The 115,343-nt window shown below is 61.6% G+C and carries 96 protein-coding genes, 10 pseudogenes and 1 other annotated feature (1 of these 107 running past the window's edge); of the genes and pseudogenes, 66 read left to right on the forward strand and 40 right to left on the reverse strand.

Annotated elements, in window-relative coordinates:
* Nucleotides 1-248: pseudogene (locus tag BB934_RS36700) on the forward strand (IS110 family RNA-guided transposase); it begins 783 nt to the left of the window's first position.
* A 246-nt stretch (nt 249-494) separates the two neighbouring features.
* Here the strand turns inward: BB934_RS36700 and BB934_RS36705 are convergent.
* Together BB934_RS36705 and BB934_RS36715 are read right to left on the reverse strand one after the other, a co-directional pair.
* The gene (locus BB934_RS36705; protein ID WP_099514670.1) at nt 495-1,205 is read right to left on the reverse strand and encodes an IS6 family transposase; all 711 of its coding nucleotides are present in this window, start codon (nt 1,203-1,205) and stop codon (nt 495-497) included.
* A gap of 319 nt (nt 1,206-1,524) precedes the next feature.
* On the reverse strand, nt 1,525-2,766 hold the full coding sequence (locus BB934_RS36715) for a DUF2254 domain-containing protein (RefSeq protein WP_099514671.1): 1,242 nt from the start codon (nt 2,764-2,766) through the stop codon (nt 1,525-1,527).
* 755 nt (nt 2,767-3,521) lie between these two features.
* Here BB934_RS36715 and BB934_RS50315 point away from each other — a divergent pair.
* On the forward strand, nt 3,522-3,653 hold the full coding sequence (locus BB934_RS50315) for a helix-turn-helix domain-containing protein (RefSeq protein WP_257792381.1): 132 nt from the start codon (nt 3,522-3,524) through the stop codon (nt 3,651-3,653).
* Between the two features lie 436 nt (nt 3,654-4,089).
* On the forward strand, nt 4,090-4,446 hold the full coding sequence (locus BB934_RS36725) for a lysozyme inhibitor LprI family protein (RefSeq protein WP_099514672.1): 357 nt from the start codon (nt 4,090-4,092) through the stop codon (nt 4,444-4,446).
* Between the two features lie 128 nt (nt 4,447-4,574).
* Here the strand turns inward: BB934_RS36725 and BB934_RS36730 are convergent, their stop codons facing one another.
* The 10 genes and pseudogenes from BB934_RS36730 to BB934_RS36770 form a co-directional block, all read right to left on the reverse strand.
* On the reverse strand, nt 4,575-5,273 hold the full coding sequence (locus BB934_RS36730) for an IS6 family transposase (RefSeq protein ID WP_418294804.1): 699 nt from the start codon (nt 5,271-5,273) through the stop codon (nt 4,575-4,577).
* A 100-nt stretch (nt 5,274-5,373) separates the two neighbouring features.
* Nucleotides 5,374-6,387, reverse strand: coding sequence for a magnesium/cobalt transporter CorA (gene corA, locus BB934_RS36735; RefSeq protein ID WP_099514674.1), 1,014 nt, complete (start codon nt 6,385-6,387; stop codon nt 5,374-5,376).
* Nucleotides 6,384-6,734, reverse strand: coding sequence for a hypothetical protein (locus BB934_RS36740; protein WP_099514675.1), 351 nt, complete (start codon nt 6,732-6,734; stop codon nt 6,384-6,386). Before BB934_RS36740 ends, corA begins: the two co-directional genes overlap by 4 nt.
* Nucleotides 6,735-6,990: 256 nt before the next feature.
* Nucleotides 6,991-7,155 (reverse strand): hypothetical protein, encoded by a 165-nt coding sequence (locus tag BB934_RS47875; RefSeq protein ID WP_157934552.1) that lies wholly within the window; start codon nt 7,153-7,155, stop codon nt 6,991-6,993.
* 110 nt (nt 7,156-7,265) lie between these two features.
* A pseudogene (gene gltA / locus BB934_RS36745) lies at nt 7,266-7,472 on the reverse strand (citrate (Si)-synthase); the annotation flags it as partial.
* A gap of 506 nt (nt 7,473-7,978) precedes the next feature.
* The gene (locus BB934_RS36750) at nt 7,979-8,683 is read right to left on the reverse strand and encodes an aquaporin (RefSeq protein ID WP_099514677.1); all 705 of its coding nucleotides are present in this window, start codon (nt 8,681-8,683) and stop codon (nt 7,979-7,981) included.
* Nucleotides 8,680-9,093, reverse strand: a complete 414-nt coding sequence (gene arsC / locus BB934_RS36755; RefSeq protein WP_099514678.1) for an arsenate reductase (glutaredoxin) — start codon at nt 9,091-9,093, stop codon at nt 8,680-8,682. The genes BB934_RS36750 and arsC overlap by 4 nt, the downstream gene beginning before the upstream one ends.
* Nucleotides 9,094-9,103: 10 nt before the next feature.
* Entirely contained in the window at nt 9,104-9,646 is a 543-nt protein-coding gene (locus BB934_RS36760) for an arsenate reductase ArsC (RefSeq protein ID WP_099514679.1), read from the reverse strand.
* Nucleotides 9,639-9,995, reverse strand: coding sequence for an ArsR/SmtB family transcription factor (locus BB934_RS36765; RefSeq protein WP_099514680.1), 357 nt, complete (start codon nt 9,993-9,995; stop codon nt 9,639-9,641). The genes BB934_RS36760 and BB934_RS36765 overlap by 8 nt, the downstream gene beginning before the upstream one ends.
* Before the next feature lie 641 nt (nt 9,996-10,636).
* Nucleotides 10,637-11,728 carry a DUF3616 domain-containing protein gene (locus tag BB934_RS36770; protein ID WP_099514681.1) on the reverse strand — a complete coding sequence of 364 codons (1,092 nt, stop codon included), beginning with the start codon at nt 11,726-11,728 and terminating at the stop codon, nt 10,637-10,639.
* Between the two features lie 218 nt (nt 11,729-11,946).
* On the opposite strand from BB934_RS36770, the gene BB934_RS36775 reads away from it, so the two are divergent.
* Nucleotides 11,947-12,927 carry a DMT family transporter gene (locus BB934_RS36775; protein ID WP_099514869.1) on the forward strand — a complete coding sequence of 327 codons (981 nt, stop codon included), beginning with the start codon at nt 11,947-11,949 and terminating at the stop codon, nt 12,925-12,927.
* A 448-nt stretch (nt 12,928-13,375) separates the two neighbouring features.
* Here BB934_RS36775 and BB934_RS36785 read toward each other — a convergent pair whose 3' ends face one another.
* Nucleotides 13,376-14,782, reverse strand: a complete 1,407-nt coding sequence (locus tag BB934_RS36785; protein ID WP_099514683.1) for an adenylate/guanylate cyclase domain-containing protein — start codon at nt 14,780-14,782, stop codon at nt 13,376-13,378.
* A 478-nt stretch (nt 14,783-15,260) separates the two neighbouring features.
* Here BB934_RS36785 and BB934_RS49680 point away from each other — a divergent pair.
* A pseudogene (locus BB934_RS49680) lies at nt 15,261-15,452 on the forward strand (IS110 family transposase); the annotation flags it as partial.
* Between the two features lie 296 nt (nt 15,453-15,748).
* Nucleotides 15,749-17,152, forward strand: coding sequence for a glucuronate isomerase (gene uxaC / locus BB934_RS36795; protein ID WP_099514684.1), 1,404 nt, complete (start codon nt 15,749-15,751; stop codon nt 17,150-17,152).
* Nucleotides 17,153-17,174: 22 nt separating this feature from the next.
* Here uxaC and BB934_RS36800 read toward each other — a convergent pair whose 3' ends face one another.
* The gene (locus BB934_RS36800; RefSeq protein ID WP_173909556.1) at nt 17,175-18,185 is read right to left on the reverse strand and encodes a LacI family DNA-binding transcriptional regulator; all 1,011 of its coding nucleotides are present in this window, start codon (nt 18,183-18,185) and stop codon (nt 17,175-17,177) included.
* Nucleotides 18,186-18,566: 381 nt separating this feature from the next.
* Between BB934_RS36800 and BB934_RS36805 the strand changes: the two genes are divergently transcribed.
* The 29 genes and pseudogenes from BB934_RS36805 (at nt 18,567) to BB934_RS36950 (ending at nt 51,660) form a co-directional block, all read left to right on the forward strand.
* Nucleotides 18,567-19,847, forward strand: coding sequence for an ABC transporter substrate-binding protein (locus tag BB934_RS36805; protein WP_099514686.1), 1,281 nt, complete (start codon nt 18,567-18,569; stop codon nt 19,845-19,847).
* A 60-nt stretch (nt 19,848-19,907) separates the two neighbouring features.
* On the forward strand, nt 19,908-20,945 hold the full coding sequence (locus BB934_RS36810; RefSeq protein ID WP_099514687.1) for a carbohydrate ABC transporter permease: 1,038 nt from the start codon (nt 19,908-19,910) through the stop codon (nt 20,943-20,945).
* 7 nt (nt 20,946-20,952) lie between these two features.
* On the forward strand, nt 20,953-22,002 hold the full coding sequence (locus BB934_RS36815; protein WP_099514688.1) for a carbohydrate ABC transporter permease: 1,050 nt from the start codon (nt 20,953-20,955) through the stop codon (nt 22,000-22,002).
* A gap of 16 nt (nt 22,003-22,018) precedes the next feature.
* Nucleotides 22,019-23,095, forward strand: coding sequence for an ABC transporter ATP-binding protein (locus tag BB934_RS36820; RefSeq protein WP_099514689.1), 1,077 nt, complete (start codon nt 22,019-22,021; stop codon nt 23,093-23,095).
* Nucleotides 23,096-23,117: 22 nt separating this feature from the next.
* Nucleotides 23,118-25,496: a glycoside hydrolase family 31 protein gene (locus tag BB934_RS36825; RefSeq protein ID WP_099514690.1), complete on the forward strand. Its 2,379-nt coding sequence runs from the start codon at nt 23,118-23,120 to the stop codon at nt 25,494-25,496.
* 44 nt (nt 25,497-25,540) lie between these two features.
* Nucleotides 25,541-26,740, forward strand: coding sequence for a mannonate dehydratase (gene uxuA, locus BB934_RS36830; protein ID WP_099514691.1), 1,200 nt, complete (start codon nt 25,541-25,543; stop codon nt 26,738-26,740).
* A gap of 269 nt (nt 26,741-27,009) precedes the next feature.
* Nucleotides 27,010-27,117, forward strand: a pseudogene (locus BB934_RS49685) (carbohydrate ABC transporter permease); the annotation flags it as partial.
* Between the two features lie 10 nt (nt 27,118-27,127).
* A complete protein-coding gene (araD, locus tag BB934_RS36840; protein WP_099514692.1) occupies nt 27,128-28,861 on the forward strand; it encodes an L-arabinonate dehydratase in 1,734 nt (577 codons plus the stop codon).
* Nucleotides 28,862-28,870: 9 nt separating this feature from the next.
* The gene (locus BB934_RS36845; RefSeq protein WP_099514870.1) at nt 28,871-29,677 is read left to right on the forward strand and encodes an HpcH/HpaI aldolase family protein; all 807 of its coding nucleotides are present in this window, start codon (nt 28,871-28,873) and stop codon (nt 29,675-29,677) included.
* Nucleotides 29,678-29,688: 11 nt separating this feature from the next.
* The gene (locus BB934_RS36850; RefSeq protein ID WP_099514693.1) at nt 29,689-30,570 is read left to right on the forward strand and encodes an SMP-30/gluconolactonase/LRE family protein; all 882 of its coding nucleotides are present in this window, start codon (nt 29,689-29,691) and stop codon (nt 30,568-30,570) included.
* A 12-nt stretch (nt 30,571-30,582) separates the two neighbouring features.
* Entirely contained in the window at nt 30,583-31,347 is a 765-nt protein-coding gene (locus BB934_RS36855; protein WP_099514694.1) for an SDR family NAD(P)-dependent oxidoreductase, read from the forward strand.
* Between the two features lie 9 nt (nt 31,348-31,356).
* Nucleotides 31,357-33,360, forward strand: coding sequence for an alpha-glucosidase (locus BB934_RS36860; protein WP_099514695.1), 2,004 nt, complete (start codon nt 31,357-31,359; stop codon nt 33,358-33,360).
* Between the two features lie 3 nt (nt 33,361-33,363).
* Nucleotides 33,364-34,134: a sulfite exporter TauE/SafE family protein gene (locus BB934_RS36865; protein ID WP_099514696.1), complete on the forward strand. Its 771-nt coding sequence runs from the start codon at nt 33,364-33,366 to the stop codon at nt 34,132-34,134.
* Nucleotides 34,135-34,326: 192 nt separating this feature from the next.
* Nucleotides 34,327-35,817: a glycerol kinase GlpK gene (gene glpK / locus BB934_RS36875; RefSeq protein ID WP_099514698.1), complete on the forward strand. Its 1,491-nt coding sequence runs from the start codon at nt 34,327-34,329 to the stop codon at nt 35,815-35,817.
* A gap of 39 nt (nt 35,818-35,856) precedes the next feature.
* Nucleotides 35,857-37,392 (forward strand): glycerol-3-phosphate dehydrogenase, encoded by a 1,536-nt coding sequence (gene glpD / locus BB934_RS36880; RefSeq protein WP_099514699.1) that lies wholly within the window; start codon nt 35,857-35,859, stop codon nt 37,390-37,392.
* 80 nt (nt 37,393-37,472) lie between these two features.
* Nucleotides 37,473-38,948 carry a mannitol dehydrogenase family protein gene (locus BB934_RS36885; RefSeq protein ID WP_237050554.1) on the forward strand — a complete coding sequence of 492 codons (1,476 nt, stop codon included), beginning with the start codon at nt 37,473-37,475 and terminating at the stop codon, nt 38,946-38,948.
* Nucleotides 38,949-39,104: 156 nt separating this feature from the next.
* Complete coding sequence (locus tag BB934_RS36890) at nt 39,105-40,733, forward strand: NADP-dependent glyceraldehyde-3-phosphate dehydrogenase (protein WP_099514701.1); 1,629 nt, start codon at nt 39,105-39,107, stop codon at nt 40,731-40,733.
* Between the two features lie 43 nt (nt 40,734-40,776).
* The gene (locus BB934_RS36895; RefSeq protein WP_099514702.1) at nt 40,777-41,673 is read left to right on the forward strand and encodes a DMT family transporter; all 897 of its coding nucleotides are present in this window, start codon (nt 40,777-40,779) and stop codon (nt 41,671-41,673) included.
* Between the two features lie 513 nt (nt 41,674-42,186).
* Nucleotides 42,187-42,429 (forward strand): hypothetical protein, encoded by a 243-nt coding sequence (locus BB934_RS47880; RefSeq protein ID WP_157934554.1) that lies wholly within the window; start codon nt 42,187-42,189, stop codon nt 42,427-42,429.
* A 311-nt stretch (nt 42,430-42,740) separates the two neighbouring features.
* On the forward strand, nt 42,741-43,043 hold the full coding sequence (locus BB934_RS51245) for an antA/AntB antirepressor family protein (protein WP_418294805.1): 303 nt from the start codon (nt 42,741-42,743) through the stop codon (nt 43,041-43,043).
* An 820-nt stretch (nt 43,044-43,863) separates the two neighbouring features.
* Nucleotides 43,864-44,604, forward strand: a complete 741-nt coding sequence (locus BB934_RS36910; RefSeq protein WP_099514704.1) for a LuxR C-terminal-related transcriptional regulator — start codon at nt 43,864-43,866, stop codon at nt 44,602-44,604.
* Nucleotides 44,601-44,849 (forward strand): hypothetical protein, encoded by a 249-nt coding sequence (locus BB934_RS49695; RefSeq protein ID WP_099514705.1) that lies wholly within the window; start codon nt 44,601-44,603, stop codon nt 44,847-44,849. The genes BB934_RS36910 and BB934_RS49695 overlap by 4 nt, the downstream gene beginning before the upstream one ends.
* Before the next feature lie 668 nt (nt 44,850-45,517).
* Nucleotides 45,518-45,898 carry a transcriptional regulator, SarA/Rot family gene (locus BB934_RS36920; protein ID WP_237050555.1) on the forward strand — a complete coding sequence of 127 codons (381 nt, stop codon included), beginning with the start codon at nt 45,518-45,520 and terminating at the stop codon, nt 45,896-45,898.
* An 80-nt stretch (nt 45,899-45,978) separates the two neighbouring features.
* On the forward strand, nt 45,979-46,362 hold the full coding sequence (locus tag BB934_RS36925) for a VOC family protein (RefSeq protein ID WP_099514706.1): 384 nt from the start codon (nt 45,979-45,981) through the stop codon (nt 46,360-46,362).
* 777 nt (nt 46,363-47,139) lie between these two features.
* Nucleotides 47,140-48,273 carry a catalase family protein gene (locus BB934_RS36930; protein WP_099514707.1) on the forward strand — a complete coding sequence of 378 codons (1,134 nt, stop codon included), beginning with the start codon at nt 47,140-47,142 and terminating at the stop codon, nt 48,271-48,273.
* 56 nt (nt 48,274-48,329) lie between these two features.
* Entirely contained in the window at nt 48,330-48,965 is a 636-nt protein-coding gene (locus tag BB934_RS36935) for a hypothetical protein (protein ID WP_237050556.1), read from the forward strand.
* A gap of 55 nt (nt 48,966-49,020) precedes the next feature.
* A complete protein-coding gene (locus tag BB934_RS36940; protein ID WP_099514708.1) occupies nt 49,021-50,391 on the forward strand; it encodes a Dyp-type peroxidase in 1,371 nt (456 codons plus the stop codon).
* A gap of 47 nt (nt 50,392-50,438) precedes the next feature.
* On the forward strand, nt 50,439-51,194 hold the full coding sequence (locus BB934_RS36945) for an SDR family oxidoreductase (RefSeq protein ID WP_099514709.1): 756 nt from the start codon (nt 50,439-50,441) through the stop codon (nt 51,192-51,194).
* A gap of 76 nt (nt 51,195-51,270) precedes the next feature.
* Nucleotides 51,271-51,660: a cupin domain-containing protein gene (locus tag BB934_RS36950; protein ID WP_099514710.1), complete on the forward strand. Its 390-nt coding sequence runs from the start codon at nt 51,271-51,273 to the stop codon at nt 51,658-51,660.
* A gap of 203 nt (nt 51,661-51,863) precedes the next feature.
* On the opposite strand, the pseudogene BB934_RS36960 reads toward BB934_RS36950, so the two are convergent.
* The 4 genes and pseudogenes from BB934_RS36960 to BB934_RS36975 form a co-directional block, all read right to left on the reverse strand.
* Nucleotides 51,864-52,250, reverse strand: a pseudogene (locus BB934_RS36960) (transposase); the annotation flags it as partial.
* Between the two features lie 572 nt (nt 52,251-52,822).
* Entirely contained in the window at nt 52,823-52,966 is a 144-nt protein-coding gene (locus tag BB934_RS47890) for a hypothetical protein (RefSeq protein WP_210422182.1), read from the reverse strand.
* Between the two features lie 435 nt (nt 52,967-53,401).
* The gene (locus BB934_RS36970; RefSeq protein ID WP_099514712.1) at nt 53,402-53,707 is read right to left on the reverse strand and encodes a hypothetical protein; all 306 of its coding nucleotides are present in this window, start codon (nt 53,705-53,707) and stop codon (nt 53,402-53,404) included.
* 515 nt (nt 53,708-54,222) lie between these two features.
* Nucleotides 54,223-54,789 (reverse strand): TetR/AcrR family transcriptional regulator, encoded by a 567-nt coding sequence (locus BB934_RS36975; RefSeq protein WP_099514713.1) that lies wholly within the window; start codon nt 54,787-54,789, stop codon nt 54,223-54,225.
* A 283-nt stretch (nt 54,790-55,072) separates the two neighbouring features.
* Here BB934_RS36975 and BB934_RS36980 point away from each other — a divergent pair, with 283 nt between their 5' ends.
* The gene (locus BB934_RS36980) at nt 55,073-55,231 is read left to right on the forward strand and encodes a helix-turn-helix domain-containing protein (RefSeq protein ID WP_237050557.1); all 159 of its coding nucleotides are present in this window, start codon (nt 55,073-55,075) and stop codon (nt 55,229-55,231) included.
* A 1,064-nt stretch (nt 55,232-56,295) separates the two neighbouring features.
* On the opposite strand, the gene BB934_RS36985 is transcribed toward BB934_RS36980, so the two are convergent.
* The 3 genes and pseudogenes from BB934_RS36985 to BB934_RS37000 form a co-directional block, all read right to left on the reverse strand.
* On the reverse strand, nt 56,296-56,481 hold the full coding sequence (locus BB934_RS36985) for a hypothetical protein (RefSeq protein WP_099514146.1): 186 nt from the start codon (nt 56,479-56,481) through the stop codon (nt 56,296-56,298).
* Between the two features lie 671 nt (nt 56,482-57,152).
* On the reverse strand, nt 57,153-57,707 hold the full coding sequence (locus BB934_RS36990) for a hypothetical protein (RefSeq protein WP_099514714.1): 555 nt from the start codon (nt 57,705-57,707) through the stop codon (nt 57,153-57,155).
* 185 nt (nt 57,708-57,892) lie between these two features.
* Nucleotides 57,893-58,242, reverse strand: a pseudogene (locus BB934_RS37000) (extensin family protein).
* A 309-nt stretch (nt 58,243-58,551) separates the two neighbouring features.
* Between BB934_RS37000 and BB934_RS37005 the strand changes: the two are divergent.
* Complete coding sequence (locus tag BB934_RS37005) at nt 58,552-64,452, forward strand: ATP-binding sensor histidine kinase (RefSeq protein ID WP_099514872.1); 5,901 nt, start codon at nt 58,552-58,554, stop codon at nt 64,450-64,452.
* A gap of 59 nt (nt 64,453-64,511) precedes the next feature.
* A pseudogene (locus BB934_RS37010) lies at nt 64,512-64,712 on the forward strand (helix-turn-helix domain-containing protein); the annotation flags it as partial.
* A gap of 1,390 nt (nt 64,713-66,102) precedes the next feature.
* Here the strand turns inward: BB934_RS37010 and BB934_RS37020 are convergent.
* Complete coding sequence (locus BB934_RS37020) at nt 66,103-66,450, reverse strand: hypothetical protein (RefSeq protein WP_099514716.1); 348 nt, start codon at nt 66,448-66,450, stop codon at nt 66,103-66,105.
* A 198-nt stretch (nt 66,451-66,648) separates the two neighbouring features.
* Nucleotides 66,649-67,065 (reverse strand): hypothetical protein, encoded by a 417-nt coding sequence (locus BB934_RS37025; RefSeq protein WP_099514717.1) that lies wholly within the window; start codon nt 67,063-67,065, stop codon nt 66,649-66,651.
* A 434-nt stretch (nt 67,066-67,499) separates the two neighbouring features.
* On the opposite strand from BB934_RS37025, the pseudogene BB934_RS37030 reads away from it, so the two are divergent.
* The 4 genes and pseudogenes from BB934_RS37030 to BB934_RS37040 all read left to right on the forward strand — a co-directional run.
* Nucleotides 67,500-67,802, forward strand: a pseudogene (locus tag BB934_RS37030) (transposase); the annotation flags it as partial.
* Nucleotides 67,803-67,952: 150 nt separating this feature from the next.
* Nucleotides 67,953-68,084 carry a hypothetical protein gene (locus BB934_RS50320; RefSeq protein WP_257792382.1) on the forward strand — a complete coding sequence of 44 codons (132 nt, stop codon included), beginning with the start codon at nt 67,953-67,955 and terminating at the stop codon, nt 68,082-68,084.
* A gap of 59 nt (nt 68,085-68,143) precedes the next feature.
* On the forward strand, nt 68,144-68,419 hold the full coding sequence (locus tag BB934_RS37035; RefSeq protein WP_099514718.1) for a hypothetical protein: 276 nt from the start codon (nt 68,144-68,146) through the stop codon (nt 68,417-68,419).
* A gap of 374 nt (nt 68,420-68,793) precedes the next feature.
* Entirely contained in the window at nt 68,794-69,747 is a 954-nt protein-coding gene (locus tag BB934_RS37040; RefSeq protein ID WP_099514719.1) for an IS5 family transposase, read from the forward strand.
* 80 nt (nt 69,748-69,827) lie between these two features.
* Here BB934_RS37040 and BB934_RS37045 read toward each other — a convergent pair whose 3' ends face one another.
* Nucleotides 69,828-70,724, reverse strand: a complete 897-nt coding sequence (locus BB934_RS37045; protein WP_099514873.1) for a LysR family transcriptional regulator — start codon at nt 70,722-70,724, stop codon at nt 69,828-69,830.
* A gap of 128 nt (nt 70,725-70,852) precedes the next feature.
* Here BB934_RS37045 and BB934_RS37050 point away from each other — a divergent pair, with 128 nt between their 5' ends.
* The 7 genes from BB934_RS37050 (at nt 70,853) to BB934_RS37080 (ending at nt 77,184) form a co-directional block, all read left to right on the forward strand.
* Nucleotides 70,853-71,488, forward strand: coding sequence for an FMN-dependent NADH-azoreductase (locus tag BB934_RS37050; protein ID WP_099514720.1), 636 nt, complete (start codon nt 70,853-70,855; stop codon nt 71,486-71,488).
* A 17-nt stretch (nt 71,489-71,505) separates the two neighbouring features.
* Nucleotides 71,506-72,294, forward strand: coding sequence for a pirin family protein (locus BB934_RS37055; RefSeq protein ID WP_099514721.1), 789 nt, complete (start codon nt 71,506-71,508; stop codon nt 72,292-72,294).
* Nucleotides 72,295-73,131: 837 nt separating this feature from the next.
* Entirely contained in the window at nt 73,132-73,350 is a 219-nt protein-coding gene (locus tag BB934_RS37060) for a hypothetical protein (RefSeq protein WP_099514722.1), read from the forward strand.
* An 18-nt stretch (nt 73,351-73,368) separates the two neighbouring features.
* Entirely contained in the window at nt 73,369-74,541 is a 1,173-nt protein-coding gene (locus BB934_RS37065; protein ID WP_099514723.1) for a patatin-like phospholipase family protein, read from the forward strand.
* A 141-nt stretch (nt 74,542-74,682) separates the two neighbouring features.
* A complete protein-coding gene (locus BB934_RS37070; protein WP_099514724.1) occupies nt 74,683-75,468 on the forward strand; it encodes an acetoacetate decarboxylase in 786 nt (261 codons plus the stop codon).
* 140 nt (nt 75,469-75,608) lie between these two features.
* Nucleotides 75,609-76,019, forward strand: a complete 411-nt coding sequence (locus BB934_RS37075) for a response regulator (RefSeq protein WP_099514725.1) — start codon at nt 75,609-75,611, stop codon at nt 76,017-76,019.
* Between the two features lie 379 nt (nt 76,020-76,398).
* Nucleotides 76,399-77,184, forward strand: coding sequence for a 3-hydroxybutyrate dehydrogenase (locus BB934_RS37080; RefSeq protein WP_099514726.1), 786 nt, complete (start codon nt 76,399-76,401; stop codon nt 77,182-77,184).
* A 119-nt stretch (nt 77,185-77,303) separates the two neighbouring features.
* Here BB934_RS37080 and BB934_RS37085 read toward each other — a convergent pair.
* Nucleotides 77,304-78,271 (reverse strand): annotated as a pseudogene (locus BB934_RS37085) (IS5 family transposase).
* A gap of 296 nt (nt 78,272-78,567) precedes the next feature.
* On the opposite strand from BB934_RS37085, the gene BB934_RS37090 reads away from it, so the two are divergent.
* From BB934_RS37090 to BB934_RS37120, 7 genes are all read left to right on the forward strand, one after another.
* Nucleotides 78,568-79,251: an IS110 family transposase gene (locus tag BB934_RS37090; RefSeq protein WP_099514727.1), complete on the forward strand. Its 684-nt coding sequence runs from the start codon at nt 78,568-78,570 to the stop codon at nt 79,249-79,251.
* Between the two features lie 12 nt (nt 79,252-79,263).
* A protein-coding gene (locus BB934_RS37095) for an IS3 family transposase (protein ID WP_099513427.1) occupies nt 79,264-80,489 on the forward strand; the annotation gives its coding sequence in 2 pieces (ribosomal slippage) (nt 79,264-79,552 and nt 79,552-80,489; 1,227 coding nt in all).
* Nucleotides 79,545-79,661, forward strand: a sequence feature (AL1L pseudoknot). It overlaps the preceding gene by 117 nt.
* Before the next feature lie 94 nt (nt 80,490-80,583).
* Nucleotides 80,584-81,168 carry an IS110 family transposase gene (locus BB934_RS37100; RefSeq protein WP_237050626.1) on the forward strand — a complete coding sequence of 195 codons (585 nt, stop codon included), beginning with the start codon at nt 80,584-80,586 and terminating at the stop codon, nt 81,166-81,168.
* 359 nt (nt 81,169-81,527) lie between these two features.
* Entirely contained in the window at nt 81,528-87,071 is a 5,544-nt protein-coding gene (locus BB934_RS37105; protein ID WP_237050558.1) for a trifunctional serine/threonine-protein kinase/ATP-binding protein/sensor histidine kinase, read from the forward strand.
* 374 nt (nt 87,072-87,445) lie between these two features.
* Complete coding sequence (locus BB934_RS37110; protein ID WP_099514729.1) at nt 87,446-88,462, forward strand: substrate-binding domain-containing protein; 1,017 nt, start codon at nt 87,446-87,448, stop codon at nt 88,460-88,462.
* Between the two features lie 51 nt (nt 88,463-88,513).
* Nucleotides 88,514-89,293: an ATP-binding cassette domain-containing protein gene (locus tag BB934_RS37115; protein WP_099514730.1), complete on the forward strand. Its 780-nt coding sequence runs from the start codon at nt 88,514-88,516 to the stop codon at nt 89,291-89,293.
* A gap of 90 nt (nt 89,294-89,383) precedes the next feature.
* Nucleotides 89,384-90,349: an ABC transporter permease gene (locus BB934_RS37120; protein ID WP_237050559.1), complete on the forward strand. Its 966-nt coding sequence runs from the start codon at nt 89,384-89,386 to the stop codon at nt 90,347-90,349.
* Between the two features lie 179 nt (nt 90,350-90,528).
* On the opposite strand, the gene BB934_RS37125 is transcribed toward BB934_RS37120, so the two are convergent.
* Nucleotides 90,529-90,813, reverse strand: a complete 285-nt coding sequence (locus BB934_RS37125; protein WP_099514732.1) for a LexA family protein — start codon at nt 90,811-90,813, stop codon at nt 90,529-90,531.
* A 47-nt stretch (nt 90,814-90,860) separates the two neighbouring features.
* Between BB934_RS37125 and BB934_RS37130 the strand changes: the two genes are divergently transcribed.
* A protein-coding gene (locus tag BB934_RS37130) for an IS630 family transposase (RefSeq protein ID WP_237050560.1) occupies nt 90,861-91,999 on the forward strand; the annotation gives its coding sequence in 2 pieces (ribosomal slippage) (nt 90,861-91,542 and nt 91,542-91,999; 1,140 coding nt in all).
* Nucleotides 92,000-92,165: 166 nt separating this feature from the next.
* A complete protein-coding gene (locus BB934_RS37135) occupies nt 92,166-93,026 on the forward strand; it encodes an NAD-dependent epimerase/dehydratase family protein (RefSeq protein WP_099514733.1) in 861 nt (286 codons plus the stop codon).
* A gap of 17 nt (nt 93,027-93,043) precedes the next feature.
* Here BB934_RS37135 and BB934_RS37140 read toward each other — a convergent pair whose 3' ends face one another.
* The 10 genes from BB934_RS37140 to BB934_RS50325 form a co-directional block, all read right to left on the reverse strand.
* Nucleotides 93,044-93,544, reverse strand: coding sequence for a hypothetical protein (locus tag BB934_RS37140; RefSeq protein WP_099514734.1), 501 nt, complete (start codon nt 93,542-93,544; stop codon nt 93,044-93,046).
* Between the two features lie 265 nt (nt 93,545-93,809).
* Nucleotides 93,810-95,789 (reverse strand): adenylate/guanylate cyclase domain-containing protein, encoded by a 1,980-nt coding sequence (locus BB934_RS37145; RefSeq protein WP_099514735.1) that lies wholly within the window; start codon nt 95,787-95,789, stop codon nt 93,810-93,812.
* Between the two features lie 160 nt (nt 95,790-95,949).
* The gene (locus BB934_RS37150) at nt 95,950-96,582 is read right to left on the reverse strand and encodes a TetR/AcrR family transcriptional regulator (RefSeq protein WP_162299256.1); all 633 of its coding nucleotides are present in this window, start codon (nt 96,580-96,582) and stop codon (nt 95,950-95,952) included.
* Between the two features lie 195 nt (nt 96,583-96,777).
* A complete protein-coding gene (locus tag BB934_RS37155) occupies nt 96,778-99,867 on the reverse strand; it encodes an efflux RND transporter permease subunit (protein ID WP_099514737.1) in 3,090 nt (1,029 codons plus the stop codon).
* The gene (locus BB934_RS37160) at nt 99,864-100,943 is read right to left on the reverse strand and encodes an efflux RND transporter periplasmic adaptor subunit (protein ID WP_099514738.1); all 1,080 of its coding nucleotides are present in this window, start codon (nt 100,941-100,943) and stop codon (nt 99,864-99,866) included. Before BB934_RS37160 ends, BB934_RS37155 begins: the two co-directional genes overlap by 4 nt.
* Nucleotides 100,940-102,079 (reverse strand): efflux RND transporter periplasmic adaptor subunit, encoded by a 1,140-nt coding sequence (locus BB934_RS37165; RefSeq protein ID WP_418294806.1) that lies wholly within the window; start codon nt 102,077-102,079, stop codon nt 100,940-100,942. The genes BB934_RS37160 and BB934_RS37165 overlap by 4 nt, the downstream gene beginning before the upstream one ends.
* 747 nt (nt 102,080-102,826) lie before the next feature.
* Nucleotides 102,827-103,573, reverse strand: a complete 747-nt coding sequence (locus BB934_RS37175) for a transglutaminase-like cysteine peptidase (protein WP_237050562.1) — start codon at nt 103,571-103,573, stop codon at nt 102,827-102,829.
* Nucleotides 103,570-103,818 (reverse strand): hypothetical protein, encoded by a 249-nt coding sequence (locus BB934_RS37180; protein WP_099514741.1) that lies wholly within the window; start codon nt 103,816-103,818, stop codon nt 103,570-103,572. Before BB934_RS37180 ends, BB934_RS37175 begins: the two co-directional genes overlap by 4 nt.
* 345 nt (nt 103,819-104,163) lie before the next feature.
* The gene (locus tag BB934_RS37185; RefSeq protein WP_157934559.1) at nt 104,164-104,730 is read right to left on the reverse strand and encodes an SDR family oxidoreductase; all 567 of its coding nucleotides are present in this window, start codon (nt 104,728-104,730) and stop codon (nt 104,164-104,166) included.
* A 28-nt stretch (nt 104,731-104,758) separates the two neighbouring features.
* The gene (locus tag BB934_RS50325) at nt 104,759-104,884 is read right to left on the reverse strand and encodes a hypothetical protein (protein WP_257792383.1); all 126 of its coding nucleotides are present in this window, start codon (nt 104,882-104,884) and stop codon (nt 104,759-104,761) included.
* A 624-nt stretch (nt 104,885-105,508) separates the two neighbouring features.
* Between BB934_RS50325 and BB934_RS37195 the strand changes: the two genes are divergently transcribed.
* The 7 genes and pseudogenes from BB934_RS37195 to BB934_RS37225 form a co-directional block, all read left to right on the forward strand.
* On the forward strand, nt 105,509-105,958 hold the full coding sequence (locus BB934_RS37195; protein WP_099514744.1) for a DNA-binding transcriptional response regulator: 450 nt from the start codon (nt 105,509-105,511) through the stop codon (nt 105,956-105,958).
* 73 nt (nt 105,959-106,031) lie between these two features.
* Nucleotides 106,032-106,385 (forward strand): hypothetical protein, encoded by a 354-nt coding sequence (locus BB934_RS37200; protein ID WP_099514745.1) that lies wholly within the window; start codon nt 106,032-106,034, stop codon nt 106,383-106,385.
* 401 nt (nt 106,386-106,786) lie between these two features.
* Nucleotides 106,787-107,188, forward strand: a complete 402-nt coding sequence (locus BB934_RS37205; RefSeq protein WP_099514876.1) for a response regulator transcription factor — start codon at nt 106,787-106,789, stop codon at nt 107,186-107,188.
* A gap of 255 nt (nt 107,189-107,443) precedes the next feature.
* Nucleotides 107,444-108,118, forward strand: a complete 675-nt coding sequence (locus BB934_RS37210; protein WP_099514746.1) for a response regulator transcription factor — start codon at nt 107,444-107,446, stop codon at nt 108,116-108,118.
* Between the two features lie 516 nt (nt 108,119-108,634).
* A complete protein-coding gene (locus tag BB934_RS37215) occupies nt 108,635-109,279 on the forward strand; it encodes an outer membrane protein (protein ID WP_418294817.1) in 645 nt (214 codons plus the stop codon).
* Between the two features lie 164 nt (nt 109,280-109,443).
* Nucleotides 109,444-109,707: a DUF6894 family protein gene (locus tag BB934_RS51250; RefSeq protein WP_099514748.1), complete on the forward strand. Its 264-nt coding sequence runs from the start codon at nt 109,444-109,446 to the stop codon at nt 109,705-109,707.
* Between the two features lie 47 nt (nt 109,708-109,754).
* A pseudogene (locus BB934_RS37225) lies at nt 109,755-110,939 on the forward strand (alpha/beta hydrolase); the annotation flags it as partial.
* Between the two features lie 511 nt (nt 110,940-111,450).
* Here BB934_RS37225 and BB934_RS37230 read toward each other — a convergent pair.
* Nucleotides 111,451-111,702, reverse strand: a complete 252-nt coding sequence (locus BB934_RS37230; protein ID WP_099514750.1) for a hypothetical protein — start codon at nt 111,700-111,702, stop codon at nt 111,451-111,453.
* 18 nt (nt 111,703-111,720) lie between these two features.
* Complete coding sequence (locus tag BB934_RS37235) at nt 111,721-112,152, reverse strand: hypothetical protein (RefSeq protein ID WP_099514751.1); 432 nt, start codon at nt 112,150-112,152, stop codon at nt 111,721-111,723.
* A gap of 1,193 nt (nt 112,153-113,345) precedes the next feature.
* On the opposite strand from BB934_RS37235, the gene BB934_RS37245 reads away from it, so the two are divergent.
* A complete protein-coding gene (locus tag BB934_RS37245) occupies nt 113,346-113,567 on the forward strand; it encodes a hypothetical protein (protein WP_099514753.1) in 222 nt (73 codons plus the stop codon).
* A gap of 486 nt (nt 113,568-114,053) precedes the next feature.
* Here the strand turns inward: BB934_RS37245 and BB934_RS37250 are convergent, their stop codons facing one another.
* Nucleotides 114,054-114,272 (reverse strand): hypothetical protein, encoded by a 219-nt coding sequence (locus BB934_RS37250; RefSeq protein WP_099514754.1) that lies wholly within the window; start codon nt 114,270-114,272, stop codon nt 114,054-114,056.
* Nucleotides 114,269-114,919, reverse strand: coding sequence for a TetR/AcrR family transcriptional regulator (locus BB934_RS37255; protein ID WP_418294818.1), 651 nt, complete (start codon nt 114,917-114,919; stop codon nt 114,269-114,271). The genes BB934_RS37250 and BB934_RS37255 overlap by 4 nt, the downstream gene beginning before the upstream one ends.
* Between the last annotated feature and the right edge of the window lie 424 nt (nt 114,920-115,343).

Consider the following 115,343-nt stretch of genomic DNA (forward strand, 5'->3'; position numbering starts at 1 on the left):
AGCGGTTGGGGCGGATCTCCAAGATGGGCGATGGCTACCTGCGAACGCTGCTGGTGGTCGGGGCTACCGCTGTCATTCGCTACGCCCGAACGAAGACAGCGGCGGACACCGCTTGGATCAACAGTCTGCTGACGAGGAAACCAGTTCGGCTGGTCTCTGTGGCTCTGGCTAACAAGACGGCTCGGATCGCCTGGGCACTCCTGGCCAGAGGCGAGGTCTGCCGATCTGCTGCACCGGCTGCCGTATGAGCGCTGCCATGGGTTGAAGTTCGTGGTTTGGGAAGGGTGATGAATGACGTGATGCAAACCGGTAGAGCCGGGATCAGGCAAACCCGAGGTACTGTCAGAGCTTCGAGCTCGTCAACTTGTGAGGGACCTGATCTGCGGACTTACATCAGGGCCCGCGGCCACACGAGCCGCACTCACAGGCCGTAGATATGACGGCATCGTCAACTTAACGGCTTGAAATAGGTCTGCCCCTCCTGGAGCGTCAGATCAGAGGCCAGGGGCGAAACCCGAGACTTCGGCCCAGACTCGAAAGGCGTGAGCTCGGGCCATACGATGATCGGCAGCGTTGGTGTTGGCAGGACGGCGGAAGAGGTTTGCAATCTGATCATGAACGGAGAGAAAGCGTTGCGCCTGCCCGGCTGATTTGAAGCGCTTCATGATGCGCTCGCGTCGTCGGGTCGGCTGATGGCTGTTTTCCGCTCGATTGTTCAAGCCCTTATGCTGCCGATGCTCCACGCTGGGCATCACGGCTTTCTTAGCCGCGGCATAGCTGGCGAGTTTGTCCGTGACCATTACGCGCGGTGCCATGCCCTGCTTCTTGAGCAGCTTCCTCAGCAAGCGCTTGGCAGCCTTGGCATTGCGCCGGCTCTGGACCAGGATGTCGAGCACGACCCCATGCTGGTCCACAGCCCGCCACAACCAATGCTTCTGGCCAGCAATGCTGATCGCGACTTCATCAAGATGCCATTTGTCTCCGGGTGTGGGCAGGCGCCGGCGGATCTGGTTGGCAAAGCTCTGGCCGAATTTCATTGCCCACTTCCGCACGGTTTCGTGGCTGACCTGGATGCCGCGGGCGGCGAGCATCTCCTCGACCATGCGCAGGCTCAAGGGAAACCGAAAGTACAACCACACGGCATGTCTGATCACTTCGGCGGGAAAGCGGTGGCGGGCGTAACGAGGAGGACGGGTCGATTTCATCCCCCACGTATGACTCCATGTGGTCACTGCCGCGTTAACCTGACGGTGCCGTCGGGCTTTGGTGGAGACCTCCATCAGCCGCCTCAAACGAGTAATCGGGGATGCGCTGCGCTCACGGACGGAACCCCGCCGCGCGACGGAAGTGGCCATTGCCGTGAGTGCGTTAAACCGCATGCTTGAGCTTGGACGCCCGAAGTCCGTCCGCATCGCCTGAAGTCGGGCTACGGGAGCATTCAATGCGTGCACAGCTTGATCCGTGCAACAGAGCGGTACATGGCAAACGATTTGCGACAGACCTAAAAAGAATGACACTTGAACATCAACCGAGTCCGCTAGGATCGCTTCGTGAAGAATTGATGCGGTCACTAACCTCGCTCATCCGGCTTCCAATACCCGACTGCAGTAGATCAAGCTGCTCTTGCAGCGAGCACTTGCGTTCGAGCGGAGCTATAGTCAGCAAGTCCTCGAGCGCCGCGCGCAGACGACGTGCAACTTGCGGCGACCCCGCACCGGCCATTCGGATCTCATCGAACGCAAGGTGGACATAGTCCTCCCAAGCCATCGACGGCGTTATCAAGCGCACCTCGCCTCTCTTGTCCCGGTAGCGACCGTCGGGGAAGGGGCGCGGTGCGAGTTGACGGAGGCAATCATGCAGCCGGTCAATTGCCTGTACCGCCGTCGTCGGATCGAGGAACGGTCCGTCTGACAGCGACCGCTCGGCAATGTCGACGAGCAGTCGCAGACCGTAGGCCATATCTTGATCAAGGGTCCGCTCAAGGCCGAGTTCGATGGAGCGTATTGCGGCGCTCACGTTGAGTCGCTCGGTTGGACCCGCAATCTCGAGGAGTGTTGCACCTGCCGGCACAAACTCGCCCAATGCTGGCCGGAGCGTCAGGACGCAGTCGCCCGCCTCGGCAGTCAGTATTAACGCTTCGTGGTCTATCTGAGTGATCACACCGGAGTGGCGCGCGCAGATCGCCGGTCCCTGCAACTTTGATGTCGCCCCAACATCTGCATAGAGCTTATCGAGCAGCTTGCGTGTATCGTTGCCAACAAGCTCAATCAGTGCCGACACCCTTAGTGCGCGTCCGATATGATTTACATACCAGACCAGCACTATGATGCTGATGACGATCAGCACGAACGCGACGACAACCGCGACTCCCGGAACTACGCCTTGGCCTTCAGTTTGCACCTCACGGAGCGCCAGCATAGCGTGCGCGAAAGTACCGACGAAGATTCCAATTGCGAACTGGCTAGGCTTGTCCTGCAGGATGCGTTGGACAATCCGTGGGGAGAATTGACCCATAGCGAGCTGCACGACGACCATGGTGATCGTCAGTACAAGTGCTGCGAGACTGACCATTGACGCCGCTATAGTGCCCAAGATCTCGATGGCAGCGTCCGGCCCGCCACTGATCGATTGCGGCACGAGCCCAAACTCGTATGCCTTGTCAATCGCAATCGTGCCAAAAGAGAGGGCAACCCCAGCCAGCACACACATAAGCGGAATAAACCAGAGGCCCTTATGTAAGCGAAGAAACGGTCTGACGAGGCTCAAGGTGCGCTCCTTCGTGACATCGTGCCGGCTCTTCTTCGCGATGTGGAGTGGCCACGATGATCGCCGACTTGCGATCTCGTCCCGCACGATGAAAATCCGGTCTGCCTGTGTTCGAGACCAGTGTCCAGAACGGCCTGGTCCTCGTTCTCAAAGGGTGCCCGCTCCTGCGTTTGCACCGTCATTCTTGATGACCCGGCTCACCGGATTTCCACGAGTGGGCTGCCGGCAGTTCCGGTGCCCTCGTTCCGCAGCAGCCCGTCAGGCGAACTAGAACAAACCAAGAACATAATGGCGAATGAACCTGTGTCAAGCATGGGAATAGTAGATCCGAACCCTCACAGGATGGGCCGGGCACAACCACTGGAGAAAATAAATGGAAACTTCAGGCCCTGGGTCCGGTCGTGGGGGCATTGCCAAGGGAGTGACCGTTGAGCCCATCAAGGTGAGCGATGAAAGACACCACCCTCGCCGGTTGATCGCCATTGAATAAGACGCCGCCACGCACCTGATCCGGGCTTTTGGACTGGATCTTCAACCTGGATCGGCATGGCGCGCGATTGGGCTTCCGGCCGCGCGCATTGCTGATCGCGGTCAACCCGGCCCGATGCACGTGCCCCAGGCTTGAGAGCCCGGGGCATGGTCTCATGGGGATAAAACGTCAGAGTGAGTCCGATCAAGCGGCCCGACTGACACGCTGAAGCGAGTCCTCCGCTTGAGCCGTGACGATCCGACTTGCCTCATCGGCGAGCTGCCGCGTGAGGTCCGCTATCCGCCTGCGGAACTGGGAGCAGAGCCACCGCAAGCCGCAGGGACCCACCCGCGTGCTCCTGGCGCTGCTCGACCGCAACCCGAGGATCGTCGAGGAGACGCTCGGGAGGATCGGTTAGCTGGGGACATCGGCCTGGGAGGCGCACCTCGTCCGCGCTTTCGCGGCGGACGCCGACCGGCAGGGCCTCGACGCTGTGGTCCCGGCACCAGGGGAAGCGGTGGCGTCCGCCCGAGAAGGCTATCTCCCCGCCCGCGCCGAGGCGCCGCGCTAGGCCTCGTCGACGAGGGCGACATCGACTCAGACCACGGGATCGGGCTCGACGGATCGACGAGACGGGAGCTTGTGCATCCGTTTCAGGTCGACGAGCAAGGACTTGGGCAAGAGGGTAACGCACGAGGGTGCTCCGGCTGAGGGCCGTCCCAGGCATGGTCTTCAAAGACGACACCGGTTTCATTCTTCCTTAAGCCTGATCCGAACAAGAGCCATCCGCCACGGAGCTTTCGCCAGCTTGAATGGTTCTCCCTGTAGATGAAATCCCTTTTGAGGATGGCCCGATGCCCGGAAAAACTCTCTGCCTCACCGCTCTTTCAATCCTGCTGCTGACGGCAGCATGGCAGCCCGTACGCGCCGCCAGCTTCGACTGCACCAAGGCCGAGGCGGCCGACGAGGAGGCTGTCTGTGCCGATCGCCATCTGAACGGTGAGGATGCTGAGATGTCCGTCCTCTACACTCAACTCAAGCCTCTTCTCGGCATGGGCTCTCGTGGCGACCTCGATGAAGCACAGGTAACCTGGCTCAAACGGCGCGCCGGCTGCGGGGACAATCGTGTTTGCCTGAGCAAAGCCTATTCCGACCGGATCTTGCAGCTGAGAGGAGGCTTCGAGGCACTCGCCAAACGCAGTCCTTCCTGATCACGCTGGCAACGGAGGCGGCTTGGGTTCGGTTCAACCCGACACATCCTTTGATGTTGGCCTCGGCAACAGATGGCTCCGTTGCAGTAACATGGAAAGGGCATGACGAACCCGCCCGCACGCTTTCTTCAAGCGGCAAGACCAAAGAGCTGGTTGATGAGACGGACTTCGCCTGCCACTCCTGGCTGTTGCAGAATGCAGTGCCCACGGCGGATCATTCGCATCACCTCAAAGCCTTTGATGGTGGCATAGCCTGTTCTCGTGCTCTGGAAGCCGCGGGTCGGCCGGATCACACGCTTGAGCGCTCCATGATCCGCCTCGATGATGTTGTTCAAGTACTTCGATGTCCGATGCACGACCACTTCGTGCAGCAGCCCTTCATTCTGCAAGCGCCGGATTGCCTTCGGATAAGAAGCCAATTTGTCGGTCGTGATGGATGAGGGAGGATAGTCGCTCATCGCCCTCAAGGCTTTGCGCAGGAAGCGGTAAGCCGCGCCAGTATCACGCCGATTGGACAGCATGGAGGCGATCAGCTGACCGTGTTTATCGACGGCGCGGAACAGGTACTTCCACTTGCCTCCCACACGAACGTATGTCTCATCCACTCGCCATGAGCCTGAACGATGTCCCTGGTATGGTCGCACCCGCTTCTCAAGCTCCGGGGCATAGCGTTGGACCCAACGAAAGATCGTGCTTGGATTGACGCTGACACCGCGCTCGGACATCATTTCAGCGAGATCGCGATAGCTGATCCCGTACTTGCAGTACCAGCGCACGCACAGCAGGATGATCGCGACCGGAAAACGGCGGCGCTCGAACATCGACAACAGGATGGCTCCCCGATTAGGCATCCCTCGCTACACTGCCAAGGTTAATGCAACGGTGCCGGATTCAGGGAGGAGTCTGTTATCACCCCAACATAACCACCTAAAGCCACCCGTTCTGGCGGAAGCGCCAATACAGCCCCCCGCAGACGGCCACGATGGCCATCAACACAAGGACATAGCCGTAGTGCCAGTGCAACTCGGGCATGAACTCGAAGTTCATGCCGTAGATGCCGGCCACCGCCGTCGGCACCGCCAGGATGGCCGCCCACGCCGCCAGCTTGCGGGTGATCTCGTTCTGCTGGGCTTGGCCCGTCATCAAGCTGGCTTCGAACGCGAAGGCCAGCACCTCACGCAGAGACTCAATCTCCTCCTGCACCCGGCGGATATGGTCGGAGACGTCTCGAAAGAGCGGCTGCATCGCGGCATCGATCCCCGGCAGCCCAGGCTGCTCGAGACGCCGGCAGACCTCCACCAGCGGCACCGCGGCATTGCGCAGGCGCAGCAGGTCCCGGCGGAGCTGGTAGAGACGCGCGACCTGGTTCTGGGACGGGACAGAGGTCAGAATGCTGTCCTCGATCTCCTCCACCTCGGCCTGGATCATCTCGATCACGGGCATGTAATGGTCGACGATGAAATCGAGAATGGCATAGAGGATGAAGTCCTCGCCCTCCGAAAGCGTCTTCGGAGCCGCCTCGCAGCGTGCACGGACCGGCGTGTAGGTCGTCGAGGCGCCATGGCGGACGGAGACCACGTAGCCGCGCCCCACGAACAGGTGGGTCTCGCCGAAGGTGATGCGTCCCTCGAGCATCTGGGCCGTCCGGGCGATGACGAGCAGGGCCTCGCCATATTGCTCGAGCTTCGGGCGCTGATGCGCCTTGAGCGCGTCCTCGATCGCCAACTCATGCAGGCCGAACTGCGCTTGCACCTTCCTCAGAACATCGAGGCCGGGCTCGTGCAGACCGATCCAGACCACATGCCCCGGCTTATGCGCCCACTCTCCAGCTTCCTCAATGGCGATATCGGCCACGCGCCGGCCGCCCGCGTAGGCGGCCGAGGCGACCACGCCGGGGATGCCCCTGGGCTGGATCGAAGCGAGCTTGAGAGCCTCCGTCATAGCCTAGTGTCCGCGAAGTCAACGTTCCTGAACGCCGCGCTGGCCGTGTCCTCGATCCCGAGCGCGGGAAAGGCGGCGTCGGCACCGAGCACCGCGAAAGACGCGAGGAGAGACATGATGAGCATGCCGATCGTGTGCGGCAGCTTGATCACCCGGTGGTTGACCCATCCGAAGGCGGCCGAGGCGAACAGCAGCAGAGGCGCAATCTCCGAGGGAGTCATTCCGTGCCCTGGCAGGTTCGTCATTCTCTCGTCCTTTCCGTTCTCGTCTTCCGTCCGGCCGGGGACTTCCGCCGGTCGATCGGTCTGCCCGACCGTTCCTGAGGAGCCGGCCCTCGAGTGCCGCATGGCCGCGTCGCCTCTCACTCGCGGCATTCGGCAGCAGAGACTGCCGGGCAGCGAGTAAACGAGTGACGGCAACGCTTTTTGCGGGCCAAGAGCTGGAGAAATCAGGCTGCCCGAGCCTTTTCCATGGGCCACGTATTTGCATGATCCTGTGCGCGCCAAGAGTCACTCGGATTGCAACCTCGCCCATCCAGCGTTGGTCACGCTGCGCGGCTCGTGAGGAGATCATCCAGGGCGGAGACGGTCTTCGACGGCATGCTCAGTCTTCGACGGAGTTCTCGGGAGCGACCTTCGCCATCCACGGCTCAAAGGTCTGGTCGATCTGCTCCGCGAGATCGAGGACCAGATGATGGAGCGGGTGCTCGAGGTGGAGGATGGAGGTGCAGGCCGGAGCTGCTGCGCCAAGTTCGGTGACTATGGTCATGTTCTGTCCGTGCAATTCTCGTGCTTTCACCAGGGCTACACGCCTTCCCTTGGATGGCGTTGGGGCGCCACTTGCTTGCCTCGGGATGGGGACGCCTGTTCGGTGCGGGTATAGCCGCGGTCGAATAGGATGCCGGCGTCGATGTAGGTGATCTTCGACTCGCAGGCCGCCGGGGAGGTGAAGCCCGGGTCATAGGTGGACACCCTGGGCTGGCCATACAGCTTCGAGATGTCGATGACGCTCGGTCCGATGATGTCCAGCGGGATCGCCAGTTCGACCGACTTGTCGTCGATGTTGAGCGTACGGGCCATAGGCATTAATCCGTCCTGTGCAAAGCATGGAGAGGGATAGTCGTCGAATTGATCTGGGTCCAATATATTGTTTTGTGGTTTATAATATTGAAAACATATCGGTGGATCTGCGTCAGCTCAGGTACTTCCTCACGACCGCCGAGGAATCCAAGGCCGGTCACCGGCTGGGGTATCCATGGTCGTTATCTACATCCTGTCCAAGATCTGCGCCTACAAGCTCTATTGTTAGATCGCGTGCGAGTTGTCGGAACTCTCCGGCCAACAATCGCGATTGTGTGTCATTGGGCTCCGAACCCAGACCCCGCCTCTTGCTCCGCCCAAACTTCTGAGCGGCTTGCGGTTTTTGCTCAGAGTGAGAGGGTCACGACAGGCGCCGACGTGACCCCTCTGTTGTAGCTATTTGTCTCGATTATTCAGCCGGTTGCTCGCGGGGAGGGTGTGTGGACACCCGCCTTGGCTCCAGCTTGCCGAAGTCCGGCACGTTGAGGACCGAGAAGTCAATGTTGGGTAGATCACTCACCAGCCATGGCTCCGGATTTCGATGGGGTCCGTACGGAACTCAGCAGCCACTGCATCAGTGCCATTGCTCCAAGGGCGCCGACGACCTGCGCGACGATGAACATCGGCACGTTGCCCGGCGCGATCCCCGCGAATGTGTTCGTCAACGCACGGGCAATCGTCACCGCCGGATTGGCGAACGAGGTCGAGGCGGTGAACCAATAGGCTGCCGTGATGTACAGGCCGACCGCATAGGGAATTGCCTCGATCCGGAAGCGCACGACCGTCAGGATGGTGACGAGCAGCCCGAAGGTGGCGACGAACTCGGCAAACCACTGCGCCGGCCCGGTCCGGGCGGTGCCGGCGAGCTGAAGCAATGGCAGGTCGAACATGCCATGGGCGACCAGCGAGCCGAGGCAGCCGCCGATGACCTGGGCTACCGTGTAGGAACCGACCTCCGGCCAGGGCAGGGCGCGGGTGAGTCCCATGACGAGCGAGACCGCCGGGTTGAAGTGGGCGCCGGAGATCGGCCCGAGGCCCAGGATCAGTACGGCCAGGATCGCCCCGGTCGGGATCGTGTTGCCGAGCAGGGCCAGCGCCACGTTCCCGCCGGCGAGCTTGTCAGCCATGATCCCCGAACCGACAACGGTCGCAACGAGCAGGCCGGTCCCGAGCGCCTCGGCGGCCAGACGTTGTGCGGGCGCAAAGGTGTCGGTCACGCGCTGGCCACCCGCCGCCCGTGTTCGTCGACCACGCGCTCGCCGTCCTCCTTAACGAACTCGCCCTGCTGCGGCGGCAGGAGGTCGAGAACCTCTTCGGACGGCCGGCACAGGCGCACGCCGTTGGGCGTGACGACGATGGGCCTGTTGATCAGGATCGGGTGCGCCATCATGGCGTCGAGAAGCTGGTCGTCGGTCAGGTCAGAATTGTCGAGGCCGAGTTCCCTGTAGGGCGTGCCCTTCTCGCGGACCGGGACGCCCATGCGGTCGATGAGCTGCCGCAGCATGAGGCGGGTCGGCGGTGCCTTCGGGTACTCGATGACATGCGGCTCGATCCCGGCATTGCGGATCAAGGCCAGCGTATTGCGGGACGTGCCGCAGTCCGGGTTGTGGTGGATGACGACATCCATCGGAGAGACCTCAGGCTTGGCGGCGGTCGAAGGGATGGACGGTGGTTGGGGTCGCGCCCTCCAGGCGTCCGATCTCCTTCAGGTGATGGGTGAGGGCGATCTGGTCGAGGCTCGCCATCGGCAGCGCCAGATAGGCGGAGATCCGGTTCTTGATGTACTTGAAGGCCTGGACGAACGCCTTTTCCTTCTCGATGTCAGGCCCCTGGACCGCCGCGGGATCCTCGATGCCCCAGTGGGCGGAGGCCGGATGGCCCGGCCAGACCGGACAGCTCTCGCCCGCGGCGCTGTCGCAGACGGTGAAGATGAAGTCCATCGTGGGCGCATTCGGTCCGGCGAACTCGTCCCAGCTCTTCGAGCGGAAGCCGTCGGTCGGGTACTCGAAGCTCTCCAGCACCTTCAGGGCAAACGGGTTGATCGTGCCCTTGGGCTGACTCCCGGCCGAGTAGGCGTTGAAGCGGCCGGCGCCGTCCTTGCGCAGGATGCCCTCGGCTAGGACGGAACGGGCGGTGTTGCCCGTGCACAGGAACAGAACGTTGTAGGGACGGTCAGCCATCGGCGGTCTCCTTCGGAGGGCAGCAGGGGGTCAGCGCGTCGACCAGCGGGGCGCAAACATCCAGGTGTCCGCCGCAACAGTCCCTGAGCAGGAAGGTCACGACCTCGCGGAGCCGATCGAGTTCGGCCCGATAGATGATCGAACGGCTGCGGCGCTCGGAGCGGACGAGGCGCGCTCGGGACAGGATGCCAAGATGCGAGGACATGGTGTTATGCGGAACGGCCAGTTCCCGGGCGATGTCGCCGGCTGGAAGACCCTCTGGCTCGTGCTTCACCAAGAGCCGGAACACGTCGAGGCGGGTCGACTGGGCCAGGGCCGCGAGAGTAAGGATGACGTTCTCTGATTCCATATGTCGGGATATATGGACATATAGTGACCAGCTCAAGTCATTTCTCGCGTTCGCGCGGCTGGTCCGCTGGATCATGTCAGCGAAAGCGCCGTGGACCGGGCCATCCTGAAATTCCCTCGCGAGAATGTCGAGGTTGGGGTTGCCGACCCAACGTGGAAAAGGGCCTCAGCTACCTGGGCCAAGCCTTGCGGAAACGACCCGCGCGGTCCGCTATGCTGTCGGCGGCGGCTGACAATCCACGTGCAGCACATCGAGGCTGCCGAACTGTAGTCTAAAACCCAGCTCCCGCACGATGCAGTCAACAGCGTAAACCCGATCGAGCCTCTGGTGTCCGTTGACATTTTGGTGTGAGACGCCGTTGTGAGCTTATTCAGGCACCTAGCTGTGCGCTTCTAATCTGAGAATGTGCATGTGAATTGAGAATTTCCGGTGAGGTGGACACTTCTTTTGAGACAATCGCCTTTCAACGTTGGCCTAGAATTCAGAGCCGAAGGCTGTGATCACCGAGAGCGCAGGATTTTCGAATTGACGTTTGAAGTGAGACAACGGGCCGCCTGTTTGTCTCATTTTTGATGTCCAAGTTCGTTTTCTCAGTTCAAGATGTCAGCTGACATCAGACGCGCGGTTCAACTCTGGCCTTATCATGCGCGACGCGGACAAATCACGTCAGCCCGCACGGTGAACGTGTCAGGGTCAGTCCGCTCCGGAGCCGGGGCATCATAAATGATCAGCAAGGCGCCGGCGCCTGCTTCAGGCCAGAGGTCCAGACCCTCGGGATGATCCACATGCAGCCGATAGGGCAACTCGGCGACAGTCTCAACGCGCTCCGGAGCAATGACCCCGGAGCCGTTGTCGTGAGCCGCATGCCGCCACCGCAGGACAAACGCCGGGCCTTCGAGCGACATGGTTGGCCGCACAAGCAGAAGAAGATCATCGCCCTCAAACCGCATGTCGCGGATGCCCAGACCGCGAGTGTCGAGCAGATGCTTGCGGTAGCGTCGTTCGCCATCGACCCGGCGTGCCTTCAGCCGAAGTGACGCTTTTGACCTCAGTTCAAGATCGAGAACCACGGCGTGGCCCCGCAACACTGGGCCGCGCAGTCCCAGCCAGACACGGTTCCCGCGCACTGCTAGGCCCTCGACGTCGAGGCCGTTCTCTTTAGCTGGGATCTTCAGAAACGGTCCGAGGTGTGGGTCCGCTGCCAGCCAGTGCTCAAGCGCGCTCTGCTTCTTGCCGAGCTTGAGCCAGGCAGCCTGCCGCTCACCGTCTGACCGGGCAGGGGTGAAGAGCCCTGCCGCCTCTACAAGGGGGATTCGGCCCAGGAAGTAGCGGTTGGGTTCGCGCTCAATCTCCACCATGTTCTGGAGGGCTTGGCTGTGATCAGCCTCATCCGGCTTGGGCTTGGAGCGCTTGCGCGCATGCGAACCGACCACCCAGAGGAAGTCCTCCGCCTCACACAGCCCCTCAATGTCCATCTCGCCGGCCGGGCTGGCTGGCAGGTCGACCAGAGCATCCAGGACGAAATGCTGATGATCGCCAAAGCTGCCGTCCTCCAGGCGTCGGAGCCGTTCGAGGCTTGCGGTCTCGTCGCAGGCGACAAAGAGACTGTCTCCGATGCGTGCGACGGCGGATAGGTCCTTGTGCAGCGGGTCTTCGACATGCCGTAGTGGTCGCCAGTCAGTAAAGGTGAGCGGGATCTGGCCGATGGCTTCTGTGGCGCTGGTGTCCGGCATGATGAGTCCTGTAGAGGCGATGCTGGAACGTCAACGCGCGAGCCAGGGGCAGGATTTCTCGTCTGTGACAAGCACCGGTTCGGCCCCGGCGTCAGCCAGAATTAAGGTTCTCCAGGCACAAGCAGACCTTCACTTGCCGCGCCCGAACTTCCCAAGGTGACCGAGGATATTTCAAAACTCGAACAAGCCCCGCCTTTACGAACTTTTTGTACAACTTCATGTCTTTTGCCGAGAATTTCGGGGTCTACCATGGCCGATTGTGCTCGCCGACCATCATTGATCAAGAGGACCAATGTTATTCGTTGAATGGAGCCGCCATCAGTCGTGATCGTCCACTTCGTGGCATCGCCTTCATGCTTGCGGCGCTGGCCTTTTTCTCATGCTCAGACGCAGCGTCTAAGCTCATGACCACTGCCTTACCAGCGGTCGAGGTGGCTTGGCTGCGCTTCTGCGTGTTTACGCTCTTGATACTCGGAACCGCAGGGTTCACGGGGCAGATGCAGGCCCTCCGCTCGAGGCGCCCCGTCCTGCAGACACTCCGAGCTCTCGGCGTGCTGGGCTCGTCGATCTTCTTCATCATGGGATTGGCGTTCCTGCCAATGGCTGAAGCCACGGCCGTCTCTTTCATCTCACCCATGATCGTGACCGCGCTGTCGATCCCGGTCTTAGGCGAGGTGGTCGGGTGGAGGCGGTGGAGCGCGGTCGTGGTCGGTCTGATCGGCGTCCTCATCATTGTGCGGCCCGGCGCCGGAGCGTTCGACACAGCTGCGATCTTTCCCCTTTTGTCCGCTGCCAGCTGGGCCGTTGCCTTGGTTGTCACGCGCAAGATGAGCGGCTCCGATAGCCCCCTAGTCTCGCTGACCTTTGCAGCGGTTGTGGGCTTGCTGGTGACCTCCATCATTGTACCGTTCGTTTGGGTGACTCCCGGCTGGCGTGAGCTAGGCTTGGCACTTATCACAGGGGTGGCATCCACGATTGCCCAATGGCTGGTCGTCTTGGCCTTCCAGCAGGCGCGCGCTTCAGTGCTCGCACCATTTTCCTACAGCCAGCTCGTCTGGTCTGGGTTGCTGGGCTATGTCATCTTTGGCAACGTGCCGGATCGCTGGACGCAGGTCGGGGCGGGTGTGATCATCGCCAGTGGTCTCTATACCGCCCATCGCGAGCGCACCGTCAGAATGTCATCAGCACTTGCGAAATAGGCCAGCGTACGAAACCGGACCCCACGGCCGAAATCACGAGATGTGCGCTGCGATCTGTTAAAGAAAGTACAACTGTTAGATTCACAATTGAAAGAGCAGGCTAACCAGCCCAGCCGCACTCTATGTTTACCTTGGAACGATACAAATCCATCGACCAAATCATCAAGAAGAACCGGTTCGTCGCGACGGTTGGCCCGATCGCGAGCGAGCATGATGCAAAGAACTTCATCGCCGCGCATTCCGATCTACGTGCCAAGCTCAACTGCGGGGTTTGGCGGGTGGGTCAGAGCTACCGGTGTAGGAGAGCATAACGATTTATGGGCAACCAGTAATGAAACCGTTTTAGGAGCCCACCATTTCGACACCTTTACTTGCCCATCAATAAAGGCTGCCCCACCAAACCTCATACTCCCCAATTCACACTACCGTCGGCTTGCGCGTTGCCATTCTATGGAATTTCGTAGATCGTCATCTCATCAGAGATCCCCCGCAGAACTGTGGAGTGCGGCTCAGGCCTAACACCAACAGTCTTGAGCAGCCGGGACGACTGAGGATCATCGATCACTGACCCCGTCGCACAGATTGCGCGAGCATCGGCCACCCCCTGGACACGAGCCGCCACATTGACGGTCTGACCGAAATAATCCTGGCGGTCGTTTAAGGTCACCGCGAGACAAGGCCCTTCATGAATTCCAATCTTGAGGTAGAGATCCTCCCGCTGCTGCTCCTCATTGAGGCGACGCATTCCTTCGCGCATGCGGAAGGCTGCGGCGATCGCCTGCTGTGGAGTGGGAAAGGTCGCCATTACCGCATCCCCGATCGTCTTCACAACGGCTCCAGCTTCGGCGACTACACTCTCGGACAGGACCCGAAAATGCGCCCGCACGAGGTCGTACGCCGCGAGATCGCCAATGCGATCGTACAGCTCTGTTGAGCCTCTCAGGTCCGTGAACAAGAAGGTCATGCTGGTGATCTTCAAGCGCTGGTCCACGTCGAGCATATCGGTCCGGTGAAGATCCCGGAAGGTCTGGTTGGTCAAGAGACGCTTGGCGGTCAGATATGGCCGTCGCCGCGCGACAAGATCATTGAGCCGTTCATCCGCAACCCACACTGTCGGCAGAAGCCGCACGTCGCGGTGGTTCTCAAGTGAGAGACGGACCGGTCCAGGGTGCAGCTCGACGGGCTCGCTTGCCGCCATGGCGTGATCAAACACGAGCGAGAGGCTTTGGCGCTCGCGGGCCGCCGCGCCCTTGACGTCGATGAACTGCGTCGCATGAGTCACCGGGTCGAAGATGATGACGAACTTCTCCGGCAGCTGCAAAGACAGGATCGCCTTCTCACCGGGAGGCAGCTCAAGAGCCTCAAGGGTGATCTCCTCAACCACCGATTCCAGGTTCTCGGGCAGAGCGACACCAGAACTCCAGAACATCTGCCGGCAATACTCCCAGATAGGAAGACCGTTCGGATCATGCCCAGCGATCTGGCGGAGCCGCGGGCTTACGGTAAAGGTTACCTCGACGATCTCGTCCAGGTTCGGCTCATAGCCGATCGCGCAAAAGGCGCACCGATATTCGGCACGATTGATCGACTTCAAGCTGGTGCCTGCGTCAAGAACACCGCCACAGGCTGGACACAACACATTCCATGACATTTCAAATAGCCCAAGGCGCGTGGCGTGCAGGAAGGCGGCGATCGCCTGTTCTTCATCAACGCCGTTGTCTTTTGCGAAGGCAAGCGCATTCACGCGATGCAGTGCACGATCAGGGGCTTCTCGGACGAGGTGCTCTATGGCGGCGACGGCTTGAGAGTCGGCCACTTGTCTGAGGGGTGGGAAGAGAGCGTCAACTTGGGACATGGCCAACATCCGCCATTTGAAGTCCGGGCTATTACGCACGTGAAATTGTAGGCGGTTCTACCCAGAGGACTTCGTCCGCCAACCAGGTCACCCTTATACCGTATGCCAACATAATGGGCTCGGGTGACGCCTTAGCCCGCCAACACTGCCAGTGGTGAAGTTGAGATATGTTCGCGATATGTTCTGGATACGCCCTCGGGCGTATCCCGTCAATCCGAATCTGTCCTCCCACGACTGTGATCGGTCCGCTTTCCTTTACTCGGGCAAGTTGGGGCTGGACACTCTTGGGCTTCATCCATGGCAATCACCCTAACTGATAGGGCGCTGCCGGGAGCAGGCGCCGTCCACATGGGGTAATCGCGGGAGCAAGGCGCCCCGAACCAGTTACGCTCATGGCAGCCGGTGGCTGTTCCCCGATAAGATGGAAAGACGGGCTCACGACGGGAAGCCGGGCCCAAGCATCGAATGGAGAACAGCCATGGATGACTATATCGGGCTCGACAGGTCGATGAAAGAGAGGCCGTATCGATCCGCCGGGGCGGCAAGCGCGTCTGGCGCGGCAAATGCCCCTCTGATCCCGAGCTGATTGCTGACCTGATCCGTAAGCGCGCACCGTCTGTGAAGCGGGTGGTGTTCGAGACTGGTCCTTTGTCGGTGTGGTTCTACCTAACCAGAAGCACGGGGATCGCGCCGTGCCAAATGGTTGACCTGATCCACCGATTGTGCTGGTTGAGCATCCTGGCGCTCCTTGATTCAAGCCCGCACTTCGCCGCGAATTTCTTCTGCGCCAAGGACAGCCACGACGACGTGATCAATTCGCGATCAAGCGGCGCATTCTGCAACCGCTCAGCGCGTCCTGCCCACCTTCATTGCAAAGGAGTGGGGGGCGTTTTAAGGTTTGCTCGATGAGGTGCTCGCAACCGGCCTGAGAAATGGGCTCGGGCGAAGTGCCGAAGGGAGTGCGCCATGCTGATTCATCCGGACCGGCTGTTTCCTGTCGAGCCCGCCACTCGCGATGTGGCGTACAGGCTCTATGCGGAAGTGCGGGATCTGCCCATCATCTCGCCGCATGGCCACACGGATCCCCGCTGGTATGCGGAAAACGAGCCGTTCCCGGATCCGGCGGCACTCTTCGTCATTCCCGATCATTATGTTTTCCGCATGCTTTACAGCCAGGGCGTGCGGCTGGAAGACCTTGGTCTCGCGACAAGGGACGGCGGCGCCGTCGAGCGCGACCCGCGGGCGATCTGGCGTCGCTTCGCCTCGCATTATCATCTCTTCCGCGGCACACCCACGCGTGCCTGGCTCGATCATACCTTCGCGACCCTGTTCGGTTTCACCGAGCGGCTCTCGGCCGCAAATGCGGATGCCTACTACGACCGCATCGACGAGGCGCTGCGCACGCCGGAATTCCGCCCGCGCGCGCTCTTCGATCGCTTCCGCATCGAGGCCATCGCCACGACGGAAAGCCCCCTCGATCCGCTGAAGCATCACGAGACCATCCGCCGATCGGGCTGGAAGGGACGGGTGGTGACGGCCTATCGTCCGGATCCGGTCGTCGATCCCGAATTCGAAGGCTTTCGCGAGAACCTCGTCCGCTTCGGTGAGATCACCGGCTGCGATACCGCGACCTGGGGAGGTTATCTGGAAGCGCATCGCAAGCGGCGCGCCTTCTTCCGCGAATATGACGCTACTTCCACCGACCACGGCCACCCCACCGGGCGGACCGCCAACCTTTCGCAGGCCGATGCCGAGGCCCTCTTCCGCCGCGTCTCGACGGGAGATGCGAATTCTGAGGATGCGGAGCTGTTCCGTGCCCAGATGCTGACCGAGATGGCGGCCATGAGCGTGGAGGACGGCATGGTCATGCAGATCCATCCTGGCTCGTTCCGTAACCACAACGATGCGCTATACCGCCGCTTCGGTCGCGACATGGGCGCCGACATTCCGCTGCAGACGGACTACGTTCGTGCGCTCAAGCCGCTGCTCGACCGCTTCGGCAACGAGCCGAACTTCACGCTCATCCTCTTCACTCTCGACGAGACGAGCTACTCGCGGGAGCTGGCGCCGCTTGCCGGGCATTATCCGGCTTTGAAGCTCGGTCCCGCCTGGTGGTTCTTCGATGCGCCGGAGGGCATGCGCCGTTTCCGTGAGATCACGACGGAAACCGCCGGCTTCTACAACACAGTCGGCTTTAACGACGACACCCGAGCGTACTTGTCCATTCCGGCGCGGCATGACGTCGCCCGCCGGGTGGACTGTGCCTATCTCGCCAACCTCGTGACCACACATCGCCTCGATGAGGATGAGGCGCATGAGGTAGCCCACGATCTCGCCTATCGCCTCGCCAAGGAGGCCTACAAGCTGTGAGACGGGATCTAGGCGCGTTGGATTAGCGAACGATCAGCGTATGCGGCAGAAGCTGCTCTGAGGGCTTCTCACCTGCCCATAAGGCTTGCAACTGATCCAAGACCTTAGGGCCGAACTCCGCATACGGGATATGGACCGAGGTCAGCCAGGGAGCAATCCAGGCATTGAGCTTGTTGTCGTCGACCCCCACAATCCTGCATTCCTCAGGAATCCGGATGCCTTGTTCTGTCGCCAAGCGATAGGTCCCATAAGCCATGAGATCGCTCGGACAGAGCAGCCCCTGAGGCCATGGTAGTCCGTCAACTAGCCTCTGAGCCGCGGCGTAGCCCACCTCCATATGTGTCAGGCCCGGTGCTTCGGCCTGTCGTATCGCTTTGCGCGGCAAGCCAAGTTCCTCGAGGCGTGTGACGAAGCCGTCCACACGGTCGAATGACGCCGAGGATCCTTGCGTGGGGTAGATGACAGCAAGGTTTCTGATGCCTCGTGCCCACAGGTGATCAGCTGCATCTGCCCCGGCACTCCAATTGTCGATGCCTACAAAGGAGCCTCCTCCATTAGGGTTTTGACGACCGACAAACACAATAGGATCTCCCCGGGCAACAGAGGCGGACAGTGCTTCGCTGCGCACCGCATTGACGACAACATATCCCTGCACGACCTGCGACCGCATGGCCTGCAGGTATTCATCCTGAAGTTCCGCGCGGTCATGGGTATCGCACAGGATCATCACGTAGCCGGCAGAGCGGAGTGCTGTCTCGACAGAGGCTGCGATAGCCGCCATGGCCGGGTTGTCGAGATTAGGCGACAGCATGGCGACAATCCGGCTTTCCCGCCTGCGCAGGGTCCGGCCGACGGAATTGGGCCGGTAGCCGAGGGCCACCACAAGCTTCTGGACCCGCTCGACGGTTTCGGCTGACGCGCGGCGAGTCTCGCCATTCACAATCCGGGATACGGTCGCAATCGAAACCCCAGCTTGGGCCGCCACCGTCGCGAGTGAAACCGGTTCCTGTCTGAACTGCCTCTTCTTGCTCATCCGGCCTGATCCACCACTTTGGCCTATCATCCATCGATGGTCTCGGATGATGCCGCCAAGATAGCTACCCTAAAGAACGATAGACAACTAGGCAAACGTTTGCCAAAGTACGATTCAGCAGCGGCGCTTGGAACTTTTCAGCTTCCGGGCACATGTCTGCGGCAGGGCCATCGCATCGCCGAGAACCGGTCGCCATCCGGTGCACTTCGGGATGCCGGCTTGACCGAATACTGGCCGACCGCGGTTCGATCGAATTCCTCCGTTGCAGAGGATCCAGCTGGTCCCAAGGCCGGGTTTTAATGAGATCTGACGCCTCTGCGGCGCTACAGATCCAAGCAAATCTCGACGTTCGTTCGGCGAGATAACGAAATGGAGGAAGCAATGAAGGGCACAAAAATGCTCCTGGGCTGTGCCGTACTCGCGGCAAGCCTGGCAGTTGGTTACGCACAGGCGCAGACGACCCTGCGGATGACCTGGTACTCGGACGGCAACGAAGGCGAGGTCATGTCCGACCTGCTGCGCCGCTTCGAGGAGCAGAACAAGGACATCAAGGTCGTTCTCGATCAGGTTCCGTTCAAGGCCATTAACGAGAACCTTCCGGTTCAGCTCGCAGCAGGTCAGGGGCCTGACCTTGCGCGCGTCGCAGACCTCGGCGGGGTCGCGCGCTACATGCTCGACCTGCGCCCCCATCTGAAGGACGCGGCCTATTTCGAAACCAGTTTCGGACCCTTCCTCGAGTGGATGCGGCTGCCGGGCGACACGAGCTCGATCCCGGGCTACATGACCCAACTCACCCTGACTGGGCCTTTCGTGAACAAAACCCTGTTCGAGCAGGCGAATGTCGCGATGCCGGGTCCCAAGGCAACCTGGGAAGAGTGGGCGAAGGCCGCCAAGGATGTAGCCGCGAAGGTGCAGGCCCCATTCCCGGTCGCCATCGATCGGTCAGGCCATCGGTTCTTCAGCCTTGCGATCACGCAGGGCGCCAAGGTGTTCAACGAGAAAGGTGAGCCCGCCGTCGTGGACGAGGGCTTCAAGAAAGCCGCGCAGCTTGTCTTCGATTGGCATAAGAACGGTGTGATGTCGAAGGAGCTCTGGGGCTCGGTGGCGGGCACCGCCTATCGCGGCGCCAACGACGAGTTCAAGAATGCACAGGTTGTGGTGTACGAGTCGGGCTCCTGGCAGATCGGGCAGTTCGACAAGACCATCGGCGCCGACTTCGACTGGGTCGCTGTTCCGACCCCCTGCGGTCCAGCCAACTGCTCCGGCATGCCAGGAGGCGCAGCGCTGGTCGCCATCAAGACGACGCAGCATCCAAAGGAGGTCGCGCGTCTCGTCGAGTATCTTGCCAGCGAAAAAGTGGCCGAGGAATTCTACGAGCGGTCGCTGTTCGTCCCGGGCCATCTTGGTCTCGCCAAGAAAGGGCTCGAGTACAAGGCCGCTTCGCCGCAAGCTAAGGCCGCTCTCAAGGTCTTCAGCGATGGCGTGGCGCAGCTTTCCCCGGTTGCCAACAAGCTGCAGGGCTATGTCAACAACCGCGTGATCTTCAACGCTGTGATCAGCCGGCTCGGCCAGACCATTGCCGGCGAGGCCACGCTTGACGAAGCCTACAAGCGCATCACGGCTGATGTCGAGCAGCAGATCGCCGAGCGCAACAAGAAGTAAGATCTGGAATGTGTCCCGGGCGACGCTGCCCGGGACATTCTCACCTCCACCGGAGGCCGCATGACCCTCACGTCAAAGCCCTCTCTGACACCGTCGTCCGATCCAGCAGGCCGCCGCACTCAGCCGCATGGGGCACACCCTATCCTGAGGCAGGCCGCGCGGATCATCGACTGGCCGATGTCGTGGCTGCAGCGCCTCATCGGCGAGAGGCGGATGCCTTACGTTTTCCTGCTGCCGAACCTCATGTTCTTCGGCCTGTTCGTGTTTGTGCCGATTGGCATCAACTTCATCTATTCAGTCACCGGCGGACCTGCGCTGTTCCCATCCGAACGACCCTATGTAGGGGCTGGCCAGTATGCCTATCTGTTCGACTGCGCCTCTTACGTGGATCCGAGCAGCTGCCGCGAGGACCACTTCTGGCGCGGCGTCTTCAACACACTCAGGTTCACCTTCTTCCAGGTGATCGCAATGGTGGGGCTGTCGCTCCTGACGGCCATCGTGCTCAACATGAAGATCCGCGGACGCGGCTTCTTCCGCGCCGTCTATTTCTTTCCGGTTCTGCTATCCCCCGTGGTCGTCGCACTGATCTGGAAGTGGATCCTGCAGCGCGACGGGCTGTTGAATGCCGGCATCATGGCGTTGGATGGCGACAAGATCCTGTTCCTCAGCGAACCCGGCTGGGCGATGTTCTGGGCCATCTTTGTGTCGGTCTGGGCTCATATGGGCTTCTACACCCTCATCCTGCTGGCCGGCCTGCAGGCCATCCCGTCTGACATCTACGAGGCTGCCGAGATGGATGCGACGCCCCGCTGGCGCGTGTTCTGGCGTCTCACCCTACCCCTGCTTTGGCCGAACTTGATCGTCGTGATCGTGCTGGCCTTGATTCGCGCCGTTCAGACCTTCGACGAGGTCTTCGTGCTGACCGGAGGAGGGCCCGGCACCTCCACCTTGATGGTGGTGCAGTACATCTACGAAACTGCATTCTCGAACCAGGTTCAGAATTTCGGCCTCGCGGCGGCGGCTTCTGTCGTGCTCGGCATTGTGCTGTTCGCGCTGACGCTAACGCAGCTCGCCTTCACACAACGCAAGTCCTCGTGAGGTCATCATGAACATCGCCAATCTCCTCACTGCTCGCCGGAATGCTAAACTTTGGCACTGGACCGACATTGCAGCCTATGCGTACTTGCTGCTCGGCGTCGTATTGATGTTCGGCCCTGTCCTGTGGCTGGTCTTGTCGTCGTTCAAGACACAGGCGAGCCTGCTTGAATTCCCGCCCTCTCTTTTGCCGATGTCGCAGAAGGAAATCCGTGTGGAAGGATTCCCGCAGCCGTTGCCCCTCTTCACGGTGACCATGGAGGACGGGTCTACGCGCGAACTCGCCCAGATCCGCCGTGTCGGCATCCAAGCGCAGATGATCGATCCGGCCAATCCGAGCCAGCAGCTCAGGGTGCCCATCGACAAGCGTGTCCCGGTGCGCCAGTTCGCGCTCGCCACGGAAAACTACACCGAGCCCCTGGAGCGCTTCGCGTTCCCACAGTTTCTCGCCAACTCAGTCTTCGTGACGGTGGTCGCGACCCTGATCACCCTTCTGATCAACTCCATGGCGGCCTACGCCCTTTCGATCTACGAATTCAAGGGCAAGAATGCCGCCATGCTGATGGTGATCGGCACGCTCATGATCCCGATCACGATCATCCTGGTGCCGGTCTATCTGGTGGTGACCAAGCTCGGACTCGTCAACTCGCTCTGGGCCGTGATCCTGCCGGGGGCCGCGACACCGACGGGGGTGTTTCTCCTGCGCCAGTACATGCTGACCCTGCCGCGCGACCTTATTGAAGCCGCCCGCATGGACAAGGCCTCGGAATGGCAGATCTACTGGCGCATCGTGATCCCCCTGTCTCTGCCTGCGCTGGCGGTCTTGGCGATCTTCTCGATCATGTGGCGCTGGAACGAGTTCCTGTGGCCGCTTGCCGTCCTGACGAAGACGGAATCCTACACACTGCAGATCGGCCTCAACGCCTTCCAGGGCGAGTTGCAGACCCAATGGCAGTACCTTCTTGCGATGACCGTCATGACCCTGGCCCCGGTCGCCATCGTCTTCGTATTCCTGCAACGCTTCATCACCACCGGTATTGCCAATACCGGGATGAAATAACCCGCTTGGTTGAATCATGGCAGACCTCAGGCTCACCGATATCAAGAAGTCCTACGGCAGCGCGACAATCATTCATGGCGTAGACCTCGCGATCGCAGATGGCGAGTTCGTGGTGTTCGTCGGTCCCTCCGGCTGCGGCAAGTCCACGCTTCTGCGCATCATCGCCGGCCTGGAGCAGGTCAGCGGCGGCGACATCCGGATTGACGGTCAGAGTGTCACGAACGTTCCGGCCTCCGATCGGGGGCTTGCCATGGTGTTCCAGTCCTATGCGCTCTACCCGCACATGAGCGTGTACAAGAACATGGCCTTCGCTCTCGAGAACATGGGCCTCAACCGGAGCGAGGTCGACCAGCGCGTGCGCCGCGCGGCCCAGATGCTGCGGCTCACCGACTATCTCGACCGCAAGCCCAAGGCTCTCTCGGGCGGCCAACGCCAGCGTGTCGCGATCGGACGCGCGATCGTCCGCGATCCCAAGATCTTCCTGTTTGACGAGCCGCTGTCGAACCTGGATGCGGAGCTGCGGGTCGCCACACGCAAGGAACTTGCTGCCCTGCACGGGGAGATCGGTGGCACCATGATCTATGTCACTCACGATCAGGTCGAGGCCATGACCCTGGCTGACCGTATCGTGGTGCTGCGTGCCGGACGCATCGAGCAGGTGGGAACGCCGTTGGAGGTCTACAATCATCCAGCCAATCTCTTCGTAGCAGGCTTCATCGGTTCGCCGCGCATGAACCTGCTCCCGGCGCGCGTGGCAGGTACCGGCCAGGTCGCCGTTGGAAACGACGCCCGATCAATCGCTGTGCCCTCAACCGGCCAGACCGCCTCTGGAGCCGACATCACGCTGGGGGCGCGGCCGGAGCACATCGATGTTGTGGATGAGGCCCAGGCCGATCTTGTCATCACCCTGGACCTGGTGGAGCAGCTCGGTGGCGAGACCTACCTGTACGGATCGGCTCCGGGCCTGCCGCAGGTGACCGTGCGCCAGGATGGACAGGCCAGGTACGAACGGAACCAGAGGCTCGGCCTGCGCCTCAGGCGTGAATGGCTTCACCTTTTCGACGCGGACGAGAACGCGATCCGCATTCGCTGATACTGCTGAGGAGACCATTTCGATGAAAGCGTTGACCGAGGGTCGCTACCGCGGCCGCGATGGCATCTGGGCAGTGTTCGATCTCGGCTTGGAGACGGAACTGCGGGTCGGGATCCTGGAGCAGGATATCGGCCGGGTCGTCATGAAACGCGACGGCGGCTATCGCCTTGACCGCGGCTGGAGCATCGCGCCCAATGGCCTTGAGCCGTCTTACGAAGGGAGATCAAGGGACTCCACCGAAGGGTTCACGTGCCCTGAAGCGTCCGTGACGGAACAGAGCGGCACGGTCGTGCTCGAAACCCCAGGTCTGACGGCCGTGGTAACCCTGTCCCCTTTCGGCATCGCCTGGCACCGGACCGGCGAAAGCCATCCCTTCCTGCGAGACCGTCCGACGCAGGCCTATTTCGTGTCACGCAAGACTGGCGCCCTTCAGCATGTCATGGCGCGCGATGAGCACGAGCGCCATTATGGCATGGGCGACAAGGCAGGCCCTCTCGATCACACGGGCCGCCGCTTCAAGATCGACGCGGTGGATCCGTGCGGCTTCGACGCGGAATTGAGCGATCCGCTCTATAAGATGATCCCGTTCGTCGTCGTCGACGGCCCGGCGGGTGCGCACGGCGTTTTCTATGACAATCTCGCTATCGGCGAGATGGATCTCGGCTGCACGATCGATAACTACCATGGGCTGTTCCGGTCCTACAGCGCGCAGGATGGTGACCTCGATTTCTATGTCCTCGCGGGCCCCAGTACTCCGGATGTGGTGCGGCGCTTTTCCTGGCTGACGGGCGGCCAGGCCTTCGCGCCGAAATGGACACTGGGCTTCGCCACCACGACGATGACCATCACGGACGCGCCGGATGCCGATGCGAGGATTACGGACTTTATTGAGAAGTGCCGTTACCACCGGATCCCCTGCGACAGCTTTCATTTCGGCTCCGGCTACACGTCCATTGGGCACCGCCGCTATGCGTTCAACTGGAACCGCGATAAGTTTCCCGACCCCGCGGGCACCATGCGCCGGCTGAAGGAAGCCGGTAAGCAGCCGGTCACCAATCTCAAGCCCTGCCTTCTGGATGACCATCCCCGCCTCCATGAGGCGAAGGAGCAGGGAATCCTCGTTATGGATGGCGCGACGGGCCAGCCGGCCGTGGCACAGTTCTGGGACGGCTTGGGCTTCCACGTCGACTTCACGAACCCTGATGGGCGCGCCTGGTGGCGGGATGGAATTCAAACTGCACTGCTCGATTACGGTGTCGTCTCAGTCTGGAACGACAACAACGAATACGAGATCTGGGACGAGGACGCCATATGCAACGGTGATGGGCGTCCATTCCCGCAAGTCTTGGCACGACCGGCGCAACCGCTTCTCATGACGAAGGTCTCCTATGAGACGCAGGCCGCCCACACGCCAGGGAAACGACCCTATGCCATCACACGCGGTGGGGCAGCCGGCCTGTGGCGCTATGCCCAGACGTGGTCCGGCGATAACGAGACGGCTTGGAAGACCCTTCGGTTCAATCTGACCCAAGGGCTCAACATGAGCCTGTCCGGCATGTTCAACATCGGGCATGACGTCGGCGGATTCCACGGACCCAGTCCGAATGCGGAGCTGTTCTGCCGGTTCGTGGAATTCTGCGCTCTCTGGCCACGTATGGTCATGAACTCCTGGAAGGACAGCGGCATCGTTAACCTGCCGTGGATGCACGAGAGTGTCATTCCTCAGGTTCGTGACGCCATGACACTGCGCTACCGGTTGATGCCTTACCTCTACACACAGATGTGGCGGGCCTCACATGAGAACGAGCCAGTCGTGCGTCCGCTGTTTTATGATTTCCCCAATGACCGTGCCGCTCTTGAAGTCCAAGACAGCTTTATGCTCGGGCCAGACATTCTGGTCGCGCCCGTTCTCGAGGAGGGAGCAACGGACCGAGAGATTTATCTGCCTGAGCATGCCGGCGGCTGGTTCGACTTCCACGACGGACGCCACTTCGAAGGTGCGCAGATGATCACGCTCCCAGCGCCCCTCGGACGCCTGCCTGTCTTCGTCCGGTGCGGCGCCATGATCCCAGTCACCCGGCAGACCGACGGGATCGATCCGAGCGCCGACACGCAGCGCGAGTTAATTGTCTTCGGTGCTTCGCAGGACGTCGCCGATGCATGCCTCTACGAGGATGACGGAGATACGTCGGACTGGCAGGGCGACGGCCGGCTGGAGCTTCGCTTCCAGCTGCGGCGAAGCGGGAAGGATCTCGTATTGTCTGTCGATTCTATCGGCTCCTACCGGCCAGCTTTCGACACGGTTTCGGTTCATCCGGTCGCCATCGAAGGGCAGATCCGGGTCGAAACGCCGAAGGGATCCATCAACGTCGTGCCAAGCACACCGGGGTTCAAAGATTGAGAGCGTACCGCATCGATGCTCAAACAGCATGAAGGACGTGATCCATGAGAGAAGCTTGGCGATGGTTCGGCCCCAATGATCCGGTAACGCTGGATGCAGTTCGTCAGGCAGGAGCCACGGATATTGTATCCGCGCTCCATCATGTCCCGCCGGGTGAGGCGTGGTCGCTCAACGATGTTGAGCGCCACCGCGACCTTATCGAGATCACGCCACCTGGGCGCTCGCCGTTGAGGTGGTCGGTGATCGAGAGTATACCGGTCGCAGACGACATCAAGCGGCACGGTGCTGGTGCCAAGCAATCCATCGCAGCTTGGATCGCGAGCCTTGAGGCCGCGGCCCAGGGCGGCCTCAAGATCATCTGCTACAACTTCATGCCCGTGGTGGACTGGACCCGGACGGATCTCGATTGGCCGCTTCCGACCGGCGCCACCGCCCTGCGCTTCGATCAAGATGCTTTTGCCGCCTTCGACCTCTATATTTTGAAACGTCCCGGTGCGCACAGCTCGTACGATCAGGAGGCTCAGGCTCGGGCGAAGATGGCGGCCGATGCGCTGGACGATGCTGCTGTCGAGCGGCTGACGAAAACCATCGCAGCGGGCCTGCCGGGATCTACGACCGACGCCCTGGGCCTAGGGGCGTTTCGCGACCGGCTCTCCGCTTATGAAGGCATCGACGCTGCGAAGCTGCGCCAGCACCTGATCGAGTTCTTGGAGCAGGTCACTCCCGTCGCAGAGAGGCTGTCGGTCAAGCTTACACTCCATCCAGACGATCCGCCACGGCCGCTCTTTGGGCTGCCTCGCGTCGCATCGACAGAGGAGGACTATGCGGCTTTATTCGCGGCCGTACCGTCCGAGGCCAATGGTATGTGCTTCTGCACCGGTAGCCTCGGCGTGCGCGCAGATAACGACCTTCCTGCCATGGCCCGCCGCTTCGCATCACGCATTTACTTCGCTCATCTGAGGGCAACGCGACGGGAGCCGGACGGACTGAGCTTTTACGAAGCCGATCACCTTGAAGGCGACGTCGATATGGTTGCAGTCATGGATGCTCTCCTCAAGGAGGACCATCAGCGGACGGACGGCGAGAAGATCCCGTTCCGCCCCGATCATGGGCACCGTATGCTTGATGACCTCTCTTCAAGCCGGCGAGTCAACCCAGGTTATACCGCAATCGGGCGCCTCAAAGGCTTGGCTGAGCTGAGAGGGGTCATAAAGGCTTTGGACTATCAGTATGGTCTAGGATGACGGTGCCGCGGCGGCTGTGATGCGGCCACACAACCGGCGCGAACCTATCCTGTGTAGTGCTTATACGCGCGGCCTCGTTCGTGCCAGGTGCGTTGTGAATGGACGTTCCATGCGCTCCACCGTTCGCCAAGGCAAATACGCGATTGGACCCTTCCGGATGGATACTTTAGGTGCTGCTGAGTATCAGCCAGGTCCCATTCCCACTGGTCCGGGTTCCGGATGGATCGACTGGCCGTATGCGCGTCGGCGCCCTGTTCCAGATCGCGGTTCCGGTGGTCTCGGCAGTATTTGTGATTGGTATCGTGCCTGTCACGGCCCTGATCGTGATCTTACAGGAGCGTGTCGTATCCGGCCAAACCTCCGGCGGCATCAAGGGAAGGATTTTTTATGACACGCCGACCCATCGGGAAGTTGCGGAGCCAGCGCTGGTTCGCCTCCGACGACATGCGTGGCTTCGCGCATCGCCAACGCACCCAGCAGATGGGCCTGCGCCGGGAGGAGTTTCTCGGAAAGCCGGTCGTTGCGATCGTCAACACCTGGAGCGACCTGAGTCCTTGCCACTCGCATCTCCGCGATCGGGCAGAGGCCGTGAAGCGCGGTGTCTGGCAGGCGGGCGGCTATCCGGTGGAGCTGCCGGCCCTGTCGGTCGGAGAGGTGATGGTGAAGCCCACCACCATGCTCTATCGCAACTTTCTCGCGATGGAGGTGGAAGAGCTCCTGCGCTCGCACCCCATCGACGGGGCCGTGCTGCTGGGTGGCTGCGACAAGTCCACGCCAGGCCTCCTCATGGGGGCGATCAGCATGGACATTCCGGTGATCTACTGTCCGGCGGGGCCGATGTCGAACGGGCAATGGCGCGGCCAGAAGACGGGAGCCGGAACCCATACCAAGAAGTATTGGGACGAGCTTCGGGCCGGCAACATCACCCAGGGCGATTGGGTCGATCTGGAGAGCCGGATGACCCGTTCTATCGGCACCTGCAACACCATGGGAACAGCGTCCACCATGACGTCCATCGTGGACGCCATGGGCCTGACGCTTCCGGGCGCGTCATCGATACCAGCGGCCGATAGCGGCCATCCGCGCATGGCCTCGGCCTGCGGCGAGCGCATTGTCGAGATGATCTGGGACGACTGGAAGCCGTCGCGCCTCCTCGACGCGAGAAGCTTCCGCAATGGCTTGGTTACCTACATGGCGCTCGGGGGCTCCACGAACGCCGCCGTGCACCTCATCGCCATGGCGCGCCGGGCTGGTGTCGACCTCACCCTCGACGATATGTCCGACATGGCCGGCAGGGTGCCGGTCTGTGCCAACCTCTTCCCGTCCGGCGAGCACCTGATGGAGGACTTCTACTTCGCGGGCGGGCTTCTGGCACTGCTCAGGAAGCTGGAGCGGCATCTCGACCAGGATGCCATGACCGTGAACGGCAAGACCCTGGGTGAGAACGTCGCCGGAGCCGAGTGCTGGAACGACGATGTCATCCGGGGCGAAGACAATCCGGTCGTGCCGCTTTCGCGCGGCAAGACGCTCGCCGTTCTGCGCGGCAACCTCGCCCCGAACGGCGCGGTCATGAAATCCTCGACAGCGAGCCCGAAATTCCTCAAGCATGTCGGGCCGGCGCTCGTCTTCGACAGCCCCGCCGAAATGAACCGGACCATCGACGATCCCGACCTCGACATCACGGAGGACACGGTCATCGTGCTGCGCAATGCCGGTCCTGTCGGGGCGCCGGGCATGCCGGAATGGGGCAACCTCCCGATCCCGAAGAAGCTCCTGAAGCAGGGCGTGCGCGATATGGTCCGCATCTGCGACGGGCGTATGAGCGGCACCCATTACGGCACCTGCATTCTGCACGTGGCACCCGAAGCGGCTGTGGGCGGTCCCCTCGGGCTTCTCCGGACGGGCGACCTCGTGGAGCTCGATGTGGAGGCCGGACGCCTCGACATGAAGGTCGACAAGGCCGAGCTGGAGCGCCGTCGCGCCGAATGGAAGCCAACCGCGCACGTCTATGGGCGATCCTTCGCGGCGCTCTATCAGCGCCATGTCTCGCAGGCTGATGAAGGCTGCGACTTCGATTTCCTCAGCACGCCCGGCCCTGTGGTCGAGCCGTCAATCTTCTAGGTGCTCGTCATGATCGACATTGAGAACCGCTTCAAAGGTTGGCTGCAGGGCGACGGGCCGCGCCCGCCGCTCGGCACCTGGCTCATGGCAGCAGCGCCCGCGACCGCCGAGGCGATGGGCTACAGCGGCTTCGACTTCCTCGTCGTCGACATGGAGCACGTGCCGATCGAAGTGTCGGATCTGGCCCATATCCTACGTGCCATCGGCTGCACGCCGGCCGATGCGGTCGTGCGGCTCGCCTGGAACGATCAGGTGCTCGTGAAGCGGGTGCTCGATGCCGGCGCCCAGACGATCATGGTTCCCTTCGTCCAGACGGCGGAGGAGGCCCGGCAAGCCGTCTCATTTGCGAAATATCCGCCCGAAGGTGTCCGCGGTGTCGCCGCGGTGCATCGCGGCTCACGGTTCGGCCGCGTTGCGGACTATCTCAAGCGCGCCAATGATCAGGTGGCAGTGATCGTACAACTGGAGACGCCGGAAGCTGTCGAGCGGCTGCCGGAAATCGCGGCCGTTCCTGGCATCGACGCATTGTTCGTCGGGCCCGGCGACCTCGCCGCCGCCATGGGGCATATCGGCAATATCGCGCATCCTGACGTTCAGGCGCTGATCGAGAAGGCGGCCGGGATGGCGGGTGACGCCGGCAAGCCGGTCGGCATCGTCGGCCCCAACCCGGACATGGTGCGCCGCTTCATCGGTTATGGATACAGCTATGTGGCGGTGGCATCCGACATCGCCATGATGACGAGCCGCGCCTCCGAGTGGCTCGGCGCCTTGCGCGATCAACCGGCCCCGCCGGATGCTCCAGCCGCAGCCTATTGAGGTTCATTGGGATGTCCCTCTCCGTCGCCCTCGATGTCCGCGCAGAGTTGGGCGAGTGCCCGATCTGGGACGCAGACGAACAGGCGCTGTTCTTCGTCGACATCAAGGGCAGGGCGCTCCATCGCTACAGGCCCGACTCGGGTGAGCATGCCGTCATGACGATGCCGGATGAGATCGGCTGCATCGGTCTGAGGAAGGATGGCAGCTTCATCGCGGGATTCCGTTCGGGCGTGTGGCTACCGGATTCCCAAGGAAATCGTGAGACGAAGCTGGCCGACAACCCGGAGGACCAGCGCACCAGCCGCTTCAATGACGGCCGCGTCGATCTGGCAGGCCGTTTCCTGGTGGGCACCATCGACGAGCCGAAGGATGGCGGTAAGGCGCATCTCTATCGCTACGACCGGCGAGGTCTCGTCACGCTCGCAAGTGGCCTGCTCACGTCGAATGGCGTCGCCTTCTCGCCGGACGGGCGCATGCTCTATCACTCCGATACGCCGACCTTCACGGTCTGGCGCTATGCCTACGATCCGGCACGCGGAGAGGCCACGGACAAGACCTTGTTCGCCCGTCTTGAACCCGCCAAAACCCACCAAGGGCGCCCGGACGGTGCGGCGGTGGATGCGGAAGGCTGCTACTGGACGGCCCTATTCGAGGGCGGACGGATCCAACGCTACGCGTCCGATGGACGTTTGCTGGCGGAATATCCTGTTCCGGCTCGGTGCCCCACCATGGTCTGCTTCGGGGGCGCCGACCTGAAGACCCTTTATGTAACGTCTGCCCGCACAGGCCGCTCCGGCGATGAGCTGACAGCCTTTCCGCACTCGGGAAGCCTTTTTTCCATGCGGGTTGACGTTCCGGGACTCCCCGAAAGCCGTTTCGATCCTTCCGTTTGAGGCCGTATCGCGATGTCGTTCGACTACTCAACCGTCCAATACCGTTCCCTTCAAGGCCGCTCCGTGGTCATCACGGGTGGTGCGTCCGGAATCGGCGAGGAGATGGTGAAGGCTTTCGTGGCGCAAGGCGCACGGGTGTCCTTCATCGACATCGCGAAGGAGCCTGGGGACGCGCTGGCGAGCGCAACGGGAGCCCCCTTCCACGCCTGCGACGTCACCGACATTCCGGCGCTGCGCGAGGTGTTGGCCAGGATCGAAAGCGACCATGGTGGCGTGGATGTTCTCGTCAACAATGCCGGTAAGGACGACCGGCACGATATGACTGAGGTCGAGCCCGAGTCTTGGCGGCGCGCCCTCGCTTTGAACCTCGATCATCAGTTCTTCGCAACGCAGGCCGTCTCCAAGGGCATGGCCGACAGGGGCAGGGGCTCCGTCATCATGCTCGGCTCCATTTCGTGGATGCGCGGCCGTCCTAGCATGGTCGGTTACACGACCGCGAAGGCGGCAATCAACGGCATGACCCGCACGCTCGCCCGCGAGCTGGGGCCGTCCAATATCCGGGTGAACTGCATCGTGCCAGGTGCAATCCTCACGGAACGCCAGGAGAAACTCTGGCTAACGCCGGAGCTGAACCAGCAATTCATCGACCTTCAGGCGCTCAAGTTCCGCCTGGACGCCAGCCATGTGGCGAAGATGGCTCTCTTCCTCGGCTCGGACGAGAGCGGCGGCTGCACGGGTGCGAATTTCATCGTCGATGCCGGCCTGACCCAGAATTGAGAGTGTTCCATGCAACTCCAGACGGCTGACAACGGCTTTGATCTTGTTCTCGACGGAAGGCTCATCCTGCGCCATCGCAGCGATGCACCGTGCCTTTTCGTGGGGCAGGGTGACGCCCGGATGGACATGTACCACGGCAATTTCGACATCGAGGACTATGTTATCGAACGGACGCCGCTCGCCCATGCGGTCGTGTCGGGCACGGAGATCGCCTTCTCGGCCGCTCCGGACCAGCCGGTTCGGGTCATGCTCAACGTGTCGGGCGATGGGCGAAACGCCGTCGTAGCTTTCCATTCGGCGGATCAGTCGATCAACCGCGTCTGGCTGCGCGTTAAGGCCGACAAGGACGAGCATGTCTGGGGCGGCGGCGAGCAGATGTCGTATTTCGACATGCGCGGCCGTCGGTTCCCGCTCTGGACCTCAGAGCCTGGTGTCGGGCGCGACAAGACGACGGAGATCACCTTCAAGTCGGATGTGACCGGCAAGTCGGGCGGCGACTACTGGAACACCAACTATCCGCAGCCGACCTATCTCTCCTCTCGGCGCTATGCGCTGCATGTGGAGACCACGGCCTATTCGGCTTTCGATTTCCGGAAAGACGATTTCCACGAAGTGGAGATCTGGGCCGTCCCGGAACGGATCGAGTTCACGTCACGCCCGACCTTCGTCGCTCTCGTCGAGGCCATGTCTGAGCGCTTCGGACGCCAGCCGCCGCTGCCGGACTGGGTCTATGGCGGCGCGATCATCGGCCTGAAGGACGGGGCGAACTCGCTCGACCGTCTTGAGGCCATCATTGCGGCCGGCACGAAGGTGTCGGGCCTCTGGTGCGAGGATTGGGTCGGCCTGCGCCACACCTCCTTCGGGGCACGCCTGTTCTGGGACTGGAAGGCGAACGACGATCGCTATCCGGGGCTGCGCCAGCGCATCGCCGAGCTGGAGGATCGCGGCATCCGCTTCCTCGGCTACGTCAATCCCTACCTCGCCGTTGACGGCTCTCTGTTCCCGGAGGCGGAAGCCGCCGGCTATTTCGCGACGGACGAGAACGGCAACACCGCCCTGGTGGATTTCGGCGAGTTCGATTGCGGCGTCGTCGACTTCACCAATCCGGATGCTGCCGCATGGTTCGCCGAGCGGGTGATCGGCCAGAACATGCTCGATTTTGGCCTCTCCGGCTGGATGGCCGATTTCGGAGAATACCTGCCGATCGACGTCAAGCTAGCCAATGGAGTCGATGCGAAGCTGATGCACAATGCATGGCCGACGCTCTGGGCCGAGGTGAATGCCCGCGCGGTGGAAAGCCGGGGCAAGACGGGCGAGGCCATGTTCTTCATGCGCGCCGGCTTCACGGGCGTTCAGAAACACTGTCCCCTCCTGTGGGGCGGCGACCAGTCGGTCGATTTTACCCGCCACGACGGGCTCGTGACGGTGATCTCGGGCGCGCTCTCGTCGGGGCTCCTCGGAAACGCCTATCACCATTCGGACATCGGCGGTTATACGAGTCTCTTCGGCAATGTCCGCACGGCGGAGCTGATCATGCGCTGGGCCGAGATGGGTGCCTTCACGCCCGTCATGCGCACTCATGAGGGCAACCGTCCGCGCGATAACCTGCAGATCGATCATGACCCGCAGGTGCTTGCGCATTTCGCGCGGATGACGAGAGTTTATGTGCACCTTGTTCCCTATCTGAAATCTCTCGTGGCGGAGGCTTCCGCTCAAGGGCTCCCGGTCCAGCGGCCCCTGTTCCTCCATTTCGAGCACGATGCCCGGACCTATGCCATCCAGGACGCCTATCTCTACGGCCCCGACCTGCTCGTCGCCCCTGTTTGGCAAGCCGGGAAGATGGAGTGGAGCACCTATCTTCCGGAAGGCGCCGAGTGGGTCCATGTGTGGTCCGGCCGGACATTCGTCGGAGGACACGAGGCCACGGTGCTGGCGCCCTTCGGCGAGCCCCCAGTGTTTTACCGGGCGGCCTCGAAGTTCGCAGAGCTGTTTGCGGGCCTGAGGAATTTCTGAGCGATGTCTGTCGCGGACCTCATCGGCTTTCTCGTGCTGACAGGCGCTGCCGCCTATGCACAGACCCTGACGGGCTTCGCCTTCGGGCTCATCACCATGGGTGGGGTGGGGTTGACCGGGCTGCTGTCGCTGCCGGATGCCGCCATGATCGTGAGCGTGCTGACGCTCGTGAACGCCACGCAGATGCTCCTGAAAGGATGGCGCGATGTGGCTTGGCGCGAGTTCGGCTTCGTCATGGCTGCCAGCATTCCATTGCTCTTCGTCGGATACTGGCTGCTGGAATGGCTCGCCGGAACGCAAGCCGATGTCCTGCGCCTGATCCTCGGTTTCGTGATCATCGTCTCCAGCCTGCAGCTGGCGCGCAAGCCTGAACCTTTGGCGAAGCGGTCGAAGGACGGGTCGTTTCTTTTCTTCGGTGCCATTGCGGGCCTGATGGGGGGAATGTTCTCAACGGCGGGTCCGCCGCTCGTCTATCATTTCTACCGTCAACCGATGCCGCTCGTGACGGTGCGGGAATCGCTCGTCACTGTCTTCGCGCTCAATGCTGTGTTCCGGATCGGCCTCGTGGTGCTCTCCGGCAATCTGCCGTCCGGTTCCACGCTCACGGGCCTCCTCGCCATCCCCAGCGTCATGGGCGCGACCTATGCGGCGCGCCGCTGGCCACCTCCTGTATCGCCGATCACGATGCGCCGCATCGTATTCATTCTCCTTTTCCTCTCGGGCGTGTCGCTCGGAGCGCCTGCCGTCATTCACCTTCTCGGAGCCTCAAGATGACCGTTCATGCAAAGCCCGTGGAGCGCTGTGTTCTGGCATTGAAGACCCCGCCCTTGCTGGTGGGACAGGCCTATGTAGCCGGCGCGTGGATCGATGCCCCAAATGGCAAGACATCAAGGGCCTCCTCGAATTCAAATACCTTTGCCTCGCCGGGCTGTAAGGCCCTGAACCGGATCATGGAAGGAGGAATGCATGGCTGATTTCGTGCTGGCTCTCGACCAGGGCACCACATCGTCTCGCGCCATCGTGTTCGATGGCACCTACAGGATCCGCGGCCTTGCACAACGCGAGTTCCCCCAGATCTATCCGAAACCCGGCTGGGTCGAGCACGATCCTCAGGATCTCTGGCACACGATTGTGGAAACCATGCGATCCGCCCTGGCGGATGCGGGATTGGCCGCCTCAGACATCGCGGCCATCGGCATCACCAACCAGCGCGAGACCGTCGTTCTCTGGGACCGCACGACGGGACGCGCCATTCATCATGCCATTGTCTGGCAGGATAGACGCACGGCGGATCTCTGTGCCGCGCTGAAGGCCGATGGGTCTGAAACGCTGATTACCGATCGGACGGGACTGCTCGCTGACCCGTACTTCTCTGCCACGAAGATCGCCTGGGTTCTGGACAATGTCGAAGGCGCGCGGGCCCGCGCCGAACGCGGCGAACTTGCCTTCGGCACGGTCGATACATGGCTACTCTGGCATCTCACCGGCGGTCGTAGGCACGTCACCGATGCGACCAACGCGTCACGAACGATGCTGTGCAACATTGACACGGGCGAGTGGGACGAGGATCTGTTGCGCCTGTTCCGGGTGCCGCGCGCCATCCTGCCCGAAATCAAGGACTGCATCGACGATTTCGGCACAACGGATCAGGGTCTCTTCGGCGTGGCGATCCCTATTCGGGGCGTAGCCGGCGACCAGCAGGCGGCCACCGTGGGACAGGCCTGCTTCACGCCTGGGATGATGAAGTCCACCTATGGCACGGGCTGCTTTGCCCTTCTCAACACAGGGCATGAGCGCGTGCCCTCGAAGAACCGTCTGCTGAGCACCATCGCCTACCGCATCAAGGGGCAGACGACCTATGCGCTCGAAGGCTCGATCTTCATCGCCGGAGCAGCCGTTCAATGGCTGCGGGACGGGCTCGGCATTCTCCAGCATGCGGACCAATCGGGATCGTTCGCGGCGCAGGCCGACCCGCAGCAGGAGGTCTTTCTCGTTCCCGCTTTCACCGGCCTCGGCGCACCATGGTGGCAACCCGATGCACGTGGAGCGCTCTATGGCCTCACGCGCAACACGGGTCCTAATGAGATCGCCAGGGCGGCGCTGGAATCCGTGTGTTTCCAGACGCGGGATCTACTCGATGCCATGCGTCAGGACTGGTCGGCCGCAGCCGACACGGTTCTTCGCGTCGACGGCGGCATGGTGGCGAGTGATTGGACGATGCAGCGCCTCGCCGACATTCTGAACAGTCCTGTCGACCGGCCGGTCATTCTCGAAACGACCGCCCTAGGTGCGGCCTGGCTGGCCGGATGCGGCGCCGGAGTCTGGCCCGAAAGCGAGGGGTTTGCCAGCAGTTGGCGAGCCGATCACCGGTTCGAGCCGTCGATGGCCGACGGCGAGCGGGAGCGGGCTCTCGCCGGCTGGCGGCGCGCCGTACAACGGACGATCTGGCAGGGTTAGCCGCCCGTGCTGACAGCATTGCATCCGAAAGGGATCGCTATGTCTCATTTAGAGTTCGACATCGTGGTGATCGGCGGCGGCATCAATGGCTGCGGCATCGCCCGTGACGCGGTCGGGCGCAGCTACAGCGTCCTTCTCGCCGAAATGCAGGATCTGGCCAGCGGGACATCATCGGCCTCCACCAAGCTGATCCACGGTGGGTTGCGTTACCTTGAGCATTATGAATTCCGCCTGGTCAGGGAATCTCTGATGGAGCGCGAGGTGCTTTGGGCGATGGCACCCCACATCATCTGGCCACTCCGCTTCGTCCTGCCTCATCACCGGGGCCTGCGGCCGGCCTGGCTCCTGCGGCTCGGTCTGTTCCTGTACGACCATATCGGCGGCCGGGAGCTGCTTCCGAAGACGCGCACCTTAGATCTTACGCGCGATCCGGCCGGGAAGCCCCTGCGCAGGGGATATGCCAAGGCGCTCGAATACTCGGACGCCTGGGTGCAGGATGCTCGGCTTGTCGCCCTCAATGCGCGAGATGCCGCGGACCGGGGCGCCGAGATCCTGACGCGAACGAAAGTGACCCGGCTCCAGCACCGCGACCGCGGATTTCTGGTCGAACTCACGGATCAGGAAACGGGGCAGATCCGCGAGGTGACGGCAAAGCTCGTCGTGAACGCTTCCGGACCATGGGTCGATCAGGTTCTCCGTCAATCGACTGGTACGAACGAGCGCCATGTCCGGCTCGTCCAGGGCAGCCATATCGTGGTCCGGAAGCTGTTCGATCACGACAAATGCTACATCTTCCAGAACAAGGACAACCGCATCATCTTCGCCATTCCCTACGAGGACGATTTCACCTTGATCGGAACGACCGACCGGGATTTTGGCGGGAGCCCCGACAGGGTACAGATTTCAGGCGAGGAAATTGCCTACCTGTGTGCGGCGGCATCCGAGTATTTCGAGCGTGGCATCACGCCCGGCGATGTGGTCTGGACCTATTCCGGTGTTCGTCCCCTTTACGACGATGGTGCGTCGATGGCTCAGGAAGCCACCCGGGACTATGTCATCAAAGTCGACGGAACGGCCCAGGATGGCGCCATCATCAACATCTTTGGCGGAAAGATCACCACCTATCGGCGTTTGGCTGAATCTGTCCTGGAGAAGATCGAAGTGGTGCTCGGCGCCCGCGGGGCCGCGTGGACGGCTGGGGCGACGCTGCCCGGAGGCGACTTCCCCGTCCAGGGATTCGAAGCCTTGGTCTCTCAACTCAAGAAGGAGGCACCTGATGTCCCTGAAGCAACGATCCGCCGTCTTGCTCGCAACTATGGGACGCGGGCCCGGCAAATCCTTGGGGCCAAGGGAGAACTAGGACGGATCTTCGACGCAGATCTCGGCGAAAACGAGGTTGACTACCTGATGGATCAGGAATGGGCACGAGATGTAGAGGATGTCTTGTGGCGCCGCTCAAAACTGGGCCTCAGGTTCTCGCCTGATAAGACGGCTGCCCTCACAGCCCATATGAAAGCGCGCTTAACCGCGCGTGATAGGGCAGGCAAAAGCACTAGCAACAGCGGATACTTTTAATTTCAAGATTTAGCTTGGCTTCGCATCAGAACAGGCTGCCCATCTAAGTGCGAACAACCAAACGAAACATGGAGGCTGTAATGGCGACGCGCCTGAGCAATGCCATAACCGACCATCTCCCACCAAGCGTTCGACGCCCCCGCTATGACAGGAGAGCCGTCGCCACTGGGATCGTTCATCTTGGTGTGGGGGCGTTCCATCGGGCGCACCAAGCCGTCTATACGGACGATATTCCAGCTCAGGATCCGCGTTGGGGAATTGTGGCTGCAAGCCTACGCAGCCCGGAAACCTACGATGCACTCGCGCCCCAGGACAGCCTCTATACCGTTTCAGTGCGATCACAGGCCGAGGAAGACTTGCGTGTGGTTGGCGCTATCCAGCGTATCATCGTCGCACCAAGAGCTCAGGATGATCTTTTGGACGTGATGACCGATCCGCAGACCCGAATTGTGTCCCTCACAGTGACCGAGAAGGGCTATTGCCACGACCCAGCGACTGGTGCCCTGAACGAAGCCCACCCGGATGTCGTGCATGACCTCGCCCATCCTGGCGCTCCGCGGTCTGCTCTCGGCTTCATCATTGAAGCGTTGCGCCGCCGCCGGGCGAAAGGTGTGCCGCCGTTTACAGTACTCTCCTGTGATAACCTCCCGTCGAACGGCCGAACCGTGCGGCCGGTCCTCACCCGATTTGCGGAACTTGGCGATCCCAAATTCGAACGCTTCGTGGCGGATGAGGTCTCCTGTCCCTCGACCATGGTTGACCGGATCGTTCCCGCGACAACAGACGAAGATCGTAAGCGGATTAGCAATGCCCTGAGCGCGAGCGATGCTTGGCCGGTCGTGACCGAGCCTTTCACGCAATGGGTGATCGAGGACCGCTTCCCGCAGGGACGGCCAGCCTGGGAGAGGGCGGGCGCCGAGTTCGTGGCCGACGTCGAGCCCTACGAGCACATGAAGCTCAGGCTGCTCAACGGAAGCCACTCGACCCTCGCCTATCTCGGCTATCTCTCCGGCTACGAAACTATCGCCGTCACCATGGCCGATCCCGCCTTCGTTAGGCTGATTCAGGGGCTCATGGACGAGGAGGTCACTCCCACGCTCCAGATGCCGCTTGGAGCGGATCTGATCTCGTACAAGCGGGCGCTCATCGAGCGCTTCAAGAACCCGGCCCTGAAGCACCGGACTTGGCAGATCGCGATGGACGCTTCGCAGAAGCTGCCGCAGCGCCTCCTGGGTACGGTGCGCGACCGGCTGCGCGAGGGTGCATCCTTCGATCGGCTCGCCCTCGGAGTTGCGGCTTGGATGTGCTATGTCACGGGCGTGGATGAGAAAGGCGCGCCCATCGACGTGCGCGATCCGATGGCAGCAAGGCTGCGGGAGCTGGCTCAGTCCGCAGGGGGCTCCGCCGAGCGCTTGGCAGAGGAGCTGTTCGTTGTGCGTGAAATTTTCGGGGATGATCTTCCCAAGGACCCGCGCTTCACTGGCGCTGTGACGAATGGCCTAAAGAGCCTGTACGAGAAAGGCGCCAAACGAACCGTTACCAATCTTCCAGGCTGATGAAAACGATGACCAGAGGAGATCAACGAACTAGCCTTTGTTTCGATCAGCATACCCATCCCGTCGGTTCGCCTCGCCGAGATGATTGAGACAGATAGACACCGATGAAATCTGTCGCGCTGACGCAAGCGACAGGAACAGATAGGAGATACAGAAATGTTCGACTCTGCCGCGCTTAAGCAGCTGTTTCCTTTCGAGCACGATATGCTTGCCGAGCGCCAGCCCCCATCCCCAGTTCATCAGCGTGTATACCTCGTTAACGGGGAGCTCCGGTCTTGGAGAGGACCTGTCGAAACGGTCCGGTCGCCTGTGTGCGTGCGTCGGCCGGACGGGTCACTGGAACAGGTCGAGCTTGGGAGCTATCCAGTCGGAGGCGTGGAGGAGGCTGAAGAGGCACTGGCCGCAGCCGTCGCAGCCTACGATGAAGGGCGCGGCGTCTGGCCGACCATGACGGTCGCGGACCGCATCGCCTGCATGCAGAGCTTTACCAACCAGATGGTTGCCCGCCGCCAAGAGGTCGTCAGCCTCATCATGTGGGAGATCGGCAAGAGCCAGGCCGACTCGGAGAAGGAATTCGATCGAACGGTCGACTACATCCGCGCCACCATCGAGGCGCTGAAGGAACTCGACAACAGTAACTCGCGCTTCCTGATCGTTGATGGCACGATCGGGCAGATCCGGCGCACGCCGCTCGGGGTCGTGCTGTGCATGGGCCCCTACAATTATCCGCTCAACGAGACCTTCGCCACGCTGATCCCGGCCCTGATCATGGGCAATACCGTCGTGTTCAAGCCGCCGCGTTATGGCGCCCTGCTGTTCTATCCGCTGCTCGAGGCGTTCCAAAGCGCCTTCCCGAAAGGCGTCATCAATACCGTGTATGGCCGCGGCTCGGTGATCGTGCCCCGCCTGCTCGATTCCGGGAAAGTGAACGTCCTCACCCTCATTGGATCGAGCAAGGTCGCGGATCATTTGAAGAAGCTGCCTCCCAAGGCGCATCGCCTGCGGGCCATTCTCGGCCTCGACGCCAAGAACGCCGCCATTGTGCTGCCGGACGCCGATATCGAGCTGGCCGTCAAGGAATGCCTCCTCGGAAGCCTGTCCTTCAACGGCCAGCGCTGCACGGCCCTGAAGATGCTGATCGTCCATCAGTCGATCGTCGAGTCCTTCCTGCGTCGCTTCACCGAGGAGTTGGACAAGCTCAAGGTGGGCATGCCTTGGGAGAAGGGCGTGAGCATCACACCGCTGCCCGAGCCCGGCAAGGTCGATTACATGACGCAACTGGTCGAGGACGCAAAGGCCAAGGGAGCGAAGGTCGTCAACGAGGGCGGCGGAGCCACCTGCGGAACCCTATTCTATCCGGCGGTCGTATATCCCGTCCAGGAGGGCATGAAGCTCTATCGCGAGGAGCAGTTCGGACCGGTCGTGCCCGTGATGCCGTTCGAGGATCTCGAAACGGCCCTTGAATACGTCATCACGTCTGAACACGGACAGCAGGTCAGCATCTTCAGCTCCAGTCCCGATCAGATTGGCCGCCTTGTTGATCCGCTCGTCAACCAGGTCTGCCGGGTGAACATCAATGCCCAATGCCAGCGCGGGCCGGACGTGTTTCCCTTTACCGGACGAAAGGACTCCGCCGAAGGAACCCTGTCGGTCACCGACGCATTGCGCTCGTTCTCCATCCGCTCCATGATCGCCACGAAGCAGACCGAGGCCAACAAGCAACTGCTCGACGCAATCGTGACCGAGCACAAATCCAACTTCATCAATACGCGGTTCATCTTTTGACGCTACGGCGCTGAGGCGGAGCCAAAGGCAGCCGATTTTCTCAATGAACGAACCCTCTATCCCTCGCGACCAGCCGTTGCGCGGCATCGTGCTCATGCTTGCCGCGCTGGCCTGTTTCTCCTGCTCGGATGCAGCCTCCAAGCTCATCACTGCTACCCTGCCGGCGGTTGAGGTCGCGTGGCTACGCTTCTGTGTGTTCACGCTCCTGATACTCGGCGCGGCACGAATGACCGGACAGGAGCGTCCTCTTCAGTCCCATCGACCGGTCCTCCAAACGCTCCGGGCACTTGGTTTGCTGGGCTCGTCCATCTTCTTCATCATGGGGCTGTCGCTTCTACCCATGGCGGAAGCCGCCGCCATCGCGTTCATCTCCCCCATGATCGTGACCGCCCTCTCTATTCCGATCCTTGGAGAGGTCGTCGGGTGGAAACGCTGGGGTGCGGTCGTGGTGGGCCTACTCGGCGTCTTCATTGTGGTACGGCCCGGGGCAGGGGCCTTCAATCCGGCTGCGATGTTGCCAATTCTGTCAGCCATTAGCTGGGCCGTTGCACTGGTGGTGACACGCAAGATGCGCGGATCGGATGGGCCTTTGGTTTCCCTCACCTATGCAGCCATCATGGGCTTGCTGGTCACCTCGGCTCTCGTACCGTTCACGTGGGTAATGCCTGGGTGGCGCGAAATTGCCTTGGGTCTTGTCACAGGCATTGTGTCCACCATCGCGCAATGGCTGCTCATTTTGGCATTCCAGCAGACGCGCGCCTCCGTCCTCGCGCCGATTTCCTACAGCCAACTTGTCTGGTCTGGACTGCTAGGCTACGTTATATTCGGCAACGTGCCTGATCGATGGACACTGGTCGGTGCGAGTGTAATCATCGCCAGTGGCCTTTACAACGCCCATCGCGAGCGCGCGGTTAGGATGTCGCCCGGTCCTGCGGAGTAGATCGATGCATGGGGAAGATCTCTGCGACCGCCTGATCCAGCTGACGCTGGCGCCTATGACCTTCTCCTGCATGACAGCATCCTTGCCAGAGTGGTCAGAAACGGCTCACGCCCACCCTACACCTGGACCGCCGAGTTGCTGGAGGATCGACCCCGAAGCAAGCGGCCCTTTCCCGTCCGGGAGACTGAGCACGATTTCTCGTCTCTGACGAGTTGTGCGCCAGGCTCGGCCACCCATCGGTGACGACCAACAATCGCCATCCCGCCTCTCAGTGCGTGTGAGAGTGCAGCGGTTTCGCTGCGTATACCCTCGTCATATAGGAAAGCAGTTCATCCGTGCGCACCACCCCTAAGAGAGCGCCCCGGCTGAAGCGCTGTCTAATGCATCAACCAGGGCGCTCGTGTGCCAAGGGAATGACGCACGTCTTTGGTGTAGGCTGCTCAGACGGATCGACAATCCTGCATCCCTCACCAGTGCAATCCGCCATGGCTCATCCGCGTGACCCTGCTATGCGTGTCAGCCCTCACCCATCGCACCGCTCAATTCTTTGAAATCACCGATCCTCAGATCCTCGCCTTTCTGGTGATGCCGTTCCTGTTCGTGCTGACCTGCGGCATGGTGTTCTTCAGCCGTGAGAGGCCGAAACCTGAGCAACCTGCTGATCCGCCGGAGCCTGTCACAAGGCCGAAGGCCTTGACACGCGAGCCACGCAAAAGAGGATCAGCAGCTAAACAAGCTGATGCGGCAGAGGATTAGCCGCACTGCATCGGGCAGAGCCCTACCGGATTCCCGCCTCGTATGGCTCGGAACCGTTGTTGCTGTAGGCAGCTGGAAGGTCTCACGAGGCGTGCTCGATCTGGGGCTGAGTCGCATCTGCTCCCGACGAGACACGACGGCCCACAAACAGCATCAGGCCAGCCCCGTGTCCTGCAAGCTACAGACAGCGGCGCGCAAATCGGACAGATGAACGCCCGCCGAGTGTCACGATTGACCGCCGGGAGGGAGCTGAGTTTCAAACCCACTCTCACGTGAGATAAATAAGCCTGTCAGGCGCCATAAAGCGCATCTTGGTCCCAACGGGAAACGCCCGTGACCTGCACCGCTTCCTCGAAGTGCGCAAGGACTTCTCATCGGGGATGAAGGACCGCATCAGCCGGGACAGTTTCGTGGAAGGCGTTGACTGCGGTGTTGACATCGGTCCCCCAAATCGGAGGGGGGAGACGGCCGTTCTGTTGGGTACTGGGTCAGTCGCGACATGGCTGCTGCGGTCGCGGGGCGGGCTACCAGCGCTTGACGAAATGCCCAACGGCAGCGCCGACAGCGATGCCAAAGGCAATGCCGATAGCGATATGATCCAGAGCCGCGCCTAAGGCTGCCCAACACCCACACCGATCGCAATTCCCAGAGCCATGCTTCGATCCTTCAGAAGGGATATGGAGATGGGTCGGCTGCCATCCGTATGTGCAAGCGGCCAAGAGGCTAGGGGTGTTGAGGCAGTTCGCCCGGGTCTGCGTCCAACAGCCGGACTATTGCAGTGACGAGGAGTATCGTGGTGATGATGCCGCTCACGACCACAATGAACCGAAAAAAGTGTTCTACGAAATCCTCTGGCAGCCGCTTCATGATCTCCCTCCGAGATCTCTTCTAGGGAGGAAATCGGCGGTGATCGGTAACATAGGTTAGGGAGCGCTCGGCGATCTCGTCTGTCGGTTAATAGCGTTCCATACTGGTGTTACGCGAAATTACGCCGCTGGCTTTCGCACGCGCCTGTGACCGCGCTGGCCCTTATGGAAAAGGGTCCCTGACGGAAAAGGGTCGCGCCCGAGCTTATGACCATGTTCGCGACCCTTGAGCCCGTATTTGCCCCTACGGTGACGCCCGCATATCGACCTCGGGCGAGGGTTCGCCTTGCACCGCGGTGGGGTAGCACCGTCCGCCCGCTCCCGTACGGCCGTTCTTCTCTCCCGAGACGCCTATCCGCTCCCAGCCCATGACTGAGTGCCAAGGCCATCACAAGTTCACGGAGTTGCTGCCTTGTCGGCACCCGCTCGTTGAGTCAGCCGAGCCGCACGACTGGAAGAGGTAGCCCGTCCGCACCGGTTGCTCTCACATCCGCGACGAACCAACAGGCCTCTTCCTGATGCATTATTCAACCATTGGTCCAAATGTGGCCAGGGGGCTCGTCAGGTTATGTGGTGCGAAGTCATCGGCAGCGATCACCCGCAATGTATTGCCGATACCGCCGTTCCGCGCATCACCACCCTGCTGATCTGCCGCAGTACCTTTCTGCATGCCGGCCTCAGACAGGTCCTGTCGGGCACGCCATTCGCTCTGGCGCACGATGTCTTCGATCCAGCATCGGACAGCCCGGTCTTTGCCGAAAGCGAGCCCGCTCTCATCCTGCTGTGCGAGAGCCTCCCGCTCAACGAGTATCTGGAAATCCTCGCGCGGCTGAAGGCCCGGTATCCCTTGGCATGGGTGGTTCTCGTGGCAGTGGCAGACCTTCTGGAACCTGATACCGTCCTGCGTCTGTACGAGGCCGGACTGAGTGGACTTTGCCCGCCAGCGATGGCCGGGAACAGTTTGGTCAAGGCTCTGGAACTGGTGGTGGCCGGTGAGACCTTCCTTCCGGCTGTGGTCGGGCAGGCTCTGCTCGAACAGTCTCGGCAAAGCATGCTGGACGCTCAGGAGATCCAGATGGCACCAGCCGCCAAGCGTGTGGGACGGTTGACGGATCGAGAGGCTGCAATTCTGCAATGCCTGACGCAGGGCGCATCCAACAAGATGATTGCGCATCGGCTTGGTATCGCGGAAGTGACGGTCAAGGTTCACATCAAAAGCATTCTGAGAAAGGTCCAGGCGGCCAACCGCACGCGAGCCGCCATGTGGGCCCGCCAGCACCAGCAGATGGAAATCCAGCATCACGGTTGAGTTGGCAGGGTCGCACGGCGCATCGTGCCGACAGCGCGAAAGGCCGCTCGTCAAGGGAACTCAAGACGAGCGAGTTCCTTCCGGATGAGCTGCGCTGTCTTGGGGCCAATGCGTTCAAGCCGTTCAAGCCGGTCGGCGACTGCCATGAGCTGGTCGAACGTATTGATGCCGTGTTTCCGCAATCCCTCCCACGCGTGACGGGGCAGACGCAGCCCCTTGATCGAGCCGCTGATACATTCCAGTGAAGCCATTAATCATACCCAGCGTGCTTGTCATCGCCGGTAACAACAACCAAAGCAGGCGAAAGTTATTTGACGACCTCTGCGCAATGTTGGATCAAAGGAGGTAGAGCACCGGATCAATCCGAACCCCTGGGGAATGCAGTCCGTCAGGCATGTTTCACTACTCTTTGGGAAGTCAAGCTTCTTCCGGCGTCCCCCGGAATCGCGCTTACCAGTCTCGCAATTCAGCAGCATCGTGGACGGCCCAGTCTGTAGCATTCGAGGATCACCGTTGGAGCTCGACGATCCCTTTCCACTCGAAGAGCTTCCTGTTCGCATCAGACATACAATCCTGGAAGAGTTCGAGGGCCGTCGCCCATCCGTTCTGGAGGTCGCCAGCCTCCCGGATTCCCATTGGCTCCGGCTGCCTGGCATCGGCCCAAGGGTCCTAGCGTGGATGCGCGCGCTCACACGGGGAGCCCGCCGGAAGGCGCGGCTGCCTTCTTTGGCGGGATTGACTGACGCCGAGTTGCAAGCGGAGTACGGCTGCCTGAAAGACCAGAGAAAAGCTATCGACAACCAGCTCAAAGAGGTCAGAGCGGAACTTCGCTTGAGGACTGAGGCTAATCGCACAGGCTCGAAGAGTTCCCCCTGAGCAATCATCCTCGGTGCATCAACGGCCGTGGCAGTTTGTGCCGATTACCATCGTCGACAAATCAGCTCAGTCTTGGCCAAGTTGCCTATCGACGACAGCCATCGACAAGCCTCCGGACTGGCGTCGGATCGCCACTCGCGACGACAGCAGCGGTCACAGGCTCGAGCCCAGCACGATCACGCCCGCTGTGAAGCGACTGGAAAGCGCAGGCTTTGTTGCCCGGCAGCGCAGCGCCTCGGATGAACGCCAAGTCCAGGTTCATCTCAGCAAGAAGGGCCGCGATCTCCACGCGATGACGGGGTGCCTCACAGAGGCGCTGTTGCGCCACTCCGGCTTCACGGTGCCGGAGATGATCGAGCTGAACCAGAAGGTGCACTTGCTGCGTGACGGCATGACAAAGGCACTGGCGGATACCTAATTCGTGCCTTCGTTGATCATCCTATAAGACGTCTACTCGGAAATTCGCATGCATCGTCGCCGGCATGATAGGATGCCTGTATGAGGGTTCATGCGCTGGATCACATTGTCCTCGCTGTTCACGACGTGGCGCGTACGCGCCGCTTCTACGAGCGGGTTCTGGGGATGGAGTCGAAGGAGGAGCGTCCTGGCAAGTGGTCGCTGCATTTCGGAGCCCAGAAGATCAGCCTGCAAGATGCCAAGGCCTCGCCGGGCATTGCCCGTGATACCGTTCCAGGAAGCGGAAACTTCTGCCTTCTCACCGACGCGCCCATTGACGAGGTCATGGTGCATCTCGAACGCGAGGGTGTTGCTGTCATTGATGGACCTGGCGAGCGTGCCGGCGCGACAGGAACCCTCGTGTCAGTCTACTTCAAGGACCCGGATGGCAATCTGGTTGAGGTTAGTAATTACATTCAATTGTGAGCTATGGAAATACTCGACCGGTAGCAGGCGCAGCGCGGAGCCTGGAGGCATCCGAAGCACTCCCTCCTGACCTCGCTATCCTCAGCCACCGCACGCGGGATATCCGTAGTTAAGCGATTTCACCGCAGCGAAGGCGGTTTTGCCTCCTCAATGGCCCATTGGCCCTGCCTGCCGTGCGGAAGCGGCACGACGCACCATGTCCTGCGGGTCTTGCTGGTAAGGAACCGGCCGCATCCTCAGCCTCTGCGAGCGTGCCAAAACAGACGTTCAACATGGATCACCCCGGTGATGAAGCCCCACCCTGATCGTCCAAACCTCCGGGGAGCGGCATGGTTCACCCTGGCCCGGGCTTAACCGTGCTTCTGGGACTGATATCACGGCCGGAGGGGACCTTCCGAATGCCGGATCGCTTCCGCAAGGGGTGTAGGCAGGAACAATCCTGAAGGCTCCCAGGAACTCTACCGGCCTTCACCGCGGCCTTGCCATGGCCCGAGCGAACTTACTGGCCCACCATGACCGCTCAGCACCGTCACCGAGAGCCCTGCACAAGGTCATGCTGAGCGCATCGTTGAGTGCGGCCCCTCGCTCGAACAGGATCAGGCCGAGCGGGAGGGCAAGTACGAACCGGCTCGCCCGCGGCTCCGCAGTTCCGGTGCCGGCATTTCGGCCGCCAGGAGGCGGCCTTTTTCATTTCGCGGGCTCCCATGGCACGGCCTTTTGTGCTAAGAATGAGGCCTTCTCAGTGGAGTTGAACCCGAACAGGCGAGGAGTCGCCTCATGATGGAGTTCGTCCGCTATAGTTCGGGGATCGAAGCCCCGGACCCCAACTTCGACTCGGCGCTTCACACCGTCCTCGAAGACCTCAGGCAGCAGGTGACGGCTTCGCCCAAGTTCGACGGCGGCGTCGCCGTGCGCAACGCGCATGCAAAGGGCTACGGGCTCGCACGGGGCGAAGTCGAGATCCTCGCCGACATTCCGCCGGAATATGCGCAGGGCATCTATTTGAAGCCGGGCCGGCACGAGGCGATGGTCCGCTTTTCGAACGGACAGCCGCATATCAACTCGGACAGGCTGCTCGGGTCGGTTTGCGGCATCGGGCTCAAGATCTTCGGGATCGAAGGACGCAAGCTCCTGGACGACGAGCCGGACAGCCGCACCTTCGACTATGCGATGATCAATTATCCGATCTTCTTCGCCAACACAGTCGAGCATTACATCTTCGTGCTGAAGATCGGCGCCCAGGCCAGCGCCCCGCCGCCGCCGACCGAGCTGCCGCAGGAGCGGCGGGCGCGGATCGCCCGCTTCCTGCACGACTTCATCACCGGAATGGGCACGCTGGAGCCCGAGAACTGGGCCTGGGAAGAGCTGGCCGCGCTCGCGCAGTTCGCGCAGATCCCGTTCGTCAACCTGCTGCTGTCGACCTATCATACGATGGGCGCCGTCCGGCACGGCGACCATGTCGCAAAGCTTCGCATCGCTCCGGACAAGGAATTCGCCGACCGCGTGGTTAGGCGGGCGCTCGATGTGAACGCGGCGCAGCAGGTCTTCCGGCCCGCGCTCGTGGCCGAGCTGAAGGAGCGGCCGTACGAGTTCGACATCCAGGTGCAGCTCTGCACGAACCTTTACGAGATGCCGATCGAGGACGTGACGGTGCGGTGGCCGGAGAGCCTGTCCCCGTTCGTCACCGTGGCCAAGCTCCGCCTGCCGCAACAGGACATCGGTGGCGACGACAATCTCGAGCGGATGGACGCGACGTCGATGTCGCCCTGGCGCGTGACCGAAGATCATCGCCCGCTCGGCAACATCATGCGTGCCCGCAAGGAAGTGTACCGCCTGTCATCGACCCTGCGCCACCAGCTCAACCATCAAACGCGAAAGGAGCCAGAGGATCTCGCTGAGGTCTTCGGGTAGGGGGCCGGCCGACGAGCATGCGTAGCGTTCCCACCCTCAACTGAAAGGAACCGCCGATGGCCACGATGGCACCTCCTCAGCCGACCGAGGTGATGGATCACCCGACGGCTGAGCGGAAGGACAAGCTCCAGGAGCTCCGCGAACTCTATGCGGAAGGATCCGAGGTCGGCCAGATCGCGCTCGAGAAGCTGATCGGACAGCTTGGGCACTCTGTTCGGCCGCAAGGCGAAATCTCCACGGCCGGCCGCACCGGACTGCGCCAGGGCAAGGTCTCCGAGCTGACCGTGATCGCGCCCTTCGCGCCCGGAGGCGCCAAGCGACTGCGGGCCTTGCTCAAGGCCCTCGGCGCCAATTTCGGCGATGCCGGGGAAAAGGTCGGGACCGTCCACGACATGCGCTTCGTGTTCTTCGACAATGACACGAGGATGCTGTTCGCGACCGCCTATGATGGAGACTGGGACCCGTACATCGACGATTTCGTCAGCAAGATCCCCGACGAACTCGACCTCGTGTTCAGCACGACGGAAAATTTCCCGGGTCTGCACACGCCGGGAATCAAGGACTGGATCGCCAAGTTCCAGATCACCGCTGAGGCGTGGTATGTCGCCAATCCCGATCTCACGGTGGCCGAAGCAAAGCGGCTCGAGCGCGTTGGTAAGGCGCTTGACGAATTCCTCGACAAGATTGCCTGACTGATCGTTCGCATGGGCGGGCCGGGACGGACCCGACCCACTGAAGGACTTTGCCATGGTGACACTGGAAAAAGGGGCCGGCGAGCGTGAATCACCGAGTTCGCCGACACTTGATTTGGATGACATCCAGGCGACGGTCCTGAGATACCGGCCGGAGCCCTATTTCGGCACGCACGTACTCCTGCGGGTTGACGATGTGCAAGGCGGCCGCGAGTTCCTGCGCCGGCTCAGCCCTCACATCGATTCCGCAGCCGGCTGGTGGAACGCGGGAGATGCCTGGCTCGGGGTTGGGATCAGTTATGCGGGGCTCGAAGCGCTTGGGCTGCCAGACGGGTCCCTGCAAAGCTTTCCCGAGGCATTTCGCGCCGGCATGGCCGCCCGCGCGGAGCAGCTTCGCGACCTTGGCGAAAACGCGTCTGGCAACTGGGACTTCCCGTTCGGCACGGGCCATGTCCACATCGGCGTTACGGCCTTCAGCGATACCGCGGCGAAGTGGCGCCGCACGGTCGCCGTTGCCCGCGAGCAGGCGATCGGCTTCTCCGGCGTCACCATCATCCATATGCAGGACTTCGGGGCGCAGCCGGGCAGTCTCAATCCGTTCGGCTACAAGGACGGCATCGGCCAGCCCGCGATCGAAGGCAGCGGCGTCGATCCGCTGCCCGGCCAAGGTCGGGCGATCAAGGCCGGTGAGTTCATCCTCGGCTATCCCGGCGAGACGGGCTTCGCCTATCCGATGCCGCAGCCCGACATGCTAGGGCGAAACGGCACTTACGTCGGTTTTCGCAAGTATCAGTCCCGCGTCGGCACGTTCAATCGCTTCCTCCAGGCGAACGCAGGCACGCCCGAAGAGCGGGAATTGCTTGCGGCCAAGCTAGTCGGCCGCTGGCGCAGCGGGGCGCCGCTGACGCTCGCCCCGGGCGCGGACGATCCGCTGCTCGGCGAGGACTCTCAGCGCAACAACGACTTCGATTATTCAACCGACGCGCGGGGACGGCAGGTACCGCTCGGCTGTCACATGCGCCGCATGAACCCGCGCAATGCGCGGCTCGCGCAACTGACCGACGTCAACCTGCACCGGATCATCAGGCGCGGCACGACCTATGGCGCGCCGTACGATCCGGACGCTTTGTCCGAGGAAGAGGATGAGGTGCCGCGCGGCGTCTATTTCCTCTTCATCAGCGCCAAGGCGATGGCCACGCTCGAATTCCTGCAAGGGGAGTGGATCAACGACGGGAACTTCGCCGGCGTGGGCGACGAGCGCGATCCGATGGTCGGGCTTCAGCCCGACGGTGCCGTGTTTTCGATTCCGCAGGCGCCGGTCCGGCGCCGGATCCACGGCATCGACACGTTCAATGTCCTTCGCGGAGGGGAGTATTTGTTCATGCCGAGCCTTTCGGCATTGAAGTGGATCGCGAGCCTTTCTTGATGCTTTCAAGCACCGCTCGCTTATTCATCGACAAGGGAGGGTAAGTCATGAAGATCGTCGTCATCGGCGGCACCGGCCTGATCGGCTCGAAGACCGTCGCCATTCTGCGCCAGGGCGGCCACGAGGTCACCGCCGCCTCGCCCCAAAGCGGGATCAACAGCATCACCGGCGAGGGGTTGAAAGAGGCCATGGCCGACACGCAGGTGGTGATCGACCTCGCCAATTCGCCCTCATTCGAAGACGGGGCGGTGCTGAACTTCTTCGAGACCTCCGGCCGCAACCTTCTCACAGCGGAGGCCGCGGCAGGCGTCCGGCACCATCTCGCGCTCTCCATCGTCGGAACCGACCGGACGCCCGACAATGGCTATTTCCGTGCCAAGGTCGCTCAGGAGAAGCTGATTGAGACCGCCGGCATCCCGTACACGATCATCCGCTCGACCCAATTCCTGGAGTTCCTCCGCGCCATCGCCGATTCAAGTGCCGATGGGAACAGGATCAGGCTGTCGCCCGGCCTGTTCCAGCCCATCGCGGCCGACGACGTGGCTGTCATCGTCGCCGATGTGGCGCTCGCCGCGCCGCGAAACGGCATCGTCGAGATCGCCGGCCCGGAACGAGCACCGTTCAACGAGATCGTCGCCCGCTATCTGAAGGCGGTCGGCGACCCGCGTGAGGTCGTGAGCGACCCCGAGGCCCGATACTGGGGCGGCCGGGTCGAGGAGCACTCGCTCGTGCCATTGGGCGAGGCGCGCCTCGGCCGCATCGGCCTCGACGAGTGGCTCCGCCGCTCACGGACGGCAGCCTGACCTGAGTCGGAGATAGGCCCAGGCCGCTCACCCCCTGGCACGAGCTGATTCAAGGCGACGAACGAAGGAGGCGACCATGACGATCAAACTCGTTGCATTGGTCCTGCTATGCCTCATGAGCGCCACGGCGATGGCTCAGGAGCCTAAGGTCACGTCGCTCATGTCCAAGGATCTTGCGGAGAATCCCGGCAGGGAAGTGCTGATGATCACGGTAGAGCATGCGCCCGGCGGGTCGAGCGCTATCCACCGACACAATGCACATGCGTTCGTTTACGTACTGGAGGGCTCCGTAGTGATGCAGCTAAAGGGTGGACAACAAGTAACACTGACCCCAGGACAGACATTCTATGAAGGTCCGGACGATGTTCATGTCGTTGACCGGAACGCAAGCGGTACCAATCCGGCGAAATTCCTGGTGGTCCTGATCAAGGACAAGGGGGCTCCGGCACTCGTGCCGGCAGAGTGACGGCTGGATCGGCAAAGCGGGTCGAGACTCCTTGTCGGGCACGGATGCCACGGCGTCAGCGCCAGCGGGACGCGGCCGGCCAAGCCCCTCGCGGTGATCCTGGTCGACACCAACGAGACGGAACCGACGATCCCATTCGGGAACTGAGGGGACAGCGCCATGGCGAGAACCTACCGTGACGTCGCGATCGAGGACATGCTGCCCAGCAGGTGAACAGGCCCCCCGGAGCTCAGACATGGCCTTGGTACCTCCAGGGTTTCGGCCCGCCGGCTCAGGGTTGAGTGATCTGGAACAGCCAGATCCAGACTCAGGAGTTCGAGGATTGAGCGAATCAGGCCTTCGGTTTGACGAAGCGCCAGCCGGAACACTGCCCGCAGCGTCAGGGCTGTTCGGATCGCCAGAGCTGAGTAATGCGGCTGACCGCCCGGTGTTGTGCGAGGCTCGGCCCGCCAGGCGGCAATCGCCTCCTGTGAGAACCAGACGGTGAGGCTTCCGCGCTGGCGCAGGGCCGCGTCATACTCCGCCCAGTTCGTGACCCGGTGCTGCTTGGGAATGCGGTGACGGCGAGCGGCATCGGTCTTGAACGGCACGGTCGAATCCGAGATCTGGAAGGCACCGTCCTTCTATGCGTTCCAGGCTCGGCAGCCAAATCGCCTGTCCATACAACAAGGCGGCGACGATGCCACCGTCACGGACATGTACTTCGCCACGGATATCTCTCCATGCTGCACAGAAAGCGGATCACTACGAACACCCTTCCTCAACGGCCGTCTCGCCCTGTGGATTGTCGATCAGACGCGAGTTGCGGAAGCGCCCTCAACCTCCCGAAGGCCTTGCGCGTTGCACACAACGATACCCAATCGGGCACTGCGGGGTATCTGCTGTTGGAACCCAAGCAGGGTCCAAGACCTCACCCAAAACGCATGAGCTACCCGCAGCAACATAACGGTCATAAGTTATCGGGCTGGTGTTGAGGACGATAGCACCTTCGGCGGAAACCAACTCTCGGGCCTGACGACAGACCATCCGCAAGGTCAGAGGATGGCTCTGGGCCAGTGCGCCAGAGCCAACGCCCATGACGACGATAGCAGCAACACCAGCTTCAAGTGTCTCATCGATGACCCTGCGAGATAGGCGCGCTCAGGCAGCACTATCAGGGTGGTCAAACCATCAGCGACAGCACTGTCGCACAGACATTCATGACCACCACAGCTCCGACCAGATACAGGGCAACGGGCGAGCGCGGCGCAAGGTCAACATCGGCCAGATCAGGGAAGGCCTCGTTGGAAAGCTCTCTGCCTCTCATGGTCATTGTCCATCTCTCCAGCCAGGGATGAGGCGCTAACGACCCAGAGAGGATGGCACTGTGCGACCATGTTGGCGGTGCGTTCCCGCACGCCGAGGAACAGGATCGTTGTCTCTTAACAGACTGAAAGACTTGGTGAATTGACCTGCCCAAGTGCCGGGATGACACTGCCTGTGGGCTGGGAGTTCATTGGTCCTCCCTGAAACTCAGGCTCCCTAGCGGGGCCTTTTCTTTGCCCAGGGCGACACATTCTGGCCATGGTTGGCCTCAGGTGTCCGCTGACATCTTGGCGTAAGACGTCGATGTGAGCGTTCTCAGACGCTTAGATGTTTGGTCCTGTCACGGCAAGGCCCCGGAAGACCTTCGCCATATCGGGCATCCGGAGCCTTCGCCATTTCGGCAAAAGCGCATCACGGAATTGAGGTGGGCGATCGATTAGCGCCCCTTGTCCGTCACTTTCCTGGCCTCTCGCACTCGAACCCTTCGGGCGGGCTCGGTAGGGTCATAGCCATAGCGCTTCCGAAACTCCTCTAACGTCTCCTCCCTGGCAAGGATTTGCCGCAGTTCTTCCAAGGCAGGGTGCCGGGAGTGGTTGGGGTCGGGCTTCGTCTTGCTCATGCGCGCGATACCTTTTGCTGGAGGCGCAAGATCGATTGCGAAGATGTGGCGAGTCAGTTCGTCACGACGGCAAACAAGCTCCCTCCAAAACCCTAACAAATTCTTCATCTTCTTTGTTGTCATCCGCCCTCAACATGAAAGGGATTGGCCTCCGTGCGGATGAGACAGCCGCCCGCAAATGGCGCGGACGGCCATTCATGGAATGGGATGGTCGTAACGAGCGTCCCATCAAAAAACCTGCCCGATATCGGAGCGGGGTTGATTATGTTGGAAGGCGAAGAGCCATAGTGAGGTGAGGCAAGCGAACGCTTTTCGCCGATTAAAGCGATGGTGCTCGGTAGAGTCCCACTCCGTCGATGATCAGCGAGTTAGCGTTCACCGGTGATGTTGGAGGGCTTCAGTATATTGAGAACCACATCGCCTCTTCTGCCAAAGCGCATTTAGACGACGGGGACCCGGTACAGTTGCCTCCGAGTGCAGGTGCATGACTGAGCCACCCACGCGGTACGGAGGGTGGGTGCCGCGCCTCCAATGCACCTTTTCCGCGTTGCATCTGCCTTGCTCAATCCGGTTCAACACCTAGGGCAGATGCTGTAACCGGGCAAAGCAGCGTCCCTGGTGGTGTCGCGCCTGAGGCGCTACTCAGCGATTCCTCTGCGTAACAGGCGGTCGACCGCTTGGACGACCCGCTCATGCTCTTCCTCCGAGAAGGGGTTGAGATCGTGCATCGCCAGGCTGTTCAGTCCCTCAATGGCCAGCCAGCCCACCAGCGCCGCGTCCAGATCGTCCGACGTGGCTTTCAGGTTCTCCAGGGTCGCCTTGATGACCTCGCGCACGGGATCAAGCAGGCGCGGGTTTTCGGCCGAGGCTGCCAGCATGCCGCTGGCGACTTCCTTCGTCCTGCCCTTGCGCAGCTTGAGCAGCGCTGCCGTGCACAGACGTGCTTCCAGGTTACGCCCGGGCTCGGCTTCGGCTCGGAGCGCCTCCCGCTCCGCCGAGACCTCATCGACGAGGCGCTGGATCATTCCCTGAAGCAGCGCGTCCTTGTTGGGAAAGTTGTAGAGCAGACCGCCCTTGCTGAGACCGGCCTTTTCGGCAACGGCATCCAGCGTCAGCCGTCCCGAACCGATCTCGCTCACAAGCTCGGCAGCCGCATCGAGAATTTTCTCGCGGGAACTCTTTCGGCCTCGAATAGGTCCCAACATCGCTACCCTTGCCCTAAACTGTCCGGCCGAGATACCCCCGCCATATCAGCGCGCGTCCTTCCGGCGTCAAGACGAGAGCATTACCGCGCGAACAAGGTCTCGGCGTTGTTCCGTCACGACGGCGAGGTCTGGTTTAGGAGGAATATGGCTGATCCCGTACTTGCAGTACCAGCGTACGTACAGCAGGACGATCTCGACCGGAAACCGGCGGCGTTGGAAGATCGACAACAGAGCGGCTCCTCGATTAGCCATCCGTCGCTACACTGCCAAAGTTAATGCAACGGTGCGGTTCCTGTCGCGTCCGCTGGTGACGGTGCCGCTCGAGGGTAAGCTACTCAAAATCACGCTCAAGGCCGTCGACCTGATGCTCGCCCAGTTGGGCGGAGCGCTGCCGCGCGAGCTCACCGGACGAACCCGCTCCAGAGCATGGGGCATCCTGTAGAGCCCGTATCCGGTCGACCTTCTCACGCTGATGATCTATTGCATCCCGGGTGGCTGGATGAAAGGCACGTCGCTCGGGATGGTGGGAGGCTCCCCTCAGGGGCATCACTCTCTGCCGGGCCAAGAGGATCGAGCGGCGGAATATCGGGCGCGGGCTCGGAGGCAGGAATATCCGACGGTGGCAGCGGCGGAATGTCGGGGTCAGGCATATCGGACATGGCTCACATCATTCGTTTGTCTGTTCCTCAGCAAATCGGTGAGCGGCATTGTCGGGCCGCATTGAGGCAAAGATCTGCCGATAAGCCAGCTCAGGATGGGCTTCAATCTGATCCAAGGTGGAACGCACGCGCCTCGGATGCAGATCACCGGAACGCTCAACATCGCTGGGGCATTGCCTCAAACCACGACCCACTCGTTTAGGGATGACAACAAGTATGTTCGACAATCTGCCCTCAGCGTTGCTTGCACTCTTCCTCGCCTTCTGTGTCCTTTGGCTGATCTGGCAGATGCTCCGGCGGCTCCGATCATCTCGCAGAAAGAGGCAAGAGCCCTACAGTGAAGTGCAGCCCGAGCCTCGCACGAGCCACATTGAGCCAGCCCCGCCACAGGTGGCAAGCACAATCTCCACCATTCCAGATGCGGCTGATGTTCTCGCCCTTAAAGCAGCCATCGACAATCTGGCACGGCAGGTTGCTGCCTTGGAGAAACGTCTGGCATCCGGACAAGTCGATCCTCAGCCAGCTTCGGCTTCACCGAGCATGAGGACCATTGAGCCGAGATCTGAGCTACCTGCTGTGGCGCCAGGCCATAGGATCTGAGGCAGGTTTGGCCGCTTGGCTGTAATTCGGCCTGGAACACAGACTCGGTCACCGGCTCGACCTCGACGTCTGAGGAGCGTTCGGATTTTGCTCAGACCAGGAGGGTCACGACCGCCGTCGGCTGTAACCCCTCTGATGGTGGCGGTTGGTCCGCAGCATCAACAGATTGCGCTCGTTCTGATACGGATCGCCGTTCCCAAGCTGATTCACAGGCAAAGCCTGTTCAACCCGCCACCCTTGAGGAGCCTCAGGCTGGCAGGAGGTCAGCTTCACGCACAATGCGCTGAACCGGTCCGCTTGCGGCTTTGATGCGGTAGAGCGGCTCGCCATCCGGTCCACTCGGAAGCTGGCGCAAGATCTCGTAGATCCCGGCATTCTCGAGAAGCTTCTCACGCGGCCGCACAAGCTGGCCGATCTGAAACCTGTGGTCCATGGCACTTCCTCCTGCTCCCTGGGCGTGGTTCTGCTGAGGCAGTCCGCTCCTTGATCAAACAACCAGATGGCTGTGCTCAACGTTCCTAATCCGGAGGGACAGTGCCTTGGACATGCCTCTAACTCTCGAAGCGTCTGCGCCAGCATTCCTTGCAGATCCCAGGAAGGCTCAGAAGCAGCACGCCAGCGGGTTCTGATGAGGAACCCCAAGCTTTTAACCTCTTCCTAATCCGGATCGCCGGATAGTTCCCCCGTGTAACCCGCCCTTGGGCAGATACCTTGGGCCTAATGGTTGAGCCCCCGCGAGTGTCACGTCGGGAATGTCTGATGAGCAAAGAACATCCTGCCGCCTATGCGATGGAGCTAAAATGGTCTTGGCGCGTAATCGTGCCTGTGCGTGGAAAGCTGACACCCAGGATATGTCGAGAGCGGTTCACCTGCCGGGCAGAAGCTGTCACCTGGATGGGCACAGCAGACGGTCAACGAGCAATAGCGTCTGTCCGAGAAGGTGAGGCGACACCTGTCGAGAAGCCGATCAGAGCTTCTGAAATAAAAACGGGTTTCACCCGGTAGCCTAGTTTCCAGGCACAGGTAGTGGTAAGAGTCTGACGGTACTGTCTGGGTGCCGCTGGCGGCCGCTCGCGACACACGCCGGTCCTTGCGGCGGCCAGCCTATCCCAGGCCATCTGGGCAGGGCGCTGCGGATGACCCACGAACTGGCCAGACGTAGCGCAGCTTCCCCTGCATCTCCGGCAGGGTGACGGTCACGTCGGGGCCGGTGACGAAGCCCGGTTTCTCCGGGACCACCTTCGGTTCGTCGGGAGCGATGAGAAGCGGGACGCTGAGGTGGAAGAGTCGGTTCTCGGGAGCGTTAGGGTCATCGGCCCGCCCGAGCGATACGGAGATCGAGGCCGAGCCGGTCAGTGCGTTGTCCCGCTCAGCACCGATCCGGACCCCGGTCAGGAGTTCGAACCTGACGTTGCGTCCCAGATCCGGCTCCCGCTCGAACTGCGCGTTCATCGCTGCCTTCACCGCATGACCGAGGGCTGCCTTCTCGGCGCGCGCTGCCGGCTCGGACTTGATGTTGGGCTGGTAGAAGTCTTCGGGCCAGACGGCGTACAGGCCCGCAAAAAGAACGATGAGGCAGGCGTACAGGGCAATGTACCGCGCGAGGATGCCGAGGATACGCCGCGATACCCCGCGGGGCAGGCGTGGGAACATCGGCATGATGGATGCCTCCGGATCGGTCGGATGCCTTGCCCGTGCAAGCGGGCTGCGCCCCTCGCCGCAGTTTATGACGAAGCGCTGGTTTTGCCACGGGACGCTGACAGCGGGGGAGGGTGCGACGGCGGGATCGTCGGTCTCGTGTCAGCCTCACCACCGACGGAATGCCTCCGGCAAGTGCGCAACGGCTACTGGCAGATGCGATAGCGGTCACTCGACCCGTGCTGCACATCCAGGTGTAGATGATCGGCATGGGCCGGGTCGGATCCTAGTCCGAGGGTCGTGGTGAACCAGCCGCAGGCGGCCGTGTGGACGGCCGCAAGGGCGGATCCGGAGCAGCCTCGCCCTCCGGCTTGACGCGCAGGGGCGACCCGTTCGCAAGCTCGAAACCCGCGATGTCGATGGCCAGTCCTTCTGCGTGGGCCGACAGCTTGCCGGTCTCAGCCCGGTTGCGATTGCGGCACTCAAAGCCCGGCCCCGTTTGGACGCTCTTCAATTCGGTGTTCAGGCTTCCGGCTACCACCGGCGCCACCGGCACCGTCAACTTAACGCTTTTACTTGATCTTGCCGGAGGCTTTACGGGAGCGGTGCTGCATTTTCAACAGTTTAGGCCGGCCGGAGGATAGCTTAAAGCGGCCGTTACTGAGTTAACTTGACGATGCCGAAAAAGACATCCCCATCCCGCGTCGGGTGTGGCAGAATCGGTGGTCAAGCTCGTTCCGGCCAGATCACGCGGACAATGATTGTGGATGCATGGTAGCGCAGTCGTCCGACAGCGCCACCGGCTCGAGGCGGAGGCCAACCATTGAACTCGTCTTTTCGCTTCGACGCTGACAGCGACGGCAGCATCCGGGTTCTAGGCCAGGACGGCCAGCGCGTCCTTGGCCGCGGATGGCGCATGCGCCCCGACGGAACGCGCATCCCTGTTCTAGCCGTGTGGCCCGCCGCCGAGCCCCCGACGCCCGTCAGCCTCCATCGCCTGGAGCACGAATACGGCCTCAAGGACGAGCTGGACAGTGCATGGGCGGTACGACCGCTGGAGCTCGTGCGCGAAGGCGGTCGGACCGTGTTGGTGCTCGAGGACCCCGACGGCGAGCCGCTCGAGCGGCTACTTGATGCTCCCATGGAGGTGGGACGCTTCCTGCGCCTCGCGATCGGGATCGCCGCGGCTCTGGGCCAGGTCCACCGGCGCGGTCTCGTGCACAAGGATCTCAAGCCGGCCCATATCCTCGTGAACAGCACGACCGGAGAGGTCAAGCTCACGGGCTTCGGCATCGCCTCGCGCCTGCCGCGCGAACGCCAGGCCGCCGCTCCACCTGAGGAGATCGCCGGCACGCTGGCATACATGGCACCCGAACAGACCGGCCGCATGAACCGGTCGATCGACGCCCGCAGCGACCTCTATGCGCTCGGCGTCACCTTCTACCAGATACTCACCAGCACACTGCCCTTCGCCGCCGCCAACCCGCTGGAGTGGGTGCATTGCCACATCGCCCGCCAGCCCATGCCGCCCATCGAGCGGCGGAAGGGGATTCCGGCGGCGATCTCGGCCATCGTCATGAAGCTCCTCGCCAAGACGGCCGAGGAACGCTATCAGACCGCGGCAGGCGTCGAGAGCGACCTCCGGCGCTGTCTCGCAGCATGGGAGAGGGGGCGCCGCATTGAGGACTTCACGCTTGGCCAACACGACAGGCCCGACCGGCTGCTAATCTCGGAGAAGCTGTACGGACGCGAGCGCGAGATCGCGACCCTGGTCGCCGCCTTCGACCGAGTCGTCAAGAGTGGGGTGCCGGAGCTGGTGCTAGTGTCTGGGTACTCGGGCATCGGCAAGTCCTCGGTCGTCCATGAGCTGCACAAGGTGCTCGTTCCGAAGCGCGGCCTGTTCGCGTCCAGCAAGTTCGACCAGTACAAGCGCGACATCCCGTATGCGACGCTGGCGCAGGCCATTCAGGTGCTGATCCGCGGTCTTCTCACCAAGAGCGAGGTCGAGCTGGCCGGCTGGCGTGGCGCTCTTCTGGATGCGTTAGGTCCGAATGGCCAGCTCATGATCGATGTTGTTCCTGAGTTGCGCCTCATCATCGGCGAGCCACTGCCGGTTCCGGAGCTTGATCCGCAGCAAGCACAACGCCGGTTCCAGCTGGTGTTCCGACGGTTCATCGGCGTGTTTGCCCGGCCGGAATATCCGCTGGCGCTGTTCCTCGACGACCTGCAATGGCTCGATGCGGCCACGCTCGACCTGTTCGAGGATCTGTTGACCCAGCCGGATGTCCGGCATTTGCTGCTAATTGGCGCCTATCGGGACAACGAGGTCACGCCAGCGCACCCGCTGATGCGGCGGCTGTCGGCAATCCGTGCGGCGAATACGTCGGTGCAGGAGATCGTACTGGCGCCGCTCAGGCAGGCGGATGTTGGCCGGTTGATTGGCGATTCGCTGCGGTGTGAGCCGGATCGCGCCGCGGCTCTGGCTCGGCTGGTGCACAAGAAGACCGCCGGCAATCCCTTCTTCACCATCCAGTTCCTCATCGCCGTCACCGAGGAGGGGCTGCTCGCCATCGATCATAGGCAGGGGCGCTGGTCATGGGACAACGAGCACATTCGTGCCAAGGGATACACCGATAACGTGGTGGATCTCATGGTCGCCAAGATAACCCGCCTGCCTGTCAAGACCCAGATGGCTTTGCAGCAACTGGCGTGTCTCGGAGAGACCGCGAGCGTCAGGACGCTGTCTCTGGTCTCCGGTATGACAGAGGAGCAGGTTCACGCGGCCTTGGGAGAGGCCGTCCGGACCGAGTTGGTGGAGCGGTCGGTGGGCCTGTACAGATTCATCCACGATCGTGTCCAGGAAGCTGCCTACTCATTGATCCCGGCAGCATTGCGCGCCGACACACATCTCCGCATCGGGCGACTGCTGGCAGCTCAGACGCCTCCAGAGAAGCGAGAGGAAGCGATCTTCGAGATCGTCAGCCAGCTCAACCACGGCGCGGCTCTGATCACGGACCAAGACGAGCGCGAACAGCTCGCCGAGCTCAACCTAATCGCCGGCAAGCGCGCCAAGGCGTCCACCGCCTACGCCGCGGCACTGAACTATCTCACTGGCGGCGCGGCACTCCTGCCGAAAGACTCTTGGGAACGGCGGCACGCGCTGACCTTCCAGCTGGAGTTGAACTGCGCCGAATGCCAGTTTCTAACCGGCGAGTTGGCAGCCGCAGACGAGCGGTTGACTGCGCTGGCTGACCGTGGAGCGAATACAGTTGAACGAGCAAACGTCGCGTGCCTGCACATCGATCTGTACACGACTCTCGGTCAGAGCGAGCGTGCCGTCGCTGTCGGTCTCGGCTATCTCCGGCATCTCGGCATCAACTGGTCGCCGCATCCGACCGAAGAGGAAGCACGGCGCGAATACGAGCGGATTTGGGCGCAGCTCGGTGGCCGCACAATCGATGACCTCGTTGAGCTGCCCTTCATGAACGACCCGTCAGCCCGTACAACACTTGACGTTCTCGTCAAGCTTTCCCTTTCGGTTCTATCGACCGATACGAGACTGCATTCGCTCGCCATCTGTAGGGCCGTGAATCTCAGCATCGAGCACGGCAACTGCGACGCTTCATGCGCCGCGTATGCCTATCTGGGTATGGTCGCCGGACCTCGTTTCGGCGACTACAACGCTGGCTTTCGCTTCGGACGGCTCGGCTATGAGCTGGTCGAACGGCACGGGCTGCGGCGCTTCCAGGCGAGGACCTATCTCTGTTTCATCAATCACGTCCTGCCATGGACAAGACATGTTCGAAGTGGCCGCAACCTCCTTCGTCGGGCTTTCGAGGCTGCAAACGAAATTGGCGACCTCACTTTCGCGGCGACCAGCTTCAGCATAACGATCACGAACCTCCTTGCGGCCGGTGATTCCCTGATCGAGGCCCAACGAGAAGCGGAAACCGGCCTCGACTTTGCCCGGAATTCCCGATTTGGTCTGATCATCGATCTCATCATCGCGCAACTCAGCTTCATCCGGACGCTGCGCGGTCTGACGCCGACCTTCGGCTGCTTCGATGATAAGCAATTCAATGAGCTCCAGTTCGAACAGCACTTGGCATGCAATCCAACCTTGGCGCTGGCTGCCTGCCGATATTGGATCCGAAAGCTGCAGGCGCGCTTCCTGGCCGGCGATTGCCAGTCGGCCATCCAAGCCTGCTCGAAGGCTGAAGAGTTGCTTTGGGTCGCGGCAACGCTTTTCGATGAGGCGGAGTATCATTTTTATGGGGCCCTTGCCCGGGCAGCGTATTACGATGCAGCTCCCGCTCAGGACCGGCCCTCCCTGCTTCTGGCTCTGCGTGCTCACCACAAGCAGCTCGCAGGATGGGCCGAACATTGCCCCGAGAATTTCGAGAACCGCGCCGCCTTAGTGGGGGCTGAGATCGCGCGCCTGGAGGGCCGCGACCTTGAGGCGATGCAGCTTTACGAGCAGGCTATCCAATCCGCCCGTGCGAACGGCTTTATCCAGAATGAGGCGCTTGCCTGCGAGCTGGCTGCGCGCTTCTACGCGGCGCGCGGCTTCGAGACCAATTCCCAGGCCCATCTGCGAAAGGCTCGGCACGAGTATCTCCGCTGGGGGGCGGATGGCAAGGTGCGGCAGCTTGGTGCGTTGTATCCGCACCTCGAGGAGGAAGACCGGTCGCCTGACCCGATGAGAACGATTGGGGCGCCCGTCGAACACCTTGATCTCGCAACCGTGATCACCGTATCGCAGACAGTGTCGGGCGAGATCGTCCTGGAAAAATTGATCGACACGCTTCTGCGCACCGCGATCGAGCATGCAGGTGCCGAGCGCGGGCTACTCATTCTTTTGCGAGCGGCCGAGCAGTACATCGCAGCGGAAGCCACGACCCGCGGCGACACGGTCGTCGTGCAGCTGCGCGATGAGCCCGTGACCGCGGCCTTGCTGCCGGAGGCGGTCCTTCACTATGTGTGGCGGACCCGGGAGAGCGTGGTCCTCGACGATGCCTCAGCCGAGAACCCGTTTGCCGAGGATCCCTACATCCAACAGCATCATGCCCGGTCTATTCTCTGCCTGCCGGTGCTCAACCAAGCCACACTCATCGGGGTGCTTTACCTTGAGAACAATCTGACTCCTCGCGTCTTCGCGCCGGCTCGGATCACGTTGCTGAAGCTGCTCGCCTCGCAAGCTGCCATCTCGCTGGAGAACACCCGGCTTTATCGCAACCTTGCGGAACGCGAAGCCAGGATTCGGCGCTTGGTCGAAGCCAACATCATCGGGATCTTCATCTGGGAACTAGAGGGCCGCATCATCGAGGCCAATGACGCCTTCCTCCGGATCGTGGGCCACGAGCGTAAGGAGCTCGTTGCGGGTCGTTTGCGCTGGACCGACCTGACGCCGCCGGAATACCAGCCCGCCGACCAGGGAGCGGCCGAAGAAATCAGGCAGACCGGAAGCTGCAGGCCCTATGAAAAGGAATTTCTCCGCAAGGACGGCAGCCGCGTGCCCGTGCTGCTCGGGGGCACGATCTTCGAGGAGAGCAGGACCCAGGGTGTCGCCTTCGTGCTCGAACTGACAGAGCGCAAGCAAGCCGAGGACGCTCTACGGCGCAGCGAGCATTATCTCACCGAGGCGCAGCGCCTGAGTCACACCGGCAGTTGGGCCTACAACCCGGCCACCGGCAAGGCGATTTACTGGTCCGAGGAGATGTTCCGGATCCATGGCTTGGATCCACAACGTGACCCTGCCCCCTACCTGAATGAGCTCCCTCGCTTCTGGCATCCGGACGATCGCGACCGAGTTCTCGAACGTGTCAGGACGACAATCCGCGAGAAGGCCGAGTATGCGATCGAGCAAAAGATTGTGCTGCCCGATGGAACGGTCAAATACCTGCACGCGATCGGACATCCGGTGTTCGATGACGCCGGAGCGCTCGTCGAATATTTCGGGACCGTGATGGATATCACCGAGCGCAAGCGCGCCGAAGAGGCGCTGCACGAGGCCCAGGCCGAACTCGCGCATGTCACGCGTGTGACGACGATGACCGCGCTGACCGCCTCGATCGCGCACGAGGTCAACCAGCCGCTGGGCGCCATCGTCACGAATGCCAACGCGGCCCTGCGCTGGCTCGCTCGCCAACCACCCGAGCTCGATGAGGCCCGCGAGACGCTGGAGCGCATCGCGCGCGATGGGCACCGGGCCGGCGAGGTGATCAGGCGTGTGCGCGCGCTCCTCAGGAAGACAACCAGCTTCAGGGAGCGAGTAGATCTGAACAATCTCGTTCAGGATACCATCGCTCTCGTCCAGGGGGAGGTGCGCCGTCAGCGGATCCTGCTGCGCACCGCGCTGGCACCCGACCTGCCGCCCGTGGTGGGCGACCGGGTGCAGGTGCAGCAGGTGCTGCTCAACCTAGTGCTGAACGGCATTGAGGCCATGAAGGAGGTGGCGGAGCGGCCGCGCGAGTTGGTCATCAGTTCTGGGCGAGAGGCTTCGAACGGCGTGCGGGTGGCTGTGCGGGATGCCGGCGTTGGGCTGGCCCCGCAGAATGTGGAGCGGGTGTTCGAGGCGTTTTACACCACTAAGCCTGACGGCATGGGCATTGGCCTGGCGATCTGCCGGTCGATCATTGAAGCGCACGGCGGACGACTTTGGGCCAGCGCGAATGAGCCTCACGGAGCCATGTTCCAGTTCACCCTGCCAGCAGAGCCGGACGAGATCGCTCCCGCCGAGCACGCCAGCTCACTGCCACTGATATAAGGTTGTAGGGCTAGATGTTCAGTCCCGCGGCGTGGTGGTACGATTAGGGCCTCCTTGGGGGACAGCTTCTCCACGGCAGCGCCACCACGACAGAGGCAGTTCGTCGCGCAGTCCAAGTTAGTCAGGAAAGCGTAAGAGCCCTGGCCCGGCGCTACGGCATCAGCCCCACCACCGTGCAGAAATGGCGCAAGCGCTCGAGCCTCAGCGATGCGCCCATGGGCCCGAAGCAGATCCATTCCACCGTGCTGACTGTGGAGGAGCCATTATCGTGGCCTTTCGCCGGCTGTTACTGGGCATTTTGGCGTGAGATTCTTGTTGGCGTTGAGCATTTAACCTGAGACTCCGGCTCACAAACGTTGTCTGGATTTGGAGTGTAGTGAGCCTGGCGGGGCAATAGTCAATCGGAGCGTTTGAGCACGCATCAATGCTAAGCAGTGCATCGCATTAGCCGGGATGGAGCAGGGCAGGGGAACGCCCGAAGCCGTCTGACATGGGCAGTTAACTTGAGATTCCACGCTCCCAGAATCTCACGCCAAAATGCCCACGACTTCTCAGAAATCCGGAGTCTCACGCCAAAGTGCCTAGCGACAGTGAGACTTGCCCGCTGGCGCAACGCTGCGTCGTACTCGGCCCAGTTCGTCACCCGGTGCCGCTGCTTGGGGGATGCGATGACGGCGAGCGGCATTGGCTTTGAATGGCGCAGTAGAAATCCTGGTCAGAAGCCGAATAGGCTCCTACGCTACCCAACTGCGGGTACCAACTCCCCCATCCATGCAACAAGACGGCGCGGCAGCGCAAAATTCGCCGGCACCCGCCGCTCACCGCCATCTGCATCCCTGTCCGACCGTGGGGTCCAGAGAACCACGCTGCCGATGCTCGTTCAGCCGATTGATTACTTCTCGGCACAAATCAGCCAAAAGTTTGCATAGACGCAGGGCAGCGTTTCGGGTTCATCCCGCGGGCGCAATTCCCGGCCCCTATGCGTCCGATGAGTCCCCGCGTATGCAGGACCCACTTGGGCGCGAGGCTTCTCATGGAGACAATGCTGAAGTCCGGTGAAAGTAGAGTTCGCATTGCTCACATTCACGGAGCACCACCATGGATACATCTTGGCCTCCTTTGCCACAGCCGATCCAAGGTGGATGAAAGAAGCAATAGCGAGCGTGCCAAGGACGAGCATCAAATTCCGCATTTGTTTCTCCTGGTGTGGTGCCTGAACGAGATGTCGTCGGGATCAACGCGGGCCGCGTCAGATCTGGCTGGGGGCGACCGAAAGCACCGTCACGGCTATGATCGATCCGAGAGAGCCGATGCTGGTGGTCAGGGCGTCTGTCATGGTCAGGACAGCGGCATCTCAGCTTGCACCCGAGACATTGAGCCTCCTTGCGAGGCCTTTCCATGCCTCAACAGCCTCTGGCCCTGTGCCGCATGCCCGATCAGAACACGGCCTTCCGATGGATTGAAATCGCTTCAGAGAAGCAGCGGCAGATAAAGTATGCCAACCACGACTGTCAGTGCGAGCACTGCCGTGGCGGAGGCAAAGAAGGATCCTTGATCTTTGTTGCGGTCCATGGCTTTATCCTGGCTCGAAGGACGATAGTTCGGCCGTATATCTAGGTCACTGGTCAGTGGAACGGCGGAATATTCCGGCTACCGGCTTCCTGCGGCGCTCACGATCATCTCGACAGCGGCAGCCAATTCGTCATCGTCAAACTCGTGGCATCCGATGCTGTCGATGGAAACCCGACTCGTCCCGTCGAAGACTTCGATCCAAAATGGCGGCAGGCCAAAAATGGCATCCTTTGGATACGTTTCACTCAGGTGGACTTCAAGTGGTCCGAGTCGCATCACGACGGATCGCGAGTTGTCTGTATCCACGGCCTGAAACACGAGCCGAACATAGGCCTGGAAGATGCACTGTTCGATCTCATCGGCACAGAGATCGGACAAGATGGGGTAGTCGACATATGCCTGCTTCGCAATCGCGTTGATGAACATTGTCAATACTTCCAGATGTGGGGCTTCAGACTAGCAGCACGGTTCAAGTGAGTTTCGAGTCGGTGTAGGGTATGATCGGCATGCCTTACCAGCCTCCGACCCTGTGCCGCATGACCGATCAGCACATGGCTTTCTGATGGATTGGAACCCGGATTGAAATCGTTTCAATCTCCGGCAGGTGGATCCTGCCGTGCCCCCTTATGCGGCAAGTCGCTCCTCGTCGCGTTCGGTGTGGCTCGATACCTCCGATGACTGGTTCTGGGCCATGATGCCCCGCATGGTGTCGAGCACGGCAGTCGGTGACGGATCTTTGAGAATGATATGCCCTTGGGCTGAGACCCTCGCTTGCGAGGCGGCAATCACGGCACCCCGATTGGGATGACTATCGTGATATTCATCGGCCAGAATCCAGCCATCGATTAGGCCCGGCAGAGTTGCACGGCTGAAGAGCCAGTCAATGGGGCGGTCCCAATCCCTCAGGAAGTGGAAGGCCTGCGCGCCGGATCCTGTCGCAACGACATCAAGATTCCTGGCCCGTAGTTCCAGTGCGAGTCGCTTCAGAAACAGCGGGTTGGTATCGACGAGGAGGATGCGTTTCTGCTCAGTTTTATTCATAGCTGCCTCCCGATGCCAAATCAGATTTCTGGAACGCCCCGATGGAATTTCCGTACAACCTGTCAGTAACCGAAAATTACCATTTCCCGTTGCCGGATCTCCATTACACTTGCAGACGTGCCGATAGTCGGGGGGTTCAGGAGACCTATACTTTGGGTTGGAGTCGTTCGTACTATACAGTGCCCAATGTGGCCTTCGCTCGGATTCTTGTTGATTGATGGCGGTCCACGCCACTTGGATGGCCGCCATGGGACCAACCAGTATCGTCGCCCGCCCCGTCAGTTTCCCGCGAGTGCCCTTGGCACAGCGGCGACCCGCAATCGCCGCGCGTCCGTTCAAGCTCAGGTCAAAGTCGCCTTATTAGGCCGGGTTAGCGCTTGAACTCATGGCGCCTGGAAGCGTTTTGCTGGTCCCGTTGAAGGAGGAGCCATGCTACGGACACGCAATGGGCAATGCTGGAGCCACTGGTGGAGCAGTGCCGTCCGAAGGGCAAGACACCGCCGCAGGATCTCCGTCGTACGCTCGAGGCCATCCTCTGGCGTCATGAGAACGGCGCCAAGTGGCGCTCTATCCCCGCTGAGCTGGGTCCCTGATGGCGGGCGGCTCAGACCTTCATTCGCTGGGCTCGCCTGGAGGTCTGGGAGCGTCTGCTGAACTTGGTGCAGGAGCACGGATTCCAGCTCGGAATGACGTTCCTCGATGGCACCAGCGTGCGCGCTCATCAGAAGGCGGCCGGGTGCTTATGCCGACATCATGCCTGCCAAAATGCTGAAGCGATATACGTTTGTATATATTGCAGCACCATCGGTGCTACATCGTCCTGCCTCACGTAGAATGGATTGGCGCGCCACTTCCAGCAATAGTGGGATCAACAGCAGGAGGTTTCCATGACCCTCACTATCCTTGATCCGCGCTCCGGCCAGAAAGTGACCCTCTGGTTCGAGGACATCCCAGCGGTTCGGCAGCCTGCCCCCGCGATAGTCACTACCGATCCGCGGTTCGCCGCCAGGAAGCCGTGATGAAACGATATCGACCCGTTGACGCCTGGCTTTAAGGAATTGTGGCGGGATGACCAGGTATGTTCAAGATTGAAGGAAGTTCACTCGACCCCTCCGCGGGAACGTCGACCCACGCCGCCAATCAACACGAAGACCTAAAAAGTCTCTGTTTTGATACTTCTGCCCTGAAAAGGCGTATCACGAACCAGATTATACTGATTCAGGAGTTATCTTGGGAAGCGCAGGATACAACCAGTGCCAAGGAAGCCCTTCGCACTATGCAGGAAGCTCTTGAAGGCTGGTGTGCTCATCGCGACCTGATCCTCAAGCTCCACGCCTCAGGAAAGACGGGCTAGTTCATCAAGCAGATGTTTACCGTCCTAATGAGCCATACAACAGAACCCCGTTCGGCTCTACCCCGGGCGGGGTTCTGTTGCGAGGCTCTTGATGAAGCGAAGGAAGCAGGGGTGGAGAAACAGAGGTCGCTCAATTACAACATGACACTGTTGGTCAGAACAATTGGGCAAAGACGAATGGTACGCGCGTAGCCGTACGGTTGGAGCGTTGCTCGCGTGAGTTCGGGCAAGCCACCGTCAGGAATTCACCAGCGAGCCAACAAAAACGCCTCCACGCACCAAGGGTTCAAGCCCTAACAGGCCTTAGCCGTCTCCTGCCCTAAGAGGCGTGGCGGGTCTCCCCCGCATCAGCTAACGTCGTGCCGCTCTTGTCAATGTATCGGTCGCAGGTACATCACATTCCGAGGCAGCGACACCGGGTGGCAAACTGGGCGGAGTATGATGCGGGTCTGCGTCAGAGGGGCAGTCTGACGATCTGGTTTACCGAGCAAGCCATTGCGGCGTGGCAGGCCAAACCTCGTACGACACGCGGTGGTCAGTCCCACTATTCGTCGCGGGCAATCAAGACGGCGTTGACCCTGCGGGCGGTATTCCGGCTGGCGCTGCGCCAGACCGAAGGGCTAATCGGCTCGATCCTCCAACTCCTCGGTCTGGATCTTGCGGTGCCGGATCACTCGACCCTGAGCCGCCGCGCTGAAACCTTGGAGGTGCCACGGTCGCAGTCATACACCGGGCCCGTTCACCTGCTGGTGGACAGCACAGGCCTGCGGCTCTGTGGACCCGGTGAGTGGCTGGTTGAGAAGCACGGCACCCGCAGGCGCCGTTCCTGGCGCAAGCTGCACATCGGGGTCGATGCTGACACTGGACGGATCCACGCCGCAGACCTGACGACCAGCGATGTCGATGATGGCTCGCAAGTTAAACCCTTGCTCGACCAGATCACAGCTCCACTCGCCTCGTTTATCGGCGATGGAGCCTACGATCAAGCTGACATCTACGGCACCGTTGGCAAGCGCGATCCTGATGCCCAGATGATCATTCCACCACAATCAACGGCAGTGCTGAGCGAGGATGTAGAGACCACGCCGACCGAGCGGGATCGGCTTCTCCAAAGCATCGCCGAGCGTGGACGCATGGGTTGGCAGACCAGGTTAGGGTACACTCGCCGAGCCCTGGTGGAATCAGCTATCAGCCGCCTTAAACGAGTGATCGGGGGCAGCTTACGTGCGCGAACGGAACCCCGCCGCGCCACCGAGGTCGCCATCGCGGTTCATGCCCTCAACCACATGCTTGAGCTTGGACACCCGAAATCTGTCCCCATTGCTTAAATTCAGCCCATGGATGCTCTCAATGTGTGTATAATCCGATCCGTGCAACAAAGCGGCGCTGACCTCCAGGAGGCAGCGTGTCAAGGTTCCCTCATCTCGACCGCAAGAAAATCGATGAAACGGCGCACGGCGGGCAGGAGCCCGCGGCGGGACGGAAAGACCGCATGAATGATGCCCCTCGGCGGCGACCAGCCAGGCAGCAACACCTCCAGGTTCCCGCAAGCGAGGTCCCCCGCCAGGATGTAGTCCGGCAGTTGCGCAATGCCGACACCGTCCAGCACGGCTTGGCGCAAGGTCATCATCTCGTCGGTGGTCAGTCGGGGCTGATGGGGCACCGCTTTCACCGTTCCGTCCGGCCCGATCAGCCGCCATGCGTGCTCGCCGCCGACCAAGCTGAAGCCCAAGCTCTCGAAGCGCGGCAGGTCGGCTGGCGACTGGGGGCGGCCCAGCCGGTCGAGCAGTGCCGCGCTCCCGACCAGCAGCAGGGTACTTTCTCCCAGCACTTTCATAATCAGATCGGAACTCTCCAACGGCGGCATCCGGACCCGGAGCGCCACGTCGAAGCCCTCCTCGATCACGTCGACGCGCCTGTTCGTCACCTCGTAGTGGATCCGCACACGCGGATGCTCTGCGAGGAAGCGCGAAACCAGCGGTGCCACGGTGGTCAGGCTGAGCATCATCGGGCAACTCACCCGAATGAGTCCCTGCGGCTCGGCTTGGACGCGCTCGACCGCCTCCTGCGCCGCCTCGGCCTCGGCCACCATGGCAAGGCAGTGCCGATGGTAGTCCTGCCCGATCTCGGTCACGACGAAGCGGCGGGTCGAGCGCTGAAGCAGCCGCACGCCGAGCCGCTCCTCCAGCAGCGCCACGCGTCGGCTCAGGGTTGACTTGGGAATGCCGAGCACCCGGCCGGCGGGCGCGAAGCCCTTGTGCTCCACCACCTTGGCGAAGAAGTAGAGGTCGTTGAGATCCTGCATGGCCGCCCACCGTCGTTCCATTATTGGAACAGTGAGTGCCATGGATGCCTCCTAATGGCAACGTCGTTCGACAGCTATGTTCGGTGGGACAGCAAGGACGGCCCTTTGGACCAGTCCCGGAGGATCCCATGATCAAGACGCTTCTTCACATCGACTCCAGCGCCCTCGGCGACTTGTCCACCTCACGCAAGCTGACCGCCTCCATTGTGAGCGCCTGGCAGCAGGCCGACCCTCACCTTCTGGTCACCTATCGCGATCTGGCGGCCGCGCCCCCGGCCCACCTAACTGGGCGCGTGATGATGGCCATGCGCTCCCGCGACCTGACGGGCCTGAGCGACGAGGAGCGGGTGCAGATTGCGCTCTCGGACGAGCTGGTCGAGGAGTTCCTCGCCGCCGACGCGGTCGTGATCGGGGCGCCCATGTACAACTTCAGCCTGCCGACACCGCTCAAGGCCTGGATCGACCGCATCGCTCAGGCCGGCCGCACTTTCAAGTACACCGAATCCGGCCCGGTGGGGCTCGCCGGGGGCAAGCGCGTGGTGATCGCCTCCTCGCGGGGTGGGATGTACGCCGGCACGCCCCTGGAGGCCGCCCTCGACCATCAGGAGGCCTACCTGCGTGGTGTGCTCGGCTTCACAGGCATCACTGACCTGGCCATCATTCGCGCCGAGGGCACCAGCAAAGGGCCTGAGGCCGTGGAACAAGCGATGATCTCGGCGCATGAGCAGATCGACCGCCTGTTCGTTACTTCGCTAGCGGCCTGAGGTTCAGGAGGAAAGGCATGCTCTACAAGGCCGAAAGAACACCCGTGGTGATCGACCAGGGCAAGTTCGTCGTCCACGCTGCCATGCCGGGGCTCAACATCCCCGGCCATCCTGACCATGGTTATGGCCCACTCGCGCTGATTGCCGAGTCGTTCATGGCTCCCGACACTTGGATCACGATGCACGAGCACGTGCAGGACGAGATCATCTCCTATGTGCCCCATGGCGTCATGCGGCACGATGACCGCACGACGGGCAAGCTCATCACCGACCCGGACCACCTCATGGTCATGAATGCGGGCCGCAGCTTCTGGCACGAGGAGCGCACGCTCGCCGGGGACCCGCCGCTTCGGATGTTGCAGATCTTCGTGCGGCCGCACACGCTTGATCTGGAGCGTCGCATCCAGCATGGACCGCTGGCGACTCCCGAGCCCAACCGGTGGCGGCATCTCGTCGGTCCGGAAGGGGGCGCTGCTCCGTTCGTCGTGCGCAACGACATCGACCTCCACGACATCCGTTTGGAGGCAGGCGCATCGACGGCGCTTCCACATAGGCCAGGGTCGAGCCGATATTTCTTTGTTTATGCCGGCATGGTCGAGGCGGAAGGCACGCGGTTCAACCAAGGCGAGAGCGGATTGACAACCGACCCGGCCGAGTTGGTCCTTCGGGCCGTTGAACCTGCGCTCGTCGTGGCGTTCGTGATCAACCCCGAGGCCCGGATCACGCGGGGCGGCACGATTGGGGACGGCGCCGTTCGATTTCTGACCAAGACTGCGCAGCGTTCGGCAGCCGGGTTCACCTCCTAGCGAAGCAAGGCGGTCCGTCAGGATGGCCGCCATAGCTTTGCCTTACCCTGTCGTCCATTCTGCCTCATCGGAGGGGACCAGATCGCGAAGGTTTAGGTCAAACCAGGAAGTCGAGCGAACTAGGGGCCGGAACAAGAAGTGTTTCTGTTGACACGATTAGATAGAACGGACCGACAACAAGGCTTGCGAACTGACCACTCAACGTGAAGCACGATGATGCTCACGTCGATCGGATACCTGTTCGAAACTATTGCGTGAACCCGCTTTCTCGAACCTATCCGGACAACAACGCTCCTCACAGGCGACACTTTGAGAAGCAGTGCCCTTCTCTAGCAATTGTTGAGTCATGCATATGGCGTAGAAGCCAAAGTCAAAGCTGTATTCAGCTATTGCGGCGGTCTCTTCTTCGGTTCCTGAGGCCACGTTCTTGCTACGTACTCCGTTACCGTGTGTTTGAGAGCAGCTCTTGCTCCGACCCCGGCAAGCCAGTTCCCGTCCGCGTTGCTTGAACCCTCTCATCGTGGCTCAGGTTGACTTCCCGAAACCTCCATGCACCAACGTCGAACGCATCTGCACGTCGGTCGAGTTCGTCATATCCACGCTTGATTCAGGCAGACGATTCTCAGGAAGTTGATCACGGCTGGATCGTCGGTGTTGCGGCAGAACACAACCTAGGTTCTGAGGCGCATCGTACTGCTGAAGCTGGGTCTGTAAATCACGTGCTCAACGCAATTCCTCGACGGTCGTGACGAAGTACAGGGACTGACGCAGGTCCATTGATATGTTTCCCCAATCGTGAATCCTAGTACAATATATTGGACCCAGGATAATTCGGCAATGTATGCACTGGTGGCAGTCCACATGGATGCGGAGACCAGAATGCTGCTGCAACCTAACCGCTTGATGCTGACCGGCATTCTGCCGATCGGCTATCACAGCAAGGCCATACCAAACGAAGAGCTTGAGGCCCGGTCGGTCCGCACGATCACTCACATTGTCAACCGGTTGCGGACTGCGCCGCGGGTCCGCGCGGTGGCGGCGGCCACAAGCCATTGAGGCGAAGGAACACCTGCCATGAACATTCAAGTCCAACCGCATCTAGCGGCCGCCAAACGACACCTCCCGTTCGAATGCGTCGCATTGGTGTTGCAGGGTGGCGGTGCGCTCGGGGCCTATCAGGCCGGCGTCTACGAAGCTCTCGCGGAGGCCGGGATCGATCCCGACTGGGTCGCCGGCGTCTCGATCGGCGCCATCAACTCTGCAATCATCGCGGGAAACGAGCCGACCGAGCGTGTCGCCAAGCTGCGCACATTCTGGCAGGAGATCTCTGCCAACCCGCTGCTCGACTGGTCCAGCGCCCTCCATACCATCACCCCCAAAGGTGACCTCGCGCGCGCCCTCTTCAACCAGGTGAGCGCGACCTGTGCCCTCGTCAGTGGGGCCGCGAGCTTTTTCACGCCCCGGCTGCCGGTTCCCTGGCTGCACCCGGACGGTGTCCCCGAGGCGACGAGCTTCTACGAGACCAAACACCTGAAAAGCACGTTGGAGCGCGTTGTCGACTTCGACCGGATCAATGCGGGCGCGATGCGCTTCAGCGTCGGGGCTGTGAATGTGCGCACCGGCAATTTCGTCTATTTCGATAACACCACGCACACAATCCGACCTGAGCATGTGATGGCGAGCGGATCGCTGCCGCCCGGCTTCCCAGCAGTGGAGATCGACGGCGAATACTATTGGGACGGCGGGCTCATCTCGAACACGCCGCTCGACTGGGTGGTCGATGCGGGCCGGCGGCAGGATACGCTCGCGTTCCAGGTCGACCTGTGGAATGCCCACGGCGAACTGCCCCGCAACTTGGCCGAGGTCGGGACGCGGCACAAGGAGATCCAGTATTCCAGCCGGACGCGCGCCAGCACCGACCAGTTCAAGCGCGTACAGCATCTGCGCAATGCGCTCGCAAGCCTCCTGTCGAATCTGCCGGACGATCTGCGAACCAGCGACGAGGCAAAGCTACTCAGCCCGGAGGCGGACCGCAAAGCGTACAACATCATCCAGCTGATTTACCGGTCGAAACACTACGAAGGCCACTCAAAGGACTACGAGTTTTCCCGGTTATCGATGGAGGAGCACTGGCGCGCCGGTTATCATGATGCGGTGCGCACGTTACGCCATCCCGAGGTGTTGCGGCGCCCCGACGATCAGGAGGGGGTTCGCACATTCGATCTCGTTAAGGACGGGCGGGAGTAGCGCGCAACGAAACTACCGGGCGCAGGGAACATCCTGCGCCGAAAGTGTCAAGCGCGGCTGATCTGCGCACCAACCTCTGTGGTCTGCGAGTCGGCCTGCCGCACTCGCGACCCGCTCAATCGAACACAGATGAGTTTAGCTATGCACGAAGACATTGTTCGGACCAGAGCATTCGCAATGCCCCTGACCAGCCCGGCCTACCCGATCGGACCCTATCGCTTTCGCAATCGGGAGTATCTGATCATCACCTACCGGACCGACCCAAAGAAGCTTCGGGTGCTCGTCCCGGAACCGCTCCAGATCGACGAGCCGCTGGTGAAGTTCGAGTTCATCCGCATGCCGGACTCGAACGGCTTCGGCGATTACACCGAGAGCGGACAGGTCATTCCCGTCTCGTTCCGCGGCCGCAAAGGTAGCTACACCCATTGCATGTTTCTCAACGACCATTCGCCCATTGCTGGGGGGCGTGAGCTGTGGGGTTTCCCCAAGAAGCTTGCCAATCCCACCCTGCGCACGGAGGTCGATGCCCTGGTCGGCACGCTCGACTACGGTCCGGTTCGCATCGCGACCGCTACAATGGGCTATAAGCACCAGGCTGCCGATTTCGCAAGCGTCATGACCTCGCTTCGCGAGCCCAACTTTCTGCTGAAGATCATTCCCCATGTCGATGGCACCACACGCATCTGCGAACTCGTTGAGTATTACCTGGAGGACGTCAACTTGAAAGAGGCCTGGACCGGTCCGGCATCCCTGAACCTGTGGTCGCATGCCTTGGCGCCGATCGCGGAGCTGCCGATCCTGGAGGTGGTCTCGGCGACCCACATCCTGGCCGATCTGACGCTCGGACTCGGCAAGGTCGCGCATGACTATCTGGCGCCATCCGAGCCGTCTCACTGGAAACAGAGACGCTACGAACCTGCGGAATGAAGTTTCCCCCAGTGCAGCCATCATCACCAGTGGCTCGCATACGATGCAGGACAGCAAGTATGCATCCCGGAACTGAGACGGAAAGCGAAAAAGGGTGCGCTGATGGGCGAAAGAGTCCTCGGCGTATTCCGGAGAGCACCATGAGCGCGGTTAAACCTCAACGGATCCTCATTGCCGACGACAACCCGATTATGCGGGAGACACTCGCGCAGTGGCTGAGCGCCCAAGCCCATGAAGTCATTACGGCGGATACGGGCGAGAGGGCCTTTCTGGCCTTGCGCGACTGGAGCCACCCCATCGGCTGGCTGTACACACGTGCCGTGCTGCCCGGCCTGGTCGACGGCTGGATTCTCGCTGACCAGTATCATGAGGTGCACGAGAACAGGGTCGTGATTTTGGCTGGCGCGGAGCAGCGAGTATCGTCACGCGGCGATCTTGTCTTGAAACAGCCGACCGCGGTTGCGGTATTCAACGCCATTCAACAGGCCCTTGTGGCCGCGAAGACGGCGACTTTCACAACGGACGCGGCCGAGGCTAGCCGGGCGGCCTGAGAAGCCGTGTCACTAGCGCCGGCAAGACCGAGATTGCATTTACATGATGGCTCACAAAGGTCGCCAACGATTCAGGAAGGTAGGACATGACGGGCAACGTAGTGTCTTTTGCCCTGGGTGCCGTTGCCCCGCTCGCATTGGTTGGGTGGGTGCTGTTCTTCCACTGACAATGCCCTGAAAGGGCTTGGTATGATGCCAAAGATGAAATGTCGTTCCGTCAACAGGACCCGCAAGACATGCGGGGGAGGGCATACGAGCAATGGTCGACAGTCGGTTCGTACAAGGTCCCACACTCGATGAGTTGAGGATTGTTGGGAAATTCCTACCCAAGGCGAGTGCTTCAGACTGAACGATTGGATACAGCAACAAGGAGGCTTTAATGACACTTCACTCCAAATCCGCCGTTGTGACCGGCTCGACCGGCGGGATCGGGTTGGCCATCGCCCGGGCTCTCGCCAAGGAAGGGGCCAATGTCGTCATCAACGGCTTCGGCGATGCGGACGACATCGAGAAGACGCGCGCCGGCATCGAGAGCGAGTACGGCGTCACGTCGATCTATTCACCGGCCGACATGTCGAAGCCGCACGATGTCGAGGAGATGATCCGCCTCGCTGAGCGGACATTCGGCGGCGTCGACATTCTCGTGAACAATGCGGGCATCCAGTTCGTCTCGCCGGTGGAGAATTTCCCGGTCGAGAAATGGGACCAGATCATCGCCATCAACCTCTCGTCCGCCTTCCATGCCATCCGCGCCGCGGTGCCGGGCATGAAGGCGCGCGGCTGGGGCCGCATCATCAACACGGCCTCGGCCCATTCGCTGGTGGCCTCGCCGTTCAAGTCGGCCTATGTGGCAGCCAAGCACGGCATCGCCGGCCTCACTAAGACGGTGGCGCTCGAAGCGGCCACCGACGGCATCACGGTGAACTGCATCAGCCCCGGCTATGTCTGGACGCCCCTCGTCGAAAAGCAGATCCCCGACACCATGAAGGCGCGCAACATGACCAAGGAACAGGTGATCAACGACGTGCTCCTAGAGGCGCAGCCGACCAAGCAGTTCGTCACCGTCGATCAGGTCGCGGCCCTCGCCGTGTTCCTGTGCTCCGACGCAGCGAGCCAGATCACCGGCACGAATCTGGCCATGGATGGCGGCTGGACGGCGCAATGACGGGTCGAGCCGGAAAACCGCATGGGGCATCCCGCGGCCTCGCCGGGCCGCGGGCGGATTCAAAGGGACTTTGGTGCACAATTCAGACGTGGGCTGCGTTCATTCCCTGGCGATGGAGCTCAGGTGATGCGCTGGTACACGGGCATGCCAAGTCGGGTCATGATGTCGACGACCTTGCAGCCAGCAGCGGCTTCGGTCTTCTGTGTTGCAGAGTCCGGGCGTGAAGGCGGCGACCAATCAGGGTCTTGTAGCGCATCATCGCCACCTCGCCCAAGGACCGCCGGCCGTAGTTGACGGCCTTCTGCCAGCCGAGCCGGCCCCGCTCCTGGATCATCCGGAGGTGGCGGTCACGCTGCGCGGGCGCCGTCTCGGCATTGTTGCTCAGCACTGCCATTGACTGCGGCGGGATGATCCCGGCAGTGGCAGGATCCCGTTCGGCAACGATGCGGTACACAGAATCACCACCGTACGCGCCATCGGCTGTGACCGAAGCGATCGGGCCTGAGATCTGATCGAGCGAAGGTCCGACCTGCGAGGCATCGCCGTCTTCTGTGCGGGTCAGTTCCGAGGCGACGATCTCATCAGTGTCGGGATCAACGGCGAGGTGTAACTTACGCCAGGTCCGGCGCCCCTTGTCTCCATGCTTCTGGCGCTGCCATTCGCCGGCCCCGAATACCTTCAGGCCGGTGGAATCGATTACCACGTTCACCGGACCGCTCATTGCGCGCACCGTCTTGGCAACGGTCAAGTCAATGCTGCGGCGCGAGAAGGTCGTGTGATCGGGAACTGGGACATCCGATCCGAGCAGACTCAGAATCGAGACCAGCATTCCTTCGGTCTGCCGCCACGGCCTTCCAAAGGCTAAGCGGAGCATCAAGCCGGTCTCGATCGCAATCGCGGAGTATTGCTGCGGTCGCCCCCGCCCGCCGCTGCGGGGTGGCGTCCAGGCCGCCAGCGCCGCGGGTGTCACCCACACCGTCAAGTCGCCGCGCCGGCGCAGCGCCGCATCATAGTCGCGCCAATTCTTTACACGGTAGCGAGCCTTTGGAATCCTGCGGCGGCGCTCTTGATTGACCTTGTAGGGCATGCAGCTCTCGGCTTCAGAGGAGCGCCTCTATACCTTCTGCCAACTACGCGCGACATCTCAGACCGCTTTATGCACCTGTACCAAGGCGGCGCACGGCCAGCTCCAATGTAAGCTGGCCGTGCGGGCCAACCTGCCGGGAGCAACCATTTATGCACTCGTGCCACGAGCACCAGCGTTGGACTTGTGCCCCGGTGGGTTGGCCACGGCGGATGCCCAGTAGGAAGTTGCGCCTGTGAGCGCCAGTACAGGGATCGGCAAGCGTCGTGGCGGCCCGTCTTCACCGGAGGGCAAGAAACATGACTGAGGAGAGATTAATCTGGTTTGCCGGAGTCGACTGGGGCTCGCAGAAGCATCAAGCCTGCCTGCTCGATGCTGCAGGCGTGGTTGTCGGCGAGCGGGAGTTCCCGCACGGAGGCTCGGGTCTGGCGCTCCTGTGTGATTGGCTCTTGGCTCTGGCGGGTGATGCCAGTGCTGTGGCCGTCGCCATCGAGGTGCCGCATGGGCCCGTCGTCGACACCCTGTTGGACCGCGGCTTTGCGGTTCACGCCATCAACCCCAAGCAACTTGATCGTCTGCGGGACCGCTTCAGTGTCGCCGGCGCAAAGGACGACCGCCGGGATGCCCGCATCGCTGCGGCCGGACTGCGCACCGATCCCTATCTCTACCGGCAGGTCGAGATGGGCGATCCAGTGGTGATCGAGCTGCGCGAGTGGTCACGCCTGGCCGAGGAGCTCCAGCAGGAGCGCGTGCGCCTGAGCACCCGGGTTCGCCAACAACTCTGGCGCTACTACCCGCAACTGCTCGCGGTGGCCGAGGATGTTGCGGCCGAGGGGGTCCTGGCCCTGTGGAATCTCGCGCCAACACCGGCCAAAGCAGCGCGCCTGCGCCAGACCACGATGGCGCGCCTCCTCAAGCAGCACCACATCCGCAAGGTCGATGCCGTGAACCGCTCCGGGATTCCCGGAGGCTCCAACTCCTGACAGGATGGAGCCATGACAAAGCGAACACCCCCTTATTCTCCAGAGGTCCGCGAGCGGGCGGTCCGGATGGTTTTCGATCACCGCAACGAGTACGCCTCGCAGTATGAGGCGATCCTGTCGATCGCAGCGAAGATCGGCTGCTCGCGCGAGACGCTGCGCCAGTGGGTGCGGCAGGCGGAGCGCGATCAAGGCCTTCGCCCTGGGCCGACGAGCGCGGAGCAGGAGAAGATCAAGGCACTCGAGCGTGAGGTGCGGGAACTGCGCCAGGCCAACGAGATCCTGCGCAAGGCCAGCGCGTATTTTGCCCAGGCGGAGCTCGACCGCCGCTTCAAGCCATGAAGGCGTTTATCGACGAGCATGGTGAGGTTTACGGGGTCGAGCCGATCTGCCGTGTTCTGCCGATCGCCCCGTCGACCTACTACGAACATGCCGCCTGCAAGGCCGATCCGGACCGCAGACCAGCCCGCGAGCGCCGGGATGCCGAACTCAGCCAGGAGATCCGCCGGGTCTTTGCGGAAAACTTCGGGGTCTATGGGGTGCGCAAGGTCTGGCGCCAGCTGCAGCGTGAAGGGATCGATGTTGCGCGCTGCACGGTCGCCCGGCTGATGCGGCAGATGGGCCTGAAGGGTGTGGTTCGCGGCAAGAGCATCAGGACGACCGTCAGCGACGCTGGCGCGCCGTGCCCGCGCGACCGGGTCAACCGGCAGTTCAACGCGCCGCGGCCGAACGCCTTGTGGGTCAGCGACTTCACGTTTGTCGCAACCTGGTCGGGCTTCGTCTATGTGGCCTTCGTGATCGATGCCTTCGCTCGCCGGATCGTGGGCTGGCGGGTGTCACGCTCGGCCCGGGCCGAGCTCGTGCTCGATGCCCTGGAGCAGGCTCTCCATGGCCGGCAGCCTTGGCGAACCAGCCTCATCCACCACAGCGATAGAGGGGTTCAATATGTGTCGATTAAATACACCGAACGCCTCGCCGAGGCGGGCATCGAGCCATCGGTCGGCAGTGTCGGCGACTCGTACGACAATGCCTTGGCGGAAACCGTCATCGGCCTGTTCAAGACCGAGGTGATCCATCGGCGTGGTCCGTGGCGCTCGTTTGAGGCGGTTGAGTTTGCCACTCTCGAATGGGTCGATTGGTACAACAATCGGCGCCTGCTCGAGTCCATCGGCAGCATTCCGCCCGCCGAAGCGGAAGCTGCCTACTATGCGAAGCTTGAGGTCATGCCAATGGCCGCGTAGAATCCAAGCCCACCGGCCTCCGGAAAACTCGGCGCGGTTCACCGCAACGGCACTTGGCATCCTGCGCCAGCCTGCCATCACGGTGGCGCCGGGTGTGACCGAGGCGGCTGTCCTTCACCTGCGTTCTCTCGTGGCTCGGTTGCGGGTGGCCAACCGCGAACTCCATCTCGCCGAGCACAAGCTCGATGAGCTCTGCATGGTCTTGAGCACGACAGGATCTGAGCCAGAGAGCATCCGGGTGAGCGATGGAGCCATCCTCAGGTCCCTGCCCGGGATTGGTCGGATCACGCTGGCCATTCTGCTCTCCGAGGCGCCTGGGCCGCTCAGCCGCCGCGATGATCCCGCGCTCAGGACCTTGTCCGGGGTCGCGCCCGTCACGAAGCGCAGCGGCAAATCCCATCTTGTTGTCATGCGCTATGCCGCTCATCAGCGACTGCGCAACGCCGTCTTCCACTGGGCGCGATCTGCCGTCCAGACTGATCCCAAGAGCGGCATTCGCTATGCCGCTTTGCGTCAGAGGGGCCACTCCTATGGACGGGCCCTGCGAGGGGTCGCCGACCGGCTGCTCGGGGTCGCCTGTACGCTCCTGAAGCATCAGACCATCTTCGATCCCAAACTCAGCATGCCGCCCGCCGGACCAGCCGGCGACACAGCGCCTCAATCCGTATCAGGCGCTTGACGAACGGTAGGAAGTCCAACGTCATCCTTGGTGGCACCCGGGGGCGTCGTGCCTAGGCCTGATCCCGGGATGAACGTAGTCAGCCCTTTGTCATGCTTTCAAGCTTACCGTTGGCTGAAGTGAGCTCACATTGGATATTGGCCATCTCCGAGATTTAATTCCAATATCTTCCCGGACTTGCAAGCTCATGCGACAGGTATTGATCCGGCGTTCTTACGGGAACATGCTCATCCCGCATTGCAACAGGCAAAGTTGTCGTTCGAGCGCAGTCTGGGTATCATGGGCAAACGGGGTTTCTGGATGAAGGTTCTAGCCCGGTCGGTGTTAAGGCGAGCTCGGGCTGGCAGTGGAGACCCGCCTTGAACTTGTCTTTCCGGTTCGGCGCTCAGGAGGAGAGTAGCTTCCAGTTCCTGTGGGAGGATGGTGAACGTTCTTTCTACCGGGGATGGCGCCTGGACGACGAAGGTCAGCGCAAGGCTGTGTTGGCTGTATGGCCCGCCGCCGAGCATCCAGCCCCCGCCAGTCTCCATCGCCTCGCGCACGAATACGGCCTAAAGGACGAGCTGGACAGTGCATGGGCTTTGCGGCCGCTGGAGCTTGGGCGTGAAGGCGGCCGGACCGTACTGGTGCTCGAGGATCCCAACGGCGAGCCGCTCGACAGACTGCTCGGTGTCCCAATGGAGGTGGGTCGCTTCTTGCACCTCGCCATTGGCATCGCCACGGCCTTGGGCCGGGTCCACCAGCGTGGACTGATCCACAAGGACCTCAAGCCGACCAACATCCTGGTCACCGGCGAAGACGGGCAGGTGCGGCTCACGGGCTTTGGTCTCGCCTCGCAGCTGCAACGTGAACGCCAGGGCTTGGCCCCGCCCGAGGAGATCGCCGGCACACTGGCCTACATGGCGCCGGAGCAGACCGGGCGCATGAACCGCTCGATCGATTCCCGCAGCGATCTCTACGCGCTCGGCGTCACGCTCTACCAGATGCTCACCGGTGTTCTGCCATTCACGGCGACCGATCCGATGGAGTGGGTGCATTGCCATATCGCGCGGCAGCCAATTCCACCAGCCGAGCGTCAGAAGGAAGTGCCGGAAGCAATCTCTGCAGTCGTCATGAAGCTGCTCGCCAAGACAGCCGAGGAGCGGTATCAAACTGCACTTGGGCTCGAGTGCGACCTCCAGCACTGCCTAGCCGAGTGGAAGGCTCATTGTCGCATCGACGCCTTTCCACCCGGCGCCCACGACACACCCGACCGGCTCCTCATCCCCGAGAAGCTGTATGGGCGAGAGCCTGAAATCGACACTTTGCTCGCCGCCTTCGGCCGCGTGGTCACGAGCGGCGTGCCGAAGCTGGTTCTGGTCTCCGGCTATTCCGGCATCGGCAAGTCTTCCGTCGTCCGTGAGCTGCACAAGGTGCTGGTGCCTCCGCGCGGTCTGTTCGCGTCCGGCAAGTTCGACCAATTCAAGCGCGACATCCCATATTCGACACTCGCACAAGCTTTTCAGGGCCTGATCCGGACTCTTCTGGCGAAGAGCGATGGCGAGCTGGCGTCCTGGCGCGACGCCCTGCTGGCGGCTCTCGGCCCTAACGGCCAGCTCATGGTTGACCTCGTTCCCGAACTGAAGCTCATCATTGGCGAACAGCCGCCGGTTCCAGAACTGCCGCCGCAGCAGTCGCAAAGCCGGTGCCAGCTGGTCTTCCGGCGCTTCCTCGGCGTCTTCGCCCAGCCGGACCATCCGCTGGCGCTGTTCCTGGACGATCTGCAATGGCTCGATCCCGGCACCCTCGATCTGCTTGAGGATTGGTTGACGCAGCCGGACGTGCAGCACCTGCTGCTGATCGGTGCCTACCGCGACAACGAGATCGATGCCACGCATCCGCTCCGGCGCAAGCTCGAAGCTATTCGGAAAGCGGGAGCGTCGGTGCAGGAGATCGTGCTGGCGCCGCTCGGGCTCGGCGATGTGGGTCGGCTCATCGCCGATGCCCTGCACAGCGAGCGGGACGGCGCCGAGCCTCTAGCCCGGTTGGTGCACAAGAAGACGGCCGGCAATCCGTTCTTCACTATCCAGTTTCTTACCGCGCTCGCCGAGGAGAGCCTGCTCGCCTTCGATCATGGTCAGGTGCGCTGGTCCTGGGACCTCGAGCGCATCAAGGCCAAGGGCTTCACCGACAATGTCGTGGACCTGATGCTTGGCAAGCTGACTCGCCTGCCCGGAGCGATCCAGACGGCGCTGCGGCAGCTCGCCTGCCTGGGCAACGGCGCGGCGATCGCCACCCTGAGCATGGTCAATGGCACGAGCAAGGCGGCGACGGATGCTGCGCTCTGGGAGGCGGCGCGGGCCGGGCTGGTGTTCCGGCAGGCAGGGACCTACCGGTTCCTGCACGATCGCGTCCAGGAGGCGGCCTATGCGCTCATCCCCGAGGGCGAGCGGGCCGCCGAGCACCTGCGGATCGGCCGTCAGCTCGTTGCGCGCACGCCGCCGGAGACGGTCGAGGCGCGCGTCTTCGAGATCGTGAGCCAGCTCAACCGCGGCGCGGCCCTGATCACCACGGCGGAGGAGCGGGAGCGGCTCGCCGAACTCAACCTGCTCGCGGGCCGGCGCGCCAGGGCCTCGACCGCCTATGCCTCTGCGCTGACCTATCTCATGGCCGGAACGGCGCTGTTGCCTGAGGATGCGTGGGAGCGCCGCCTGGAGCTCGCCTTCGCGCTCGAGCTGCACCGGGCCGAATGCGAGTTCCTCACGGGCTTGCTGATGGAAGCGGAGGCGCGCCTTACCGCCCTGGCAAGCCGCGCTATCAGCCTCCCAGACTTGGCCACCGTCACCCGGCTGCAGGTGGACCTCTTCATGACTCTCGGGCGAAGCGACAGCGCCGTCGCGGTCGGTCTCGACTACCTACGCCGCATCGGTATCGCTTGGTCGGCGCATCCGACGCGAGAGGAAGTCCGGCAGGAATACGCGCGGATATGGCGGCAGCTCGGGGACCGCCCGATCGAGACGCTGCTCGACCTGCCGCGCATGACAGATCCGGTCGCGTGCGGGACGATGGAGGTCCTCACCGCGCTCGTGACGCCGGCCTTGTTCAGCGACGAGAACCTGCGCTGCCTAATCATCGGCCGCATGGGGAATCTCAGTTTGGAGCACGGCAATAGCGACGCATCGTGCTATGCCTACACCGCAATAGGCACCGTGCTGGGGCCGTACTTCGGCAACTATAAGGCGGGACTCCGCTTCGGCCAGCTCGGGCTGGACCTAGTGGAACAGCCTGGGATGGACCGCCTGAAGGCCCGGGTCTACCTGGCTTTCGGAAACCTCGCGAATCCCTCGATACGGCATCCCCGGACGGCCCGTCCGCCCGCGCGACATGCCTTCGACGCGGCACAGCAGGCCGGAGACCTCACTTACGCGGCCTTTAGCTGCAACGGCCTGATCACGCAGCTCCTCGCCAGCGGTGATCCGCTCGCCGAGGTGCAGCGCGAGGCCGAGCACGGGCTCGACTTCGCGCGCCAGGCGCGGTTCGCTCTCGTCGTCGACCTCATCACCGCACAGCTTCAGTTGATCCGGACGCTTCGCGGTCTCACGCCGGCATTCGGCCGCTTCGACGACATCCAGTGCGACGAGGAGCGGTTGGAGCGTCATCTGGAGGCGGATTCACGCCTGGCGATCGCCTCCTGCTTGTACTGGATCCGCAAGCTGCAGGCCCGCGTGCTCGCCGGTGACCACGCCGGCGCTGTCGCGGCGGCGGCGAAAGCAGAGCGCCTCCTCTGGATGTCGCCCTCCATCTTCGAGCGGGCAGAATACCACTTCTACGCTGCGCTCATGCTGGCCTCGCTCTGCGGCGCGGCATCCACCGCGGAGAGGAATCAAGACCGACAAGCCTTGGCGGGCCACCACCGCCAGCTTCGGAAGTGGGCCGAGCACTGCCCGGAGAACTTCGAGAGCCGCGCCGCGCTGGTCGGCGCGGAGATTGCGTGCATCGACGGCCGCGATGTTGACGCGATGCGCCTCTACGAGCAGGCCATCCGTTCGGCTCGCGCCAGCGGCTTCGTCCACAACGAGGCGATCGCCACTGAGCGCGCTTCCGCCTTCTACCGGGCACGCGGGTTTGACCAGTTTGCCGCCCTCTACCTGCGGAATGCCCGTCACTGCTATCTTCGTTGGGGAGCCGACGGCAAGGTGCGGCAACTCGATGAAATTTATCCGCACCTGCGGGAGGACGGGCCAGCGTCCAGCCCGACGAGGACGATCGGGGCGCCGGTCGAGTATCTCGACCTTTCGACCGTGATCACCGTGTCTCAGGCCGTCTCTGGCGAGATCGTGCTGGAGAAGCTGCTCGAGACGCTCATGCGCACCGCTCTTGCCCAGGCAGGGGCGGTGCGCGGGCTGTTGATCCTCTCGCACGGGGCCGAACCGCGGATCGCGGCGGAAGCCATGACTTGCGGCGATACGATTGTCGTGCATCTGCGCGACGAGCCGGTGGTTCCGGCCGCATTGCCGGAATCAGTTCTCCATTATGTTCTGCGGACCCGGGAGAACGTGGTTCTCGACGATGCTTCAGCGCCGAACCCGTTTGCGACGGATCCCTACATCCCGCAGCACCACGCCCGATCGGTTCTGTGCCTCCCATTGCTGAATCAGGCCAAGCTCATCGGGGTGCTCTACCTCGAGAACAACTTGGCCCCTCGCGTCTTCGCGCCGGCCCGGATGGCCGTGCTGAAGCTGCTCGCCTCGCAGGCGGCGATCTCGATCGAAAACACCCGTCTCTACCGCGACCTCGAACAGCGTGAAGCCCGGATCCGGCGCCTGGTCGAGGCCAACATTATCGGCATCTTCCTCTGGAACTTTGATGGCCGGATCCTTGAGGCCAATGACGCCTTCCTCCACATCGTGGCCTACGGGCGCGAGGAGCTCGTGGCCGGCCGCTTGCGCTGGACCGACCTGACGCCGCCGGAATACCAGCCCGCCGACCAGGGAGCGGCCGAAGAAATCAGGCAGACCGGAAGCTGCAGGCCCTATGAAAAGGAATTCCTCCGCAAGGACGGCAGCCGCGTGCCCGTGCTGCTCGGAGGGACGACCTTCGAGGAGAGCAGGACCCAGGGTGTTGCCTTTGTGCTCGACCTGACAGAGCACAAGCGAATGGAGGCCGAGGCGCGCGAGAGCGAGCGGCGGTTGCGCGAGTCGCAGATGGAGCTTGCGCACGCTAACCGCGTCACAACCATGGGCCAGCTGACCGCCTCCATCGCCCACGAGGTCAATCAGCCCATCGCCGCGGCGGTCACCAATGCCCAGGCCGGCTTGCGCTGGCTGGCTCGCGAACCGCCCGACATGGCGGAGGTCCGCCAATCCCTCGGCCGCATCGTCGAGAGCGCAGAACGGGCTGGCGAGGTCATCGGCCGGATCAAGGCCCTGGTTAAGAAGGCGCCCGCCCTTAAGGGTCGGCTGGACGTCAATGAAGCCGTCTGCGACGTCGTCAGCCTGACCCGCAGCGAAGCGCTGAAGCATGGCGTCTCGTTGCAGACGGATCTCGCACCGGGCTTGCCATCCGTGGCTGGCGACCGCGTCCAACTGCAGCAGGTTGTCCTCAATCTGATCATGAACGCGATCGAGGCGATGAGCGGCCTGGACGCCGGACCGCGGGAGGTGCTGGTCCGCTCGGAGGCGGATGCTTCGGGCGGAGTGGTGGTCGCCGTGCGGGATTCGGGCCCAGGCTTGGACGCGAAGGGTTTGGAGCGTGTCTTCGCGCCCTTCTACACGACCAAATCCAGCGGCATGGGCATGGGCCTGGCGATCTGCCGCTCGATCATCGAGGCGCACGGCGGGCGATTGTGGGCCGAGGCAAACGAACCGCGAGGGGCCGTGTTTCAGTTCACCCTGCCTTTAGAGGGACAGGACCATCCCCAGTGACAGCAACTCGCTGAGACCCTGTAAACCTTGGATGATCCGGCAAAGGCTTTGGATCCCGAGCGCACCGATCGATAGACGAAGAACGGTTCGAGAATGGAGTCTGGCGGACACGGTCGTTTACGCTATAATTCCTTACGGCTGTGAGGATTTTGCCGCAGGATCGCAGGGCATTCGACCAGTGCGATTATGACCGCCAGTCCGTTGGCGACCAGATTGGCGACCATCGCAGGATGACGGAGGTTTTTCGCCGGCTGCTCAGCGGGGGCTGAAACCGCGGCAGTCTTCACCGCAATTGAAAGTTCCGAGACCCGTTGCTGCGGACGAAGCCCCATCCGAGAATTGGCACCGGCAGGGGCGACGGGCGGGAGGACGACATGAGTGTCAACATCACCTTTGCTCCATTGTCGCGATTGCTGACAGCGGTCTGCGCTGCCACTTTGTTGGCGCCCGCGAGTTCGATACCGGCTCAGGCGCTCGAAGCCAAATGGTGCAAGGACGCTCACATCCGCTTCTTCGTAGGCGGCGCCCAGGGTGATGCATTCGCTACCATCGTCTATAACGGCGCGAAGCAGGCGGAGGCCGACCTCGGACCCAAGGTCGATTATCTCTTCTCGAGCTGGAATGTCGAGGTGATGACGCAGCAGCTTCGCGAGGCTGTCGCGGTGAAACCGGATGGCATCGCGATGATGGGACATCCAGGCGATGCTGCAATCATGCCCCTCGCCGAGCAGGCGGCAAAGGCCGGCATTAAAATGATATATCAAAATGTCCCCATACCGAAGGTCGTAGCGGCCTTTGGGGGCGGCTACATTGGCGCCCGACAGGATGAGCAGGGCCGTGCTCTTGGGGCAGAGGCAATCAAGCGCGCAGGCCTCACGGCTGGCGATAGGGCCATTGTCTTCGGCTCATTCGAAAACGAGAACCGTGGCGCGCGTGAGCGCAGTACGGTGGCGGTCTTGAAGGAAGCGGGCTTGGAGGTGATCCAAATCAGCGACCCGCCCACCGGTGAATGGGCATCCGATCCCAACCTCGCCATCCCGGTTATTACCGCAGCGCTCGTCAACAACCCGGACGTCAAGGCGGTCGGCTACTCTGGCGGCCAAATGCTTGGAAACGTCCCGACCTACATGCAGGCAGCCGGCAAGCAGCCGAAGGAAATCTTCAATTTCGGTTTCGACACCAGTCCACAGGTCGTCGAGGCCTTCAAAGGCGGTTGGGTGCAGCTAGCGGCGGATCAGCAGCCATTCCAGCAGGGCTATCTCCCGATCCTGAACCTCTGCCAGCAGATCGTGTTGGGACTTGCACCGATCAACGTCGATACCGGCGCCGGGTTCGTCACACCGGAAAACTATCACGTGGTCGCCAAGCTGGCGGAGCAGGGCCTACGCTGAGATTGGGTTGAACAGGCGGGTTCATCGACCGGCGGGCCACAGGAGCGGCACTTGGCGGATCACCTGATCGAGCTGCGCGACATCAAGAAACGTTACGGCAGCATCGAGGCGCTCGCTGGCATTGACTTCCACGTCGATGCCGGCGAGGTGGTTGGCCTCATCGGTGACAATGGTGCGGGCAAATCGACGCTGATCAAGATCCTCGCCGGCGCTGTGAAGCCCTCCGGCGGCGAAATCAAAATACGCGGAAGACCCGTATCGAGATGGAGCGCCGCGCAAGCGCGCGCGGCCGGGATCGAGACCGTCTTTCAGGACCGGGCGCTCGCTGTGCAGCAATCGATCGTCCGCAATATTTTCATGGGCAACGAGCTTACTGGACCGTTCGGCTGGCTCAACGTGAAGCGCGAACTCGCGGAGGCGAACCGGCTCATGCGCGAGATCGGCTTTACTTCGAAGCTGTTCACGCCGCGCTCGATTGTCGGGCAGCTGTCTGGCGGGGAGCGTCAGGGCGTAGCCATGGCCCGCGCGATTCACAAACGGGCAGACCTTATCATCCTTGACGAGCCGACGACGGCGCTCTCGCTCGCCGAGACGGCGAAAGTTTTCCACTTCGTGCGCCACGTGCGGGCGAGGGGCCGCTCGGTCGTTTTCATCGACCACAACATTCACCACGTCTTCGACATCGCCGACCGTATCGTCGTGCTCGACCGCGGCAGGATCGTCCTCGAGGCGGAACGCTCCGAGGTAAACACGGCCGAGGAGCTGATCCGCTTCATGGAACAGGTCGCCGCCCATCCCGTGCCCCCAAGCGGACACCGTACATTAGAGTGAGACAGGCGTGCGATGAACAATCTCGCGGAACCCAGCAGACCGACCTCGACGGATGACACAAGGATTGCGGCGGCCGAGGGGAGGAATCCGTTGGACCATCCGCTCCGCAGATGGCTAATCGAGTGCCGCGCGGCGCTCAGCACATTCGGCGTGTTCGTGGTGATGATGGCGATCTTCATCGCCGCTAATCCAGCTGTCTTCACGACCTGGTCCATTTACAGTTCCGTGCTTACCACCCTGCCCGTTGCGCTTTTTATTGTGGTCCCGCTGGTCTTTGTGGTGACGGCCGGCGATATTGATCTCTCCTTTCCTGCCACAATGGGGTTCTCGTCGTGGATATTCGCGCTTCTCGTGAAGGCAGGATACGATCCCTTCGTCGGTATGGCGGCGGCGATCCTGACCGGTTCAGCGCTCGGCTTCTGCGTCGGCGCGCTCGTCGTTTATGGCAGCCTGTCGTCCCTGATCGCCACGCTCGGCATGAATTTCCTCTTACGCGGCCTGATCCAAATCATCAACGAGGGCAGGTCGATGGCGCTCGTCACGCTTAGCCAGAGCTGGGCCTACAAGATCTTCTCGAGCCAGGTATTCGGAGTGCCGGTTCAGATATTCTGGGCAACGGCATTCGTGATCTTCGCAGCGCTCCTCTACAACCGCCACCGTTTTGGAGCGCAGGTGAAGATAATCGGCGACAACCCCGACAGTGCCGATCAGATGGGAATTAACGTGAAGCGTGTGCGCGTGAAAACGTTCACCTTCATGGGAATAGGCGCAGCAATCGGTGGAACGTTCTCCACCATGATCAACTTCACATGGTGGCCTACGACCGGCGACGGCTACCTTCTCCCCGTGCTCGCCTCCGTGTTTGTCGGCGGTACACCCACATGGGGCGGCGTCGGCACCGTGATTGGCAGCGCGATCGGCGCACTCATTGTCGCCTTTATCCAAACCGGCATCGTAGCGGCAGGTCTCAGCGGTTTTTACGTGCAGTTCTTCAACGGCCTGATCATCATTCTTTCGCTGATCGGCCACAGATGGAACCAGATACGCTACCGCTAGCCAGGAGGCATTCTACCAGCTCTGCCGAAGGCTCGCGCGGCCCTTCGCCCGTCTGAGAGAGCGGGTTCATTGCGATCCCTCCGGTCCATGCTACCGCACCCGGTTACCAGAGCCCGCGTTTTGACACACTCTCGACCCAGCGGGACGCAGAGACAGGCATTGGACAGACCACCAACGCCCTAGTTCCTCTGCACAGTGGATTTGACCGATTGAGGTGGGCGTAGGACAGGCAGGCGTTTGGGTTCCACCAGCACCTCAATGCTGCGGGCAAGACCAGGCTGCCGGCGGATCAATCCGGCGCGCTCCAGCGTGAGCACCATCTGGTGAACAGAGGGCGGGCTCACCTGAAAGTGGCGTTGCATGTCGACCTCGGCGGGCGGCCGACCATGAACCCGGCTGTAGGCATCGATGAAGGCCAGGTACTGACCTTGTGTGTCAGTGAAGCTGGGTTGCGCAGACGACATCCGTAGACCTTCGATTCATCTGAGCCTCTTTCGAGGAAGAGGCACCGATGAACATACGCTACCGGGTTGATCTGAGCGAGACCGAGCGCTGTGAGCTCGAGGCGATGCTCAGGGGCGGCAAGCACGCGGCACGCACGCTAAAGCGAGCTCAGATTCACCTAGCCGCCGATGCCGGGGTTGGTGACGAGATCATCGCCGCCCCTGTCGCGGTCGGCGCCTCCACGGTGTCCCGGACCAAGCGCCGCTTTGTAGAAGGCAACCTGGAACGGGCCCTGAGGGAGGAGCCGCGTCCCGGCGCCGCCCGCAAGCTCTCGGGCAAGGACGAAGCCCTTCTGGTGGCAACGGCCTGCTCAAGCCCACCCGAGGGCCGCGCCCGCTGGACCTTGGAGCTATTGAGCGACACGCTGGTTCAGCTGACCGCGCACGACAGCCTCTCGCGTGAGACGGTGCGCCGGCGGCTCTCCGAGAACGCGCTCAAGCCCTGGCGGCAGAAAAAGTGGTGTGTCCCAAAGGTCAATGGCGAGTCCGTCGCGCGCATGGAAGACGTTCTTGATCTCTATGCCGAAACTCCTGATCCGAACCGTCCGGTGGTGTGCTTCGATGAAAGCCCAACCCAGCTCATTGGCGAGGTGCGCCAGCCCATCGCGGCTGAGCCCGGGCAGGTGAAGCGCTACGACGATGAGTACCGCCGCCACGGGACGCTGAATCTGTTCGTTCTTCTCGACGCCCATCGGCCTGGCGGAAGGTCACGGTGAGCGAACGGCGCACGGCGGTCGACTTTGCCGCCTGCATGCGCGACTTGGTGGATGTGGATTTCCCGCAGGCCGAGCGAATCCGGGTGGTGATGGATAATCTGTCGACCCACACGCCCGGGTCGCTGTACGAGGCCTTTCCGGCTCCGGAAGCGCATCGCATCCTGCGCCGTCTGGAGTTCCACTTTACCCCCAAGCATGCCAGCTGGTTGAACATGGCCGAGATCGAGATCGGGGTGCTCAAGGGCCAGTGCTTGGCCCGGCGCATCGACAACCGCAGGCGACTTGAGCGCGAGATTGCCGCCTGGGAGCGCCAGCGCAATGCGGCCGGGGCTCGGATCCACTGGATGTTCCCCACCGACACCGCCCGCACCAAAATGGGCCGCGCCTATCCCAATCAAGACGCTTCCGAGCCCACTTCCAAGGAGTCATAATCACTGTGCCGAGGAACTAGGAATATTGGATGGAAAAGAAATACCAATCCAGCGGGTTCACTATGCCAGCCCCAGGGTGCTGTACCGGAGCGACCGCATGGTATAGCCTCGGCAGCTAAGACAATTGTCGACTGGGGCGGCGTTCAGACCTCAACGGAGGATCGGAATGAAGCGGGTACTTGTGACGGGAGGTAGCGGGAAGACAGGCCGGGCATGCGTCCGTGATCTTCTTGAGCATGGCTACGAGATCATCAACGTGGATGCTATGCCCCCGAGTGAGGCTCTCTGTTCGTTTGTTGAGGCCGACCTAAGCGATTTCGGGCAAGCGCTGGAGGCCCTGTCGGGAGTCGACTCACGGTACAACAAGGTCGAGGCGGTCGTGCATCTGGCGGCCATTCCGGCACCAGGCCGGCATACCAACGCCGTGACGTTCAGGAACAACATTCTCAGCACATACAATATCTTTGAGGCGGCGCGGAAACTCAGGATCCAGAATCTGGTCTGGGCTTCAAGCGAAACGGTTCTCGGCATTCCTTTCGATGAGCCTCCTCCCTACGCGCCTCTGGATGAAGAATACCCTGGTCGCCCGGAGACTGCCTACTCGCTGTCGAAGTCTCTGGGGGAGGAAATGGCGCGGCAATTCTGCCGCTGGGATCCTGACCTGAAGATCATCGGCCTGCGCTTTTCTAATGTGATGGAGCCGCCGGATTACGCGCGGTTCCCGTCGTTTGACACGGATCCGCAATCCCGGAAGTGGAACCTATGGGGCTATATCGACGCGCGGGATGCGGCTCAGGCTGTTCGGAAGGCCCTCGAGGCGCCTCTCAAAGGAGCCGAGGTGTTCATTATTGCCAATGTCGACACGGTGATGACCCGGACTAATGCGGAACTCATGGCAGAGATCTACCCGGGCGTTCCTTTCGTGAGGGAGGTTGGCCCAAACGAAACCCTTCTTTCGATCGGAAAGGCCCAGCAGCTTCTGGGATTTGAACCACGTTACGGCTGGCGTGCGGCTTCGCCACGTTAGGGACAGGGGCTCTGCAACTACTCTCCCCGTTTGACCCGCGCCCACTCCTGCTTGAGGATTCCTTGCAAGACTTGAGTGATGTCACGGCTGATGACCTCGATGCGGTCCTCAACGCCATCCTCCAGCAAAGGAGAGCGAAGCTGGTCGATCGCTTCCTTCGTCAGGACATTGAGCTGCTGATGGTCCTGCTCCAGTGGGTTGAGCATGAGCTCGATCTTGGAAACGGTCCGCAATAAATTCTCCACGCGCCTGGAAAGCTCGGGATCCTTTGCGATGATGACGCCGGTCGGCTCCTCCAGAGTCTGGCGGAACGCGGTCGCGATCAGAAGCTGCGAGTTGAGGCTCGCCACAAGGTCGCGCATCGTATCGATCCACTTCTGGCGATTAACCGACAGCACGTTGGCCTTGAACTCGAACTTGGCGATCCGCGTGTTGACGAATGGCCCGGCGATCGACGCGATCATTGCCGTCGAGGCCGCAATGAGGGTGATCCATTGCGGGTTAATGTCCATGGCCATCTGCCTCTCCAGTGGTACTGGCCTCGACCGAATCCAAGGTGACGGTGCTGGAGGTCATGGGCATCAATCCATCCTGTGAAAAGGTATGGAGAGAGGAATAGACGCTGGCAAATCTCTGGTCCAATATATTGTTTTTGATGTTTTGATTGGAAAAATATATCGGTAGACGAGTTCAACTATCGCGGCTCAGACTTCAAAGCCCGAGCGCAGGGCAAGCCGATCCAGGGCCCAGTTGTATGCGGGTTCGATCAGGCCAAAGGGATGCTCAGGTCAGCCGATAGATTCCTATTGTGCCATCTCTCTCCCGCACCTCTCGTCGGGCCCAGAACACGGCCTGTCCGGGCTCAGGCAAGCCAGTAAAGACCCCCTCAGTGATCAACGTGATCACGTCGCTGTCGTCTTGGACGTCCTTCCCGACCTGCTCTAGGCGCTGCGCGATATTAACCGCATCTCCGACGAGCGTGTAGTTCATCCGGCTGGGAGCCCCGATGTTGCCCACGAGAGCAGGGCCCGTGCTGATGCCAATCCTCACCCGGACAGGGGCGAGGCCGCTTGTCAACCGGGCCCTGTTGTCGGCGTGAATCTTGGAGGCGATCGCCCGCGCGGCCCGGCAGGCCCGTTCCACGTGATCGGGTTGCTCCTCCGGTGCGCCCCAAAACGCCATGAGGCTGTCGCCGATGTACTTGTCGATCGTGCCTCCCTCGGCCTCGACACAGGCCCCTACCAGAGCAAAGTGCGAGTTCAGGAACTGTGCCGTTTCGGAAGGGGACAGCCGGGATGCCATCCGTGTAAAGCCACTCAGATCCGTGAACATGACGGTAACGTCACGCTCATAGGCGTTGGCGAGATCGTCCTGCCCGTGCGCGATAAGGCGATGGACAAGGCGTTTGGGCAGGTACAGTTCAAACCAGCGAAGAGCTGCAACCATGGCGTTCAGCGCTTGGCCAGCTGTGTCGAGTTCCCGGATCCGGCTGCGTGAGAGAACGGGGGCTTTGTCGAATTCGAGTGTCCGGACGGCTTCTGTCACGCGAACGAAGTCGCGGATCGGGCGCGCGACCCGCCGACCGACCGCGATCGCGCTGAACACGGAGACGAGCAGGAGCCCTAATCCGGTCAGCACCATCGTCTGCAGTCGCTCCGCCTCCTGCCCGGCGTCTGAACCGGGCAAGGCCGCACCAATGATCCAGGGCTTCTCACCGAAGCCTGCAACCCGTCGGTACATGTAGATGAAGTAATCGGCCGAGAATGGAACGATATGCCCCTGGTCCGTCGACCTCAGAGGCAGGTTCAGCGGTTGTCGCTCAGCCGACCATATCGCTTGCAGAACCTTGTCGTCGACCTCGGTGAGGAGCGGCAATGGGCGCTCGTGTGCCCCTGTTGGGGATCTGCCGGCCAGGGCCGGGTGAGCCAGCACCGCGTCCTGGCCGTGGAGGATGAACGCCCTCTGCACAGGCGAGGACATCTCGGCGACGTATCGGGAGAGCTCAGTGACCTCAATGGCCGGGACGAGGATCCCAAGGAGGTCTCCGTCGCGATGCACGGGGACGATAAACGGGATGATTGTCTGCTGAAACGGATGGCTCCAGACGGGTTCCCCCCATCCGGCAGCCTTGCCGGCCCGCACATCCTCGAAGAGCTTAATGATATCGAGCTGGCCGGACCAGTCCTCGGTGATGAGACTGCCATCTCGTCGCTCCACCCGCACGACCTCCAGATTGGAGCGAATGAAGCCAATGCCGGTTACCTGCGGTGTTGCTGCAAGGGCAGACCTAAGGGCCGTTTCGAGCGCTCTGGCATCCTTGATGTCAAGCTGCCCCCGGTCCATCGAGGTTTTTAGATACTCGGCTTGGGCCACGACGATGCCAAGATGTTGCCGGACGCGTTGCTCGATGGAGGACAGGATCAGGTCGGCCTTATCGGCCAGAAGCTCGCCGGTGTTTCGGCCCGCGCCTCCGAGGCTCACGATGAGAACGGAGCCGACGGCGAGGAGCATCAAGCCCCCGAAACTGATCGCCAGAAGCGTGCTGAGCGAGAAATAGCGTGGGGAGATACGCTGTCGCATGCGGATCCCGGTTTTCTGACAGGGGGATTGTTGCTCCAACGGAACTGACCGGGCAAGGGCTTCGAGCGTCATGGTCACGCGACCGAGGTTGAACAGGCGATCATGAGGCCGGTCGGCTCCGCCAGGGTCTGGCGGAGCGCGGCTGCGATCATTGCCGACGAGGCCGAACCGAGGGTGATCCATTGTGGGTTAATGTCCATCGTTCTGGTCCCGTGTACAGGCTTGTAACAATTGTCCCCTCAGCCTGGACTTCGGCGTTCGGCTAGCGGAACAACGCGACGTAAAGCGTGCCGCAGGAGATCGACATTGTGATGATGAGCGGGAACCACCGGGACATCATGCTTCAGTCATAGGGAGACATGATACGCGCGCTCCCGTCGTTCGGGACGGCATTCCGCCACCGAATGCCGCAGTTGCGGAGAATATCCTTGATCACGCCCGTGCATTCAGCTTCCGTCATAAAAGGCTGGTGTGGCACCAGAACCCGTTCGACCACATGCGCCAGGCATCGCCTCGCGAACTCCTCCGCTGCGGCACGGCTGTTGCCGATCCGAATGTCCTTGGAAGCCGCGTGGACATCGAGATAGGCTGCGATCCCTTCCACGGTTGGGCCCAGGCTGTTCCGGAGGAACTCCTCTCCCAGTTGAGGAAATCGGCCAAGCGCTCCGATGATCAGGCGCAGAGTCGCGCTGGTGGCCGGATTGTTCAGGGTTTCGAGCATGGCCATCCCGATCTGCTGCAAGGCGGAGCACGGGTTGGAGTCGTCCGGATCGATGCACGGCAATGCCCGCGCGATCCTCTCCGCTTCTGCGGCGACCAGCGAGTTGAACAGGACGTCCTTGCCGTCGAAGTGGTGATAGATTGAGCCCTTCGAGACACCAGCCTGGTTGATGATCTGGTCGATGCTGGCGCCGGTATAGCCGTTCAGAAGGAAGACCTGACGGGCGCCGTCCAGGATCTTACTCTTCGTGAGCATGCTCCTGAGATCATGAGGGGGCTGGTCGCTGTGAGGTGGCTTGTTGCTGGGCATGGGATTCGCTCCTCTTTTGCATGCGGGGGGTGTGGCCCCGGCGGCTTGCGGCCGCCGGGGCTTAGGCGGACGTTCGCGCGGACCAAGGCGCGGGGGCACAGGGCCACGGTCTGGAACGCCGGCCAATCGGTTTATCGCGCTCTATGCCGGCTCATGCACCCCCTCGGGAACTGGCAGTTCCACTTCGGGTTTGGAGGGCGCCTTGATGCGGAACCAGGCCACGTACAACGCCGGCAGAAACACGAGGGTCAACGCCGTGCCCACGATGATGCCGCCCATCATGGCGTAGGCCATCGGCCCCCAGAACACCTCGCGCGAGATCGGGATCAGCGCCAGGCTCGCCGCCGCCGCGGTCAGCAGGATCGGCCGCGTCCGGTGCATGGTGGCCTCGACCACGGCCTCCCATGGGGCCCGGCCCTCCCGCCGCAGGTCCTCGATCTGCACGACCAGGATCACCGAGTTGCGGATCAGGATGCCGACCAGCGCCAGTACCCCAAGGATGGCCACGAAGCCCATGGGAGCCCCGCTGGGCAGCATCGCCGCCACCACGCCGATCAGCCCGAGCGGAGCCACCGCCACCACCAGAAACAGCCGCGAGAAGCTCTGCAACTGAAGCATCAGGATCGTTGCCATGACGAACAGCATGAGCGGGACCACCGCCGTGATCGGCCCCTGGGACTTGGCGCTCTCCTCCACGGGGCCAGCCACCGCCACCCCGTAGCCAGCCGGAAGCGTGCGAACGAACTCCTGCACCTTCGGCTCAAGCTGCTGGACGATCGTCGCCGGCTGGGTTGCATCGATGATACTGCCCCGGATCGTGATCGTCGGCAGGCGGCTGCGGCGCCAGATCACCGGCTGCTCGAGCTCATAATGGAAGGTCGCGACCGCCGCCAGCGGCACGGACTGGCCATCCTTGCCCGGCAATTGCAGGTTCTGGAGCGTCTCGATGGATTGCCGCTCGGCGGCGCGCGCCCGGCCCATCACGTCGACCAGATAGATCGCGTCGCGGACCTGGGTGATGCTCGTGCCGCCGACGACGCTGTTGAGGGCACCTGCGATGTCCTGCGAGGTCACGCCGAGCTGGCGGGCCTTATCCTGGAGCACGTCGACCTTCACCACCCGGGCAGGCTCATTCCAGTTGAAGCCGATGTTGGTGACCCGGGGGTGATCGCCCACGAGAGTTGCGAGTTGCTGCGCCAGGTCGCGCACTTTCTGGACGTCCGGGCCGCTGAGCCGGTACTGCACCGGGCGTCCGGCCGGCGGCCCCACCGCCAGAAGATCCGTGTACACATCCAGGCCGGCAAATTCCTGTCGGGCCCAGGTCTTGATCTTGGCCCGGAGGCGCTCGCGGGCCTCGATGCTTTTGGTCACAATGACCATCTGGCCGTAGTTGGGGTTCGACGGCTGCGGGTCGAAGGCGAGAATGAACCGCACAGCGCTCTGGCCGACATAGGACGACCAGTGATCGATGTCAGGATCGCCCGCGAGCTTGGCCTCGAAGCGGTCCATCTGTGCCTTCGTGTCGGTAATCGCGGCGTTCTGCGGCAGCGTGAAGTCGACGAGGAGTTCGTTGCGATCTGAAGACGGAAAGAACTGCTGCTCGACGAACTTCATGCCGTAGAGGGAGACGCCGAACATCGCCACCGTCACGCCGATGGTTAGCCAGCGCCAGCGCATGGCGCCGACGAGGACGCGCGAGAACGCCGTCATGAGGCGGCTCGGCTTGTCGTGATGCTTCTTCATCGTCTTCGGCAGCAGCGTCACGCCGAGCAGGGGCGTGAACACCACCGCGACGATCCACGACAGCAACAGCGAGGCCGCGATCACCACGAACAGCGTGAAGGTGAACTCGCCCGCGTTGCTGCTGTTGAGACCGACCGGGATGAAGCTTGCAACGGTGACGAGCGTGCCGGTGAGCATTGGGAACGCGGTCGAGGTGTAGACGGCGGTGGCAGCCTTGCGCAGCGTGTCGCCGGCCTCCAGCCGCGCCACCATCATCTCGACGGCGATCATAGCATCGTCGACTAGGAGGCCGAGCGCGATGATGAGAGCGCCAAGCGAAATGCGCTGCAGCGAGATGCCGGTATACTGCATGACCACGAAGGTCATGGCCAGCACGAGCGGGATCGACAGCGCGACCACGAACCCGGCTCGCATGCCCAGGCTCAGGAAGCTGACCACCAGCACGATTGCGACGGCCTCGAACAAGGCCTTGGTGAAGCCGCCGACTGCCTCCTCGACCACGATGGGCTGATCGGCCACGAGATGCACGCCGACGCCGATGGGCAATTCGGCGATGATCTTGTCCATCTGCTCCTGCAACGCCTCGCCGAAGTGCAGCAGGTTGGCGCCTGTCTTCATGCCGATGGCCAGGCCGATGGCAGGCTGGCCCTTGAACCGAAACAAGGCCTGCGGCGGGTCGACGTAGCCGCGGCTGATGGCGGCGACATCGCTGAGGCGGAAGAAACGGTCGTTGAGGCGCAGGTTGAGGTCGCGCAGGCTCTCCTCTGAGGTGAACTGCCCGGTTACCCGTACGCTGATACGCTCAGGACCGGCCTGGATGACGCCGGACGGGGTGATCGCATTCTGGGCCTGGAGCGTCTGGATGACGTCCTGCTGGCTGATGTCGAGAGCCGCCATCTCGCGCGTCGAGAATTCCAGGAAGATCGCCTCGTCCTGGGCGCCGATCAGGTTGACCTTGCCGACATTCGGCACCGTGAGAACCTTGGCCCGCACGTCCTCGACATAGTCGCGCATCTGCCGCTGCGTCAGCCCATCCGCGGTGAACGCGTAGACGTTGCCATACACGTCGCCGAAGTCGTCGTTGAAGCCGGGACCTACGACGCCTTGGGGAAACTCCCGTTTGACGTCGTTGATCATGTTCCGGACTCTTACCCAGACACCCGGCACGTCGCGGCTTTTGACTGTGTCCTTCAGGTTGACATAAATCACGGTCTGGCCCGGCGTGGTCTGGCTGCGGGTGTAGTCGAGCGAGTCGAGCTCCTCGAGCTTCTTCTCGATCCGATCGGTGACCTGGAGCGAGGTTTCCTCGACGGTCGCACCGGGCCACTGGGCCGCAATCACCATCGTCTTGATGGTGAACGAAGGATCTTCCTCACGCCCCAAGTTGATGTAGGCGAAGATGCCGGCGATTCCGAACACGATCATGAAGTACCAGACGAGGGAGCGGTGCTCGAGCGCCCAGTCGGACAGGTTGAAGCGGCTGTTCATTGGGAGGACTCGTCTGCGATCTTGACTGTTTGATTGGGGGTCAGGCTGTTCGCGCCGGCGGTAACCACGCGCGTGCCGCGGGTAAGTCCGTTCAGAACCCAGACGGAGGATCCGTCCCGGGCGACAATCGTCACGTCCCGGGTCGACACCGTCCGGGTGGCCGGATCGACGACCCAGACCATCGTCTTGCCGTCGCGCTCCAGCAGAGCCGAGATCGGCAACTCGATACCCGGAGCAGTAAACGTCGTGACCGTGGCGGTGATCGTCGTTCCGAGCCGGAAACTCTTGGGTGGGTTGTCGAGGGTGATCCGCACCCGCAGCGTGCGGGTGGCGGGATCCGCCTGTGGCGCGATCTCCCGCACCGACCCGGCAGCCCGCACCGAGGGATCCAGCTGCAGAGCGACATCGAAGCGGGCTTCCGGCCTGAGATCCCGCCCGATGCTCTCGGGCAGGTCGACGACCGCCTCCCGGATCTCCGGGCGGGCTACCGAGACGACCGCCTGCCCCGGCTGGACCACCTGCCCGAGTTCCGCCGCGGTGGCGGTGACCACCCCGTCGGAATCGGCGCGAAGCTCGGCGTAGCCGAGCTGCTCCTCGGCCTTGTCGAGGTTTGCCCTGGCGCTCGTGACGCCAGCCTCCGCAGACTCGCGGGCCTGCTTGGCGGCATCGTACTGGGCCTGTGTGGTGATGTTCTGCTGCAGCAGTGTGCGCTGGCGGGCCTCGGTCGAAGCGGCATTCTCGAGGCGGGCGGTCGCGCTGGCCAGGTCGGCCTGCGCCGACCGCACCGCCAGCTGATAGGCAACCGGGTCGAGCGTGGCCAGGCGCTGTCCCTTCCTGACGACGTCGCTTACATTGACGTCGCGGCTGATGACGCGCCCGAGCACCCGGAAGCCGAGGTCGGACTTGTACCGGGGCTCGACGGTTCCGGCAAAGCCCACGGTCCGTGCCGTCTGCGGGGCGACAACAACGGTGAGAACGGGTCGGGGCGCCGGCGCCTCGGCATGGTGCTCTTCCTGGCAGGCGGCGAGCAGGGCCATCATGCCCAGGGCAGCCAGGGATAGGGGGACGGGCTTCATGAGGCCGCTCCTTCGGGGAATGCAACGACCTGGTCGGGCCGCAGGAACTGCGCCCCGCCGGTGACGACGATCTCACCGGGCTGGAGCCCCTCACGCACGGCGACCTTTCCGGTCTCATAGCTTTCAACGGTGATCGACCTCAGCGACACTGTCTTGGTCTGGGGATCGACGACCCACACGGCCGGTTGGCCGTTTGCGCTGGACAGAGCGCCCCACGGGATCACCACGAGCTTGCGGGTCTGGAACCGGCCCTCGCCGACGACGGCGGCCCCGAGTGTCATCGCTGCCGGCGGATGCTCGATGGCGACCTTGGCCCTGACGGTTCCGGTTGCCCTGTCCACGGTCGGGGAGATCTCACGCACGGTGCCCTTGGCCATCACGGCCGGATCGGACACCAGCGTCAGCGCAATGGTGGGATTGCCGAGCTCGCGAGTGAAGATCGACTCGTAGACGTTGAAGACCGCATCGCGTGGCCCGTCCTGGGCGATCGAGAAGACGGTCTGCGCCACCTGCACGACCTGCCCAGCCTCAGCATTGCGGGCCGTGACGACCCCAGGGGCGCCTGCTCTCAGCACCGTGTCGGAAAGATGGTCGCGGGCGGTGCCGAACTGGGCCCGTGCGGTGTCGAGTGCGGCCTGCGCGGTACGGAACGCTTCCTGAGCCTGATCGTGCTCCCGTTTGGTTGTGTAGCCCTGGGCGAGCAGCGCCTTCTGGCGTTCGTAGCTGGAGGTCGCCTGGCGGAGAATGGCCTCGGCGGACTGGACGGCGGCAGCGGCGGCGGTCACCGTCGCCTGTTGCTGCTGCGGGTCGAGCCGGGCCAGCACCTGATCGGCCGTCACGTGGTCGCCGACGTTGACCAGGCGCTCGGTGATGCGGCCCCCGACCCGAAAGGACAGGTCGCTCTCGACCTGTGCGCGAACTTCGCCGGTCAGCCGCACCGTTGGTGCATAGTCAGTCAACCTAGCCGTCTCGACCTGAACTACGATTGGAGGATTCTCCGGGCGGCTGGTCTGCTGCTGGCAGCCGGCCAAGCCCGTCACGGCAAGCATTGCCAAGCAACAGATTGATTTAGGCCATTGAAGACCATGTCCCATCATTTGCCCTTTCCCTGGTTGTCCTCGGGAACCTCTGCCCATGAGGATGGGATAGCCCTGCTGTCTGCGCCGGTCCAATATATTGCTTTTGACCTTACGATTGGAAAAACATATCGACTGCCTGAGTGTGTTTCGGCACCGCGGCTCAACCGCTGAAGGCCTGCAATTTAACGACCCTGCTGCATCAACCTTGGCGGCGAAAAGGAGAGCGGCAGCTGAGGAGCTCTCTTATTCCTTTCAAAGCTCCGCTGATGTCCAGCCGAAATCGACCTGCTGTACTTACTTACGCATTACTTGGCTGCCGCGAACTCTTTGCCAGTATCATCGCATCGGAAGCCAAGTACGATGAGACTATGTCCAGGCGCGAAGCGAGATCAGTCTCTTCGGTCGCAGCGATGTTCTGATGGGAAGGCGATCTCCATGTGTGGCAGCGCCGCGATAAAGGTGCCGCCCTTGCTGGAACGCCAGCGCTGAGCGAAGCAAAGAACAGCTGTATTCGCTGGCTCAGCAGCACTTCTACCCGGAGCACTATGTTCTAAGATGCAATCACAGGTCAGATGACCGGCAGCGTCTACAGATGGAGTCGAAGCTTTGTTAGAGAGAAGCCAGCAGAAGGCTTACACCAATCAATGCTACCATGGAGGCCACGAACCTAACGCTGGCTCGCATGAACTGAACGCTTAGGACAGCAGCCGTGTCATCGGCTGAAATGGCTTTCTGAGACATGGCAAACACTACTCCAGATGTGTGGCGCAACGGATGCTGGCCGAACATGCCCATGTGTATATGCTAACGGCGCCGCAAGGGTCGGTTCTGCCGACCTGATCCCACGCTCAGGACTCTGGCGACTTGCGAAGGCGGCGCCAGCAAGCTGACCCAAGCAGGCCCGTCCTGGCCCTCGCGCTTGACAAAGCGATAGCCCGTCTCCCGCCAAGGCAGGACCGCCGAGGTCTTATTGTCCAGGACCAGGTCGCCTGCGGTGGTGCGCACCATCAGGACCGCATGGCCTTCACCGTTCTGATCGAGAACCACCGCCATCCGCAGTACGCGACGGGGCAGACCGCTTTCGATGAGGCGCTTGCGCTTGACGAGTTGAAAATCCTCGCAATCCCCATAACCATCGTCCGGGTAACTCCAACGATCCTCCGCACCCCAATGCACCATGTCGGTCATTGGCTTGATGGCCGCATTCACCTGCTCCGAAGTTGCCCGAAGTAGAGCCAGGACCTTGGTCGTGAGCTGAACTTCAGAGGACTCGGAGAGATCGACCGAGCACTCGTTGGGCATCCGTCGGCAGAAGGCGAGCCCGGCTGGCGTCGGACCGTCCGGGCCGGTCACCTGCGCAAAGGCCGGACTGGCCGGTTTTGGGACACCAGGACCTACGGACGTCAGCGCCGTCGTGTATGGCATCCGGGGGGCGGCTCCGTCGGCGCGGGCTGGGCTCGGCTGAAGGTTCACAAGGTGCAGAAACAGAGTGATCAGGACGACACCCTTCCAGGGGCGGGCCCAGCCGCGTCTGATCGCTACCGGGCTCATGCTGAACCGGCTCCCAAACCCCTTGTCCTCTCCTGCCCTGGAGTTGTTGATTGATCTGCCTCCATGTGCCGGATGTAAGCCGCAATCGGCACAGCCAGGAACTCCTTAATGCTGATCTCAAGGACGCGCCCATCCAGAGTGTCGCGGATCCAGAAGATTCCATTATTTGAAAAATATTCCGTGCGATGTCCGACCCTGTGTTCGATCACGACGGTATCAATCTGCGCTGATATGATGGTCGCCATTGGAGGTTGCTCCGAAGTTTTGGCTAGTCGGGATGTTTGCAAGGCCAGCCTGGACCACACATGCTGCAGCGCTGAGATCGAGCTCCCGAAGGACCCGGCGCCTGGACCGCCGCCTCGTTGATCGTTTCATCCTGGCCTCCTACGAGCCAAAGTTGCACAGGTGCCGCTTGGATATGGCAGACAGACTAGGATGATGCGGGGTGCTGCTCCATTCTACGCAGGTTCACCGGGAGCCTATGGAGGTTCAGCCGGAACCTTCCAACGTCTCGGGTCAGCTATCCTTTGGTGTTATCGCCGACGTCTTCGTCACCGGCTGCGAGGAGACGGTCACAACCTTCCTTCGCTTCAACGATCTAGTCCCTGCCGACCATTCGTCGGGAACATGCCGCGCACAGGGGCCGCCCGATCCCCGACGTGGACTTGGCCGGTCACAGAGGATGCCGCATCCGAGCACTGGAACAGAACCGGTCCAGCTATTTCTTCCCGCTGCGCCGAGCAGCCGATTGGCACCGCCGCCCGCAAGGGCAACGCAAGTGCAGGATCGCTCGTTATGTCCGCAGTCCTCGGAGTCTCGACCCAGCTGGGGGCAAGCGCATTGAACTGGCCGTTTGCAACCGGTTCGATGCCGACCCCGGGCATTCGTAACGCGGGAAAGATCGGTGAAGAATGCGCTGTGATCCCAGACAAATGGCCTCGTGAACTCGCTCGCGCGAAGGAAAAACGATACGGCCTGAAGGCATGCTTTGCCTGGATCATGTCATAGATGCCGAGCAGGGAGAGCAGAGCGAAGGCCGCAGCCAGGGTCAGGCTGGCGGGCTGCTGAACGAGCGAGAAGGTGGCGCTCATCAGAAGGACGCAGCCCGCCAAAGTGGCGTAGCGGCTGACAACGGAAAAGTTTTGCATTCTGCGCATGGCTTTGTGTCTCTGCCGGGGCGTTGCTTCAGCCCCGCTGGATCCCGGTCTGGGCATAGAGCTTGGAGATGTCGACGACGCTCGGGCCGATGGTGCCTTCTTTGACCGGCTGTTCCTCGGGCTCGTTATCGACTGTGAGTGTGCTGGAGGTCATGAGCGTCAATCCATCCTGTCCGAAGGAATGGATACGGATAAATGTCGACTTGGCCAGCGTCCAATATATTGTTTTGCAAATCATAATATCAAAAGCATATCAATGGACCTCTATCAGGTCCGGCACTTGGAATCTACGACCCTAGAACCGCTCGTTCGGAGGCGGATTAAAAACTGCTCCCAAAGGATAGAAGAGATGGCTCCCGCGTCTGGTCCGCTTGGTTGCACTTGTACAGCAACTGTCGAGTGCAATCGTACGTCTGGCCGTTTAATGCCGTTTTCTGGTGGTTGGGGACAGCCATGCCTTAGCGCCATAGCCGTCTGCTTACAATCTGTTAAAGGCGAAAGCACTTCGCTAGCAGGCGCCTATGAACGCTATCGACGCCACACGGTGCAAAAGTCAGGGTTCTTCATGGAAGCGAAAGGGTAGCACTTTCCGTGATCACGCAACGCTGCGTATCTCACCGGTGCCGGACGAATTGGAAGTATAGCTCATCCTAAACGAAGGCATTACCCACTCAACCAATCCTGATCACCATGACACCCATGAAGACAATCGAACTTCACCTGAGGAACCTCTAGCTTCTGAGCATCACAATGCTCTCCAGAGCAACTTCGCCGACCGATGTCGTCGAAGCAGGCCTTGCAGGAAGATGCTATGGACCCAGTGCTGAAGGATTGCATCCTGATCGTGGACGGCGACCTTAACTTTCGCGAGCGTCTTGCGCAGGAGCTTCGTTCCGCGAGCTACAAGGTTCTCACGGCCGGTACAGGCGAGGAAGCCTTTGTCATCTTGACGCGCCGGTCCCACCAAATCGGCTGGTTCTACAGCCGTGCCGTTCTTGCCGGCCTAATCGACGGCTGGATCTTGGCAGATGAGTATCGCGAGATCCATCCCGACCGCCCCGCGGTTATCTCTGCGCACGATGCGCGGTTTACCGCTCGCGGCGACATTGTTCTGAGAGAACCTACAGTAGATGTGGCTTCGGAAACAATGCGGGACGTCATCGAGTCGCTGCGGCAGGGTCAGCAAACCATGGCTGCGGGGCTGAGCGGGCGTCGCCACGCCGCTTAATCCTGCGGACTCTACCCGTCTGTCGCTCTTCAGCGCCACCCGGATCATTGCACGACAGCTATGGAGCCATCCAATGTCATGGTCTCTCAACAGCGTTACGGACGGCGCCTCCTCTCATGCACTGTCTTTTGACGAAGTCGAGCAGCTTTTAGTTCGAGCTTATGCCCGGCTCATCTTCACGCCTAAGGATAGCAGAGGCTTGCGAACAGCGATCGTCGCACAGTTCTGCTCGCTTGAGGTGCGTATCACCGAGCTCTCTGATCCCTACATTTCCCAGCACGAGCCGCCGTACTGGGTTGAGATCTACTCCCGTGGCACCTCCTCGTTAGTCGATAGTTGCGGATTCCTCGAACTCGATGAAGACGAATTGTCGAAATCCGTGAGCTTTATCATCCAGGCGAAGCAGCTATGGGGGATCTACCATTAGAGCGCCGTAAGTCAGGTAATGCTTGTGGGTTTCTATATCGAGCTCGGATGCTCCTTTTCCAACGATCAACAAGCTGGCGCGAGAAACCGCTTTCCGCAACTGGCTCATCTCAGACAGGACTCCGCGTGATGTCTCGAGGTATGAGATCTATATAGTGACGTTGGCTTGCGTGAGTGCCGGTCCGACGAGAAAAGAACGCTGCCGAGTATCCCTGGCGACGCTCAATATGTCATCACCTGTAACCTCGAAAACCCGGTTCGAAGAGGGCGGTAGAATTCGGGAGCTGTCGAAATTGCCCTCTGGTAAACCTATGTATGATTACTTCTTTCCCGGTCGAGGCGTATTTATCTACTATTCAAGGATTCATAATCGTAGCTTGCGTACCCCTCGCACGCAGAAGGATGGGTCGCGTGCAAAATGCTCCAGGCGTTTCAGTTGTCGATGATGATGACGCTGTCCGAGAGGCAATCAGGAGCCTCCTGAGAGCACTCGGATACATTGTATACACGTTTGCGTCAGCGGAGGATTACTTGCAATCGCCTCTCCTGAACGATACCTCATGTCTGGTTACAGATATTCATATGCCAGGGATGAACGGATTTGAACTGCATCACCGCCTCGTGAGCAAGGGGCTGCGCATGCCTGTAATCTTCATGACGGCTTTTCCGGACGAGACGGTCTATAGGCTTGCCAAGGATGCCGGAGCCGTCAGTTTGCTCAGCAAACCATTCGATGAACAAACCCTGGTTAGCTGTCTTGATCGAGCTCTGACTGGAAGGGGCGGGGATATTACCGCAAGCTAAGCTAAGCAGTTCATCACGGGAGTGAGCTTGGGCCAGCTGATCGAGGAGGGACAATTTATATGCAGCGACCAGCCAAACGGCAGAAATCATTCGATACATTATTCGCTGTCCTCCTCGTGTACTGCCGAGCTTGAGGGGGCTCGGAAGTGACGACTGCAAGGATGAACCTGCTACTCTGGACCGTTTGGCTCTCCTCTAGTGCCTTTTTAGGTGTTATTCTGGGCAGTGATCGTTTGGTAGTCGGACGGGAACCTCATGCCGAGCCGTTCAACACCACCGCCGGTGGCTGCAGAGGAGTCGATCATCTTCATCGTCGATGATGATGAATCCCTGCGGAATGCGCTCGGAAGCCTGTTTCGCTCAGTCGGATTCAAAGTCGGCATGTTCGGGTCTGCAGCCGAATTGCTGGAACACAAGTTTCCCGACATACCAAGCTGCCTGGTGCTCGACGTTAGATTGCCGCGGCTGAGCGGTCTCGACTTTCAAACTGAATTGGCCAAAGCGAACATTCATATTCCGATTATTTTCATGACGGGTCATGGCGATATCCCGATGTCGGTAAGGGCCATGAAGGCTGGAGCCGTTGATTTCTTGGCCAAGCCTTTCCGCGATCAAGATATGCTGGATGCCGTGACGTTAGCACTAGAGCGAGACCGCCAACGACGGCAATCGGATAAACAGCTTTCAGATGTGCGCGCTAAATTCGATACTCTCACGCAACGCGAGCGGGAGGTGATGAGTCTTGTCGCGACGGGTCTGATGAACAAGCAAATCGCAGGGGAACTGGGGCTCAGCGAAATCACCGTCAAAATTCATCGCGGCCAAGCCATGCGCAAAATGGGCGCGCGCTCGCTGCCGGATTTGGTAAGAATGGCAGAACTGCTCGGAGTCTACCCAGGTCAAAGCAGGTCTCGATCAGAGACGGGCTGAGCACAGATTGAAGGGGTAACTCCAACACGGCGGGTGCAACCGGTTGAGTCTCTCGGAAGGCTGAAGTCACCGTAACAAACTCTTGGCCGGTTAGTAGGATAAACGTCTTGGTAGCAGGCGCCGTCAACTTAACGGGTTTTGCTTGCTTGATGAGGGTTCTTGGCCCGAGACCGGTCACGTCGATTCAGCGGCCTATGAGCAGGGAGTCGGCCAGTTGCCATGCCCTCCGCTTTCGCATGTGTCGGGTCTCGTTGCTCGGTTGGATGCCTTAAAGCTGTCAGGCGCTCACGATCCGTGACTGACCCAGCCAGGGCCTCAACGCTGCTTCCATTCAATGATATGTTTTTCCAATCGTAGGGCAAGAAACAAGATATTGGACCTGAGAAGCGTTTGCGGCCAAGTTCGGGATGCATCTGCATGGGGTCGATGCCCAGCGCATCCCGCACCTTCTGATGTCAGTCCATCTCACTGAAAGGATAAGAAATGAGAACGGGGCTCAACGCTCACCTCGCCGCCCTGGCTGTCGCGACCGCCCTTGGAACAGCGGCCCACGCGGCCGACCTGCCCTCCCGCTTCGCTCCGCCACCGGTCGCGGCGGCTGTTCCCGTCTTCACCTGGACGGGATTCTACGTTGGTGTGAACGCCGGCTATGGCTGGAACACCAATGACGATGACGTGGTGATCAACGGAACGGCGTTCGAAGTCGACGACGAGGGCGGCTTCGTCGGCGGCGCTCAGATCGGCTACAACTACCAGATCGGCTCCTTCGTGGTCGGCCTGGAGACGGACATCCAGTACGCCGACATCGGGGGCGACACCACCCTTCCTGGTCTCGACAGCCACGACGATGACGACAACTGGTTTGGGACCGTGCGCGGCCGCGCCGGCTACGCCTTCGATCGGGCGCTGATCTATGCCACCGGCGGTCTGGCGTACGGCAAGATCAGCAATGGATTCAGCAATTCGGACGACACGAACGTTGGCTGGACCCTTGGTGCCGGTGTCGAGTATGCCTTCACCAACAATCTGACCGCCAAGGTCGAAGGTCTGTACGTCAACCTCGAACAGGACGACGACGACGTTCCCAACATCAGCGGCAAGGATGAAACTGAATTCGGTGTGATCCGCGCTGGTCTGAACTACAAGTTCACCACCTACTGAACGGCTTAACCGAGGCAGGAGCAGCGCCCGATACCAATTGGGTGCTGCTTTTGTGCAAGAGATCTGATGCGAACGCCCACTTATCACGGTTAGCCCCGAGTCTCAAAACCACGCGATCCTATTTCCGAGAAGTAATCCGCTTAGCCTATTGCAGAGATCAAGTAATGCGCTGCTATTTCCATCTTTCAAATGACCGGGAACTCTTGGCCGATCCATACGGCATCGGGGTTACAGACCTCACGATGGCGCATGCCGAGGCTCTCCGAGTCATTGAAGAACTGCTGCAGGAAGATCCAGCGCTCGAGCAGGACTTGAGCGGCTGGAGCTTGCTTGTCGCAGACGGCGCTGGAAAGTCCCTCCTCTCACTTCCTCTCGCGGGATCGTTGCAGTCGAACGTGCCGAGGAGATTAACCTCGTGCTTGAATTAAGAACGCCTGCATCACCTGATCAGTCGAAGCAGCAAGTGATGAAACGGATGGTCAAAGCATCAGGGTCGCCCAAAAAGTCTCGCGCCCTGCATCAAGCGATACGCCTTGCCACCGTTCTTTCCCTTTGCATCGGTGTGTCGGGATGTGCGGGCTTGCCCAAAGGAGTTTTAACGCCGGTACAGGCAACGGTTCCACGCGCCTCGCAAGTGAACCTCCTCGTCGCCACCACACGGGCGCCAGCGTCGGATCCAGCGGTCCTGTTCTCAGGAGAGCGCGGTCAGGGCTTGCACGCGACTGAGATCACGGTCTCCATTCCCCCGGAGGAGAACCGGCAGGTCGGACAGGTGCAATGGCCGAAGCGCCTGCCCCCGGATCCGTCGACAGAGTTCGCGACGACAAAGGTCAGGACCTTGACTGACCTCGGCGAGGTTCGTGGATGGTTGAAGCAGCACCTTCCGCGTAATCGTCACGTCCTGATCTTCGTGCACGGGTTCAACAACCGCTACGAAGACGCGGTGTACCGCTTCGCTCAGATCGTGCACGATTCCCACGCTGATGTCGCGCCGATCCTGTTCACCTGGCCTTCTCGGGGCAATGTCCTCGATTACGCCTATGACAGGGAAAGCACGAACTACTCCCGGACGCAGCTTGAGGAGGTTCTGCGGCGGGCTGCCCAGGACCCGTCGGTCAGCGATGTTACGATCATGGCCCACTCGATGGGAAGTTGGCTTGTGACCGAGGCCCTGCGTCAGATGGCGATCCGCGATGGTCGGGTTGCGCCGAAGATCAGGAACGTCATTCTGGCATCGCCGGATCTCGACATTGATGTCTTTCGCCGGCAGTCGCAGGAATTGGGCCCGTCTCGTCCGAAGCTTACGCTTTTCGTCTCGCAGGACGATCAGGCCCTGAGCGTGTCGCGCCATATCGGCGGCGACATCGATCGACTCGGCCAGATCAATCCAGCTACCGAACCCTATCGGTCCGAACTGGAGAAGGCCGGGGTGACGGTTCTCGACCTGACGGCGCTCAAGAGCGGCGATCCTCTCAACCACGGTAAGTTCGCGGAAAGTCCCGAGGTAGTCCGGGTGCTCGGCGAGCGGCTCGTGGCTGGGCAGACGATCACCGATGGCAAGATCGGCGTCGGCGGGCGTTTAGGGGTCGTGGCGGCGGGAGCGGCACAGACGGTAGGAAGCGCCGCTAGCCTTGCGGCTCAAGCCCCGCTGACCGTTTTCTCTCATTGAGAGCCGCGACGCTAGTGCCTCGTGCGGGACAGGAGGTCCGCGTCAACAAGAAGAGGATCCGGTTCCCGAGAAGACAATGTGCTGCTCTATGAAGGGAGCATCGGGCACAAAAATAGTTTTCACTTTTCACGTCCGATGCCCTAGTGGGATGTATTGAGGTAGAGGGAAGTTACCGCTCCACCCGGACAGGAATGGGCTTTGGCGATTGAAAAGCCTGCGTAGTCGCTGGTCTCTTGGCTGTGTAATCTTCGCGGGAGCGAAGGATCTTCATGGCGCGGGTAACTGTATCATCCACGCGCTTAGCGAAGCCCGCGACAGGCAACTTAAACATAATGTGTTCTCCTGTTTAGAGTGAAGACGAGGATGCGCGCGCAACACAACGGCAAGGGGGGACGTAATCCTACATTGGTATTTTCAGGGGGTGATGACACGTTGCCTGAGAATAGCGATTGAAGCGGCCGTGAGATCGGGATCAGAGCTTCTCGTGAGCTTTTTATCGCCCTCATGCGTGCCCGCTCGGCTCGATCATCGCAAGGAAGCACTCGAGCGAATGGCAGGCGTACACCCCGACATCTCGCTTCAGATACCGACTGCCGTCCTCATCACGCGCCATCTCCTTCGTCTTGTGCTCGATCCTGGCGAGGATGCCGCGGCGGAACACATAGGGCCTTCTGCAGTGTGCACATCGGCTCCGCCGATTGAGCCGCGGGTTCGGCACCTTCGACGGGTCCATCAGGATTCCAAGGATTCTCATGGAAGCCTCCCCGGGGTCTCAGGTGCCGCCACCGGGCTCGATGAAGCAGAACACCTCATCCTTTGGATATGCGGACCATGAAGGAGGCGGCGCGCACAGGTGAGGTTCAGCGCCCAGTCCATCGGGCACCCGGTCCCGCGGGACGACCTTGCCGGGAGGAATGTCCACCCACGCACCGTATTTGAGCGCGATCCAACGCTTCCTGACACTGTCCCACCTCGCTTCAGTGGGAGCGCAGTCCTGCTCACTGCAACAGCTCGAGTTTTTGACATCCGGGCGCATGATCCCGTTATAGAGGTGATGATACGCGCCGTGCGCCGTCTGATGCCCGGGAAAATGTCCCTCCTCAGCGTCAGACCGACCGAAATAGAAGAGAGCCGCGAGGACAATGATCGTCACCACGATGGCTAAGCCATTATCGAAGACCGTCCAGGTTTCACCACGCCTCATCGAAACCTCCACTTCTCCAAGGCCGGAGCTCGGCTCGGTTGGTGCCGCGCTCGGAGCGACCACGGGCGCCTCCAACAGCAGCCGCATGGGGTTAAGCTGACAAGGTGATGATGATTGCGTCCGCGCTTCATACCAATTGTCCGCGTGGTTGCCCCGATCACACCTTGGTATAGACGAGCGTGCGCGTGGTACAAGCAAGCTGCCCCTGACCGGGATTCTTGCGAGCGTTGCGCGGGTTCGCGCCGAGATGCCTCTTGGCCGATATTCCCTTGCGTGTGAAAGCTCTCGTTGTAGGCATTGGTTGTGCGTTCACCTTAAAAGTCACGCAGAGCCATTAAATGGCGGTCCGCCTCAAGAACGGAAGCGACCTCTTGCTCAAGGCTTGGCGAGTGGTTCGTCATACACCCGATGGCCGGCAGCATGAGGCGACGCTCTCTTGAGCGTCGATCAAGAAAACGAAGGCGCCTATCGGTTTGGGAGGCGCTTCACGGTCCAGTCAGACAGGGTGCCGAAACATCTGGTGCACACACAGAGTTCGTCGCTTTGTGACCTCATCAAGGCGTGTCAATCCATACAACGATCTTATCGAGATAAACGAGAATACAGCTAAACCGACTGCTCTTTTCCGGTAATCTACCTCCTATTCCTCAGGCGGGAGATTTCTTCGAAAAGATGAAAACTTAACCTCGGCACTTCCCACCCGTGGGGGCAACTACGGGCCGAGGGCCGCGCACATGGTCATGAGACCGGGCGCGGCCCCTTCCCCCGGTCCTGCCGGCCCGGCACCGGACTGATCTGGCCCTGCCAGATCGCACAGGCTGATGCCGCGGCACCACCATTGTATTGCGGACCATCTCTCCCTCCTGTCCCCCGTGAGGGCGGCCCGCAGCTTGTGACGGGCGAACCGTAAGACAGCCGTCCCGTCACAGGCTAGGCCCCGGATATAGCCCTCGATCCGGGGCCTTTGCTTGAGATAACGGGCGCGGGACAGCCCCCGGGAGCCGGAGCCAATCGCCACGAAAGGATTTCGACCTTGTCACGGAGGAAAGGGTGCCGTCTGGAAAGAGAGAGTTCGAGGCGTCGCACCCAACGGGCTTGCCCTCTCGAGGCAAGCAAGTGAAGCCGCAACGACATCCAGAGAAGGCGTGCAGCCCTGGTGAGAGCACGAGAATTGCACCGAAAGGGAAAAGAGAATGACCACAATCACCGAACTTGGTGCAGCCGCTGCGGCCTGCACCTCCATCTTCCACCCCCAGCATCCGCTCCATCATCTGGTCCTCGACCTCGCGGAGCAGATCGACCAGACCCTTGAGCAGTGGTTAGCAGCGGACGCGCCCACGAACTCCTTCGACGTGAGCATGCCGCCGAAGACCGTCTCCACCTCGGATGACCTCCTCACGAATCGCGCGGCGTGACTGGTGCTGGATGGACGAGGGTGAGGTCTCGGCGATCCTTCGAGCGCAGAACAACTTAGCCGTCGCTCGACGCTCACTGCCAAGACGCGGGAATGGCGGCGGACGAATACGACGAACGGGTCCCGCACGGTGCGTAGCAATTCGCAACCTTAGGAAGCCGCTACTGCCTCAGCTCACGCTACGTCCGTCTTAGGGACGCTGCCAGACTGCGGTGGTGGTGGTACATAGATAATAGAAACAGGGTACGACTCACTTGTTAGGCTCAGGATCACTGGATAACTTTTCTAGGCCTATGAGGATGCCACGCCGGTGAGAGGCGTTATGCCGATGTCCCGCTTACCGCAATCGCCCGACGGTAGACCTGTTCGAGGGCTGTCACAAACTTTCATCGCCGCTTTGCGTCATAGCAGGGGTTCGAAGCCATTGGTTCGACATCTGCGGCGCAGGCCCGCTGGTATTGATAAGCAAAACACGATTGTGCGACCCTCAGTCCTTGAATTGCCGCGTGGCGTCAGTCCTCCTGCATTCGAGCCTGACGGTCTTTACCTGCGGGAACACTGCACCGAGTTCGGCGCCGATGTCCTTCATCAACTTCGCATCCTGCTGAAGCACGGTGCAAGCCGTGTCCGTCATCGTGCTTGGGTGGGCTCTTGTAAGCGCGACCGATCCATCGCCCGACAGTCCCAAAATCATCAGTGCCATCATGGGACACCAGCCTCTTCACGAGGCTGGTTCGCAAGCACATCCGCTGCGTCCTCCAGCCGATTAAAGAAATGCTGGGCTTGTTCGGGCTTCAGGTGAGGGATGCGCGTCAGGCTCGCGAGAACCAACCCGAGCGATGCAAACAGCAGCAGGCCGCCGTCGCGGCTGTCCGAGACGTCACTCCGCCGGATCAGGTTGGTCATGAGCGTTTGCAGCTCCGGGCATGGATCCTGCTGCTCACGTGCGAGCAGCAGCGGCGCAAAGCAGCGCCCGCCAGCTTCGTAGCTCTGTCGCAGCTCGCGAAGGAAGGCGAGCAAGACAGGAAGCGGCTGATGCTTCGTGTCCCGCAGCCGTTCCTCGAGATGTTCCGCGAGGCGCTGTTGCAGACCGGAGATCAAGCAGTCCTTGGAGCGGAAGTGATAGAGAATTCCGCCCTTGCTGACATCGGCCATGTGAGCGACGGCTTCCAGCGTCAAGCTCCCGACGCCTCTGATGCAAATCAGCTCCTCCGCAGCGTCCAGGATACGATCGCGGACGGGTGAGGAGGCAGAGATCTGATGCGCTATCATGGTCAGTGTCCAACGCGGCCGGAGCAAGAAGAAAAGGGGCTGCCGTCGCCAGCAGCCCAAGTTCAGGGAGGAAACGCCCATGGAGGGCAGCGCTACAGCGACTGCATCGCCATCGCGCACGGCAGAATGTATGGGCCTCCATGCGCGGCAGCAATCACATCAAAGTATGTCATCCTCATCCACTAGGCAGAGCGCAGTCGTACCTCAGTAGCTCCTAGCCAAGCGGCCTGATCTCTAAGTTGAGAGATCTGACAAGAGGTTGAATATTCCGCTCAGGCCGAGGGCTCAGAAGCGAAAACCTGTGCCCATCCCGCGTCCCATCATGATAGGCCCGATCGCAGGCTCAGAAGCCGGGCGTTCCTTCGCATAAGAAGCAATCGGCGCTGGAGCCCCGGATGGTGCAGTTCGCGCCACCGCCGCGCGAGATGTAGCCTCGGAGGTGCTGGACAGTGATGGCGGGGGAGGGATCTCCGTGCGAGGGAGGACGCCGGCTTCCCCCGATCTG

The organism is Microvirga ossetica (genome assembly GCF_002741015.1).
GTDB classification, from domain to species: Bacteria; Pseudomonadota; Alphaproteobacteria; order Rhizobiales; family Beijerinckiaceae; genus Microvirga; species Microvirga ossetica.

Bases quoted from the DNA above. Each gene is read 5' to 3' on its own strand.
- BB934_RS36705 (WP_099514670.1), bottom strand. From the start codon at position 1,205: ATGAAATCGACCCGTCCTCCTCGTTACGCCCGCCACCGCTTTCCCGCC.
- BB934_RS36725 (WP_099514672.1), top strand. From the start codon at position 4,090: ATGCCCGGAAAAACTCTCTGCCTCACCGCTCTTTCAATCCTGCTGCTG.
- corA (WP_099514674.1), bottom strand. From the start codon at position 6,387: ATGACGGAGGCTCTCAAGCTCGCTTCGATCCAGCCCAGGGGCATCCCC.
- BB934_RS36740 (WP_099514675.1), bottom strand. From the start codon at position 6,734: ATGCGGCACTCGAGGGCCGGCTCCTCAGGAACGGTCGGGCAGACCGAT.
- BB934_RS47875 (WP_157934552.1), bottom strand. From the start codon at position 7,155: ATGACCATAGTCACCGAACTTGGCGCAGCAGCTCCGGCCTGCACCTCC.
- arsC (WP_099514678.1), bottom strand. From the start codon at position 9,093: ATGGATGTCGTCATCCACCACAACCCGGACTGCGGCACGTCCCGCAAT.
- BB934_RS36760 (WP_099514679.1), bottom strand. From the start codon at position 9,646: ATGGCTGACCGTCCCTACAACGTTCTGTTCCTGTGCACGGGCAACACC.
- BB934_RS36765 (WP_099514680.1), bottom strand. From the start codon at position 9,995: ATGGAATCAGAGAACGTCATCCTTACTCTCGCGGCCCTGGCCCAGTCG.
- BB934_RS36770 (WP_099514681.1), bottom strand. From the start codon at position 11,728: ATGCCGGACACCAGCGCCACAGAAGCCATCGGCCAGATCCCGCTCACC.
- BB934_RS36775 (WP_099514869.1), top strand. From the start codon at position 11,947: ATGTCTTTTGCCGAGAATTTCGGGGTCTACCATGGCCGATTGTGCTCG.
- BB934_RS36785 (WP_099514683.1), bottom strand. From the start codon at position 14,782: ATGTCCCAAGTTGACGCTCTCTTCCCACCCCTCAGACAAGTGGCCGAC.
- uxaC (WP_099514684.1), top strand. From the start codon at position 15,749: ATGCTGATTCATCCGGACCGGCTGTTTCCTGTCGAGCCCGCCACTCGC.
- BB934_RS36800 (WP_173909556.1), bottom strand. From the start codon at position 18,185: ATGAGCAAGAAGAGGCAGTTCAGACAGGAACCGGTTTCACTCGCGACG.
- BB934_RS36805 (WP_099514686.1), top strand. From the start codon at position 18,567: ATGAAGGGCACAAAAATGCTCCTGGGCTGTGCCGTACTCGCGGCAAGC.
- BB934_RS36810 (WP_099514687.1), top strand. From the start codon at position 19,908: ATGACCCTCACGTCAAAGCCCTCTCTGACACCGTCGTCCGATCCAGCA.
- BB934_RS36815 (WP_099514688.1), top strand. From the start codon at position 20,953: ATGAACATCGCCAATCTCCTCACTGCTCGCCGGAATGCTAAACTTTGG.
- BB934_RS36820 (WP_099514689.1), top strand. From the start codon at position 22,019: ATGGCAGACCTCAGGCTCACCGATATCAAGAAGTCCTACGGCAGCGCG.
- BB934_RS36825 (WP_099514690.1), top strand. From the start codon at position 23,118: ATGAAAGCGTTGACCGAGGGTCGCTACCGCGGCCGCGATGGCATCTGG.
- uxuA (WP_099514691.1), top strand. From the start codon at position 25,541: ATGAGAGAAGCTTGGCGATGGTTCGGCCCCAATGATCCGGTAACGCTG.
- araD (WP_099514692.1), top strand. From the start codon at position 27,128: ATGACACGCCGACCCATCGGGAAGTTGCGGAGCCAGCGCTGGTTCGCC.
- BB934_RS36845 (WP_099514870.1), top strand. From the start codon at position 28,871: ATGATCGACATTGAGAACCGCTTCAAAGGTTGGCTGCAGGGCGACGGG.
- BB934_RS36850 (WP_099514693.1), top strand. From the start codon at position 29,689: ATGTCCCTCTCCGTCGCCCTCGATGTCCGCGCAGAGTTGGGCGAGTGC.
- BB934_RS36855 (WP_099514694.1), top strand. From the start codon at position 30,583: ATGTCGTTCGACTACTCAACCGTCCAATACCGTTCCCTTCAAGGCCGC.
- BB934_RS36860 (WP_099514695.1), top strand. From the start codon at position 31,357: ATGCAACTCCAGACGGCTGACAACGGCTTTGATCTTGTTCTCGACGGA.
- BB934_RS36865 (WP_099514696.1), top strand. From the start codon at position 33,364: ATGTCTGTCGCGGACCTCATCGGCTTTCTCGTGCTGACAGGCGCTGCC.
- glpK (WP_099514698.1), top strand. From the start codon at position 34,327: ATGGCTGATTTCGTGCTGGCTCTCGACCAGGGCACCACATCGTCTCGC.
- glpD (WP_099514699.1), top strand. From the start codon at position 35,857: ATGTCTCATTTAGAGTTCGACATCGTGGTGATCGGCGGCGGCATCAAT.
- BB934_RS36885 (WP_237050554.1), top strand. From the start codon at position 37,473: ATGGCGACGCGCCTGAGCAATGCCATAACCGACCATCTCCCACCAAGC.
- BB934_RS36890 (WP_099514701.1), top strand. From the start codon at position 39,105: ATGTTCGACTCTGCCGCGCTTAAGCAGCTGTTTCCTTTCGAGCACGAT.
- BB934_RS36895 (WP_099514702.1), top strand. From the start codon at position 40,777: ATGAACGAACCCTCTATCCCTCGCGACCAGCCGTTGCGCGGCATCGTG.
- BB934_RS36910 (WP_099514704.1), top strand. From the start codon at position 43,864: ATGTGGTGCGAAGTCATCGGCAGCGATCACCCGCAATGTATTGCCGAT.
- BB934_RS36925 (WP_099514706.1), top strand. From the start codon at position 45,979: ATGAGGGTTCATGCGCTGGATCACATTGTCCTCGCTGTTCACGACGTG.
- BB934_RS36930 (WP_099514707.1), top strand. From the start codon at position 47,140: ATGATGGAGTTCGTCCGCTATAGTTCGGGGATCGAAGCCCCGGACCCC.
- BB934_RS36935 (WP_237050556.1), top strand. From the start codon at position 48,330: ATGGCCACGATGGCACCTCCTCAGCCGACCGAGGTGATGGATCACCCG.
- BB934_RS36940 (WP_099514708.1), top strand. From the start codon at position 49,021: ATGGTGACACTGGAAAAAGGGGCCGGCGAGCGTGAATCACCGAGTTCG.
- BB934_RS36945 (WP_099514709.1), top strand. From the start codon at position 50,439: ATGAAGATCGTCGTCATCGGCGGCACCGGCCTGATCGGCTCGAAGACC.
- BB934_RS36950 (WP_099514710.1), top strand. From the start codon at position 51,271: ATGACGATCAAACTCGTTGCATTGGTCCTGCTATGCCTCATGAGCGCC.
- BB934_RS47890 (WP_210422182.1), bottom strand. From the start codon at position 52,966: ATGAGAGGCAGAGAGCTTTCCAACGAGGCCTTCCCTGATCTGGCCGAT.
- BB934_RS36970 (WP_099514712.1), bottom strand. From the start codon at position 53,707: ATGACAACAAAGAAGATGAAGAATTTGTTAGGGTTTTGGAGGGAGCTT.
- BB934_RS36975 (WP_099514713.1), bottom strand. From the start codon at position 54,789: ATGTTGGGACCTATTCGAGGCCGAAAGAGTTCCCGCGAGAAAATTCTC.
- BB934_RS36985 (WP_099514146.1), bottom strand. From the start codon at position 56,481: ATGGACCACAGGTTTCAGATCGGCCAGCTTGTGCGGCCGCGTGAGAAG.
- BB934_RS36990 (WP_099514714.1), bottom strand. From the start codon at position 57,707: ATGCCGATGTTCCCACGCCTGCCCCGCGGGGTATCGCGGCGTATCCTC.
- BB934_RS37020 (WP_099514716.1), bottom strand. From the start codon at position 66,450: ATGTTCATCAACGCGATTGCGAAGCAGGCATATGTCGACTACCCCATC.
- BB934_RS37025 (WP_099514717.1), bottom strand. From the start codon at position 67,065: ATGAATAAAACTGAGCAGAAACGCATCCTCCTCGTCGATACCAACCCG.
- BB934_RS50320 (WP_257792382.1), top strand. From the start codon at position 67,953: ATGACCCTCACTATCCTTGATCCGCGCTCCGGCCAGAAAGTGACCCTC.
- BB934_RS37035 (WP_099514718.1), top strand. From the start codon at position 68,144: ATGTTCAAGATTGAAGGAAGTTCACTCGACCCCTCCGCGGGAACGTCG.
- BB934_RS37040 (WP_099514719.1), top strand. From the start codon at position 68,794: ATGTATCGGTCGCAGGTACATCACATTCCGAGGCAGCGACACCGGGTG.
- BB934_RS37045 (WP_099514873.1), bottom strand. From the start codon at position 70,724: ATGCAGGATCTCAACGACCTCTACTTCTTCGCCAAGGTGGTGGAGCAC.
- BB934_RS37050 (WP_099514720.1), top strand. From the start codon at position 70,853: ATGATCAAGACGCTTCTTCACATCGACTCCAGCGCCCTCGGCGACTTG.
- BB934_RS37055 (WP_099514721.1), top strand. From the start codon at position 71,506: ATGCTCTACAAGGCCGAAAGAACACCCGTGGTGATCGACCAGGGCAAG.
- BB934_RS37060 (WP_099514722.1), top strand. From the start codon at position 73,132: ATGTATGCACTGGTGGCAGTCCACATGGATGCGGAGACCAGAATGCTG.
- BB934_RS37065 (WP_099514723.1), top strand. From the start codon at position 73,369: ATGAACATTCAAGTCCAACCGCATCTAGCGGCCGCCAAACGACACCTC.
- BB934_RS37070 (WP_099514724.1), top strand. From the start codon at position 74,683: ATGCACGAAGACATTGTTCGGACCAGAGCATTCGCAATGCCCCTGACC.
- BB934_RS37075 (WP_099514725.1), top strand. From the start codon at position 75,609: ATGAGCGCGGTTAAACCTCAACGGATCCTCATTGCCGACGACAACCCG.
- BB934_RS37080 (WP_099514726.1), top strand. From the start codon at position 76,399: ATGACACTTCACTCCAAATCCGCCGTTGTGACCGGCTCGACCGGCGGG.
- BB934_RS37090 (WP_099514727.1), top strand. From the start codon at position 78,568: ATGACTGAGGAGAGATTAATCTGGTTTGCCGGAGTCGACTGGGGCTCG.
- BB934_RS37110 (WP_099514729.1), top strand. From the start codon at position 87,446: ATGAGTGTCAACATCACCTTTGCTCCATTGTCGCGATTGCTGACAGCG.
- BB934_RS37125 (WP_099514732.1), bottom strand. From the start codon at position 90,813: ATGTCGTCTGCGCAACCCAGCTTCACTGACACACAAGGTCAGTACCTG.
- BB934_RS37135 (WP_099514733.1), top strand. From the start codon at position 92,166: ATGAAGCGGGTACTTGTGACGGGAGGTAGCGGGAAGACAGGCCGGGCA.
- BB934_RS37140 (WP_099514734.1), bottom strand. From the start codon at position 93,544: ATGGCCATGGACATTAACCCGCAATGGATCACCCTCATTGCGGCCTCG.
- BB934_RS37145 (WP_099514735.1), bottom strand. From the start codon at position 95,789: ATGGATCACCCTCGGTTCGGCCTCGTCGGCAATGATCGCAGCCGCGCT.
- BB934_RS37150 (WP_162299256.1), bottom strand. From the start codon at position 96,582: ATGCTCACGAAGAGTAAGATCCTGGACGGCGCCCGTCAGGTCTTCCTT.
- BB934_RS37155 (WP_099514737.1), bottom strand. From the start codon at position 99,867: ATGAACAGCCGCTTCAACCTGTCCGACTGGGCGCTCGAGCACCGCTCC.
- BB934_RS37160 (WP_099514738.1), bottom strand. From the start codon at position 100,943: ATGAAGCCCGTCCCCCTATCCCTGGCTGCCCTGGGCATGATGGCCCTG.
- BB934_RS37165 (WP_418294806.1), bottom strand. From the start codon at position 102,079: ATGGGCAGAGGTTCCCGAGGACAACCAGGGAAAGGGCAAATGATGGGA.
- BB934_RS37175 (WP_237050562.1), bottom strand. From the start codon at position 103,573: ATGAGCCCGGTAGCGATCAGACGCGGCTGGGCCCGCCCCTGGAAGGGT.
- BB934_RS37180 (WP_099514741.1), bottom strand. From the start codon at position 103,818: ATGGCGACCATCATATCAGCGCAGATTGATACCGTCGTGATCGAACAC.
- BB934_RS37185 (WP_157934559.1), bottom strand. From the start codon at position 104,730: ATGCGCAGAATGCAAAACTTTTCCGTTGTCAGCCGCTACGCCACTTTG.
- BB934_RS50325 (WP_257792383.1), bottom strand. From the start codon at position 104,884: ATGACCTCCAGCACACTCACAGTCGATAACGAGCCCGAGGAACAGCCG.
- BB934_RS37195 (WP_099514744.1), top strand. From the start codon at position 105,509: ATGTCGTCGAAGCAGGCCTTGCAGGAAGATGCTATGGACCCAGTGCTG.
- BB934_RS37200 (WP_099514745.1), top strand. From the start codon at position 106,032: ATGTCATGGTCTCTCAACAGCGTTACGGACGGCGCCTCCTCTCATGCA.
- BB934_RS37205 (WP_099514876.1), top strand. From the start codon at position 106,787: ATGGGTCGCGTGCAAAATGCTCCAGGCGTTTCAGTTGTCGATGATGAT.
- BB934_RS37210 (WP_099514746.1), top strand. From the start codon at position 107,444: ATGCCGAGCCGTTCAACACCACCGCCGGTGGCTGCAGAGGAGTCGATC.
- BB934_RS51250 (WP_099514748.1), top strand. From the start codon at position 109,444: ATGCGCTGCTATTTCCATCTTTCAAATGACCGGGAACTCTTGGCCGAT.
- BB934_RS37230 (WP_099514750.1), bottom strand. From the start codon at position 111,702: ATGAGAATCCTTGGAATCCTGATGGACCCGTCGAAGGTGCCGAACCCG.
- BB934_RS37235 (WP_099514751.1), bottom strand. From the start codon at position 112,152: ATGAGGCGTGGTGAAACCTGGACGGTCTTCGATAATGGCTTAGCCATC.
- BB934_RS37245 (WP_099514753.1), top strand. From the start codon at position 113,346: ATGACCACAATCACCGAACTTGGTGCAGCCGCTGCGGCCTGCACCTCC.
- BB934_RS37250 (WP_099514754.1), bottom strand. From the start codon at position 114,272: ATGATGGCACTGATGATTTTGGGACTGTCGGGCGATGGATCGGTCGCG.
- BB934_RS37255 (WP_418294818.1), bottom strand. From the start codon at position 114,919: ATGGGCGTTTCCTCCCTGAACTTGGGCTGCTGGCGACGGCAGCCCCTT.